At 74.3% G+C, this 101513-nt stretch carries 93 protein-coding genes and 3 pseudogenes; 69 read left to right on the top strand and 27 right to left on the bottom strand.

Features of this window, described 5'->3' with window-relative positions; genetic code table 11:
* Together HOY81_RS09130 and HOY81_RS09125 are read right to left on the bottom strand one after the other, a co-directional pair.
* Positions 1-995: pseudogene (locus HOY81_RS09130) on the bottom strand (hypothetical protein); the annotation flags it as partial.
* On the bottom strand, positions 992-1987 hold the full coding sequence (locus tag HOY81_RS09125) for an aldo/keto reductase (protein ID WP_237319746.1): 996 nt from the start codon (positions 1985-1987) through the stop codon (positions 992-994). The pseudogene HOY81_RS09130 and the gene HOY81_RS09125, both read right to left, overlap by 4 nt.
* Positions 1988-2062: 75 nt before the next feature.
* On the opposite strand from HOY81_RS09125, the gene HOY81_RS09120 reads away from it, so the two are divergent.
* The gene (locus tag HOY81_RS09120; RefSeq protein ID WP_237319745.1) at positions 2063-3112 is read left to right on the top strand and encodes an LLM class F420-dependent oxidoreductase; all 1050 of its coding nucleotides are present in this window, start codon (positions 2063-2065) and stop codon (positions 3110-3112) included.
* A 397-nt stretch (positions 3113-3509) separates the two neighbouring features.
* On the top strand, positions 3510-4292 hold the full coding sequence (locus HOY81_RS09115) for a ferritin-like domain-containing protein (RefSeq protein ID WP_237319744.1): 783 nt from the start codon (positions 3510-3512) through the stop codon (positions 4290-4292).
* Here the strand turns inward: HOY81_RS09115 and HOY81_RS09110 are convergent.
* On the bottom strand, positions 4234-5337 hold the full coding sequence (locus tag HOY81_RS09110; RefSeq protein WP_237319743.1) for a magnesium and cobalt transport protein CorA: 1104 nt from the start codon (positions 5335-5337) through the stop codon (positions 4234-4236). The two genes, HOY81_RS09115 and HOY81_RS09110, sit on opposite strands and share 59 nt — an antisense overlap.
* A 51-nt stretch (positions 5338-5388) precedes the next feature.
* Between HOY81_RS09110 and HOY81_RS09105 the strand changes: the two genes are divergently transcribed.
* The 4 genes from HOY81_RS09105 (at position 5389) to mshC (ending at position 8997) form a co-directional block, all read left to right on the top strand.
* A complete protein-coding gene (locus HOY81_RS09105) occupies positions 5389-6117 on the top strand; it encodes a histidine phosphatase family protein (RefSeq protein ID WP_237319742.1) in 729 nt (242 codons plus the stop codon).
* A 65-nt stretch (positions 6118-6182) separates the two neighbouring features.
* Positions 6183-6773: a DUF3090 domain-containing protein gene (locus HOY81_RS09100; RefSeq protein WP_237319741.1), complete on the top strand. Its 591-nt coding sequence runs from the start codon at positions 6183-6185 to the stop codon at positions 6771-6773.
* Positions 6770-7648, top strand: coding sequence for an SCO1664 family protein (locus HOY81_RS09095; RefSeq protein ID WP_237319740.1), 879 nt, complete (start codon positions 6770-6772; stop codon positions 7646-7648). The genes HOY81_RS09100 and HOY81_RS09095 overlap by 4 nt, the downstream gene beginning before the upstream one ends.
* A gap of 119 nt (positions 7649-7767) precedes the next feature.
* Positions 7768-8997, top strand: a complete 1230-nt coding sequence (gene mshC / locus HOY81_RS09090) for a cysteine--1-D-myo-inosityl 2-amino-2-deoxy-alpha-D-glucopyranoside ligase (RefSeq protein ID WP_237319739.1) — start codon at positions 7768-7770, stop codon at positions 8995-8997.
* A gap of 114 nt (positions 8998-9111) precedes the next feature.
* On the opposite strand, the gene HOY81_RS09085 is transcribed toward mshC, so the two are convergent.
* The 5 genes from HOY81_RS09085 to HOY81_RS09065 all read right to left on the bottom strand — a co-directional run bounded on the left by HOY81_RS09085 (position 9112) and on the right by HOY81_RS09065 (position 15465).
* On the bottom strand, positions 9112-10233 hold the full coding sequence (locus HOY81_RS09085) for a PAC2 family protein (protein WP_237319738.1): 1122 nt from the start codon (positions 10231-10233) through the stop codon (positions 9112-9114).
* A 241-nt stretch (positions 10234-10474) separates the two neighbouring features.
* Positions 10475-12127: a glycerol-3-phosphate dehydrogenase/oxidase gene (locus HOY81_RS09080; protein WP_237319737.1), complete on the bottom strand. Its 1653-nt coding sequence runs from the start codon at positions 12125-12127 to the stop codon at positions 10475-10477.
* 4 nt (positions 12128-12131) lie between these two features.
* Entirely contained in the window at positions 12132-13658 is a 1527-nt protein-coding gene (gene glpK / locus HOY81_RS09075; RefSeq protein WP_237319736.1) for a glycerol kinase GlpK, read from the bottom strand.
* A gap of 34 nt (positions 13659-13692) precedes the next feature.
* The gene (locus HOY81_RS09070) at positions 13693-14526 is read right to left on the bottom strand and encodes an MIP/aquaporin family protein (RefSeq protein WP_237319735.1); all 834 of its coding nucleotides are present in this window, start codon (positions 14524-14526) and stop codon (positions 13693-13695) included.
* A gap of 171 nt (positions 14527-14697) precedes the next feature.
* Positions 14698-15465: an IclR family transcriptional regulator gene (locus HOY81_RS09065; RefSeq protein WP_237319734.1), complete on the bottom strand. Its 768-nt coding sequence runs from the start codon at positions 15463-15465 to the stop codon at positions 14698-14700.
* A 219-nt stretch (positions 15466-15684) separates the two neighbouring features.
* Here HOY81_RS09065 and metH point away from each other — a divergent pair, with 219 nt between their 5' ends.
* From metH to HOY81_RS09050, 3 genes are all read left to right on the top strand, one after another.
* Positions 15685-19200, top strand: a complete 3516-nt coding sequence (metH, locus tag HOY81_RS09060) for a methionine synthase (RefSeq protein WP_237319733.1) — start codon at positions 15685-15687, stop codon at positions 19198-19200.
* A gap of 161 nt (positions 19201-19361) precedes the next feature.
* On the top strand, positions 19362-20081 hold the full coding sequence (locus HOY81_RS09055) for an HAD family phosphatase (RefSeq protein WP_237319732.1): 720 nt from the start codon (positions 19362-19364) through the stop codon (positions 20079-20081).
* 329 nt (positions 20082-20410) lie between these two features.
* Positions 20411-22009, top strand: coding sequence for an ABC transporter substrate-binding protein (locus tag HOY81_RS09050; RefSeq protein WP_237319731.1), 1599 nt, complete (start codon positions 20411-20413; stop codon positions 22007-22009).
* A gap of 28 nt (positions 22010-22037) precedes the next feature.
* Here HOY81_RS09050 and HOY81_RS09045 read toward each other — a convergent pair whose 3' ends face one another.
* Positions 22038-22709, bottom strand: a complete 672-nt coding sequence (locus HOY81_RS09045) for a response regulator transcription factor (RefSeq protein ID WP_237319730.1) — start codon at positions 22707-22709, stop codon at positions 22038-22040.
* A 46-nt stretch (positions 22710-22755) separates the two neighbouring features.
* Entirely contained in the window at positions 22756-23628 is an 873-nt protein-coding gene (locus HOY81_RS09040; RefSeq protein WP_237319729.1) for a RecB family exonuclease, read from the bottom strand.
* A 126-nt stretch (positions 23629-23754) separates the two neighbouring features.
* Here HOY81_RS09040 and HOY81_RS09035 point away from each other — a divergent pair, with 126 nt between their 5' ends.
* The 3 genes from HOY81_RS09035 (at position 23755) to HOY81_RS09025 (ending at position 26738) form a co-directional block, all read left to right on the top strand.
* Positions 23755-25002: a site-2 protease family protein gene (locus HOY81_RS09035; RefSeq protein WP_237319728.1), complete on the top strand. Its 1248-nt coding sequence runs from the start codon at positions 23755-23757 to the stop codon at positions 25000-25002.
* Between the two features lie 30 nt (positions 25003-25032).
* Positions 25033-25926 carry a tRNA (adenine-N1)-methyltransferase gene (locus HOY81_RS09030; protein WP_237319727.1) on the top strand — a complete coding sequence of 298 codons (894 nt, stop codon included), beginning with the start codon at positions 25033-25035 and terminating at the stop codon, positions 25924-25926.
* 218 nt (positions 25927-26144) lie between these two features.
* Positions 26145-26738, top strand: coding sequence for a hypothetical protein (locus HOY81_RS09025; RefSeq protein WP_237319726.1), 594 nt, complete (start codon positions 26145-26147; stop codon positions 26736-26738).
* A gap of 108 nt (positions 26739-26846) precedes the next feature.
* Here the strand turns inward: HOY81_RS09025 and HOY81_RS09020 are convergent, their stop codons facing one another.
* A complete protein-coding gene (locus HOY81_RS09020; protein ID WP_237319725.1) occupies positions 26847-27134 on the bottom strand; it encodes a ferredoxin in 288 nt (95 codons plus the stop codon).
* A 243-nt stretch (positions 27135-27377) separates the two neighbouring features.
* Here HOY81_RS09020 and arc point away from each other — a divergent pair, with 243 nt between their 5' ends.
* The 6 genes from arc (at position 27378) to prcA (ending at position 33232) form a co-directional block, all read left to right on the top strand.
* On the top strand, positions 27378-29144 hold the full coding sequence (gene arc, locus HOY81_RS09015) for a proteasome ATPase (protein WP_237319724.1): 1767 nt from the start codon (positions 27378-27380) through the stop codon (positions 29142-29144).
* A 237-nt stretch (positions 29145-29381) separates the two neighbouring features.
* On the top strand, positions 29382-30893 hold the full coding sequence (gene dop, locus HOY81_RS09010) for a depupylase/deamidase Dop (RefSeq protein WP_368857736.1): 1512 nt from the start codon (positions 29382-29384) through the stop codon (positions 30891-30893).
* Positions 30894-31082: 189 nt separating this feature from the next.
* The gene (locus HOY81_RS09005) at positions 31083-31301 is read left to right on the top strand and encodes a ubiquitin-like protein Pup (protein WP_237319723.1); all 219 of its coding nucleotides are present in this window, start codon (positions 31083-31085) and stop codon (positions 31299-31301) included.
* A 51-nt stretch (positions 31302-31352) separates the two neighbouring features.
* On the top strand, positions 31353-31634 hold the full coding sequence (locus tag HOY81_RS27325) for an endonuclease domain-containing protein (protein ID WP_272892558.1): 282 nt from the start codon (positions 31353-31355) through the stop codon (positions 31632-31634).
* Positions 31586-32431 carry a proteasome subunit beta gene (prcB, locus tag HOY81_RS09000; protein WP_237319722.1) on the top strand — a complete coding sequence of 282 codons (846 nt, stop codon included), beginning with the start codon at positions 31586-31588 and terminating at the stop codon, positions 32429-32431. The genes HOY81_RS27325 and prcB overlap by 49 nt, the downstream gene beginning before the upstream one ends.
* Positions 32432-32464: 33 nt before the next feature.
* A complete protein-coding gene (prcA, locus tag HOY81_RS08995) occupies positions 32465-33232 on the top strand; it encodes a proteasome subunit alpha (RefSeq protein ID WP_237319721.1) in 768 nt (255 codons plus the stop codon).
* Between the two features lie 70 nt (positions 33233-33302).
* Here the strand turns inward: prcA and HOY81_RS08990 are convergent, their stop codons facing one another.
* Entirely contained in the window at positions 33303-34334 is a 1032-nt protein-coding gene (locus HOY81_RS08990) for a LacI family DNA-binding transcriptional regulator (RefSeq protein ID WP_237319720.1), read from the bottom strand.
* Between the two features lie 152 nt (positions 34335-34486).
* Between HOY81_RS08990 and HOY81_RS08985 the strand changes: the two genes are divergently transcribed.
* The 12 genes and pseudogenes from HOY81_RS08985 to HOY81_RS27320 all read left to right on the top strand — a co-directional run.
* Positions 34487-35770 carry an MFS transporter gene (locus tag HOY81_RS08985; RefSeq protein ID WP_237319719.1) on the top strand — a complete coding sequence of 428 codons (1284 nt, stop codon included), beginning with the start codon at positions 34487-34489 and terminating at the stop codon, positions 35768-35770.
* Between the two features lie 9 nt (positions 35771-35779).
* The gene (gene pafA / locus HOY81_RS08980) at positions 35780-37141 is read left to right on the top strand and encodes a Pup--protein ligase (protein ID WP_237319718.1); all 1362 of its coding nucleotides are present in this window, start codon (positions 35780-35782) and stop codon (positions 37139-37141) included.
* Between the two features lie 97 nt (positions 37142-37238).
* Positions 37239-38180 carry an FKBP-type peptidyl-prolyl cis-trans isomerase gene (locus HOY81_RS08975; protein ID WP_237319717.1) on the top strand — a complete coding sequence of 314 codons (942 nt, stop codon included), beginning with the start codon at positions 37239-37241 and terminating at the stop codon, positions 38178-38180.
* Positions 38181-38237: 57 nt separating this feature from the next.
* A complete protein-coding gene (locus HOY81_RS08970; protein ID WP_237319716.1) occupies positions 38238-38612 on the top strand; it encodes an FKBP-type peptidyl-prolyl cis-trans isomerase in 375 nt (124 codons plus the stop codon).
* A 112-nt stretch (positions 38613-38724) separates the two neighbouring features.
* Positions 38725-39696 (top strand): YafY family protein, encoded by a 972-nt coding sequence (locus tag HOY81_RS08965; protein WP_237319715.1) that lies wholly within the window; start codon positions 38725-38727, stop codon positions 39694-39696.
* Between the two features lie 16 nt (positions 39697-39712).
* Positions 39713-40663 carry a YafY family protein gene (locus HOY81_RS08960; RefSeq protein ID WP_237319714.1) on the top strand — a complete coding sequence of 317 codons (951 nt, stop codon included), beginning with the start codon at positions 39713-39715 and terminating at the stop codon, positions 40661-40663.
* Between the two features lie 233 nt (positions 40664-40896).
* Positions 40897-41088 carry a hypothetical protein gene (locus HOY81_RS08955; protein ID WP_237319713.1) on the top strand — a complete coding sequence of 64 codons (192 nt, stop codon included), beginning with the start codon at positions 40897-40899 and terminating at the stop codon, positions 41086-41088.
* Between the two features lie 165 nt (positions 41089-41253).
* Positions 41254-41550 (top strand): Sec-independent protein translocase subunit TatA, encoded by a 297-nt coding sequence (gene tatA / locus HOY81_RS08950; RefSeq protein WP_237319712.1) that lies wholly within the window; start codon positions 41254-41256, stop codon positions 41548-41550.
* A 38-nt stretch (positions 41551-41588) separates the two neighbouring features.
* Entirely contained in the window at positions 41589-42539 is a 951-nt protein-coding gene (gene tatC / locus HOY81_RS08945) for a twin-arginine translocase subunit TatC (RefSeq protein WP_237319711.1), read from the top strand.
* 17 nt (positions 42540-42556) lie between these two features.
* Positions 42557-43447: a diacylglycerol kinase family protein gene (locus HOY81_RS08940; RefSeq protein WP_237319710.1), complete on the top strand. Its 891-nt coding sequence runs from the start codon at positions 42557-42559 to the stop codon at positions 43445-43447.
* A 42-nt stretch (positions 43448-43489) separates the two neighbouring features.
* Positions 43490-46294 carry an RNA helicase gene (locus HOY81_RS08935; protein ID WP_237319709.1) on the top strand — a complete coding sequence of 935 codons (2805 nt, stop codon included), beginning with the start codon at positions 43490-43492 and terminating at the stop codon, positions 46292-46294.
* 259 nt (positions 46295-46553) lie between these two features.
* Positions 46554-46856: pseudogene (locus tag HOY81_RS27320) on the top strand (Ca2+-dependent phosphoinositide-specific phospholipase C); the annotation flags it as partial.
* Positions 46857-46967: 111 nt separating this feature from the next.
* On the opposite strand, the gene HOY81_RS08925 reads toward HOY81_RS27320, so the two are convergent.
* A complete protein-coding gene (locus tag HOY81_RS08925) occupies positions 46968-47873 on the bottom strand; it encodes a 5'-3' exonuclease (RefSeq protein ID WP_237319751.1) in 906 nt (301 codons plus the stop codon).
* A gap of 107 nt (positions 47874-47980) precedes the next feature.
* Between HOY81_RS08925 and HOY81_RS08920 the strand changes: the two genes are divergently transcribed.
* The gene (locus HOY81_RS08920) at positions 47981-48751 is read left to right on the top strand and encodes a helical backbone metal receptor (protein ID WP_237319708.1); all 771 of its coding nucleotides are present in this window, start codon (positions 47981-47983) and stop codon (positions 48749-48751) included.
* A 252-nt stretch (positions 48752-49003) separates the two neighbouring features.
* On the opposite strand, the gene HOY81_RS08915 is transcribed toward HOY81_RS08920, so the two are convergent.
* From HOY81_RS08915 to HOY81_RS08905, 3 genes are all read right to left on the bottom strand, one after another.
* Positions 49004-49714, bottom strand: coding sequence for a gamma-glutamyl-gamma-aminobutyrate hydrolase family protein (locus tag HOY81_RS08915; protein ID WP_237319707.1), 711 nt, complete (start codon positions 49712-49714; stop codon positions 49004-49006).
* Positions 49715-49772: 58 nt separating this feature from the next.
* The gene (gene eat / locus HOY81_RS08910) at positions 49773-51257 is read right to left on the bottom strand and encodes an ethanolamine permease (protein WP_237319706.1); all 1485 of its coding nucleotides are present in this window, start codon (positions 51255-51257) and stop codon (positions 49773-49775) included.
* 152 nt (positions 51258-51409) lie between these two features.
* Positions 51410-52144 carry a FadR/GntR family transcriptional regulator gene (locus HOY81_RS08905; protein ID WP_237319705.1) on the bottom strand — a complete coding sequence of 245 codons (735 nt, stop codon included), beginning with the start codon at positions 52142-52144 and terminating at the stop codon, positions 51410-51412.
* 67 nt (positions 52145-52211) lie between these two features.
* On the opposite strand from HOY81_RS08905, the gene HOY81_RS08900 reads away from it, so the two are divergent.
* The 4 genes from HOY81_RS08900 to HOY81_RS08885 all read left to right on the top strand — a co-directional run bounded on the left by HOY81_RS08900 (position 52212) and on the right by HOY81_RS08885 (position 56811).
* Complete coding sequence (locus HOY81_RS08900; protein ID WP_237319704.1) at positions 52212-53585, top strand: glutamine synthetase family protein; 1374 nt, start codon at positions 52212-52214, stop codon at positions 53583-53585.
* An 11-nt stretch (positions 53586-53596) separates the two neighbouring features.
* Entirely contained in the window at positions 53597-54964 is a 1368-nt protein-coding gene (locus HOY81_RS08895; RefSeq protein ID WP_237319703.1) for an aldehyde dehydrogenase, read from the top strand.
* Positions 54961-55749, top strand: coding sequence for a 3-oxoacyl-ACP reductase (locus tag HOY81_RS08890; RefSeq protein WP_237319702.1), 789 nt, complete (start codon positions 54961-54963; stop codon positions 55747-55749). The genes HOY81_RS08895 and HOY81_RS08890 overlap by 4 nt, the downstream gene beginning before the upstream one ends.
* A gap of 117 nt (positions 55750-55866) precedes the next feature.
* Positions 55867-56811: a DUF2510 domain-containing protein gene (locus HOY81_RS08885; RefSeq protein WP_237319750.1), complete on the top strand. Its 945-nt coding sequence runs from the start codon at positions 55867-55869 to the stop codon at positions 56809-56811.
* A 46-nt stretch (positions 56812-56857) separates the two neighbouring features.
* On the opposite strand, the gene HOY81_RS08880 is transcribed toward HOY81_RS08885, so the two are convergent.
* Complete coding sequence (locus HOY81_RS08880) at positions 56858-58084, bottom strand: amino acid deaminase/aldolase (protein WP_237319701.1); 1227 nt, start codon at positions 58082-58084, stop codon at positions 56858-56860.
* A 723-nt stretch (positions 58085-58807) separates the two neighbouring features.
* Here HOY81_RS08880 and HOY81_RS08875 point away from each other — a divergent pair.
* The 4 genes from HOY81_RS08875 to HOY81_RS08860 all read left to right on the top strand — a co-directional run bounded on the left by HOY81_RS08875 (position 58808) and on the right by HOY81_RS08860 (position 62733).
* A complete protein-coding gene (locus HOY81_RS08875) occupies positions 58808-59701 on the top strand; it encodes a hypothetical protein (protein ID WP_237319749.1) in 894 nt (297 codons plus the stop codon).
* Positions 59702-59877: 176 nt separating this feature from the next.
* On the top strand, positions 59878-61011 hold the full coding sequence (mycP, locus tag HOY81_RS08870; RefSeq protein ID WP_237319748.1) for a type VII secretion-associated serine protease mycosin: 1134 nt from the start codon (positions 59878-59880) through the stop codon (positions 61009-61011).
* Positions 61012-61056: 45 nt separating this feature from the next.
* Positions 61057-61833, top strand: coding sequence for an SseB family protein (locus HOY81_RS08865; protein WP_237319700.1), 777 nt, complete (start codon positions 61057-61059; stop codon positions 61831-61833).
* Positions 61834-61989: 156 nt separating this feature from the next.
* Positions 61990-62733: an MIP family channel protein gene (locus tag HOY81_RS08860; RefSeq protein WP_237319699.1), complete on the top strand. Its 744-nt coding sequence runs from the start codon at positions 61990-61992 to the stop codon at positions 62731-62733.
* A 101-nt stretch (positions 62734-62834) separates the two neighbouring features.
* On the opposite strand, the gene HOY81_RS08855 is transcribed toward HOY81_RS08860, so the two are convergent.
* The gene (locus HOY81_RS08855; protein WP_237319698.1) at positions 62835-63194 is read right to left on the bottom strand and encodes a DUF1844 domain-containing protein; all 360 of its coding nucleotides are present in this window, start codon (positions 63192-63194) and stop codon (positions 62835-62837) included.
* A 288-nt stretch (positions 63195-63482) separates the two neighbouring features.
* Between HOY81_RS08855 and infC the strand changes: the two genes are divergently transcribed.
* From infC to pheT, 7 genes are all read left to right on the top strand, one after another.
* Positions 63483-64121, top strand: a complete 639-nt coding sequence (gene infC / locus HOY81_RS08850) for a translation initiation factor IF-3 (RefSeq protein WP_237319697.1) — start codon at positions 63483-63485, stop codon at positions 64119-64121.
* 112 nt (positions 64122-64233) lie between these two features.
* Positions 64234-64428: a 50S ribosomal protein L35 gene (gene rpmI, locus HOY81_RS08845; protein WP_237319696.1), complete on the top strand. Its 195-nt coding sequence runs from the start codon at positions 64234-64236 to the stop codon at positions 64426-64428.
* A 75-nt stretch (positions 64429-64503) separates the two neighbouring features.
* Positions 64504-64887 (top strand): 50S ribosomal protein L20, encoded by a 384-nt coding sequence (gene rplT, locus HOY81_RS08840; protein ID WP_237319695.1) that lies wholly within the window; start codon positions 64504-64506, stop codon positions 64885-64887.
* Positions 64888-65046: 159 nt separating this feature from the next.
* Positions 65047-65886 carry an RNA methyltransferase gene (locus HOY81_RS08835; RefSeq protein ID WP_237319694.1) on the top strand — a complete coding sequence of 280 codons (840 nt, stop codon included), beginning with the start codon at positions 65047-65049 and terminating at the stop codon, positions 65884-65886.
* Positions 65887-65997: 111 nt separating this feature from the next.
* The gene (locus tag HOY81_RS08830) at positions 65998-67110 is read left to right on the top strand and encodes an ATP-binding protein (protein WP_237319693.1); all 1113 of its coding nucleotides are present in this window, start codon (positions 65998-66000) and stop codon (positions 67108-67110) included.
* Between the two features lie 158 nt (positions 67111-67268).
* A complete protein-coding gene (gene pheS / locus HOY81_RS08825) occupies positions 67269-68390 on the top strand; it encodes a phenylalanine--tRNA ligase subunit alpha (protein WP_237319692.1) in 1122 nt (373 codons plus the stop codon).
* Positions 68390-70894 carry a phenylalanine--tRNA ligase subunit beta gene (gene pheT, locus HOY81_RS08820; RefSeq protein ID WP_237319691.1) on the top strand — a complete coding sequence of 835 codons (2505 nt, stop codon included), beginning with the start codon at positions 68390-68392 and terminating at the stop codon, positions 70892-70894. The genes pheS and pheT overlap by 1 nt, the downstream gene beginning before the upstream one ends.
* Positions 70895-71197: 303 nt before the next feature.
* On the opposite strand, the gene HOY81_RS08815 is transcribed toward pheT, so the two are convergent.
* A complete protein-coding gene (locus HOY81_RS08815; protein ID WP_237319690.1) occupies positions 71198-72058 on the bottom strand; it encodes a 3-hydroxybutyryl-CoA dehydrogenase in 861 nt (286 codons plus the stop codon).
* Positions 72059-72374: 316 nt separating this feature from the next.
* On the opposite strand from HOY81_RS08815, the gene HOY81_RS08810 reads away from it, so the two are divergent.
* Positions 72375-73631, top strand: a complete 1257-nt coding sequence (locus tag HOY81_RS08810) for a glycoside hydrolase family 10 protein (RefSeq protein WP_237319689.1) — start codon at positions 72375-72377, stop codon at positions 73629-73631.
* Positions 73632-73788: 157 nt separating this feature from the next.
* Here HOY81_RS08810 and HOY81_RS08805 read toward each other — a convergent pair whose 3' ends face one another.
* Positions 73789-73986, bottom strand: a complete 198-nt coding sequence (locus tag HOY81_RS08805; RefSeq protein ID WP_237319688.1) for a DUF1918 domain-containing protein — start codon at positions 73984-73986, stop codon at positions 73789-73791.
* Between the two features lie 87 nt (positions 73987-74073).
* Positions 74074-75003, bottom strand: coding sequence for a DMT family transporter (locus HOY81_RS08800; protein ID WP_237319687.1), 930 nt, complete (start codon positions 75001-75003; stop codon positions 74074-74076).
* On the opposite strand from HOY81_RS08800, the gene HOY81_RS08795 reads away from it, so the two are divergent.
* The 4 genes from HOY81_RS08795 to HOY81_RS08780 all read left to right on the top strand — a co-directional run bounded on the left by HOY81_RS08795 (position 75002) and on the right by HOY81_RS08780 (position 78753).
* The gene (locus HOY81_RS08795) at positions 75002-76447 is read left to right on the top strand and encodes a PLP-dependent aminotransferase family protein (protein ID WP_237319686.1); all 1446 of its coding nucleotides are present in this window, start codon (positions 75002-75004) and stop codon (positions 76445-76447) included. The genes HOY81_RS08800 and HOY81_RS08795 overlap by 2 nt on opposite strands.
* Before the next feature lie 81 nt (positions 76448-76528).
* Entirely contained in the window at positions 76529-77095 is a 567-nt protein-coding gene (locus HOY81_RS08790) for a histidine phosphatase family protein (protein ID WP_237319685.1), read from the top strand.
* 148 nt (positions 77096-77243) lie between these two features.
* Positions 77244-78002, top strand: coding sequence for an Fpg/Nei family DNA glycosylase (locus HOY81_RS08785; protein WP_237319684.1), 759 nt, complete (start codon positions 77244-77246; stop codon positions 78000-78002).
* Positions 78003-78009: 7 nt separating this feature from the next.
* Entirely contained in the window at positions 78010-78753 is a 744-nt protein-coding gene (locus HOY81_RS08780) for an HAD family phosphatase (RefSeq protein WP_237319683.1), read from the top strand.
* A gap of 126 nt (positions 78754-78879) precedes the next feature.
* Here HOY81_RS08780 and HOY81_RS08775 read toward each other — a convergent pair whose 3' ends face one another.
* On the bottom strand, positions 78880-79491 hold the full coding sequence (locus HOY81_RS08775; protein WP_237319682.1) for a hypothetical protein: 612 nt from the start codon (positions 79489-79491) through the stop codon (positions 78880-78882).
* A 243-nt stretch (positions 79492-79734) separates the two neighbouring features.
* On the opposite strand from HOY81_RS08775, the gene argC reads away from it, so the two are divergent.
* The 5 genes from argC to HOY81_RS08750 all read left to right on the top strand — a co-directional run bounded on the left by argC (position 79735) and on the right by HOY81_RS08750 (position 84730).
* The gene (gene argC, locus HOY81_RS08770; RefSeq protein ID WP_237319681.1) at positions 79735-80763 is read left to right on the top strand and encodes an N-acetyl-gamma-glutamyl-phosphate reductase; all 1029 of its coding nucleotides are present in this window, start codon (positions 79735-79737) and stop codon (positions 80761-80763) included.
* Between the two features lie 127 nt (positions 80764-80890).
* Positions 80891-82042: a bifunctional glutamate N-acetyltransferase/amino-acid acetyltransferase ArgJ gene (gene argJ / locus HOY81_RS08765; RefSeq protein WP_237319680.1), complete on the top strand. Its 1152-nt coding sequence runs from the start codon at positions 80891-80893 to the stop codon at positions 82040-82042.
* A complete protein-coding gene (argB, locus tag HOY81_RS08760) occupies positions 82039-82995 on the top strand; it encodes an acetylglutamate kinase (protein ID WP_237319679.1) in 957 nt (318 codons plus the stop codon). Before argJ ends, argB begins: the two co-directional genes overlap by 4 nt.
* Positions 82992-84176: an acetylornithine transaminase gene (locus HOY81_RS08755; protein ID WP_237319678.1), complete on the top strand. Its 1185-nt coding sequence runs from the start codon at positions 82992-82994 to the stop codon at positions 84174-84176. The genes argB and HOY81_RS08755 overlap by 4 nt, the downstream gene beginning before the upstream one ends.
* A 26-nt stretch (positions 84177-84202) precedes the next feature.
* Positions 84203-84730 carry an arginine repressor gene (locus HOY81_RS08750; protein WP_237319677.1) on the top strand — a complete coding sequence of 176 codons (528 nt, stop codon included), beginning with the start codon at positions 84203-84205 and terminating at the stop codon, positions 84728-84730.
* Between the two features lie 45 nt (positions 84731-84775).
* Here the strand turns inward: HOY81_RS08750 and HOY81_RS08745 are convergent, their stop codons facing one another.
* Complete coding sequence (locus HOY81_RS08745; RefSeq protein WP_237319676.1) at positions 84776-85942, bottom strand: DUF3103 family protein; 1167 nt, start codon at positions 85940-85942, stop codon at positions 84776-84778.
* 152 nt (positions 85943-86094) lie between these two features.
* A complete protein-coding gene (locus HOY81_RS08740) occupies positions 86095-86979 on the bottom strand; it encodes a hypothetical protein (RefSeq protein ID WP_237319675.1) in 885 nt (294 codons plus the stop codon).
* Positions 86980-87057: 78 nt separating this feature from the next.
* Here HOY81_RS08740 and HOY81_RS08735 point away from each other — a divergent pair, with 78 nt between their 5' ends.
* The 7 genes from HOY81_RS08735 to HOY81_RS08705 all read left to right on the top strand — a co-directional run bounded on the left by HOY81_RS08735 (position 87058) and on the right by HOY81_RS08705 (position 93646).
* Complete coding sequence (locus HOY81_RS08735; protein WP_237319674.1) at positions 87058-87429, top strand: DUF488 domain-containing protein; 372 nt, start codon at positions 87058-87060, stop codon at positions 87427-87429.
* Positions 87430-87558: 129 nt separating this feature from the next.
* Positions 87559-88755: an argininosuccinate synthase gene (locus HOY81_RS08730; RefSeq protein WP_237319673.1), complete on the top strand. Its 1197-nt coding sequence runs from the start codon at positions 87559-87561 to the stop codon at positions 88753-88755.
* A gap of 143 nt (positions 88756-88898) precedes the next feature.
* Positions 88899-90344: an argininosuccinate lyase gene (gene argH, locus HOY81_RS08725; RefSeq protein WP_237319672.1), complete on the top strand. Its 1446-nt coding sequence runs from the start codon at positions 88899-88901 to the stop codon at positions 90342-90344.
* A gap of 77 nt (positions 90345-90421) precedes the next feature.
* The gene (locus tag HOY81_RS08720; RefSeq protein ID WP_237319671.1) at positions 90422-90973 is read left to right on the top strand and encodes a TetR/AcrR family transcriptional regulator; all 552 of its coding nucleotides are present in this window, start codon (positions 90422-90424) and stop codon (positions 90971-90973) included.
* Positions 90974-90975: 2 nt separating this feature from the next.
* Complete coding sequence (locus HOY81_RS08715) at positions 90976-92505, top strand: MFS transporter (protein ID WP_237319747.1); 1530 nt, start codon at positions 90976-90978, stop codon at positions 92503-92505.
* A 251-nt stretch (positions 92506-92756) separates the two neighbouring features.
* Entirely contained in the window at positions 92757-93176 is a 420-nt protein-coding gene (locus tag HOY81_RS08710) for a phage holin family protein (protein ID WP_237319670.1), read from the top strand.
* A complete protein-coding gene (locus HOY81_RS08705) occupies positions 93173-93646 on the top strand; it encodes a DUF3618 domain-containing protein (protein WP_237319669.1) in 474 nt (157 codons plus the stop codon). The genes HOY81_RS08710 and HOY81_RS08705 overlap by 4 nt, the downstream gene beginning before the upstream one ends.
* A gap of 15 nt (positions 93647-93661) precedes the next feature.
* Here the strand turns inward: HOY81_RS08705 and HOY81_RS08700 are convergent, their stop codons facing one another.
* On the bottom strand, positions 93662-94342 hold the full coding sequence (locus tag HOY81_RS08700; RefSeq protein WP_237319668.1) for a 1-acyl-sn-glycerol-3-phosphate acyltransferase: 681 nt from the start codon (positions 94340-94342) through the stop codon (positions 93662-93664).
* A gap of 244 nt (positions 94343-94586) precedes the next feature.
* On the opposite strand from HOY81_RS08700, the gene HOY81_RS08695 reads away from it, so the two are divergent.
* The 3 genes from HOY81_RS08695 to HOY81_RS08685 all read left to right on the top strand — a co-directional run bounded on the left by HOY81_RS08695 (position 94587) and on the right by HOY81_RS08685 (position 97064).
* Positions 94587-95753 (top strand): glycerophosphodiester phosphodiesterase, encoded by a 1167-nt coding sequence (locus HOY81_RS08695; protein WP_237319667.1) that lies wholly within the window; start codon positions 94587-94589, stop codon positions 95751-95753.
* Between the two features lie 125 nt (positions 95754-95878).
* The gene (locus HOY81_RS08690) at positions 95879-96460 is read left to right on the top strand and encodes a sigma-70 family RNA polymerase sigma factor (RefSeq protein WP_237319666.1); all 582 of its coding nucleotides are present in this window, start codon (positions 95879-95881) and stop codon (positions 96458-96460) included.
* Between the two features lie 88 nt (positions 96461-96548).
* Entirely contained in the window at positions 96549-97064 is a 516-nt protein-coding gene (locus HOY81_RS08685; RefSeq protein ID WP_237319665.1) for a GNAT family N-acetyltransferase, read from the top strand.
* 19 nt (positions 97065-97083) lie between these two features.
* Here the strand turns inward: HOY81_RS08685 and HOY81_RS08680 are convergent, their stop codons facing one another.
* On the bottom strand, positions 97084-97533 hold the full coding sequence (locus tag HOY81_RS08680) for a hypothetical protein (RefSeq protein ID WP_237319664.1): 450 nt from the start codon (positions 97531-97533) through the stop codon (positions 97084-97086).
* Positions 97523-97894 (bottom strand): hypothetical protein, encoded by a 372-nt coding sequence (locus HOY81_RS08675; RefSeq protein ID WP_237319663.1) that lies wholly within the window; start codon positions 97892-97894, stop codon positions 97523-97525. The genes HOY81_RS08680 and HOY81_RS08675 overlap by 11 nt, the downstream gene beginning before the upstream one ends.
* A 234-nt stretch (positions 97895-98128) precedes the next feature.
* On the opposite strand from HOY81_RS08675, the gene HOY81_RS08670 reads away from it, so the two are divergent.
* From HOY81_RS08670 to HOY81_RS08660, 3 genes and pseudogenes are all read left to right on the top strand, one after another.
* Complete coding sequence (locus tag HOY81_RS08670; protein WP_237319662.1) at positions 98129-98764, top strand: GNAT family N-acetyltransferase; 636 nt, start codon at positions 98129-98131, stop codon at positions 98762-98764.
* 109 nt (positions 98765-98873) lie between these two features.
* Positions 98874-100163: a precorrin-6y C5,15-methyltransferase (decarboxylating) subunit CbiE gene (gene cbiE, locus HOY81_RS08665; protein WP_237319661.1), complete on the top strand. Its 1290-nt coding sequence runs from the start codon at positions 98874-98876 to the stop codon at positions 100161-100163.
* A 250-nt stretch (positions 100164-100413) separates the two neighbouring features.
* A pseudogene (locus tag HOY81_RS08660) lies at positions 100414-101513 on the top strand (hypothetical protein); the annotation flags it as partial.

Genomic DNA, 101513 nt, shown 5'->3' with positions numbered 1-101513 from the left:
GCGGCGGGCTCGGTGCGCGCCGCCTCGCCGCCGGTGTGCACCACCACGCCGTGACCCGCCGCCGCGCGGACCAGCTCCGCCGCCGGGCCCGCTGAGGCGGGCGGCGCGCCGGCCGCACCCCCGCCGGTCCGCTCCGCGTCCACCGGGGTGCAGGTGCCCAGCAGCCGGGCCAGCCCGTCGGCCAGGCTCTCCTCCGCGAGTGCGTACCGCTCCAGCCCCACCAGCAGCCGCACCGGGCGTTCCGCGCCCTCGCCGGCCTCCGGCTCCTCACCCGGCGCCCCGGCGGGCGTCTCCCGGGGGCCCGGCGCCTGCCGGCCGTGGCCCGCCCCGGACTCCGGACCGTCCAGCTCCTCCTCGAAGACCAGCACCGTTCCGGAGTCGATCGCCTCCCGGACCGCCCCGTCCGGATCCGGCACCCCGTAACGGGCGAGCTCGCCGCTCAGCGCGGCGGGCTCCAGCGCGGTGTGGCCCGCCAGCGCCGCCCGCTCCAGCAGCCAGACCAGCAGCGCCTCCGCCCGCCGGGCGTCACCGGCCCCGCCGCCCTCGCCGCCGGCGCCACTCCCGCCGCCCGTACCGTGCTCCGCGCCGCTCCCGGCCTCGCCTGCCGGGCCCGGCACCGCCCGGGCCAGGGCGTCGGCCTGCTCCGGGCGCACCCCGGCGGCCGGACCCGCGGCCAGCAGCCGCCACGGATCGGCCCGCAGCGTCCCGGCGGCCTCCGGGCCCAGCAGCTCCACCAGCCGCACCGCCGCCGCAGCCGGGGCCCCGGCCGCCGCCACCAGTTCCTGCAGCTCCTCCGGCACCGGCACCGGCCCGGAGGCCTCCGGCTCCGCACCGCGCGCCGCGCCGCCCCCGGCCGGCGGCCCCGCGGCGCGCCCGGGCTTCGGGGCGCGCTCGGTGAAGAACGAGTCGGCCGGGCGTTCGCCGCTCTCCACGGCCCGCACGGCCGCCCGGAGTTCGGCCGCCCGGTCGCCGCCCGCGGCGTTCTGGCTGGTCACAGCTGGCTCCAGTCCTGGTCGGGGTAGCGGTGCACCGGAGCCGACACGTCGTCCAGCGCCTCGCGGATCTCGCCAGGAAGACTAAGACCCTCCACCGACAACGCCTCCGTGAGCTGCTGCGCCGTCCGCGCGCCGACGACCGGCGCCGTCACCCCGGGCCGGTCCCGCACCCAGGCGAGCGCCACCTGGAGCGGCGAGACCGCCAGCCCGTCGGCGGCGGTGACCACGGCATCCACGATCCGGCCCGCGGTGTCGTCGAGATACGGCGCCACGAAGGCCGCCAGCCGCTCCGAGGCGCCCCGGGAGTCCGGGGGCGTGCCCTCCCGGTACTTGCCGGTGAGCACGCCGCGGCCCAGCGGCGAGGACGGCAGCAGCCCGAGGCCGAGGTCCCGCGCGGCCGGCAGCACCTCCCGCTCCACCCCGCGCTGGAGCAGCGAGTACTCCATCTGGGTGCTCGCCAGCCGGGTGCGCGTGCCGGGCGTGGCGAGCTGCCAGGTGGCCGCCTTCGCGAGCTGCCAGCCGCTGAAGTTCGACACCCCGGCGTAGCGGGCGCGACCGCTGCTCACGGCGATGTCCAGAGCCTGCAGCGTCTCCTCCAGCGGCGTGTGCGGGTCGAAGGCGTGCACCTGCCACAGGTCGACGTGATCGGTGCCGAGCCGCGCGAGCGAGGCGTCCAGGGCACGCAGCAGATGACTGCGGGAGCCGTCGAAGCGCCGGTCCGGGTCGGGCACGCTGCCCGCCTTGGTGGCGATGACCAGGTCGTCGCGGGGCACCAGGTCGAGCAGCCGGCCGAGGAGGTACTCGGCGCCGCCGTCGGCGTAGACGTCCGCGGTGTCCACCAGCGTGCCGCCCGCCTCCCAGAAGGCCTTGAGCTGGTCGGCTGCCTGCTGTTCCGCGGAGTACCGCTCCTCGCCGTCCCGGGCCCAGGTCAGCGTGCCGAGGCCGATCCTGGATACGCGCAGGCCGGTGCGGCCCAGGTGCCGTCGCTTCATGGGCGTTGAGCGTACTTGCGGCGGCGCGCTACAGTCCCGTGGACAGGGACGTTACTGATCAGTAAGGGGGCCGGTATGCGGCTCGGGATCAACCTCGGCTACTGGGGAGCCGGGATGGACGCGGACAACCTCGCCGTCGCCCAGGAGGCGGACCGCCTCGGCTACTCCGTGTGCTGGGCCGCCGAGGCCTACGGCTCGGACGCGCCGACCGTGCTCTCCTGGGTCGCGGCCCACACCGAGCGGATCGACGTCGGCTCCGGCATCTTCCAGATCCCGGCGCGGGCACCCGCCATGACGGCCATGACCGCCGCCACCCTGGACTCGCTCTCCGGCGGCCGCTTCCGGCTGGGTCTCGGCGTCTCCGGCCCGCAGGTCTCGGAGGGCTGGTACGGCGTGAAGTTCGACAAGCCGCTGGCGCGCACCCGCGAGTACGTCGAGATCGTCCGCAAGGCCATGAGCCGCGAGCGCCTGACCCACTCCGGCGAGCACTGGACCCTGCCGCTGCCGGACGGCCCCGGCAAGCCCATCAAGCTCACCGTGCACCCGGTCCGCGAGCACATCCCGCTCTACATCGCGGCCATCGGCCCGAAGAACCTGGAGCAGACCGGCGAGATCGCCGAGGGCGCCCTGCTGGTGTTCTTCTCGCCCGAGCACGCCGAGGAGACCACCCTCGCCCCGGTGCGGGCCGGCCGTGCCAAGGCGGGCCGGGAACTGGCGGGGTTCGACATCTGCCCGACCGTCCCGATGGCGCAGGGGGAGGACGTCGACGCCCTCGCCGACCTCTTCCGTCCCTACACGGCTCTCTACGTCGGGGGCATGGGCAGCCGCAAGCAGAACTTCTACAACAAGCTCGCCCGGCGGATGGGCTACGAGAAGGAGGCCGCCGAGATCCAGGACAAGTACCTGGCCGGCGACAAGGAGGGCGCGGCGGCGGCCGTGCCCAAGGAGCTGATCGACTCCACCACGCTGCTCGGGCCCGTCGAGCGCATCGCCGACCGGATGCAGGCGTACGCCGAGGCCGGCGCCACCACCCTGTCCCTGGCCCCGGCCGGCTTCACCCTGGAGGAGCGCCTCGCCTCGCTGCGCGCCGGTGTGGAGGCGCTGGAGCGGGCCGGACTCGCCTGACCCCGCGGCCGCCCGGCGGCCGGCTCCGTGCACGGCGCCGGCCCGGGCAGGTCTGCGGCCGTGGTGGGGGCTCGGGGTCGACCCCGCCACGGCCGTCACCGGGTCCAACGCCCGGCGGCCCCACCGGGTTACGGGTCGGTCGGCACTCCGCGGGACACCGGCCGCCGGCGCCGGCCGTCCGCCCGCGCCGCCCGCCGGTGCCGGCCGTGCGCACCGTCCGCCCGCGCCGGGTGCCGGCCCCCCGCGGCGTCCCCTCGCACCGCCGGCCCCCCTGCCGCACTGCTCCGTTCGGCGTACTCCACGGCCCGGCGCGTTCCGCCCGCCGTGCCCTCCTGACTTCACTCGTGCCGGGGCCGGCGGTGCGGCCCCGGCAGGGCGGAGTGCACGGAGGTGGCGGATGGGTGCGGCCCGGAGCCGGTACCAGGAGCTCGTCGCCCACGACGTCTCCTTCCGGCTGCTCTGCTCCCTCGCGCTGCACGGCGCCGCCCGGCGCCGCCGGGAGGACGCCCGGCTGGCCGTCCTCGCCCCGGCGGACCAGCCCGCCGTCGCCGCCGCGGCCCGGCGGCACGCCGCGGCCGCCGAGCGGCACGGCCGCCTGCTGCACGCCCTGCTGCGCGGCCGCGGCCTCACCGCCGTCCCCGTCCCCGAGGAGCTCGACCGCCCCGCCCGGCTCGAGTGGTACGGCGTCGGCCTCCCCGGCGACCGGCTGCTCGGGGACCGGCCGCTGGACCGCTCCGAACTGCTCGCCTGCCTCGCCCACCGGCGGGTCACGGGGGAGCGGGCCGCCCGCCGCACGGCGGCGCTGGTCGCCGCCCTCGGGGACCACCCGGAAGCCGGCCGGACCGTACGGGCCCTCGCCGAGGACGCGGACGCCCGGCGTGCCTGGAGCCGTGACGCCCTCCTCCGCCTCGCCGCCGCCGGGCACGCCGCCGCCGTACGGCGCACGCTGCGGGAGGCTGCGCTCGCCGAGGCCGCCGTCGAACGGGACGTCGGTCTGGCGCTGACCGCACACCTCGGCCGCGCCCTGCTCTGGCCCGCTCCGCGCACCGTCCGGCTGGCGGCCGGCATCCGGCTGGCGTACGGCGGCGCGCTGCTGGGCGGCTGGCGGCGGCCGGCCCGGCTCAGAGCCAGCCGCGGCGCCGGAAGAAGCGGTACAGCACCAGACACCCGGAGGCCATGAGCAGCAGCGCCGCCGGGTACGCCCACGCCCACTCCAGCTCCGGCATGTGGGTGAAGTTCATGCCGTACACGCCCGAGACCAGCGTGGGGAGCGCCACGATCGCCGCCCAGGCCGAGATCCGGCGTATGTCGTCGTTCTGCCGCACGCCCGTCTGCGCCAGCGAGGCCGACAGGATGTCGGACACCAGCCGGTCCAGTGCCTCCACCTGCTCCCCGGCCCGCGTCAGGTGGTCGCTCACGTCGCGGAAGAACGGCCGTGCGCGCCGGTGCACGAACGGCACCCCGGAGCCGGCCAGCCGGGCCATCGGCTCCGCCAGCGGACCGCACGCCCGCCGGAACTCCAGCACCTGGCGCTTGAAGGCGTAGATCCGCTCGGCGGCATGTCCGCCGCCGTTCCGCGCACGTCGCGCGTCCCGGCCGGCCGCGCCGCGCCCGCGGCTCCGCCCGGGACGCAGGCGCCCGTTCCGGCCGCGGCGGGCGGCGGCCCGGGCCCGCCGCTGGCCGAGTGCGAGGACCTCGTCCTCCAGCTCCTCCAGATCCGCCCGCAGCTCCGAGGCGACCTCCAGATAGTGGTCCACCACCGCATCGCTCACCGCGTACAGCACGGCCGTCGGCCCGTGCTCCAGCATCGCCGGGTCCCGCTCCAGGCGGTCCCGTACGGCGCCGAGCGGGTCGGCGGCCCCGTGCCGCACCGTGACCACGAAGGAGTCACCGGCGAACAGCATCAGCTCGTCCGCAGTCACCCGGCCGCGGGCGTCGTCGTAGGTCACCGGCTTCAGCACCAGGAAGAGCGCGTCCTCGTACGGCTCCAGCTTGGGCCGCTGATGGGCCCGCAGCGCGTCCTCCACGGCCAGTGGATGCAGCCCGAACGCGTCGCTCACCTCCGCGAGTTCGGCGTCCGTCGGTTCGTAGAGGCCGATCCACAGGAAGGCGTCGTCCGCCGCCCGGGCCTGCGCCAGGGCGTCGCGCAGGCCCGCCGTGCCCGCGGGGTCCGCGGTGCGGCGCCCGTTCCGGTACAGCGCACAGTCCACGATCACGTCCCGCATTGTGCCCGGCCACGCCTTCCGCACAACCGGCGACCGCCTACGCTGGCAGCCATGCCCACGCTGATCCTCCTGCGGCACGGCCGCTCCACCGCCAACACGGCGGGGGTGCTCGCCGGCCGCGCACCCGGCGTCACCCTCGACGAGCGCGGCCGGGAGCAGGTCGCGGCGCTCCCGGGGCGGCTCGCGGGCGTGCCGCTGGCCGCCGCCGTCAGCAGCCCCCTGGAGCGCTGCCGGGAGTCCCTGGAACCGCTGCTGCGGGCCCGGCCGGACCTGCCGCTGCACACCGAGGAGCGGATCACGGAGTGCGACTACGGCGACTGGACGGGCCGCAAGCTCGCCGAGCTCGCCGGGGAGCCGCTGATGACCACCGTGCAGCAGCACCCGTCGGCGGCCGAGTTCCCCGGCGGCGAGTCGCTGCGCGCCATGCAGGCCCGCGCCGTGGCGGCCGTGCGCGACTGGAACGCGCGCATCGCGGCGGAGCACGGCCCGCGGGCCTGCTACCTGATGTGCGCCCACGGCGACATCATCAAGGCGGTGGTCGCCGACGCCCTCGGCCTGCACCTGGACCTCTTCCAGCGGATCACCGCGGGCCCGGGCTCCCTCACCGCCCTCCGCTACACGCCGCTGCGACCCTTCCTCCTGCGGCTCGGCGACACCGGGGAGACGGACTCCCTGGCGCCGCCCGAGGAGGACCCCGAGGGGGCCCCGGCGAACGGCACGGCCGGCGGCGCGGCGGGCGGCAGCGCGGGCGGCGACGCGGCGGTCGGGGGCGGCGCGTAGGCGCGAAGATCGGCCGGAGCAGTAGGGTGCCAGTGTCCCCCGCAATCGACTCATCGGAGCAGGACGTGTCCCGTCAGGTGTTCCTCTACGACCCGCCGGACCGGTTCGTGGCCGGTACGGTCGGGCTGCCTGGCCGCCGAACCTTCTTCCTGCAGGCTTCCGCCGGGGGCCGCACCACGAGCGTCGCCCTGGAGAAAGCCCAGGTCGAGGCGTTGGCCGAGCGCATCGACGAACTGCTCGACGAGGTCGTGCGGCGTTCCGGGGGCAACGCGGCGGTGCCCGCCGTGGCCCCGGCCGAGGTGGAGGACACCGGTCCCCTGCAGAGCCCGGTCGAGGAGGAGTTCCGCGTCGGGACCATGGCGCTCGCCTGGGACGGCGAGGGCGAGCGGATGGTCGTCGAGGCCCAGGCCATCGTCGAGCTGGAGGCCGACTCCGAGGAGGACCTCGCCGAGGCCGAGGAGCGGCTGCTCCAGGACGACGAGAACGGCCCGCCCATGCTGCGGGTGCGCCTCAGCGGCACCCAGGCCCGCGCGTTCGCCAAGCGGGCCCTGGAGGTCGTGCACGCCGGCCGGCCCCCGTGCCCGCTGTGCAGCCTCCCGCTCGATCCCGAGGGCCATGTCTGCCCCCGGCAGAACGGCTACCGGCGCGGCGAATGACCGGGCGGACGGCCGGCGGGGTCCGGGAGCTGCTCACGGACGGCACTCTGACCGTGCGGGGGCGGATCAGGGAGGCCTCCAACGCGGTGCTGTACGCCGTCGTCGAGCACCGCGGGCGCAGCCTGCCCTGCGTCTACAAGCCCGTCGCGGGCGAGCGCCCGCTCTGGGACTTCCCGGACGGCACCCTGGCCGGGCGGGAGGTCGCCGCCTTCGAGGTCTCGGCGGCCACCGGCTGGGGGCTGGTGCCGGTCACCGTGCTGCGCGACGGGCCGTACGGCGAGGGCATGTGCCAGGAGTGGATCGGCCCGGCGGACGGAACCGGCACCGCTCCCGGCACCGGCCTGCCGGACACCGCCGAGGGCCCGGACGGCCCGGACGCCCCGGAGCCACCGGAGGAGCTGCTCGCCCTCGTCGACGGCGACGACCCCGGCCCCGGCTGGAAGGCCGTCGGATACGCCGACGTGGGCGCGGACCGTCCCGCGCTGCTGGTGCACGCCGACGACGCGGACCTGCGGCGGCTCGCCGTGCTCGACGCCGTCCTCAACAACGCCGACCGCAAGGGCGGCCACCTGCTCCGGGACGCCGCGGGACGGCTGCGCGCCATCGACCACGGCGTGACCTTCCACGTCGACGACAAGTTGCGCACCCTGCTGTGGGGCTGGGCGGGCGAGCCGCTGCCCCGGTCCGCCGTCGCCGTCCTGCGGCGGCTCTCCGCGGAGCTCGCCGAGGGCGGGCCGCTCGCCACCCGGCTGGGCGAGCTGCTCACCGGCGAGGAGGTCGACGCCGTGCGGAAGCGCACCGAGGCGCTGCTCACGGCCGGGCGGCACCCGCTGCCGAGCGGGGACTGGCCCGCCATCCCCTGGCCGCCCGTCTGACCGCGCCTGCCGTGGCGGGGGCGGCCGCGGGGCCGCGGACCCGGCGTCAAGGCCGCCCATCCGGCCAATCGCCGCCGTCCCGTTCGTACCCGGAACAGCCGTACGGTTAGGCTCGACGCATGCATGCCTGGCCTGCCTCCGAGGTCCCCGTCCTGCCCGGTCAGGGCCGCGACCTCCGGATCCACGACACCGCGACCGGGGAACGGGTGACCCTCACTCCCGGTCCCGTCGCCCGCCTCTACGTGTGCGGCATCACGCCGTACGACGCCACCCACCTCGGGCACGCGGCGACGTACAACGCGTTCGACCTCGTGCAGCGCGTGTGGCTCGACACCAAGCGCCAGGTGCACTACATACAGAACGTCACCGACGTCGACGACCCGCTGCTGGAGCGGGCCGCGGCCACCGGCGAGGAGTGGACCGCGCTCGCCGAGCGGGAGACCGCCCTCTTCCGCGAGGACATGACGGCGTTGCGGATGCTGCCGCCGCGGGAGTTCGTGGGCGCCGTGGAGTCGGTCCCGGACATCGTCCCGCTCGTCGAGCGGCTCCGGGACATGGGCGCGGCGTACGAACTCGAGGGCGACGTCTACTTCTCCGTCGAGTCCGACCGGCACTTCGGCGAGGTCTCCCGGCTGGACGCCGCCACCATGCGCCGCCTCTCGGGCGAGCGCGGCGGCGACCCGGACCGGCCGGGCAAGAAGAACCCCCTGGACCCGCTGCTCTGGTCGGCCGCCCGGGAGGGCGAACCGAGCTGGGACGGCGCCTCCCTCGGGCGCGGGCGACCCGGTTGGCACATCGAGTGCGTCGCCATCGCCCTGCGGTACCTCGGCATGGGCTTCGACGTGCAGGGCGGCGGCTCCGATCTCGCCTTCCCGCACCACGAGATGGGCGCCTCGCACGCCCAGGCCGTCACCGGCGAGCACCCGTTCGCCCGCACCTACGTGCACGCCGGGATGGTCGGCCTCGACGGCGCGAAGATGTCCAAGTCGCAGGGGAACCTCGTGTTCGTCTCCGCCCTGCGCCGTGAGGGCGTCGACCCGGTCGCCATCCGGCTCGTCCTGCTCGCGCACCACTACCGCGCGGACTGGGACTACACCGCCGGGGACCTGGAGCGCGCCACCGAACGGCTCGCCCGGTGGCGCGCCGCCGTCTCGCGTCCCGACGGCCCGCCCGCGGACGCGGTGGTGGAGGAGATCCGCGCGGCCCTCGCCGACGACCTGGACGCCCCCGCCGCGCTGGCGGCCGTGGACCGCTGGGCGGCCGCGCAGCACGAGCACGGCGGTACGGACGAGGGGGCGCCCGGAGTGGTGTCGCGCGCCGTCGACGCACTGCTCGGCGTGGCGCTCTGAGACCGTTCCCCGGGCCCGGCGGAGCCGGGCCCGGGGAACGCCTCACGGGGGTGCCAAAGCCGGCACCCCGGTGCGGCTCGGGCGCGCTTCCGGACGCCCCGGCGTTCCGGGCCCTCAGCCCTCGTCGTCGGATCCGGCGGCGTCCGTCCCGTCGGTGCCCTCGGCCCGGTCCTCGGCGCCGGCGTCACCGGCTCCCTCCGGGCCGCCCGGACCGCCCGAGCCGTCCTTGCGGTCCGTACGCCCCGGGCGGCCGGAGCGCCCCTGGCCGCGGTCGTCCGCCGGCCGGGACGGCGGCCGGCTCCGCTCGGCACCCGGCTCCCGCCCGGTGCCCCGCAGGAACGGGCCGCCCTCCGGCCCCTCCGTCGCATGTCCCGGCCCCGGCCCGCCGTCCCGGCGCCGCAGGTACCGCTCGAACTCCTTGGCGATGGCCTCGCCCGACGCCTCCGGCAGCTCCGCCGTGTCCCGCGCCTCCTCGAGGGACTGGACGTACTCCGCCACCTCGCTGTCCTCGGCGGCGAGCTGGTCGACGCCGAGCTGCCACGCCCGTGCGTCCTCGGTGAGCTCGCCCAGCGGTACCCGCAGTCCCAGCAGGTCCTCCAGCCGGTTCAGCAGCGCCAGGGTCGCCTTCGGGTTCGGCGGCTGGGAGACGTAGTGCGGCACCGAGGCCCAGAGGCTGACGGCCGGCACGCCCGCGTGGGTACACGCCTCCTGGAGGATCCCGACGATGCCCGTCGGGCCCTCGTACCGCGACTCCTCGAGGTTGAGGGTGCGTGCCAGGTCCGGGTCCGAGGTCACCCCGGTGACCGGCACCGGCCGGGTGTGCGGGGTGTCGCCCAGCAGGGCGCCCAGCACCACCACCATCTCCACTCCCAGCTCGTGGGCGAACCCGAGCACCTCGTTGCAGAAGGACCGCCAGCGCATGCTGGGTTCGATGCCGCGCACCAGCACCAGGTCGCGCGGTCTGCCCTTGCCGTCGGAGTCCTCGATCCGCACCACCGAGAGCCGGGTCGTCGGCCAGGTGATCCTGCGTACCCCGCCGTCCAGCCACACGTGCGGACGGTTGACCTGGAAGTCGTAGTAGTCCTCGGCGTCCAGCGCGGCGAAGACCTCCCCCTTCCACTCCCGCTCCAGGTGCCCGACCGCGGTGGAGGCGGCGTCGCCGGCGTCGTTCCAGCCTTCGAACGCGGCCACCATGACCGGGTCGACCAGCTCGGGCACCCCCTCGAGCTCGATCACCCAGTGCCTCCTTCCGACCGGAGCGGAGCGCTCGGCTCCGTACCGGCTGCTGTTCCTGTTCCGTGCGGGCTCCAGCCTACGGCGTGCGCGCGGTCCTGCCGCAGCCCTCGCGCACGCGCGACGCCCGCGGGGCGCGTGCGCGCCCCGCGGGCTGTCGGGCGGCCCCCTCTTCCGTACGGCCTTCCCCGCAGGGCCTTCCCGTACGGCGGCCGGGTGCCGTACGGGCCGGGGAGCCGCCGGTTCAGGCGGTCCGGGCGGCGAGCAGGGCGGCGACCCGCTCGCGGACCTCCTCGGTGTCCAGGCCCCGCACCGTCAGTGTGGTGCGGCGGCGCACCACGTCCTCCACGGTGCCCGCCCACTCGTGGTCGCGGCCGTACACCACCTGGGCCCAGATCTCCGGGCCGTCCGGGTGGATGCGCTCGCCGAGCGCCGGGTCCTCGTTCACCAGACGGGCGATGTCGAAGGCCAGCGAGCCGTAGTGGGTGGCGAGGTGCCGGGCGGTGAGCGGGTCCATCCGCACGCCGGGTTCCCGGTCCACGAGCAGCCGGTGTGCCACCGCGTCGGGGTTGGCGATTCCCGGCAGCGGGGTGCGGCGCACCAGCGAACCGACCGGCACCAGCCCGTCGGAGGCGTCGGTCAGCGCGCCGCCCGGCAGCTCCGCCAGCTTGCGCAGCACCGTGCGGCCGATGTGCCGGTAGGTGGTCCACTTGCCGCCGGCCACGGAGAGCATGCCCCCGCGGCCCTCGGTGACCACGGTCTCCCGCTTCGCGGACTCCACGCCGCCCGGCCCGCCGGGGAGCACCCGCAGCCCCGCGAAGGCGTAGCTGATCAGGTCCCGGGACAGGTGCTCGTCCCGGACGGAGAGCGCCGCCTCGTCCAGGATCTGGGTGATGTCCGCCTCGGTGGCCCGCACCTCGCCCGGGTCGCCCTCGTACGCCTCGTCCGTGGTGCCCAGCAGCAGCTGGTCCTCCCAGGGCAGGGCGAAGGTGATCCGGTACTTGTCGATGGGTGTGGCCATCGCGGCACGCCACGGCGCCTTGCGGCGCAGCACCAGATGGGCGCCCTTGGACAGCCGGATGCTGGGCGCCGCGCCGGAGTGCTCCATACGCCGCAGATGGTCGACCCAGGGACCGGTGGCGTTCAGCACCAGCCGGGCGTTCACCCCGAACTCGGTGCCGTCCAGCCGGTCCCGCAGCTCGGCGCCGGTGACCCGGTCCCCGGTGAAGCGGAGCCCGGTGACCTCGGCGTGGTTGAGCACCACGGCGCCCGCGGCCACCGCCGCCCCGACGGTCATCACGGCCATCCGGGAGTCGTTCATCTGGTGGTCGCCGTAGACCGCGACGGCCTTCAGGCCGTCGGTGCGCAGTCCGGGGTTGTCCGCGGCCGCCTTCGCCGGGGATATGACCCGGCCGACGCCGTCGCCGAAGGCGGACAGCGCCGAGTAGGCGAAGACACCGGCGCCGAGCTTGGCGGCGCCGTGCGGGCCGCCCTTGTAGACCGGCAGGTAGAAGGTGAGCGGATTGACCAGGTGCGGGGCCACGTCCTTGGCCAGCACCCGCCGCTCGTGGTGGTTCTCCGCCACCAGCCGGACCGCGCCGGTCTGCAGATACCGCAGCCCGCCGTGGACCAGCTTGGAGGAGGCGGACGAGGTGGCGCCGGCGAAGTCGCCGGCGTCCACCATCGCGACCCGCAGCCCCGACTGCGCCGCGTGCCAGGCCACCGAGGTGCCCAGGATCCCGCCGCCGACCACCAGCAGGTCGAAGACGGCCCGGTCGAGCACCTCCCGCGTCGCGGTGCGCCCGGGAGCGGCACCGGCGGCGGGAGGCGTCCCGAGGGCGGGGACGGCGGACAGGGGCGGGTTGCCGGGGGTGGCCCCCCGGACGGTCGCAGACATGCGTTCAGTTCTCCTCTTCGATCCAGCCCATGGTCCGCTCGACGGCCTTGAGCCAGTTCTTGTACTCGCGGTCGCGGTCGGCCGCGTCCATGCGGGGGGTCCACTCCGCGGCGCGCTTCCAGTTGGCGCGGAGCGCGTCGGTGTCCGGCCAGAAGCCCACGGCGAGGCCGGCGGCGTAGGCGGCGCCCAGACAGGTGGTCTCGGCGACCAGCGGCCGCACCACCGGGGCGTCCAGGAAGTCGGACATGGTCTGCATCAGCAGGTTGTTGGAGGTCATGCCGCCGTCGACCTTGAGCGAGGTCAGCTCGACGCCGGAGTCCTTCTCCATCGCGTCGACGATCTCCCTCGTCTGCCAGGCGGTGGCCTCCAGCACCGCGCGGGCGAGGTGCGCCTTGGTGACGTAGCGGGTCAGCCCGGCGATGACGCCGCGGGCGTCCGAGCGCCAGTACGGCGCGAAGAGCCCGGAGAAGGCGGGCACGAAGTACGCGCCGCCGTTGTCCTCCACGGAGCTGGCCAGCGTCTCGATCTCGGCGGCGGTGCTGATCAGGCCCATCTGGTCCCGCATCCACTGCACCAGGGCGCCGGTGATGGCGATGGCGCCCTCCAGCGCGTACACCGGCTTCTCGTCGCCGATGCGGTAGCCGACGGTGGTCAGCAGGCCGTTGTAGGAGTTGACGGCCTCGTTGCCGGTGTTCAGCAGCAGGAAGGTACCGGTGCCGTAGGTCGACTTGGCCTCGCCCGGCGCGAAGCAGGTCTGGCCGAACAGCGCGGCCTGCTGGTCGCCGAGGGCGGAGGCGACGGGCACGCCCTCCAGGGCGCCCTTGGCCTCGCCGTACACCTCGGAGGAGGAGCGGATCTCCGGGAGGAGGGACATCGGGACGCCCATCGACTCGCAGATCTTCGCGTCCCACTCCAGGGTGTGGAGGTTCATCAGCATGGTCCGGGAGGCGTTGGTGACGTCGGTGACGTGCACGCCGCCCTCGGTGCCGCCGGTGAGGTTCCAGATCACCCAGGAGTCCATGGTGCCGAAGAGGAGGTCGCCCCGCTCGGCGCGCTCCCGCAGGCCCTCGACGTTGTCCAGCAGCCAGCGGATCTTGGGACCGGCGAAGTAGGAGGCGAGCGGCAGGCCGGTCTCGCGGCGGAAGCGGTCCTGGCCGACGTTGCGGCCCAGCTCCTTGCAGAGGGCGTCGGTGCGGGTGTCCTGCCAGACCAGGGCGTTGTGCACCGGCTCGCCCGTGGTGCGGTCCCACAGCACGGTGGTCTCGCGCTGGTTGGTGATGCCGAGGGCCTTGACGCTCTCTCTGGCGATGCCCGCCTTCTCCAGGGCGCCGGAGACGACCTGCTGGACGTTGGTCCAGATCTCCGCGGCGTCGTGCTCGACCCAGCCGGGCTTCGGGAAGATCTGCTCGTGCTCCTTCTGGTCGACGGAGACGATCCGGCCGTCCCGGTCGAAGACGATGCAGCGGCTGGAGGTGGTGCCCTGGTCGATGGCGGCGATGAAGGGGCCGGTCGAGTGGGTGCTGTCGGTCATGGAAGACGCTCCGATAGGTGGTCGGGTCGGGGACTCAGGCGAAGGCGAGGACGTAGATGCCGCCGGCGAGGGCGCCGCCGACCAGCGGGCCGACGACCGGGACCCAGGCGTAGCTCCAGTCGGAGCCGCCCTTGTTCGGCAGCGGCAGCAGGGCGTGGACGATGCGCGGGCCCAGGTCGCGGGCGGGGTTGATGGCGTAGCCCGTCGGGCCGCCGAGCGAGAGACCGATGCTGACCACGACCAGCGCGACGACCAGCACGCCGATCGGGCCGAGGCCCTTGCCCTCCTGGTTCAGGCCCTGGGTGAGGATGGCCAGGACGAGGACCACGGTGGCCACGATCTCGGTCGCCAGGTTCTGCACGGTGTGCCGGATCTCGGGACCGGTGGAGAAGATGCCCAGCACCGGGCCGGGGCCGCGCTTCGCGGCGGCGGCCTTGCGGTCCGCAACGGCGGTGTCCTGCGCTCCGGGGCCGCCGACGAGCTCCTGCTCCTCCTCGGGGGCGCCGACGATCTCGCGGTCGGTGAGGTGGGCGTGGAACTGGCCGTAGTAGGCGACCCAGACCAGGGCGGCCCCGAGCGCGGCGCCGAGGAGCTGGGACGCCACGTAGAGGGGGACGTCGGCCCACTCGGTGCCGCCCTGGACGGCCAGGCCGACGGTCACCGCGGGGTTGAGGTGGGCGCCCGAGACGCCCGCGGCGATGTACGCCCCGGTGAGCACTGCCATGCCCCAGCCGAAGGCGATCGCGACCCAGCCGGCGCCGAACGCCTTGGACCGCTTGAACGTGACGGCGGCGCAGACGCCGCCGCCGAGGAGGATCAGCACCGCGGTGCCGATGACTTCGCCGAGAAAGATGTCGGTGCTGGACACCCGTGACTCCTTAGTCCTGAGTCCAGAGGGGAGAGCGGCGGTTCATCCCGTCCGGTGTTCGACATTGCCGACCGCCGGACGGCAGTTTTTCCCCTGGGGTTCCTCCCGTCAAGAGGGAGTGACGCACGACTTTCGCCGCCGTTAACTCGTGACCGATTGTTCTGGTTATTTCTAAAATCGTCCGTTTCCAAGATCCCGGGACACCGCACGGGCGCAGTCCCGCACCGCGGCGATCATGTGCGGTCTGAGCTGGCCCTCCTCGTCGCACACCCGCTCCACGGCACCGGTGACGGCCACCGCGCCCACCGGCATCCGCCGCCGGTCGTGGATCGGGGCCGCCACCGAGGCCAGCCCTTCCCACGTCTCCTCCACGTCCGAGGCCCAGCCGCGGCCGCGGGTCAGATCCAGGACCTCCTCGAACTCCTCCAGGCCGGTCACCGTGCGTTCGGTGAAGGTCTTGCGGTCCGCGTCCGCCGCCTCGCTGTGCGCCACCGGGTCGTAGGCGGCCAGCACCTTGCCCAGCGCGGTGCAGTGCAGCGGCTGCATCGCCCCCACCTCCAGCACCTGCCGGCTGTCGTCCGGGCGGAAGACGTGGTGCACGATCAGCACGCCCTGCTGGTGCAGCACACCCAGATAGACGCTCTCCCCGCTGGACCGCGCCAGGTCGTCGGTCCACACCAGAGCCCGTGCCCGGAGTTCGTGCACGTCCAGATAGCTGTTGCCCAGCCGCAGCAGTTCGGCGCCGAGGGTGTACTTCCCGGTCGCGGTCTCCTGCTCGACGAACCCCTCCTGCTGAAGGGTGCGGATCAGCCCGTGCGCCGTGCCCTTGGCGAGCTCCAGCGCCGAGGCGATCTCGGACAGGCCCAGCCGCCGTTCCCCGCCGGCCAGCAGCCGCAGTACGGCCGCCGCACGCTCGAGCGACTGGATGTTCCGGGCCATCGGACACCTCCTGGCCTGCAAAGGCCTCAGTACGTAATTCGACAATGTCGAACGCTATCGCTTCTTGTCGACCGTACGGAAGCCGGGAACCGGCCACCCGCCGTCCCACCCCCCGGGACACCGCAGGCGGTCTTGCCCCGGCCCGATACGCTGGCCGGGTGCGCCCCTCCCCGCGGAGGGCGCAAAGCCGACAGCCGTCGCACCTTTGGGAGCACTTCCATGGCCTCGCCCAGCACGCCGTCCCCCGCCCGCAGCACCCGCGCCGACGCGCTCCGGGAGGCCCTCGCCTCCCGCGTCGTCGTCGCCGACGGGGCGATGGGCACGATGCTCCAGGACCAGGACCCGACGCTCGACGACTTCCAGCAGCTCGAGGGCTGCAACGAGATCCTGAACATCACCCGCCCCGACATCGTCTCCTCCGTGCACCGCGCCTACTTCGAGGCCGGGGTGGACTGCGTGGAGACGAACACCTTCGGGGCCAACTTCGCCGCGCTCGGCGAGTACGACATCACCGACCGCATCTTCGAGCTCTCGGAGGCGGGCGTCCGCATCGCCCGCGAGGTCGCCGACGAGTTCACCGGCGGCGACGGCCGGATGCGCTGGGTGCTCGGCTCCATGGGGCCCGGCACCAAGCTGCCCACCCTCGGCCACGCCGCGTACGGGACGCTCCGCGACGCCTACCAGCAGAACGCCGAGGGCATGATCGCCGGCGGCGCCGACGCGCTGCTCGTGGAGACCACCCAGGACCTCCTGCAGACCAAGGCCGCTGTGCTCGGCGCCCGCCGCGCGCTGGAGGCGACCGGTGCCGGCCTGCCCATCCTCTGCTCGGTCACCGTGGAGACCACCGGTACCATGCTGCTCGGCTCCGAGATCGGCGCCGCGCTCACCGCCCTGGAGCCGCTGGGCATCGACATGATCGGGCTGAACTGCGCCACCGGCCCGGCCGAGATGAGCGAGCACCTGCGCTACCTGGCCCAGCACGCCCGGGTGCCGCTGTCCTGTATGCCCAATGCCGGCCTGCCCGTCCTCGGCAAGGACGGCGCCCACTACCCCCTCACCGCCGGGGAGCTGGCGGACGCCCAGGAGACGTTCGTCGCCGACTACGGCCTCTCCCTGGTCGGCGGCTGCTGCGGCACCACGCCCGAGCACCTGCGGCAGCTCGTGGAGCGGGTGCGGGAGAAGGAGCCCGCCCCTCGCCGGCCGCGCCCGGAGCCCGCTGCGGCCTCCCTCTACCAGGCCGTGCCGTTCCGGCAGGACGCCTCCTACCTCGCCATCGGCGAGCGGACCAACGCCAACGGCTCCAAGAAGTTCCGCACCGCCATGCTCGAGGGGCGCTGGGACGACTGCGTGGAGATGGCCCGCGACCAGATCCGCGAGGGCGCGCACCTGCTCGACCTGTGCGTGGACTACGTCGGCCGGGACGGCGTCGCCGACATGGCGGAGCTCGCCGGGCGGTTCGCCACCGCCTCCACCCTGCCGGTGGTGCTGGACTCCACCGAGCCCGCCGTGATCGAGGCCGGCCTGGAGAAGCTCGGCGGCCGTGCCGTGATCAACTCCGTCAACTACGAGGACGGCGACGGCCCCGACTCCCGCTTCGCCAAGATCACCCGGCTGGCCGCCGAGCACGGCGCCGCGCTCATCGCCCTCACCATCGACGAGGAGGGCCAGGCCCGTACGCCCGAGAAGAAGGTGGAGATCGCCGAGCGGCTGATCGAGGACCTCACCGGGAACTGGGGCATCCAGGAGTCCGACATCCTCGTCGACTGCCTGACCTTCACCATCTGCACCGGCCAGGAGGAGTCCCGCAAGGACGGCATCGCCACCATCGAGGCGATCCGCGAACTCAAGCGCCGCCACCCGGACGTGCAGACCACCCTGGGCCTGTCCAACATCTCCTTCGGCCTCAACCCCGCCGCCCGCATGGTGCTCAACTCCGTCTTCCTCGACGAGTGCGTCAAGGCCGGCCTGGACTCCGCCATCGTGCACGCCTCCAAGATCGTGCCCATCGCGCGGCTGGAGGAGGAGCAGGTGGAGGCCGCCCTCGACCTGATCTACGACCGCCGGCGCGAGGGCTACGACCCGCTCTCCCGGTTGCTGGAGCTCTTCGAGGGCGTCGATGCGAAGTCCATGAAGGCCGGCAAGGCCGAGGAACTGGCCGCCCTGCCGCTGGAGGAGCGGCTGCAGCGCCGCATCATCGACGGCGAGCGGAACGGCCTGGAGGAGGACCTGGACGCCGCGCTCGCCGAACGGCCCGCCCTGGACATCGTCAACGACACGCTGCTGGCGGGCATGAAGGTCGTCGGCGAACTCTTCGGCTCCGGCCAGATGCAGCTCCCGTTCGTGCTCCAGTCCGCCGAGGTGATGAAGACCGCGGTGGCCTATCTGGAGCCGCACATGGAGAAGAGCGACGACGACGAGGGCAAGGGCACCATCGTGCTCGCCACCGTCCGCGGCGACGTGCACGACATCGGCAAGAACCTGGTCGACATCATCCTCTCCAACAACGGCTACAACGTGGTGAACCTGGGCATCAAGCAGCCGGTCTCCGCGATCCTGGACGCCGCCCAGGAGAACAAGGCCGACGTCATCGGCATGTCCGGACTGCTGGTGAAGTCCACCGTCATCATGAAGGAGAACCTGGAGGAGCTGAACCAGCGGCAGCTCGCCGCCGACTTCCCGGTGATCCTCGGCGGCGCCGCCCTCACCCGGGCCTACGTGGAGCAGGACCTGCACGAGATCTACGAGGGCGAGGTCCGATACGCCCGCGACGCCTTCGAGGGGCTGCGCCTGATGGACGCCATCATCGGCGTCAAGCGCGGCGTCCCCGGCGCCGAACTCCCGCCGCTCAAGCAGCGCCGCGTGCCCAAGCGCACCCTCGACATCCCCGAACAGGCGCCCAACGACGGCTCGGTCCGCTCGGACGTCGCCGTCGACAACCCGGTGCCCGAGCCGCCCTTCTGGGGCACCCGCGTCATCAAGGGCATCCCGCTGAAGGACTACGCGTCCTGGATCGACGAGGGCGCTCTCTTCAAGGGCCAGTGGGGACTCAAGGAGTCCCGCAAGGGCGACGGCCCCTCGTACGAGGAGCTGGTGGAGACCGAGGGGCGGCCCCGGCTGCGCGGCTGGCTGGACCGGCTCCAGCGGGACAACCTGCTGGAGGCGGCCGTCGTGTACGGCTACTTCCCCTGCCACTCCAAGGGCGACGACCTCATCCTGCTGAACGAGGACGGCTCGGAGCGCACCCGCTTCACCTTCCCGCGGCAGCGCCGCGGCCGGCGGCTCTGCCTGGCCGACTTCTTCCGCCCCGAGGACAGCGGCGAGACCGACGTGGTCGGCCTGCAGGTCGTCACCGTGGGCTCCCGGATCGGGGAGGCCACCGCGGAGCTCTTCGCCTCCGACTCCTACCGCGACTACCTGGAGCTGCACGGGCTCTCCGTGCAGCTCGCGGAGGCGCTGGCGGAGTACTGGCACGCCCGCGTGCGGTCCGAACTCGGCTTCGCCGGCGAGGACCCGGCCGCGATGACGGACATGTTCGACCTCAAGTACCGGGGTGCGCGCTTCTCGCTGGGCTACGGCGCCTGCCCCGAGCTGGAGGACCGCGCCAAGATCGCGGAGCTGCTCCGCCCGGAGCGGATCGGCGTCGAGCTGTCCGAGGAGTTCCAGCTCCACCCGGAGCAGTCCACGGACGCCATCGTGCTGCACCACCCGGAGGCGAAGTACTTCAACGCCCGCTGAGCCGGCCACTGAGCCGGCCGGGTGAGCCGCGCCGCCCCGTGGCGCGCCCGGGAGGTGGTGGCGCGGACTCCGACGTACACTGGTCGATCCGGTAGAGGCCGGTCGTCCCTTCCTGGTGAGGGGCGGCCGGCCTTCTCGTCCCTGTAAGGAGGCGTACGCGGATGACCAGTTCCCTCCCCGCCCCCCTCACCCGAACGGCGGATGGCCAGGATCTCCAGGCCGTACTGCTGGACATGGACGGCACCCTCGTGGACACCGAGGGGACCTGGTGGGACGCGGAGGTCGAGGTCTTCGCCGAGCTGGGGCACACCCTGGACGAGTCATGGCGTCATGTCGTCGTGGGCGGGCCCATGACGCGCAGCGCCGGCTTCCTGCTGGAGGTCACCTCCGCCGACATCAGCCTGGGCGAGCTGACCGTGCTGCTCAACGAGAAGTTCACCGCCCGTCTCGCTCAGGGCGTCCCGCTGATGCCGGGCGCCCGCCGGCTGCTGGCCGAACTGGCCGCGCACCGGGTGCCGACCGCCCTGGTCTCCGCCTCGCACCGGACGGTCATCGACCGCATGCTGCTCTCGCTCGGCCCGCAGCACTTCGCCCTCACGCTGGCCGGTGACGAGCTGGAGCGCACCAAGCCGCACCCGGACCCGTACCTCACCGCCGCCACCCGGCTGGCGGCCGACCCGGCGCGCTGCGCCGTGGTCGAGGACACCGCCACCGGGGTGGCCTCCGCGGAGGCGGCCGGCTGCCGGGTGGTGGCCGTCCCCTCCGTGGCGCCCATCGAGCCGGCCCGGGGCCGCACCGTGGTGGATTCCCTGGAGGACGTCGACCTTCCCTTCCTGCGCTCCCTGATGAGCGTCGTGCATCCGCCGGCGCCCGCCGACTGAGGCCCGCCCGCCGGAGACGCACCGGAATCACCCGGCCTGCCCGGAAGTTGACCGGGTGAGGTTTCTCACCCCGGGGCCGCTCGGCAGCGGACCCCGGCAGGCCCGTCCGGCCACGGAAGGGCCCGCTCCGTCACGGCCGCCGCCCGGATTGCGGGACAACGGGGCGGTGTGTCGCCGCGTCCGCATAACGGAGTGTCGCTCCTGGTTATCGGAGATGTGCGCTCCGTTCACGGGGGCCTGATCGGGTATCACACCGTGCAGCCACTAATGTCTGCTTCCCGGCCGCGCACTCCGCTCCAACCCCGGCCGGACGAGGGAGACCACCGACCATGAACAGAAAGACCCTGGTGCTGCCTGCCCTGGCGGGACTGCTCGCACCGGCACTCGCCGCCTGCGGAGGCACCTCCGGCGGTGCCTCCGGCGGAGACGCCATCGTCGTGGGCACCACGGACACGTTCGCGGTCACCGAGGACAGCCCGGCACCCTTCGACCCGGCCGCCGGATACGACGTCAGCGCCTGGAACATCATGCGCAACACCTTCCAGACGCTGGTACGCCCGCCGCGCTCCGGAACCGAACCGGAGATGGAGGCCGCGGAGAAGTGCGAGTTCACCGACGAGGTGGGCGAGCAGTACCGCTGCACCCTGCGCGAGGGCCTGACCTTCTCCAACGGGCATGACCTCACCGCGGAGGACGTCGAGTTCTCCGTGCGCCGCATGCTCGACATAGGCTTCGAACTCGGCCCCGCCTCGCTGCTCAGCAACATCGACCGGGTGCAGGCCACCAGCGACACCGAGGTGGTCTTCCACCTCAGGAAGCCCGACGCGACGTTCCCGTACAAGCTCGCCACCCCCGCCGCCGCGATCCTGGACAGCGAGAGCTACCCGCGGAAGAGCTTCCGCGAGGGCTACGAGATCGCCGGCTCCGGCCCCTACCGCATCGACTCCTTCGACGAGGAGGCCGGCCGCGCCGTCCTCGCCCGCAACGAGGACTACGAGGGCACCCTCGATGTCCGCAACGACCGCATCGAGCTCCGCTTCTTCGACTCCTCCCGCACCATGGAGAAGGCGCTCCGCGACGGCGGTATCGACGTGATGAGCCGCTCGATCTCCCCGGAGCAGGTGGTGCGCCTGCGGAACAACGACGACGACGCCATCGAACTGGTCGAGTCGCCCGGCCAGGAGATCCGTTACCTCGTCTTCGACACCAGCCGCTCCACCGCCGGGCAGCGGGCCGTACGCGCCGCCATGGCCCAGGTGGTCGACCGCAAGGCGCTCGTGCGCGACGTCTACCGGCGCACCGCCGAGCCCCTCTACTCCATGGTGCCCAGCGGCCTCGTCGGCCACCGGAACTCCTTCTTCAACGAGTACGGCGAGCCCGACCCCGCCGCCGCCCGCGAACTGCTGGAGGAGGCGGGCGTCGAGACCCCCGTGAAACTCACCCTGCACTACACCACGGACCACTACGGCGCCGTCACCCGCGACGAGTTCGAGGCGCTGCGTACCCAGCTCGACGCCACCGGACTGTTCGACACCGACATCCAGGGCGTCCCCTGGAAGGAGTACCGCCCGGCCGCCGCCGAGGGCGCGTACGAGGTGTACGGCTTCGGCTGGTTCCCCGACTTCCCCGACGCGGACAACTTCATCGCACCCTTCCTCGCGGAGGACAACTTCCTCAAGCTGCCCTACGTCAGCGAGGAGATCCGCGAGGACGTCATCCCCCGCACCCGCCGCGAGACCAACCGCGCCGCCAGCGCCGCCGCCTTCGGCCGGGCGCAGGACATCCTCGCCCGGGACGTGCCGCTGCTGCCGCTCTGGCAGGGCAAGCAGTACCTCGCCGCCCGCGAGGACATCACCGGCGTGGAATGGGCCCTCAACTCCGCCTCGGTGCTCCAGCTCTGGGAGCTGGGACGCGGCGTCCAGGGCTGACGGCCGCGCGGCCCGGCGGCCGGGCGCCTCAGTGCGCGCCCGGCCGCACCAGGCCGCTCTCGTAGGCGTACACCGCCGCCTGCACCCGGTCCCGCAGGCCCAGCTTCGTCAGCACATGCCCCACATGGGTCTTGACCGTCGTCTCGCTCACGAACAGGTCCGCCGCGATCTCGGCGTTCGACAGGCCCCGCGCCACCAGCTTCAGCACCTCCACCTCACGCTCCGTGAGGGTGTTCAGCGTGTCCGGCACCGGCTCCTCACCCGACGGCAGGCGGCCCGCGTACTTGTCCAGCAGCCGCCGCGTGATCGAGGGCGCCAGCATCGCGTCACCCGCCGCGACCACCCGGATGGCCTGCACCAGCTCCCCGGCGGGCGCGTCCTTCAGCAGGAAACCGCTCGCCCCCGCCCGCAGCGCCTCCACCACGTACTCGTCCAGGTCGAAGGTGGTCAGCACCAGGACCTTGGCCGGGCCGTCCTTGGCCGGACCGGTGATCTGCCGCGTCGCCTCCACCCCGTCCATCCGGGGCATCCGGATGTCCATCAGCACCACATCGGGCTGGAGCGCCCGCACCTGATCCAGGGCCTGCAGCCCGTCACCGGCCTCGCCGACCACGGCGATGTCGCTCTCCGCCTCCAGAATCATCCGGAAGCCGGTGCGCAGCAGCGGCTGGTCGTCCACCAGCAAGACGCGGATTGCCACGGAATCTCCTTCACTGGAGGCGGTCAGGCACGCGCCTCATTCTCGCCTACCCCCCGGCACCCGACCCGCCCGGGCTCCGCGGCTCCGGCAGCCGCGGCTGCACCGTCAGCGGATACGGCGGGGGAGTGCCGCCGAACTCCGGACAGTGCGCCTGATGGTCGCACCAGTCGCACAGCCGGCCCGGTCGCGGCCGCCAGTCCCCGCTCTCCGTCGCCCGCCGGATCGCGTCCCACAGCGCCAGCAGCTTCCGCTCCACCGCCCGCAGACCCGCCTCGTCCGGGTCGTACGTCAGCACGTCCCCGCTCCCCAGATAGACGAGCTGGAGCCGGCGCGGCACCGAGCCACGCAGCCGCCACAGCATCAGGGCGTAGAACTTCATCTGGAAGAGTGCCTCCGCGGCGTACTCCGGACGCGGCGCACGGCCCGTCTTGTAGTCGACGATCCGCACCTCGCCCGTCGGCGCCACGTCGATCCGGTCGATCACCCCGCGCAGCCGCAGCCCCGACTCCAGCCGCGCCTCCACGAACAGCTCCCGCTCGGCCGGCTCCAGCCGCGCCGGATCCTCCAGCGTGAACCACCGCTCGACCAGCGCCTCCGCCTCCGCCAGCCACGTCGCCAGCCGGGCGCCGTCCGGGGAGTCCTCCGCGAACAGCTCGGCCAGCTCCGGACGCCGCGCCAGCAGCCGCTCCCACTCCACCGCCACCATCGCCCGCGCCCGCGGCGCGCTCCGCTCCGCCGCCGGCGCGTCGAAGAGCCGCTCCAGCACCGCATGCACCACCGTGCCGCGAGTCGCCGCGGGAGACGGCTTCTCCGGCAGTTTGTCGATCACCCGGAAGCGGTACAGCAGGGGACACTGCAGGAAGTCGCCGGCGCGCGAAGGCGACAGCGAGTCCGGTGGAGTGGCGGCGGTACTTCTCATGGTGCACGACCCTACGACCCGTCACCGACACCGGGGCGCATACCATCGACGTCGGAAGCCCGCACGGCATGATCACGAAGGTCCCGGACCAGCGGGGGGCGCGGGCAGTGCGGCAGAGGGGATCCCGTGGCGGACACGGACAGCGAGGGCGAGCCGCGCGGCGGCTCCCCGGACCCGGACGGCCCAGGGCACGGCGGCGCACCGCGCCGCCCCACCCGGCTCCGGGGGAGAGGCGGCGGCCTGCTGATGGGCCGCCCCTTCGGCGTACCCGTCTACGTGGCGCCGAGCTGGTTCCTCGTCGCCGCACTCATCACCTGGGTCTTCGGCGGCCAGCTCGACCGGGTGCTGCCCGAGCTCGGCGGCGCGCGCTACCTCATCGCGCTCTTCTTCGCCGTCGCCTTCTACGCCTCGGTACTCGTCCACGAGCTGGCCCACACCATCGCCGCGCTCCGCTTCAAGCTGCCGGTGCGCCGCATCCAGCTCCAGTTCTTCGGCGGCGTCTCCGAGATCGAGAAGGAGTCCGAGACGCCCGGCAGGGAGTTCGTGCTCGCCTTCGTCGGGCCCCTGCTCTCCCTGGTGCTGGCCGGGGTCTTCTACGCCGGCATGCAGGCCGTCGAGCCCGGGACGGTACCCGGCGTGCTGCTCGCCGGACTGATGATCTCCAACCTCATCGTGGCGGTCTTCAACCTGCTCCCCGGCCTCCCGCTGGACGGCGGCCGCATGCTCCGCGCCGTGGTCTGGAAGATCAGCGGCCGCCCCATGGCGGGAACGGTCGCCGCCGCCTGGACCGGCCGGGCCCTCGCCGTCGCCGTCCTCGTCGGCCTCCCCCTCGCCACCCACGCAGGCGGCTTCACCGACGAGGGCGCCGGCGGCCTCGACACCCTCACCGACGCGCTGCTCGCCGCCATCCTGGCCGCCATCATCTGGACCGGGGCCGGCAACAGCCTCCGCATGGCCCGGCTCCGCGAACACCTGCCGCAGCTGCGCGCCCGGGTCCTCACCCGCCGCGCCGTACCGGTGGAGTCCGGCACTCCGCTCTCCGAGGCGTTGCGCCGTGCCAACGAGGCCGGCGCCCGGGCCCTCGTCGTGGTGGACGGCCGCGGCGCCCCCGTCTCCCTCGTCCGGGAGGCCGCGATCGCCGGCGTCCCCGAGCACCGCCGCCCCTGGGTGGCCGCCGGGTCCCTCGCGCAGGACATTACCGAGGGCATGCGGGTGCCGGCCGAGCTCGCCGGCGAGGACCTCCTCGACCACCTGCGCGCCACCCCCGCCACCGAGTACCTCGTCGTCGAGGACACCGGCGAGGTCTACGGCGTGCTGTCCACCGGCGACGTGGAGAAGGCCTTCGTCGCGGCCATGGCCAAGCCCGCGTCGTAGGCCCCCGCCGGGCACCGCTACGCTGGAGACATGTCCGAACCGACCGGTGCAGCCCGCCGTCGCGGGCCCTTCAAGGTCGGGGACCAGGTCCAGCTCACCGACCCCAAGGGACGCCACTACACGATCACGCTCGAGGCCGGGAAGAGCTTCCACACCCACAAGGGCGCCTTCCCGCACGACGAGCTGATCGGCGCTCCCGAGGGCAGTGTCGTCCGTACCACCGGAAACGTCGCGTACCTCGCGCTGCGCCCCCTGCTCCCCGACTACGTCCTGTCCATGCCGCGCGGCGCAGCCGTCGTCTACCCCAAGGACGCCGGCCAGGTGCTGGCGATGGCCGACATCTTCCCCGGCGCCCGCGTGGTCGAGGCCGGTGTCGGCTCCGGCTCGCTCAGCACCTTCCTGCTCCGCGCCATCGGCGACCAGGGCATGCTCCACTCCTACGAGCGGCGTGCGGACTTCGCGGAGATCGCCGAGCAGAACGTCCAGCGCTACTTCGGCGGCCCCCACCCCGCCTGGACCCTGACCGTCGGCGACCTCCAGGACAGTCTCTCCGACCCCGACGTCGACCGGGTCATCCTGGACATGCTGGCCCCCTGGGAGTGCCTGGACGCCGTCTCCAAGGCCCTGGTGCCCGGCGGCATCCTCTGCGCCTACGTGGCCACCACCACCCAGTTGGCCCGCACCGTCGAGGCCATCCGCGAGCACGGCACCTTCAACGAGCCGCAGGCCTGGGAGACCATGGTCCGCAACTGGCACATCGAGGGCCTGGCCGTCCGGCCCGACCACCGGATGATCGGCCACACCGGCTTCCTCCTCACCGCTCGCCGGCTCGCCGACGGCGTCCAGCCGCCGCTGCGCCGCCGCAGGCCGGCCAAGGGCGCCTACGGCGAGGACTACACCGGCCCGGGCAGCGGCTCCCGCTAGCGAGTTCCCGACGACGACAGTCCCCGGGCGGGCCCGGGCGGCGCCACCCGGCCCGTCCGGGCCCGCCCGGGCTCGGGCGGCCCGCCCGTGACAGGGCCGCGCTGCCGGGGCGCCGTCCGTCCGTGGGAACGGCGGCACCCGGGCGTTCCGTCGCGATGTGACGTATGGCACGATGCTGGGCACCCCCGCCACCCCAGCAGTCACAGGAGACACTCCGCGTGCAGCCCCCGGTAGCCCCGGCCCTCCCGCACACCCGCACCCGCCCCCTGCACTGGGCCGGGACAGCCGCCGCCCTGGCCGGCGTCCTCGGCCTCGCCGCCGCCGTCCAGCCGCCCGCCTCCGCGGACCCCGCGGGCGGCACCGGGGCCGCCCGCGCCGAGGCCCCGGACCCGGCACAGGCCCGGTACCCGGTCGACTGCGGAGGGCGCACGAAACACGCCGTCGACGTGCTGGACAGCGGCTCCGCCGACTTCGACGGCGAGGGCCGCGCCGAGACCGTGGCCGTGGTCCGCTGCCGTACCGGCATCGGCACCCCGCCCGCCGGGATCTTCGTCCTGACCCACGCCGCCACCGCGGACGCCCCGCCGCGGGTGGCGGAAACCCTGCTCTCACCCCGCGAGGGCATGAACGCCGGCGACTTCACCGTCGGTGCCCGCGGGCCCGGCGTGATCGCCGCGACGCTGCTCGGCTACTCCTCGCCCGACGTGCCGCGCTGCTGCCCCGACCAGCAGCGGAAGGTGACCTGGGAGTGGCGGGACGGGACCTTCGTCCTGGTCCCCGGCCCGGTGGCCGGGAGCGTCCAGCCGGCCTGACCGGCCGGCCCCGGTGGGGCCGCCGCTGCGGAACGCCGTCGCGGTCACCTCGCCGGAGCCACGGTGGGCAGCGCCCTGGTGACTCCCCGTGTCCGGGGCGCGACGCGGTCAGTCCGCTTCCGGGCCGTACACCTCGACTTTGTCCGAAACCCTGCGGACGTGGATGCAGTCTCCCGGGCACTCCTGCGCGGAGGCCCGCACGTCCTGCAGCAGCGGCAGCGGCACCGGCGTGGTGGCCCCCTCGTCCTGCAGCAGTTCGTCCTCGGGGCTCTTGACATACGCGAGACCGTCGATGTCCAGCTCGAACACCTCCGGCGCGTACTGTGCGCAGATGCCGTCCCCGGTGCACAGGTCCTGGTCGATCCAGACCTCGAGAGCTTCGTTCCCGGTGCTCATCCTGCCGCCTGCCGTTCCTGCGCTCGTGACGAAATAGTGCCACCCCTGACGGGTGTTGACCCGTTCGACCATACAACCGCTCGCTTCCCGGCGTTTGGGGGTGGGTATTCCCAGGGCGTGAGGGAGTGCGCAAGGGTGAAGATCGGACACACCGCTACCGTCTTTGTGATCTAGGGGTTTCAACCCGTACTCGTGCAGGTAGGGTCAGGAAGCGTCCAGCTCCCCCTGGAGGAGGTGAGGACCGTGGCAGCCCACGACGACGACACGAACCGCGGCATCCGGCCGGGTCGCGACTCCGACGACCCGTCCGGTCAGGTCGCCTATCTCGAGCAGGAAATCGCCGTCCTGCGCCGCAAGCTCGCCGACTCTCCGCGGCATACTCGGATTCTCGAGGAGCGGATCGTCGAGCTGCAGACCAACCTGGCCGGCGTGTCCGCCCAGAACGAGCGGCTCGCCGGCACGCTCCGCGAGGCCCGGGACCAGATCGTGGCCCTCAAGGAAGAGGTCGACCGGCTCGCACAGCCACCGGCCGGCTTCGGAGTGTTTCTGCAGGCGAACGAGGACGGCACGGCCGACATCTTCACCGGTGGGCGTAAGCTCCGCGTGAACGTCAGCCCCAGCGTCGAGCTCGAGGAGCTGCGGCGAGGCCAGGAGGTCATGCTCAACGAGGCGCTCAACGTGGTCGAGGCCATGCAGTTCGAGCGCTCCGGTGACATCGTCACGCTCAAGGAGGTCCTCGAGGACGGCGAGCGGGCCCTGGTCGTCGGCCACACGGACGAGGAGCGCGTGGTGCGGCTCGCCGAGCCGCTGCTGGACGCCACCCTCCGGGCCGGCGACGCGCTGCTGCTGGAGTCCCGCTCGGGATACGTCTACGAGATCATCCCGAAGAGCGAGGTCGAGGAGCTGGTCCTCGAAGAGGTCCCGGACATCGACTACAACAAGATCGGCGGCCTGGGCGGCCAGATCGAGATGATCCGCGACGCCGTCGAGCTGCCCTACCTCCACCCGGACGTCTTCAAGGAGCACGAACTCCGCCCGCCCAAGGGCGTCCTCCTCTACGGCCCGCCCGGCTGCGGCAAGACCCTGATCGCCAAGGCGGTCGCCAACTCCCTGGCGAAGAAGGTCGCCGAGGTCACCGGCAAGCCCCAGGGCAAGAGCTACTTCCTGAACATCAAGGGCCCCGAGCTGCTCAACAAGTACGTCGGCGAGACCGAGCGCCACATCAGGCTGGTCTTCCAGCGGGCCCGGGAGAAGGCGAGCGAGGGCACGCCCGTCATCGTCTTCTTCGACGAGATGGACTCCCTCTTCCGCACCCGTGGCTCCGGCGTCAGCTCGGACGTGGAGAACACCATCGTCCCCCAGCTCCTCTCCGAGATCGACGGCGTCGAGGGGCTGGAGAACGTGATCGTCATCGGCGCCTCGAACCGCGAGGACATGATCGACCCGGCCATCCTCCGGCCCGGCCGGCTCGACGTGAAGATCAAGATCGAGCGCCCCGACGCCGAGGCCGCCCGGGACATCTTCTCGAAGTACCTGACCGCGTCCCTGCCGCTGCACAGTGACGACCTCGCCGAGCACGGTCAGGACCCCGAGGCCACGGTCGCCGGCATGATCCAGTCGGTCGTCGAGCAGATGTACGCTGAATCGGAGGAGAACCGCTTCCTGGAGGTCACCTACGCCAACGGTGACAAGGAAGTGCTCTACTTCAAGGACTTCAACTCCGGCGCGATGATCCAGAACATCGTGGACCGGGCGAAGAAGATGGCCATCAAGGCGTTCCTGGACCAGAACCAGAAGGGCCTCCGCGTCTCCCACCTCCTCGCGGCCTGCGTGGACGAGTTCAAGGAGAACGAGGACCTCCCCAACACCACCAACCCGGACGACTGGGCCCGTATCTCCGGCAAGAAGGGCGAGCGGATCGTCTTCATCCGCACCCTGGTCACCGGCAAGCAGGGCGCGGACACCGGGCGCTCCATCGACACGGTGGCGAACACCGGCCAGTACCTGTAGCGACGACACGGACCGGCTGCGGGCACCCCGGCGCGGGGACCCGCAGCCGGGTGTTTTCCCAGCCAGTCCGGAAGGAAGCCCCCCAGTGATCTGCCCACCCGGGCCCCCGCGTTCTAGGCTCGTCGGTACCGCTGCCCAGGGCCGTGCACGGGGGCCCGGCACCGCACACCAGCGATTCAGGCAGCGGGACGGGAGCGGCGGCCTCCGGACGGGCCGCCGCCGGGCAAGGAGGGTCGTATGACCGTACGGCGAGTAATGGGCATCGAGACGGAGTACGGGATCTCCGTCCCCGGCCACCCGAACGCCAACGCCATGCTCACCTCGTCCCAGGTCGTCAACGCCTACGCGGCGGCGATGCACCGGGCGCGACGTGCCCGGTGGGACTTCGAGGAGGAGAACCCGCTGCGGGACGCCCGGGGCTTTGACCTGGCCCGGGAGGCCGCGGACGCCAGCCAGCTCACCGACGAGGACATCGGGCTGGCCAACGTGATCCTCACCAACGGTGCCCGGCTCTACGTCGACCACGCCCACCCCGAGTACAGCGCCCCCGAGGTGACCAACCCGCGGGACGCCGTCCTGTGGGACAAGGCGGGCGAGCGGATCATGGCCGAGGCGGCCCAGCGCGCCGCCGAGGTGCCCGGCTCCCAGCCCATCCACCTCTACAAGAACAACACCGACAACAAGGGCGCCTCCTACGGCACGCACGAGAACTACCTGATGAAGCGGGAGACCCCGTTCTCCGACATCGTGCGGCACCTGACCCCGTTCTTCGTCTCCCGCCAGGTGATGTGCGGTGCCGGCCGGGTGGGTCTCGGGCAGGACGGCAGTGAGCACGGCTTCCAGCTCAGTCAGCGGGCGGACTACTTCGAGGTCGAGGTGGGTCTGGAGACCACGCTCAAGCGCCCGATCATCAACACCCGCGACGAGCCGCACGCGGACGCCGAGAAGTACCGCAGGCTGCACGTGATCATCGGGGACGCCAACCTCTCCGAGGTCTCCACCTACCTCAAGCTCGGCACCACCGCGCTGGTGCTGTCCATGATCGAGGACGGCTTCATCGCCGTCGACCTCGCCGTCGACCAGCCCGTACGCACCCTGCACCAGGTCTCGCACGACCCCTCGCTCAAGCGGCTGATCACGCTCCGCAACGGCCGGACACTCACCGGTGTCCAGCTCCAGATGGAGTACTTCGAGCTGGCCCGCAAGTACGTCGAGGACCGCTGGGGCGCCGACGCCGACGAGCAGACCAAGGACGTCCTCGCCCGGTGGGAGGACGTGCTCGGGCGCCTGGAGCACGACCCGATGAGCCTCGCCGGCGAGCTGGACTGGGTCGCCAAGCGGGAGCTGATGGAGGGGTACCGGCGCCGGGACCGGCTGGAGTGGGACGCCCCCCGGCTCCACCTGGTGGACCTCCAGTACGCCGACGTGCGCCCCGACAAGGGCCTCTACAACCGCCTCGCAGAGCGCGGCCGCATCCAGCGGCTGCTGGGTGAGGAGGAGGTCCGCAGGGCGGTGGGCAAGCCTCCGGAGGACACCCGGGCCTACTTCCGCGGCCGCTGTCTGGAGCAGTACGCGGACGACGTCGCGGCCGCCTCCTGGGATTCGGTGATCTTCGACCTGCCGGGTCGTGACTCCCTGCAACGAGTCCCCACCCTGGAGCCGCTGCGCGGCACCCGGAACCATGTCAAGGAGCTGCTGGACCGGTGCCGCTCCGCCGAGGACCTGGTGCGCCTGCTGTCCGGCGGATGAGCCGTCCCGGGGCGGGTGAGCCCCGGGAGAGGGGGGCACTCGCCTCCCTCGCGGCTATTCCGTGCCGGATACGGGAATCACCGAGGTGGCCCCCGGACGTTGAGCCAAAGGAGGAGCCGATGTCAGTCCCTGCTTGTAGGGTCTGATCTTGTACGTCTCGCGTACACCGAACCGAGCGGGGTGAGGGAAATGGCGACCAAGGACAGCGGTGGCGGCCAGCAGAAGGCCACCCGCCAGACCGAGGAGACCGAGGAGCAGGCGCCCGAGGCGCAGGTCTCCGAGGACGTCAAGGAGCGCCAGGAGGCGCTGTCGGAAGATGTGGACTCCGTCCTGGACGAGATCGACGACGTGCTCGAGGAGAACGCCGAGGACTTCGTGAGGTCCTTCGTTCAAAAGGGCGGAGAGTGAGTTCACCTTAGAAGACAAGGTGCAGGGGAGGGGCTTGTGAGGCGAGCCCCCATGCGGTCCCGGGAGTGCGCGGCGGTGGTTCCGTGTGCTCCCGGCGCCGCCGGGCGGACGGGGGACGCTGGGCCGGGGAGCGGGCCGGCAGCGGCCCGGAAGCATGTGGATCACCACCACGCCACGGGTAGGGTCCGTGGCGTACTGTGCTTCAGCTGCAGTGTGGCTCTGGGGCAGTTGCAAGGACCGGCCCGAGGTGATACAGCGGGCCATCGCCTATCGGAAGGAAACGTGTGGAAGCCGAAACTCGTAGCACCGGGCGTCTACCTGCTGCCTTCCTGACGCCTGGCTCGTCGTCCTTCATGGATTTCCTGTCGGCGCACGCACCGGAGCAGCTCCCGGGCAGCCGCCCGCTGCCGCCCGTGGAGGGCGCCGTCGAGGCCCCGCACGGCACCACGATCGTGGCGGCGTCCTTCGACGGCGGCGTGGTGCTGGCGGGGGACCGCCGGGCCACCATGGGGAACGTCATCGCCCAGCGCGACATCGAGAAGGTCTTTCCCGCCGACGAGTACTCGGCGGTGGGCATCGCGGGCACCGCCGGCCTCGCGGTGGAGATGGTGAAGCTGTTCCAGCTCGAGCTGGAACACTTCGAGAAGGTGGAGGGCTCGCAGCTCTCCCTGGAGGGCAAGGCGAACCGCCTCTCCACGATGATCCGCAGCAATCTCGGCATGGCGCTGCAGGGCCTCGCCGTGGTGCCGCTCTTCGCCGGGTTCGACGTGGACCGCGAGAAGGGCCGCATCTTCTCCTACGACGTGACGGGTGGCCGTTCCGAGGAGCCGGGCTTTGCGGCTGTCGGGTCCGGTTCGGTCTTCGCCCGGGGCGCGCTGAAGAAGCTGTACCGGGAGGAGCTGACGGAGCAGCAGGCCGCCACGGTGGTGGTGCAGGCGCTGTACGACGCGGCCGACGACGACTCCGCCACCGGCGGCCCGGACCTGGCGCGGCGCATCTACCCCATCGTCGCGGTGATCACCGAGGACGGCTACCGCAAGCTTGCCGAGGACGAGGTCTCCGCGATCGCCCGGACGGTGCACGAGGGCCGTCTCCAGCAGCCCAACGGGCCGCAGGCCCCGGTCGTCTAGCACTCGCCGCGAACAGAAAGGGACGGATAGCCGGTGTCGACGCCGTTCTATGTCTCACCCCAGCAGGCCATGGCCGACCGCGCCGAGTACGCCCGCAAGGGCATCGCGCGCGGGCGCAGCGTGGTCGTGTTGCAGTACGCCGACGGCATCGTGTTCGTCGCCGAGAACCCCTCCCGGGCGCTGCACAAGGTCAGCGAGATCTACGACCGCATCGCCTTCGCGGCGGTGGGGAAGTACAACGAGTTCGAGAATCTCCGTATCGGCGGGGTGCGCTACGCGGACCTGCGCGGCTACACCTACGACCGGGACGACGTGACGGCCCGCGGGCTGGCCAACGTCTATGCGCAGACCCTCGGCACCATCTTCTCCAGCGCCGCGGAGAAGCCGTACGAGGTGGAGCTGATCGTCGCGGAGGTGGGGTCCGCCCCCGAGGAGGACCAGATCTACCGGCTGCCGCACGACGGCTCGATCGTGGACGAGCACGGCTCGGTCGCCGTCGGCGGGAACTCCGATCAGATCGGCAGCTACCTCGACCAGCGGCACCGGGACGACATGTCCCTGGGCGAGGCCCTGCGGCTGGCGGTGGAGTCGCTCTCCCGGGACAACAACGGCGGCGAGCGCAGTCTGACGGCGGAGCAGCTCGAGGTCGCGGTGCTGGACCGGACCCGGCCGCAGCAGCGGAAGTTCAAGCGGGTCCTCGGCAGGCGGCTCTCCCGGCTGCTGGAGGAGGAGGCCGGCGACTCCGGCGCCGCCGGCAAGGGGTCCGGTGACGAGGAGGAGTCCGGCGGCGACGAGGAGTAGCCCGCCGCCCGGCAGAACGCACTCCGTGCCCCGCCCGGCCGTGTGCCGGGCGGGGCACGGAGCTCTCCGGTCAGGGGCCGCCCGGCGGCGGTCCCGTGGAGCCGCGGGGGACGAACTCGACCGGCAGCACCGCGGTCTGCGGCGGGCGCCCCTCCAGCACGGCCAGCAGGGCCCGCATGCCGGTGGCTCCGATCTGTTCGGCGGGCAGCCGCACGGTGGTGAGTTCCGGTTCCACGGTGGTGGCCAGGGCGAGGTCGTCGAAGCCGGTGACGGAGACGTCGTCCGGGACGCGGAGCCCGAGGCGGCGGGCCGCCTTGCAGGCGCCGGCCGCGAGCAGGTCGTCGTCGCAGACGAGGGCCGTGGGCGCGGTGTCGCCGGCGAGGAGACGGGTGGCGGCCCGCAGGCCGTCGGCGACGCTGAGCGCGGCGGGCTCGGCGGCGACGAGGCGGGCGCCGGTTCCGGTCAGCGCGTCGGCGAGGGCGCGGGCGCGGGCGCGGAAGGTCCAGGAGCCGACGGCGGCGGGCAGGTGGGCGATGCGGCGGTGGCCCAGGGAGACCAGGTGGGCGGCGGTACGCCGCATGCCGTCCGCCAGGTCGAGGTTGACGGTGGCGGCGGCGCGGGAGCCTTCGGGGTCGCTGTCGAGCATGACCAGGGGGAGTCCGCGGTCGTCGAGCGCGGCCAGGGCCTCGGAGGCCATCGAGGAGGCGATCACGCCGTCCAGCGCCGCTCGGGCGGAGCCGAAGGGGTCGGGCGCCGGGTCCACTCCCTCGGGGGAGGGGTACAGCACCATGCCGAAGTCGTGTGCGGACGCGACCCGGGCTGCGCCGGTGTGTACGCGGGCGAAGAAGTCGCTGGTCAGGGCGGGAACGACGAGCAGCGCGGTGCGGGTGCGGCCCGTCCGGAGGCTGCGGGCGGCGAGGTTGGGGCGGTAGCCGAGGGCGCGGGCGGCGGTGCGTACCTCTTCGGCGGTGCGTGCGGAGACCCGGCCCTGCCACTTCCCGCCGAGCACCAGGGAGACGGTCGCCTGGGACACCCCGGCCCGGCGGGCGACGTCGCGGCTGGTGGGGCGGCGCGTCGTGCCGTCACGCGTCGCGCCTGCCATGGGGTCCTCGTCTCGGGTCGGGGCGCCGCCGCGCCGGGGGCGCGGTGCGCGGCCGGCCGGGGTGCGCGGTGGACTGCGGTCCGGGGACATGGTACGTATGACCCAGCACGTTATACGTATGACGTACCCGGTCGGCGGAGAGGAGCCCAGGGGTGGCGACGGGCTATCTCGAACTGCTGCGCGCCAAGCACGCGATGCGGCTGCTGGCCGGGACGCTGCTGGGCCGGCTGCCGAACGCGACCGCGGCCCTGGCGATCGTGCTCTTCGTGCGTGCCGAGGGCGGCGGCTACACGCTCGCCGGGGTGCTCTCGGCGGTCTACGGACTGGCCACCGCGGCCGGTCAGCCGGCCCTGGGGCGGGCCGTCGACCTGTACGGCCAGCCCCGGGTGATGTTCCCCGCCGCGGTGGTCTCCGCGCTCGGCATGGGGCTGCTCGCGGTGACCGGCACCGATCCGCTGCCCGTGGCCTGTCTGGCCGTGCTGGTCGCCGGGCTCTTCACGCCGCCGCTGGAGGGCGGGCTGCGGGCCCTGTGGCCCAGCGTCCTGCGCCGGGAGGACCGGGTGCACGCCGCCTATGCGCTGGACGCGGTGGCGCAGGAGCTGATGTTCGCCGTCGGGCCGCTGATGGTCACCGTCCTGGTGGCGGCCTGGAACGAGGCGGCCGCGCTGCTGGTGATCAACGGCCTCGGCGTGCTCGGCGCGCTCTCCGTCGTGGTCTCGCCGCCCTCGCGCCGCTGGCGTTCGGCGCCCCGCGAGGCGCACTGGCTGGGTGCCCTGCGCTCCGCCGGGCTGCTGGCCCTGCTCGGCGCCTTCTTCTTCGTGGGGCTGGCACTGGGCTCCATCGCGGTGGCGGCGGTCTCCTACGCGGACGCCCACGGTGACGCCCTCATCTCCAGCTACCTGCTCTCCGCGCTCGGCGCCGGGGCGCTGGTGGGCGGGCTGCTCTACGGCGCCCGGCTGTGGCCGGGACCGCCGGAGCGGCGGCTGCGGCTGCTGGTCGCGGCGCTGGCGCTGGGGTACTGGCCGCTGCTGCTGGCACCGGGGGTGGCGGCGATGACCCTGCTCGCCGGGGTGTCCGGGCTGTTTCTCGCGCCCGCGCTGGCCTGCGCCTTCGTGGTCGTCGACCGGCACGCCCCGCGCGGCACGGTGACCGAGGCGTTCTCCTGGCTGGTGACGACCTTCGGCGTGGGGGCGGCGGCGGGCACGGCCGTGGTCGGTCCCGTGCTGGAGACCGGCGGCACGGTGGCCGGCTTCGCCGTGGCCGGAGCGGGCGGCACCGCGGCGCTGCTGGTGCTGCTGGCGACCTCCCGGGTCCTCAGCGCCTCCGCCGCGGGTCCCGGCCGGCCGGCCGCTCCCGTGGCGGGCTCGGAGGAGCACCCGGAAAATGATCGGAACCGTGCCCCGGAACCCGGTTTCAGATCAGGTCATCAGGCGTAATGTTCACTCATGGACCGCCGAATCTTCGGGCTGGAGAACGAGTACGGCGTCACGTGTACGTTCCGGGGGCAGCGCCGGCTGTCGCCGGACGAGGTGGCGCGGTACCTCTTCCGCCGGGTCGTGTCATGGGGCCGCAGCAGCAACGTCTTCCTGCGCAACGGCGCCCGCCTCTACCTCGACGTGGGCTCGCACCCCGAGTACGCGACCCCCGAATGCGACAGCGTGACCGAGCTCGTCACCCACGACAAGGCCGGGGAGCGCATCCTCGAGGGGCTGCTCGTGGACGCCGAACGACGCCTGCACGAGGAGGGCATCGCGGGCGACGTCTACCTCTTCAAGAACAACACCGACTCGGCGGGCAACTCCTACGGCTGCCACGAGAACTACCTGGTGGCCCGGCACGGGGAGTTCTCCCGGCTGGCCGACGTGCTCATCCCCTTCCTGGTCACGCGTCAGCTCGTGTGCGGGGCGGGGAAGGTGCTGCAGACGCCGCGCGGCGCGGTCTACTGCGTGAGCCAGCGGGCCGAGCACATCTGGGAGGGGGTCAGCTCCGCGACCACCCGCTCCCGGCCGATCATCAACACCCGTGACGAGCCGCACGCGGACGCGGAGCGTTACCGCCGGCTGCACGTCATCGTCGGGGATTCGAACATGTCCGAGACGACCATGCTGCTCAAGGTCGGCGCCACCGATCTGGTGCTGCGCATGATCGAGGCGGGCACGGTCATGCGGGACCTCACCCTGGAGAACCCGATCCGGGCGATCCGGGAGGTCAGCCACGACATGACCGGCCAGCGCAAGGTACGGCTGGCCAGCGGTCGTGAGGCCTCCGCTCTGGAGGTGCAGCAGGAGTACTACGAGAAGGCCGAGGACTTCTGCGAGCGCCGGGGCATCCGGACCGGGATGGTCGAGCGGGTGCTGGACCTGTGGGGACGCACCCTGGAGGCGGTGCGCACCCAGAATCTGGACCTGGTCGACACCGAGATCGACTGGGTGATGAAGTACAAGCTGCTCGACCGCTACCGCAGCCGGAACAACATCACGATGTCCCATCCGCGGATCGCCCAGATAGATCTCGCGTACCACGACATCCACCGCCGCCGCGGCCTGTACTACCTGCTGGAACGGAAGGGCCAGGCCGCCCGGATCTGCAACGACCTCAAGATCTTCGAGGGGAAGTCGGTGCCGCCGCAGACCACCCGGGCGCGGCTGCGCGGCGACTTCATCCGGCGTGCCCAGGAGCAGCGTCGCGACTTCACGGTGGACTGGGTGCACCTGAAGCTGAACGACCAGGCGCAGCGCACCGTGCTGTGCAAGGACCCGTTCCGCTCGGTGGACGAACGGGTGGAGAAGCTCATCGCGGGAATGTGATTCCGTGTCGTGCGGGGCGGGGGCGGCCGGTCGTGCCCGTAGGCTGGCAGGACCACCGGACACTCCGGACGCCCCCTACCCCCGCGAGTAGACCACCATGACTCTCTCCACCACCGCCCGGCGCCTCACCGCGGGCCTGGCCGTACCCCTGCTCATCGCCTCCGCCGCAGCCTGCGGCGGTGAGGACGACGGCGCCGCGCCCGGCGCCGTCCCCGCCGTCTCGGGCGAGGACGGCAAGAAGCCCGAGATCGAGGCGGGCAAGGGCGACCCGCCCGGGAAGCTCAAGGTCAAGGTGCTCGAGAAGGGCGACGGGCCGCAGGTCCGGAAGGCGGACTTCCTGACCGCCCACTACGTGGGGCAGACCTGGGAGGGCAAGGCCTTCGACGACAGCTACCAGCGGAAGAAGCCCTCGGGCTTCCCGATCGGTGTCGGCGGCGTCGTCGAGGGCTGGGACAAGGGCCTGGTCGGCAAGCACGTCGGCAGCAAGGTGCAGCTCGTCATCCCGCCGGAGATGGCCTACGGGGACAACCCGCCGCAGGGCAGCGCCATCGGCAAGGGCGACACCCTGGTCTTCGTCATCGACATCAAGGAGTCGGTGCCGATGAATCCCAAGGGGGAGAAGGTCGCCCAGAAGGACGAAAACCTTCCGGTGGTGGGCACCAACACCGACGCCAAGGCGCCGGAGATCACCGTGCCGAAGGGCGTGGACGCCCCCGGGGAGCTGGTGAGCAAGCCGGTCATCCGCGGCACCGGCGAGAAGGTCGGCGCCGGGGACACGGTGCTGGCCAACTACAAGGTGGTCGAGTGGAAGAACCCGAAGGCCATGCTCGACACCTGGAACGGCAACCCGCAGGCCCAGATGCCCTCCGGACCGCAGGAGATCCCGGTGGACCGGATGCCGGGCTGGAAGAAGGGCCTGGCCGGGCAGCGCGAGGGGAGCCGGGTGATGCTCGTGGTGCCGAAGGGCGAGTTCCCGAAGGAGGAGCGGAAGCAGGCGTCGGACGTCGTGATGGTCGTGGACATCATGCAGATCCGGTGATCGCCGTCTGCGACACTTGGACGGTTGTCCGGACCCTTCGTTCGTAGGAGCTGTTTCGTGAGCATCGACAAGCCCGAGGTCGACTTCCCCGAGGGCGAGCCGCCGGCCGACCTGGAGATCCAGGACCTCTGGGAGGGCGACGGGCCGGAGGCGAGCGCCGGGGACACGGTCTCCGTGCACTACGTGGGGGTCTCCTTCTCCACCGGCGAGGAGTTCGACGCGAGCTGGAACCGCGGCAAGCCGCTCCAGTTCCAGCTCGGCGCCGGGCAGGTCATCGCCGGCTGGGACCGCGGTGTCCAGGGCATGAAGGTGGGCGGCCGGCGCCGTCTGACCATCCCGCCGCACCTGGCCTACGGCGACGCCGGGGCCGGCGGCGGCCGGATCAAGCCCGGCGAGACGCTGATCTTCGTCTGCGACCTGGTCGCGGTCTGAGAACCCGCGCGAGGACCCCCGCCGTCACGGCGGGGGTCCTCGGCTTTGGCGGCGGCGCCGCGGAGCGGTACGGTCAACTGCCGAGAGCAGAATGAGAGAGGGCAAGGGTTCCATGGCGATTGCCAAGGCCGAGCGGCTGATGAACCTGGCGCTGTGCCTGCTGGGAGCCCGGCGCCCGCTCACCAAGCGCGAGCTGCGCGGCTCCATCGAGGCCTATCTGGAGGCGGGGAGCGACGAGTCCTTCAACCGCATGTTCGAGCGGGACAAGGACGATCTGCGCGAGCTCGGTCTCGTCATCGACACCGTGGAGAACCTGGAGGGCGAGCCGGGCTATCTCGCCCGCCGGGACAGCAACCGCCTGCCGCCCGTGACCCTGGACGCCGCGGAGGCCGCGGCGCTCGGCCTGGCCGCCCGGGTGTGGCAGCAGGCGCGGCTGGCCGGCGCCGCCAGCGGGGCGCTGCACAAGCTGCGTGCGGCCGGTGGCATGCCGCAGGCCGAGGACGCCGCGTCGCCGGGGCGGCTCCAGCCGTACGGCGCCCTGGAGCCGCGGATCCCGGCGCGGGAGGCCGCCTTCGAGCCGCTGATGCTGGCGTGCCGGGACCGCCGCCCGGTCCAGTTCGACTACCGCAAGTCCAACGCGGCCCGCCCCGAGCGCCGCAGCGTGGAACCGTGGACCCTGGAGTGCTGGCGCGGCCACTGGTATCTGGCCGGCTACGACCGGGAACGGCGGGACGAGCGGGTCTTCCGCCTCTCCCGCATCACCGGGCCGGTGCGTTCCCGCGCGGGTGCCTTCACCGCTCCGGTACCGGACCAGGTGCGGGTCCGGGAGACCGTCGAGCGGTGGGCGGGGGAGAGCGCCACCGCCACCGCCCGCATCCGGCTGCGCCGGGACGCCGGCTATCCGCTGCGGGCCCGGGCGAGCGAGGTGCGTGAGCTGCCGGACGGCTGGGACGAGCTGGAGATCCCGTACGGCCACGGGCTGGACGCCTGGCTGGTGGAGTTCGGGCCGGACGTGGTGGTGCTGGAGCCCGCGGAGCTGCGGGCCGGGGTCGTGGACCGGCTGCGGGCCGTGGCCAAGGGCTGAGGGGGAGAAGAGGACCATGGCGCCGAACGCCATCGACCAGACCCGCCGGATGCTGTCGCTGGTGACCTATCTGCGGGACCGCCCCGGCGCCCGGGTGGAGGACGTCGCCCGCGCCTTCGGCATCACCGTGGACGAACTGGTCTCCGATCTGGACGTGCTGCCCCTGTGCGGGACCAGCTTCCGCGGCGGGGACCTGCTGGAGATCGACACCGACGGCGAGCGGATCTGGTGGCGCAACGCCGACGACGTCGCCGAGCCGCTGCGCATCGCCGCCGACGAGGCCATCGCGCTGCTGGTCGCCGCCCGGGCGGTGGCGACGCTGCCCGGGCTGCGGGAGAGCGACCGGGACGCGCTGCTGCGGGCCACCGCCAAGCTGGAGGCGGCCGCGGGGGAGACGGCGGGCGCCAGCTCCCGGCTGTCGGTCACCTTCGAGTCCGAGGGCGGCGTCTTCGCGGACGTGGACCGGGCCATCGCCGAGCGCCGCCGGCTGTGGCTGCGCTACTACTCGCCGGCGCGGGACGAGCTCACCGAGCGGGAGATCGACCCCATCCGGCTGTTCGCCGTCGGGCACACCTACGTCGAGGCGTGGTGCCGCCGCACCGAGGCCCGGCGTACGTTCCGGCTGGACCGGGTCGCCGAGATCCGGCTGCTGGAGGAGCCGGCCGACCCGCCGCCGATCGAGCCGCGGGACCTGTCCGCGGGGCTGGTGCAGCCCGCGCCCGGGGACCCCGAGGTGGTGGTCGAGGTGGGCCCGGGCGGCCGCTGGGTCGCCGAGTACTACCCGCACGACAGCGCCGAGGAACTGTCCGACGGCGGCCTGCGGATCACCCTGCGCACCCCGGACCCGGCGTCGCTGCGGCGGCTGGCCCTCCGGCTCGGTCCGGACGGGCACATCACCTCCCCGCGGGAGCTCGCGGAGAGCGCCCGCGAGGCCGCCCGGCAGGCACTGGCGGCCTACGGGGAGTAGGCACGGCCGTGGCGGGGGACCAGGCGCGGTCCCCGTGGCGGGCGCAGGTGCGGCGCAGGCCCCGTGGTCCGCGCCGTCCTCGCGGCTCCCGCCCCGCGGGCGACCGCGCGGCGGGCACCGGCGGGATCCGCGCCGCCGTCGTGGGGACCGGCCGCCGCGGCGGCACCCGGCCGAACCCGCCGGGCAGCCTGTCCGCCTCCGCCGCCCGGCCCGGGAGGGCTTAGGCTCGGCCCATGCTCTGGCCCATGTTCTTCCTCACCCTCGCCTTCTGCGGAATCGCCGTGCTCGGAGTCCTCGCCGTCCGGGTGGGCTTGGAGGTCCGTCGGTTCGCGGCCGCAGTGGGCGACAGTTCGGAGCGGATCGCACGGGCCGCCGAGGAGCTGGAGGAGGCCGCGGCCTCCTGCGCACGGTCCGCCGGGCGGTAGTCTGGACGGGCTGCGTTCTGCGCACAGGGTCGGGTACCGGGAGTATGCACGGGCATTGCCCCGCGTTCACTCCCCAGGGTTACGATCGCTGTCAGCATGACGCAGCCCGTCCGATTCACACGGCAGGCAAGGACTCACGCCGCCTCGGCGAGAAGGTAGTGGCACATGATCGGCAATCTGAGGCCCATGGAGATCGTCCTGATCCTCCTTGTCATCCTGCTGCTGTTCGGCGCCAAGAAGCTCCCGGACATGGCTCGTTCCCTCGGCAAGTCGGCCCGCATCCTCAAGAGCGAGGCCAAGGCCATGAAGAAGGACGGCGGCGAGGGCGGCGACGGCGACAAGGACTCCGGCCAGGCGAACGCCCAGCAGTCGGCTCCGAAGACCATCCAGGCGGCGCCGGGCGACGTCGGCAGCTCCCGCCCCGTGAGCGAGCCGAGCAACCAGTCGACCCAGCAGAACTGACCTGCCCGACCCGACCCGACTGACACCGAGGACATGGGTTGCTCAAGTCCGCCCGCACGAAGGGTAAGAAGCCGCCGAGGGACCCCGAGGGCCGGATGCCGCTCGCGGAGCACCTGCGGGAGCTGCGCAACCGCCTGACCAAGGCGGTGCTGGCGATCCTCGCCGTCACGATCGGCTGCGCCTTCTTCTACAAGGACATCGTCTCCTTTCTCGTGGAGCCGTTGCTGAGTTCCGTGGGCTGTGAGAACGGCACCGGACGGACCGACACCGGTGAGGCCTGCGCCGTGCTGACGGTCGACGGCCTTCTGGGGCCCTTCACCATCGCGCTCAAGGTGTCCCTGATGTCCGGGCTGGTCATCGCCACGCCGGTCTGGCTCTACCAGCTCTGGGCCTTCCTCGCGCCGGGACTGCACCAGCACGAGCGCAAGTACGCGCTGTGGTTCGTCGGCGCGGGTGCTCCGCTCTTCGTCGGCGGTGCCGTCCTGGCGTACAAGATCATGCCGCAGACCGCTCAGGTGCTGCTGCAGTTCACCCCTGAGGACGCCCAGAACCTGCTCCGGGTGGACGACTATCTCGACATCGTGACGCGGATGGTCGTCGTCTTCGGTCTCGCCTTCGAGCTGCCCCTGATACTGGTGATGCTCAACCTCAGCGGGGTGCTCTCCGGGAAGCGCATGCTGCACTGGTGGCGGGCCATGGTGCTCGGCATCGCTGTCTTCGCGGCGGTCGCCACGCCCGGCGGCGAGCCGCTGACCATGATCACTCTCACCGCGCCGATCGTACTGCTCTACTTCGCCGCTGTGGGCTTCTCGCTGCTCAACGACCGGCGGCGCAACCGCCGCGACCCCTATGCCGGGCTGGACGACGACGAGGCGTCGGTCCTCGACCACACCCCGGAGGCCGTCGGCGCGGCCGAGGCGCTGCCCTCGGCGGGCGAGGCGGACGGTGACGGGGCGCGACGCCGGGACGGCTTCGACGACGCCACGTGACCGGCTAGTGTCACCGCGTGACAGAGATCACGCTCTTCGTCAACCCCGCGGCGGACCGCGGCCGGGCCGCGCACGCTCCGGAGCCGGCCGCGCGGGTGCTGCGCGCGGCCGGGTTCGCCGTCCGCACGGTGGCCGGCCGGGACGCCGCCGAGGGCCTGGACCGGGCTCGCGCGGCCGTCGCGTCCGGCACCTCGGCACTGGTGGGCGTCGGCGGTGACGGGCTGGCCTCCCTCGCCTTCCGGGCGGTGGCCGGCACCGGCGTGCCGCTCGGGCTGGTGGCTGCCGGGACCTGCAACGACTTCGCGCGCACCCTCGGCCTGCCGCTGCGCGACCCGCGGGCCGCTGCCCGGGTGATCGCCGGGGCGCTGCGGGACGGCCGGATCCGGAGCACCGACCTGGCCCGGGTGGGGGAGCGGCTGTACGGCACGGTGCTGGGCGCCGGCTTCGACTCCCGGGCCAACGCGCGCGGCAACCGGATGCGCGGACCGCTCGGCCCGCTCCGCTACGACCTCGCCGCGCTGGCCGAGCTGGCGGCACTGCGGTCCGTACGCTTCCGGATCACGCTGGACGGCGGAAAGCCCCGGGAGCTGGACACCACCCTGGTCGCCGTCGGCAACGGTCCCTCGTACGGCGGAGGCATGCGCATCTGTCCCGGCGCCCGGCCGGACGACGGGCTGCTGGACGTCACCGTGGTGCGGGCCTGCTCCCGCCGCACGCTGCTGCGGCTGCTCGCCGGTGTGCGCCGCGGCACACACCTGGGGAACCCGGCCGTGGACGTGCACCGGGCGCACACCGTCGCCCTGGAGGCGCCAGGCGTGACGGCCTACGCCGACGGGGAGCCCGTCGGGCCGCTCCCGCTCACCGTGCGCAGCGTGCCGGGCGCGGTACGCGTCCTGGCCCGGCAATGAGATCGAGTTCCGGCGGGGGTGACCGGTAGGCTCGTAGGCACGATGACCGAGGACCTGTCCCCCGCAGAGCGGTACGCCGAGGCCCGGAGGCGGGCCCGGGACCGTGCCACCGCTCTCGCCCCCTTCCGCGACCTGTACGATTTCGAGCTGGACGACTTCCAGATCGAGGCCTGCCAAGCCCTCGAGGCCGGCAACGGCGTGCTGGTCGCCGCGCCGACCGGCTCCGGCAAGACCATCGTCGGGGAGTTCGCCGTCCATCTGGCGCTGGCCCGGGGCCGCAAGTGTTTCTACACCACGCCGATCAAGGCGTTGTCGAACCAGAAGTACAACGACCTGGTCCGCCGCTACGGCGCGGACCGGGTGGGCCTGCTCACCGGCGACAACAGCGTGAACGGCGACGCACCCGTGATCGTGATGACCACCGAGGTGCTGCGGAACATGCTCTACGCGGGCTCGCAGGCGCTGCTCGGGCTCGGCTACGTGGTGATGGACGAGGTGCACTACCTCTCCGACCGGTTCCGCGGCGCCGTATGGGAGGAGGTGATCATCCATCTGCCGGAGTCGGTGACGCTGGTGTCGCTCTCGGCCACGGTCTCCAACGCCGAGGAGTTCGGCGACTGGCTGGACACCGTCCGCGGCGACACCGAGGTGATCGTCTCCGAGCACCGCCCGGTGCCGCTGTGGCAGCACATGCTCGCCGGCCGGCGGATGTACGACCTCTTCGAGGAGAAGGGCGACAAGAAGGAGGTCAATCCGGACCTCGTCCGCATGGCCCGGATGGAGAACAGCCGTTCGCCCGCACCCCGGGACCGGCGCCGGGCCCGGCCGCGCCGGGAGGCCGACCGGGAGCGGGAGCGGCGGCAGCGCGCCCGGGTGTGGACGCCCAGCCGCGCCGAGGTCATCGACCGGCTCGACGCCGAGGGGCTGCTCCCCGCCATCACCTTCATCTTCAGCCGCGCCGGCTGCGAGGCGGCGGTCCAGCAGTGCCTCTACTCCGGGCTGCGGCTGAACGACGCCTCCGAGCGCACCCTCGTCCGGCAGATCGTCGAGGAGCGCACCGCGGACATCGCCGACGAGGACCTGCACGTCCTCGGCTACTTCGAGTGGCTGGAGGGGCTGGAGCGGGGGCTCGCCGCACACCACGCGGGCATGCTGCCGACCTTCAAGGAGGTCGTGGAGGAACTCTTCGTGCGCGGCCTGGTGAAGGCCGTCTTCGCCACCGAGACGCTGGCACTCGGCATCAACATGCCGGCCCGCTCGGTGGTGCTGGAGAAGCTCGTCAAGTGGAACGGCGAGCAGCACGTCGACATCACCCCGGGCGAGTTCACCCAGCTCACCGGGCGGGCCGGGCGCCGCGGCATCGACATCGAGGGGCACGCCGTGGTGCTGTGGCAGCGCGGCATGGACCCCGCCGCGGTGGCCGGGCTGGCCGGCGCCCGCACCTATCCGCTGCGTTCCTCCTTCAAGCCGTCGTACAACATGGCGGTCAACCTGGTGGGGCAGTTCGGGCGGCACCGTTCGCGGGAGCTGCTGGAGACCTCCTTCGCCCAGTTCCAGGCGGACCGTTCGGTGGTCGGCATCTCCCGGCAGGTGCAGCGCAACGAGGAGGGCATGGAGGGCTACCGCGCCTCCATGACCTGCCACCTGGGCGACTTCGACGAGTACGCGCGGCTGCGCCGGGCCCTGAAGGACCGGGAGACCGAACTCGCCAAGCAGGGCGCCGCGCAGCGCCGGGCCCAGGCCGCGGCGGCCCTGGAGAAGCTGCGGCCGGGCGACATCATCCACGTGCCCACCGGCAAGTTCGCCGGGCTGGCCGTGGTCCTCGACCCGGGCACCGCGGCCGGGCGCAGCCCCGGGCACCGCGGGTTCGACCACCACGACGGGCCGCGGCCGCTGGTGCTGACCGCCCAGCGGCAGGTGAAGCGGCTGGCGTCGATCGACTTCCCGGTGCCGGTCGAGCCGCTGGAGCGGATGCGGATCCCGAAGTCCTTCAACGCGCGCAGCCCGCAGTCCCGCCGCGACCTGGCCTCCGCGCTGCGCACCAAGGCCGGCCACCACGAGCCGCAGCGGCACCGCAGAAAGCGTTCCGAGGCCGCGGACGACGCCGAGATCGCCCGGCTGCGCGCCGAGATCCGGCGGCACCCGTGCCACGGCTGCGACCAGCGCGAGGACCACGCCCGCTGGGCGGAGCGGTACCACCGGCTGCGCCGGGACACCCGCCAGCTCGAGCGGCGCATCGAGGGCCGTACGAACACCATCGCCCGGACCTTCGACCGGGTCTGCGCACTGCTGACCGAGCTGGAGTACCTGGACGGCGACCGGGTGACCGAGGACGGGCAGCGGCTGGCCCGGCTCTACGGCGAGCTGGACCTGCTCGCGTCGGAGTGCCTGCGGGAAGGCGTCTGGGAGGGGCTGCCCCCCGGCGAACTCGCCGCCTGCGTCTCCGCGCTGGTGTACGAGTCCCGGGCGGCGGACGACGCGCTGCCGCCCCGGCTGCCCGGAGGCCGGGCCCGCGCCGCGCTGGGCGAGATGGTGCGCATCTGGGGGCGGCTGGACGCCCTGGAGGAGGAGCACGGCGTCACCGCCACGGAGGGCGTCGGGCAGCGCGAGCCGGACCTGGGCTTCGCCTGGGCGGCGTACCGCTGGACGGAGGGGCACGGCCTGGACGCCGTGCTGCGTGACGCGGAGATGCCCGCCGGGGACTTCGTCCGCTGGTGCAAGCAGGTCATCGACGTGCTGGGGCAGCTCTCCGCCGCCGCACCGGAGGCCGGCACGGTGCCGAAGAACGCCCGCCGGGCGATCGACGGCATGCTGCGCGGCGTCGTCGCCTACAGCTCCGTCGGCTGACCGTCCCCGGGCAGTCGCGCTCTCCGGCGTGGCCCGGAGGCCGCCGCGGTGGCGGGAGCGCGTCGTTCCGTGCTGTTCCGTGCCGTCGCGTGCCGATGCCGGGCGTACGGCGCCGGGACCGTGCACCGGGTGTTCAGTTCCCGGCCGCCGGGGCGGTGTTGCTTCTCCGCGCGGCCGGCGGCATGTTGTGGCGTCCGTACACCCCGGCCCGGAGGTCGTCCGTGCGCAGGCATCCCCGCAGCAGAAACCGGCTCCGCCGATGGCCTCCGCCGCGACCGCGCTCGCCGCCGTCGCGGCGCTTCCGTCCGCCGCGCAGGCCGGCCCGGAGCGCTCCGCCCACGCCCTGCGGCTCAACCAGATCCAGGCCATGGCGACCCACAACAGCTACCACCGGGAGGTCTCCTTCGCCGAGCAGAAGGTGAGGGAGCAGCACGACCCCGGGTTCGGCAACCTGCTGTACAGCCACGGCTCGCTCCCGGTGCAGTTGAAGCGCCAGCGGGTGCGGGGCATCGAACTGGACGTCTTCCCGGACCCGGAGGGCGGGCTGTACGCCGGCCCGCAGGGCCGCCGGCCTGCCCGCGCCGGCCGACCCGGCCTGGCGGCGGCCGCTGGAACGCTGAGCGCCGTCTCCTGCTCCGCCTCCACCGCGCGCCTGCCGCTCCCGCACTCGGGCTCAGCCGCCGAGCACCGTGCGCAGCCGCTCCAGCGAGCCGCCCAGCCCCCAGCGGACGGCCAGGGACTCCAGTGCGCGCGGGTCCCGGGGCGCCGCCGGCAGCGCGGACTCGAAGCCGGGCAGCGGCACGTCGTCGGCCACCCGGACCACCCGCGGCGCCACCGCCAGATACGGGCGCGCCTCCTCCAGCCGCCGCCGCTGCGCGGGGGTGAGCTTCGAGCCGGGGTCGGCGGCCGCCGCCAGGACGCCCGCCAGATCCCCGTGCGCGGTCAGCAGCTTCGCCGCCGTCTTCTCGCCGATGCCGGGCACTCCCGGGAGCCCGTCGCTGGGGTCGCCGCGGAGCAGGGCCAGTTCGGCGTACCGCGGCCCGTCCACGCCGTACTTCTCGTGCAGTGCGGCCTCGTCCATGACGGTGAGGTTCCCCATCCCCTTCACGGGATAGAGCACCCGGACCGCACGGGCGTCGTCGACGAGCTGGAACAGATCGCGGTCCCCGGTGACGATGTCGACCGGCCCGTCCGCCCGGCGGGTCAGGGTCCCGATGACGTCGTCCGCCTCGTACCCCTCCGCGCCCACCCGGGCGATGCCCAGCGCGTCCAGCACCTCGTCGATCACCGGCACCTGCGGCGAGAGGGTGTCCGGCACCTCCTCCGTGTCGGGCCCCTCCGCGGCCTCCTCCGCCACCCGGTGCGCCTTGTAGGAGGGGATCAGCTCGACCCGCCACTGCGGGCGCCAGTCGAAGTCCATGCAGGCCACCAGGGCGTCCGGGCGGTGGTCCTGCACCAGCCGGGCGATGAAGTCCAGCAACCCGCGCACCGCGTTGACCGGGGTGCCGTCGGGGGCCCGCACCGACTCCGGCACCCCGAAGTAGGCACGGAAGTAGAGGGACGCGGTGTCCAGCAGCATCAGGCGAGCAGTCCGTGAAGTCGTCACGCCCCGATCATGCCGTACGGCGGTGACAGCCGGGGCCGGGCGGGGCGCGGGGCCGGTGCGCGACGGCGTACGGTGCCCCCATGGCCGCCCTCGATACCGCACACCCGTCCGGACGGCGCGGCGGCGGTGTGCGCCGCGTCGTCTCCCTGGTCCCCTCGCTTACCGAGGCGGTGGCCGCGACGCGGCCGGAGCTGCTGGTGGGGGCGACCGACTGGTGCACCCACCCGGCCGGGCTGGACGTGGCCCGGGTGCGCGGCACCAAGAACCCGGACCTGGAGCGGATCACGGCGCTCGCGCCGGACCTCGTTCTCGCCAACGAGGAGGAGAACCGCGCCCCCGACCTGGAGGCGCTGCGCGCGGCCGGGCTCCGGGTGCTCGTCACGGAGATCCGCACGCTCCCGCAGGCGTTCGCGGAGCTGCGGCGGGTGCTCGTCGACGGGTGCGGACAGCCCGCCCCGGCCTGGCTGGAGGAGGCGGCCGCAGCGTGGCACGGGCTCCGCGCGGAGTTCGCGGTGTCCGCGGTGGTGCCGGTGTGGCGGCGGCCGTGGATGGTGCTCGGCCGGGACACCTTCGCCGGGGATCTGCTGGCCCGTCTGGGCGTACGGAACGTCTACGCCGGGCACGCCGAGCGCTACCCGCGGGTCCCCCTGGCCGAGCTGGCCGCGCCGGGGCGCGCCGGGCTCGTGGTGCTGCCCGACGAGCCGTACCGCTTCACGGCGGACGACGGGCCGGAGGCGTTCCCCGGAATGCCGGCGGCGCTGGTCGACGGCCGGTACCTGACCTGGTACGGCCCCTCGCTGCGGGAGGCGCCCCGCGTCCTCGCCGCGGCCGTGCGCGCGGCGTTGCGCTGAGCGGGCGGCCGCAGGGGCGGCTCGACCACAGCGCGGTGGTGCGGCCGCCCGGGCGCCGTACGCCGGCGTGGCCACCGTGGCCGCGCTGCCCGCGGCCGGCTGCCGTGGCGGGGGACCGGCCCGCCGTTGCGGACCGGGGGACCGGGCGCGGCCGAACGCGTGACAGGCGTTCCCGGCCGCCGCGGGGCTGCCCCCGGACGGTGCGGCAGGCGGGTCCCGGCGGTCTCCGGGGCCCGTGCCTGGACGGCGCGATCAGCCCCGGCGGGCTGCGGCGCGGCCGGTGAGCGCGCGGAGAACGCGCAGGTCCGTGCCCGCCTCCGGGTGCCACTGGACCGCCAGCGTCCAGCCTCCGGCGCCGGGCGCCTCCAGCGCCTCCACCGTTCCGTCCTCCGCCCGCGCCCCCGCCACCAGGCCGGAGCCGAGGCGGTCGACGGCCTGGTGGTGGTAGGCCGGTACGGCGACCGGCTCCGGCAGCAGGCGCGCCAGCTCGGTGCCGGGCACCGGCACCACCGTGTGCTCGGCGAAGACCCCGGCGGGCCCGCCGGGCGGCCCGCCGTGACCCTCCAGGTGCTGCACCAGGGTGCCGCCGCAGGCGACGTTGAGGAGCTGCATGCCCCGGCAGACGCCGAGCAGCGGCAGCCCGCTCTCCAGGGCCGCCCCGATCAGGGCCAGCTCCCAGGCGTCCCGTTCCGGCGCCGGGGGGCCGGTCCGCGGGTCCCGGGAGGCGCCGTAGCGGGCAGGGTCGACGTCCGGGCCGCCCGCGATCACCAGCCCGTCCAGCCGGGCGACGGCGGCGGCGGCCGCGCCCGGCGCGGGGTCCGGCGGCAGGAGCACGGCGAGGCCGCCCGCGGCCTGCACCAGCCGGTGGTAGCCGGCGGGCAGCAGCGCGGCGGGCTGCCGCCACACGCCCCAGCGGGCCTCTTCCTCCAGATAGGTGCTGAGGCCGATGAGCGGTCCGGGCATGCGGGATCCCTTCTGCGGTGACGGGGCCTCGGGGCGCGCCGTCGTCCGGGGTTGCGGTTCAGCGTTCCAGCTCCGCCTCGGCCTCGGCCAGCGCGGCGAACTCCTCCTCGGGCGCCGTGGCCACCAGCCGGTGCCGGCTGTAGAAGGTGAAGTAGCCGACGGCCACGACGTAGAGGACCAGCGCGATGCCCGCCGCCTCCGGGTCCACCAGGAAGGTGGCGACGACGGCCGCGCAGGCCAGCACGAAGGCCACCGAGGAGGTGACCGTCCCGCCCGGGGTGCGGTAGGGGCGGTGCAGAGCGGGTTCCCGGCGGCGGAGCACGATGTGCGAGAGGGACATCAGGACGTAGGAGACCGAGGCGCCGAAGACCGCGATGTTCAGCATCCGGGCGCCGTCGCCGGTGGCCGCGGCCAGCCCGAAGCCGACGGCCCCCGGCACCACCAGGCCCAGCCAGGGCGCCTTGCGCCGGCTGGTCAGGGACAGGAAGCGCGGCAGGTAGCCGGCCCGGGAGAGCGCGAAGAGCTGCCGGGAACCGGCGTAGATCAGGGAGAAGAAGGAGGCCACCAGCCCCGCCAGTCCCGCGTAGTTCACGATGCGGCTGAGCACCGTGGAGTTTCCGCCGGAGGCCGTCTCCAGCGCGGCCACCAGCGGGTTGTCCGCGTCCTTCAGCGCGTCGGAGCCGGCCGCGCCCGCCGCGGGCAGCAGGGTCAGCAGTGCCAGCACCACCAGGACGCCGATGGCCAGGGCCATCGCCCGCGGCAGCGACCGTACGGGGTCCCTGGCCTCCTCCGCGGCGAGCGGCACTCCCTCGATGCCGAGGAAGAACCACATGCCGAACGGGAAGGCCGCCCAGATGCCCAGCAGGCCGAAGGGAAGCCAGGAGCTCGACCCCGCGGCGGCGTGGTCGACGGGGATGTCGTCGAGCGCGCCGGCGTCGAAGTGGGCCAGGGCACCGGCGCAGAAGACCAGCAGTGCGGCCACCGCGATCCCGGTCACCACGAAGCTGAAGCGCAGCGCCTCCCCGACGCCCCACAGGTGGACGCCGATGAAGAGCGCGAAGCAGGCGAGGTAGACGGGCCAGCCGGACTCCAGCCCGAACAGCCCGAGGGACTCGACATAGCCGCCGATGAAGACGGAGATCGCGGCCGGCGCCAGGACGTACTCGATGAGGATGGCGGTGCCGGTCAGGAAGCCGCCCCAGGTCCCCAGGGCACGGCGGGCGAAGCCGTAGCCGCCGCCGGCGGTCGGCAGTACGGAGGCGAGCTCGGCCAGCGAGAAGACCATGCACGTGTACATCGCGCCCATCAGCACGGTGGCGACGGCCAGCCCGCCGAAGCCGCCCTCGGCGAGGCCGAAGTTCCACCCGGCGTAGTCGCCGGAGACGACGTAGGCCACGCCGAGCCCGGTCAGCAGCAGCCAGCCGGCGCTGCCGCGCCGCAGCGACCGCCGCTGGAGGTAGGCGTCCCCGGGCGGCGAGCCGGGGGCGCCGCCGCCGGCGGGGACGGCGGGTCCGGGGGCACGGGTTCCGGTTTCCTCGGCCATGAGCGGCTCCTGCCCTGAGCTCTTTTGGTGTGGTCCCATACCATTGCGCTCGGTGCAGAGGTCCGCAAGACCCCCGGACGGAACTCGTGGCGCAGCGGCCCCCGGCGGCGGGCCCGGCAGCCGCCGGCCGGCAGACGGGCCGGTCAGGCCGGTCAAGCAAGGAACCCGCGGAGCAGCGCCGCGGTGCCGGCGCAGTGCTCCCGCGCCACCTCCCGGGCGCCCTCCGCGTCACCCGCGAGCACCGCCTCCACCAGGGCGGTGTGCTGCTGCTGCGCGTGTTCCAGGTTCCGCACCAGCAGCGGGATGCGGTTCAGCAGGTCGTTCAGGGGGGCGCGGACCGCGGCGTACTGCGCGGTCAGGGTGGGGGAGCCGGCGAGCTCCACCAGCGTGAGGTGGAAGAGGGTGTCCCGGCGCCGGTAGTCGTCCGGGGCCGCGTCCCGGGTGGCGTCCAGCGCCGCGCGCAGCCGCTCCGCGCCGTCCGGGGGCAGGCCGTCCGTGGCGCAGAGGCCGGCGGCGCCGGCCTCCAGCACCTCGCGGAACCGCAGCGTGTCCTCCAGTTCTGCCGGCGTCACGGAGAGCGCGCCCGGCTCCCCGGCGGCCGCCGGTTGCGGGTCGCGGACGAAGGTGCCCCCGTACCGGCCGCGCCTGCTGACCACCATGCCCTCGTCCTGGAGGACCCGGAGCACCTCGCGCAGCGTCACCCGGCTGACCCCGAGGCGCTCGGCCAGTTCGCGTTCGGCCGGCAGCCGGTCGCCCGGGGCGACCAGACCCAGCCGGACGACCTGGAGTATCTGCTCCAGCGCCTCCTCGAAGCCGTTGCCCGCCCGCACCGGGCGCAGTACCGGTGCCAGCGGGTCGGCCGCCGCACCGCCGTGGACGCTCTTCATGCCGCCTACTTCCCCATCAAAGGTATCTGTGACTACCTTAAAACTCCGCCGACCTCAGGAGGCCCCCGTGGCAGACCCCGACCGCCATCCTCCCCTCTCCGTCGACGAGCTGCGCAGGCTCGTGGCCGCGGGCGAGACCGACACCGTGGTGCTGGCCTTCACCGACATGCAGGGGAGGCTCCAGGGCAAGCGGTTCGCCGCCCGGTTCTTCCTCGACGAGGTGCTCGCCCACGGCACCGAGGGCTGCAACTACCTCCTCGCCGTCGACGCCGAGATGAACACCGTGGACGGCTACGAGATGTCCTCCTGGGAGCGCGGCTACGGCGACTTCGCCCTGCACGGCGATCCGGCCACCCTGCGCCGCGTCCCCTGGACCCCCGGCACCGCCCTGATGACCGCCGACCTGGCCTGGCACGACGGCTCCCCGGTCGCGGCCTCCCCGCGGCAGATACTGCGCCGCCAGCTCGACCGCCTCGCCGCCCGCGGCTGGACCGCGTACGCCGGCACCGAGCTGGAGTTCATGCTCTTCGAGGACTCCTACGAGCAGGCCTGGGACGGCGGCTACCGCGGGCTCACCCCCGCCAACCGGTACAACGTCGACTACTCGGTACTCGGCACCGGTCGCGTGGAGCCGCTGCTCCGCCGCATCCGCAACGAGATGGGCGGCGCGGGCATGACCGTGGAGTCCGCCAAGGGCGAGTGCAACCTCGGCCAGCACGAGATCGCCTTCCGCTACGCCGACGCCCTCACCACCTGCGACCAGCACGCGCTCTACAAGACCGGCGCCAAGGAGATCGCCGCCCAGGAGGGGCGGGCGCTCACCTTCATGGCCAAGTACGACGAGCGGGAGGGTAACTCCTGCCACATCCACCTGTCGCTGCGCGACGCCGACGGCCGTCCGGTGCTGGCCGACGACACCGCGCCGTACGGGATGTCCGCGGTGATGCGCCACTTCCTCGCCGGCCAGCTCGCCGCCCTGCCGGACCTCACCCTCCTCTACGCGCCCAACATCAACTCCTACAAGCGCTTCCAGCCCGGCTCCTTCGCACCCACCGCCGTCGCCTGGGGACCGGACAACCGCACCTGCGCCCTGCGGGTCGTCGGGCACGGCCCCTCCCACCGGCTGGAGAACCGGGTCCCCGGCGGCGACGTCAACCCGTATCTGGCCGTGGCCGGGATGATCGCCGCCGGGCTGCACGGCGTCGACGAGAAGCTGGAACTGCCGGAGCCCTGCACCGGCAACGCCTACACCGCCGGCGCCGCCCGCGTCCCCGCCACCCTCCGGGACGCCGCGGACCGCTGGCGGGCGAGCCCGCTGGCCCGCGACGCCTTCGGCGAGGAGGTCGTCCGGCACTACGCCCACATGGCCCGGGTCGAGCAGCAGGCCTACGACGCCGCGGTCACCGACTGGGAACGCTACCGCTCCTTCGAACGGATGTGAGGAACCACAGCGTGCACGAGCACCGCATCGTCAACCCCGCCACCGAAGAGGTCGTCGCGACGGTCGCCGCCACCACGCCCGCCGAGGTGGACGCGGCGGTGGCCCGGGCCGCCGCCGCACAGCGGCGCTGGGCCGCGCTGCCGCCCGCCGACCGGGCCCGGCTGCTGCGCCGCTTCGCCGCCGCCGTCGACGACCACCGCGAGGAACTCGCGCAGCTCGAGGTGCGCGAGGCCGGCCACCCGGTCACCAACGCCCGCTGGGAGGCCGGCAACGTCCGCGACCTGCTCGACTACGCAGCGGGCGGCGTGGAGCGCCTCACCGGCCGTCAGATCCCGGTCGACGGCGGGATCGACCTCACCTTCGCCGAGCCGCTGGGCGTCGTCGCCGTGATCGCCCCCTGGAACTTCCCCATGCCGGTGGCCGCCTGGGGCACCGCGCCCGCGCTGGCCGCCGGGAACGCCGTGCTGCTCAAACCCGCCGAGGCCACCCCGCTCACCGCCCTGCGCCTGGCCGAACTCGGCCTGGCGGCCGGGCTGCCGGAGGGGCTGTTCCAGGCGCTCCCCGGCGACGGCCCGGTCACCGGCACCGCCCTCGTCGGCCACCCCGGCGTCGCCAAGGTGGTCTTCACCGGCTCCACGGAGACCGGTGCGGAGATCATGGCCGCCTGCGCCCGCCAGGTGAAGCCGGTCACCCTCGAACTGGGCGGCAAGAGCCCGAACGTGGTCTTCGCCGACGCCGACGTGGAGGCCGCGGCGGCCGCCGCCCCCGCCTCCTTCCTCGACAACACCGGCCAGGACTGCTGCGCCCGCAGCCGCATCCTGGTGGAGCACGGCGTGTACGACCGCTTCCTCGAGCTGCTGGAAGCCGCGGTGAAGACCTTCCGGGCCGGGGACCCGGCCGCGGAGGAGACACGGATGGGTCCGTTGATCTCCGCCGCGCACCGGGAGCGCGTACGGTCCTACGTCCCCGAGGACGCGCCCGCCGCGATCCGCGGCGAGATCCCGGCCGGGCCCGGCTACTGGTACCCGGCGACGGTGCTGGAGGCCGCCCCGGAGGACCGGGCAGCCGTCGAGGAGATCTTCGGGCCGGTGGCCGTGATCATGCCCTTCGAGGACGAGGACGACGCCGTCCGGCTCGCCAACGCCACCGACTACGGCCTCTCCGGGTCCGTGTGGACCCGGGACGCCGGGCGCGCCCTGCGCGTCTCCCGCTCCATCGCCGCGGGCAATCTCTCCGTCAACTCGCACAGCAGCGTGCGCTACAGCACCCCCTTCGGGGGGTATCGCCGATCCGGGCTGGGCCGCGAGCTCGGTCCCGACGCCCTCACCGCCTTCACCCAGACCAAGAACGTCTTCCTGAGCACCGAGGAGCAGCAGTGACGAGCACCCAGGACGCAGTGTGCCGGCGGCTCGTGGGCCGTACCGCCGTGGTCACCGGGGCGGGCAGCGGCATCGGGCTCGCCTCCGCGCGGCGGCTGGCCTCCGAGGGCGCCCACGTGGTGTGCGCCGACATCGACACCGAGCGCGGCAAGGCCGCCGCCGAGGAGACCGGCGGCCTCTTCGTGGCGGCCGACGTCACCGACGCCGGGCAGGTCGCCGCCCTCTACCGCACCGCGCACGAGACCTACGGCTCCGTCGACGTCGCCTTCCACAACGCCGGCATCTCGCCGCCCGACGACGACTCGATCCTCAGCACGGAGCCGGACGCCTGGCACCGGGTGCAGCAGACCAACCTCACCTCCGTCTACCTCTGCTGCCGCGAGGTGCTGCCCTACATGCGCCGGCAGGGGCGCGGCTCGGTCGTCAACACCGCCTCCTTCGTCGCCGTGATGGGCGCCGCCACCTCGCAGATCAGCTACACCGCCTCCAAGGGCGGGGTGCTGGCCATGTCGCGCGAACTGGGCGTCCAGTTCGCCCGGGAGGGCATCCGGGTGAACGCGCTCTGCCCGGGACCCGTCAACACCCCGCTGCTGCAGGAGCTGTTCGCCAAGGACCCGGAGCGCGCCCGGCGGCGCCTGGTGCACGTGCCGGCGGGCCGGTTCGCCGAGGCGGAGGAGATCGCGGCCGCCGTGGCCTTCCTCGCCAGCGACGACGCCTCCTTCGTCAACGCCACCGGCTTCCTGGTGGACGGCGGGATCGCGGGCGCGTACGTGACCCCGCTCTGAGGCGTGGCGGGGCCGCGGGCGGCGCGCGTTCAACGGGCGTGCGCCCCGGGCGGCGTGCCGCTCCGCCCACCCCGCTGCGGCTCGTACACCTGTTGCCCTAGGGTTCTCCGCGTGACCATGAGGACCCCTCCCGGCTGGTTCGCCGACCCCGGGTACACAGGTACCGGACCCGCCCTCGAGCGCTGGTGGGACGGTGAGCGGTGGACCGAGCACACCCGGCCCGCGGAGGCCCCGCCGCCCCCGCCGCCGGGGTCGGTGCCGCCGCAGCCGCCCGGCTCCTTCCCCGTGGCGCCCCCCGGTTACCCGCCGTCCCCGCAGAAGCGCTCCCGCGGCCCGGCCGTCGCCGCCCTCGCCGGCGCCGCAGCCGTCGCCCTCGCGCTCGTCGTCGGCGGAGTGGTGATCGCCGGCTCGGGCGGCGGGGACGACGACGGCACCGAGGCCCGGCAGAGCAGCCCGCCGACCGGCGCTCCGGAGAGCACCGGTCCGCCCGACGACGGGTCCCGGGAGGGCCCCGAGAGCGGCCCCAGCACCACCCCGGACGGCGACCGCATGACACCGGCCTCCGGGGTCGTCCTGCCGCTGCTGGACGGCTGGACCCGCTCACCGGGTTTCCACGGCGCCTCCGTCAACGGGAAGTCGTACACCTGTCCGGGCGACAAGCCCGAGCGCTGTGTGCGCGCCGGGGCCATCGTGCTCAACGCCGCGTCCTCCGGCACTCCCGAGGACGTCGCCCGGGGCGACATCCGGGTCAACGCCGAGTCCTCCTACGCCGCCGACTACTACGGCGGCATCACCGCGCACGAGGAGATCGAGGCGGGGGAGGTGCGGGTCGCCGGGCAGGACGGCTACCGGGTCCGCTGGAGGATCGACAACAGGGTGGACCCGGACGCCTACGTCGAGTCCGTGGCGTTCGAGCACCCCGACGGCTCCGGCCGGATGCTGCTGCTGCGCAGCGGCTTCGACATCCACGCGGACGCCCCGCCGCTGGGCCACATGGACCGGCTCGTCAAGGGGATCAGGGAGGGCCGGATCGCCGAGGACGACAACAGCGAACAGGTCTGACGGACGGGCCGGCCGGCGGGACGCCGGCGGCCGGCCGCCGCACCGCTCAGAGGAAGGTGCGGCCCTCGCCCCGGTACGTGGGCACGGTCGCCGTCACCCGGTCGCCCTCCACCAGGTGCAGCGCGGCGAAACGCTCGCACAGCTCCCCGGACTTCGCGTGCCGGAACCACACCCTGTCCCCGATCCGCAGGTCGTCGGCCGGGGTGCCCAGCAGCGGGGTCTGCACCTCGCCGGCCCCCTCCACCGGGTCGTACCGCAGGCCCGGCGGCAGATACGGCTGCGGCAGCCGGTCGGCGCCCGCCGCGCCCGAGGCCGGATACCCGCCGCCCAGCACCGTCACCACGCCGATTCCCGGGCGGCGCACCACCGGCAGCGCGAACAGGGCGGCGGGCCGGCCGGAGAACGACCGGTAGTGGTCGAAGAGCCGGGGCACGAACAGGCCGGAGCCCGCGGCCACCTCGGTGACCGCGTCCTCCGCCACGGTGTGCTGCACGCTGCCCGTGCCACCGCCGTTGACGAACTCCAGGTCCGGCGCCACGGCCCGGACCGCACGCACCGCGGCCGCCCGGCGTGCGGCCAGCTCCCGGCGGGCCGCCGTCTGCATCAGCCGCACCGCGCGGGAGCGCAGCGGCCGGCCGGGCACCGCGTCGCCGACACCGGCCACATGCCCCTCGTACGCCATCAGCCCGACCAGCCGAAAGCCCGGCCGGCGCACCACCGACCGGGCAGCCTCGGCGAGCGCCGCGGGGGCGTGCAGCGGTGACCTGCGGGCCCCCACCCGCACTCTTCCGCCCAGCAGCCGCAGCGAGGTGTCGAGTTCCAGGCAGACCCGGATCTCCGCCCGCCCGCCCGCGCGCGCGGCGTCGATGAGCGAGAGCTGAGCCGGGTCGTCGGCCATCACGGTGACCGCCTCCGCGAGCTCCGGGTCGGAGGCCAGCTCCGCGAAGGCCTCCCGGTCGGCCGAGGGGTAGGCCACCAGGACGTCCGGCACCCCGGAACGCGCCAGCCACAACGCCTCGGCCAGGGTGAAGGCCATCACCCCCCGGAAGCCGTCCCGGGCCAGCACGCGCTCCAGCAGGGCACGGCAGCGTACGGACTTGGTGGCGACCCGGACCGGCTTGCCGCCGGCCCGGCGTACCAGGTCCTCCGCGTTGGCGTCGAAGGCCGCCACATCGACGAGGGCCAGCGGTGCGTCGAGACGGGCGGTCGCACGGTCATACCGCGCCCGGTCGGCGACCGGGTCGGCGAGGGTGTCGGCAGAGGTGACGGACACCCGGGCAGCTTGCCAGAACGGCGCCGTCCCGCGCAGCCCCGGGGAGCGGGTTGCCGGAGGCACTGGTGGGCACCGTAGAGTGACCGCGCGCCATGCCGCGGGCGGCGAGGGCGTGTTGTCGGAACGGAACCGGCCTGCGCACGGCGCGCGCGCCGGGCGGTGGAGCGCGGAGGGGTGCGGATGAGCACGGACGCCGAGCGCACCGGGACCCCGGAGGCCCCGCCGCGTCCTGCCGTGCCGCCACGCCCCAGCGCGCCCCCACGTCCCGCCGCCCCGCCCGTCCCCGGCACTCCGCCGCGACCCGCGGGCCCGCCGGCGTCCGCGGGCCGCGGCGAGCCCGCCCGCCCGGCCGGTGAGCGCCCCCGCCGGGGCACGACCCCCGGGGAGCGCCCACCCGTCTCCCGCCCGGCGGCCGCCGGGGACACCTCCCGCGCAGGCGGCGCCCGGTCCGCCGCCCGCGGCGACGTCACCGGCCGGCCCGGGCCCCGCCCGGCCGGATCTCCGGGGCAGACCGGTTCCGCCGGTGCGCCGGGACCCGCCGCCCCGGCCGGAGAGCGGGGCGCCGCCCGCGCGGGCGATTCCGCCGGCGGCGGCCCGTCCGCCGTACCGGGGCGTACCGGCCACGACGGCTCGCCGGGGCCGGGACGCCGGGACGGCCCCACCGGCACGGCCCGCGACTCCTGGGCCGCGCCGCCGTCCGGCCGCCCGCCGGTGCCCGGCGGGGTGCCGCAGCCGCCGCCCCCCACGGGAGCGCCGCTCACCGCCGGGCGCCGCCCCGCACACCCGTACGACGACGACCCGGGCGGGCCGCCGACCTTCCGGCTGCGCCCGATCCGCGAGGAGCCCCCCGCCCGCCCGCCGCTGCGCGGCGTGGCCGCGGTGACCTGCCTGGTGCTGGGCGTGGGCCTGCTCGGCGGCACCGCGGCCGGCACCTGGCTCACCGGTGACGCCGAGGCCGGCACCGGAAGCGCCGAGGCCGTCTTCGACGACGCCCGCGGGCTGTGGCACACGGTCCCCGTCGACACGCTCTTCCCGCGTGCCGTGCGCGGCGACGACGCCGGCCCGGGCGGTGCCGACCGCCGCTGGACGCGGATCGCCGTGGCCCCGCCGGACGAGCGCTGCCGGGACGCCTTCGACCCGCTGCTCGCCAAGGCGCTCTCCCCGGTCGGCTGCAGCCGGCTGATACGCGCCACCTACGCGGACGAGACCAGCTCCAGCGTCACCACCGTCGGCATCCTCTTCACCGAGGCCGACGCCGCGGGCATGCGGGCGCTCCGCACCCGCTTCGCCGAGGAGGACCTGACCTCCCGCACCGACCTCATGCCCCGCCCGTACGCCGCCCGCGGCACCGTGGCCGCCGGCTTCGGCGACGCCCAGCGGGCGAGCTGGACCCTGGAGGTCTTCCGCACGGCCCCGGTCGTGGTGTACGCCGTCAGCGGCTTCGCCGACGGCCGGGCGGTCCCGGCGCCCCAGCCCGCGGCCGAGGCGACCGAGGAGGGCAAGACCACCGCCCCGGCCCAGGCCGGCCTCGGGCACGCCGCGCAGGGCCTGGCCGGCCGGATCGGGCAGCGGCTGCGCGACCGGCTGCCCGGCGCGGAGCCGGAGGAGACACCGTGACCCGCCCCTTCCACGCGGCAGGTGGCCGTGCGCCCGGCCCGGGACGAAGCCCGGCACGCCGGCGCCCCGGTCGCCCCGGCCCGCGCCGTGCCCGGCTCCCGCTCGCCGGACGGCTCCTCCGGCCCCGCCGCCCCGCGGCACCTCCGTTCCGCGCCGCCGCCCTGCTGCTGGCCGCGGTGCTCTCCGCGCTGCCCGTCACGGCGGGCCCCGCGCACGCGGCGGGGGAGGGAATCCGGGAGCGCCAGTGGGGCCTGGAGGCGGTCAACGCCCCGGAGGCGTGGAAGACCACCCGCGGCCGTGGTGTCACCGTCGCCGTGCTGGACACCGGCGTGGACGGGACCCATCCCGACATCCGGCGCTCGGTGACGGAGGGCAAGGACCTGATCGGTTTCGGCGCCGGGCCCGGCGACCCCCACTGGGCCCAGCACGGCACCGCCATGGCCGGCATCATCGCCGGCCACGGGCACGGCCCGGACGGCAGACTGGGCGTGGTCGGGGTCGCCCCGGAGGCCCGGGTGCTGCCCGTACGGGTGCTGCTGGAGGACCGCGACGGGCAGCGGGACAAGGCCCGCCGTACCCGGGGCGGCGCACTGGCCGAGGGCATCCGGTGGGCGGCCGACCAGGGCGCCGACGTCATCAACCTCTCGCTGGGCGACGACAGCTCCTCGGCGCACCCGCGGCCCGCCCAGGACGCCGCCGTGCGCTACGCGCTCCGCAAGGGCTCGGTGGTGGTCGCCTCCGCCGGCAACGGCGGAGAGGAGGGCGACCACGCCTCCTATCCGGCCGCCTATCCGGGCGTGATCGCGGTGACCGCCGTGGACCGGGACGGCGCCCGTGCCTCCTTCTCCACCCGCCGCTGGTACGCCACGGTGAGCGCACCCGGCGACGACGTGATCATCACCGAGCCGGACCGGGCCTACTACGAGGGCTGGGGCACCAGCGCCGCCGCCGCCTTCGTCTCCGGCGTGGTCGCGCTGGTGCGGTCCGCCCATCCGGAGCTCACCCCGGCCCAGATCAAGCGCCTGCTCGCGGACACCGCACGGAACACCCCGCCCGGCGGACGCAGCGACGCGCTGGGCACCGGGATCGTGGACGCCGCCGCGGCCCTGGAACTGGCCCGCACCCTGGAGCCGGGCGCCCTGGAGCCCAGCCCCGAGCCGTACCGGAAGCGCTACTTCGGCAGCGGTCCCGAGCCGGAGGCGGACGGCGGCGGGACGGGATGGCTGGCGCCCGCCGCCGCGGTCTGCGGGGTGCTGCTCATCGCCGCAGCGATCGCCCTCCAGCGCGGCGTCCGGCCCTTCCGCCGGTAGGGGCCGCCGTCCCGGCAGGCCCGGCGGCGCGTATACGCTCGTCCCGTGGCGCTCAAGAACATCCCCGATCCCGGCTTCTCCGCCGACGACGGCTCCGCCGACCCGGAGCTCGCCCGCGCACTGGCCGCCTGGCAGGCCGACCCGGCCGCCGAACCGCGCGTGCTGGACGCGCTCCGCGGAGCCCGGCTGCTGGTGCCGGTGGTGGCCGTGCTGGGGGAGGCGGAGACCGGCCCGGACGGGCTGCGCCGGGAGAAGAGCAGCGACATGGCGGTGCCCACGCTGACCGCCCCCGGCGGCCGGCGGGCGCTGCCCGCCTTCACCTCCACCGAAGCGCTCGCCCGCTGGCAGGCCGACGCCCGGCCCGTCGCCGTGCCGCTGGCCCAGGCGCTGCGGGCCGCCGCGCAGGAGGGCGCCGACACGCTGCTGATCGACCTGGCCGGCCCGGTGACCTACGAGCTCGCCGGCCCGGCGCTGCGCGCGCTGGCCGCCCGCGCCGCCGCCCCGGACCGGGCCGCAGCGGGACCGGGGCCCGGTCCCTCCGGCCCCGCCGGCGTGACCGGGGAGGTCGCGGAGGCCCTGCGCACGGTGCTGGCCGCCGACCCGGAGGTGGCCGGCGCCCACCTGGTGCCCGGCGGCGCGGACTCCGACGGCACGCTGGCGCTCGCCCTGACGCCGGAGGCGGAGCCGTCGGCCGCAGCCCGCCGGGTGGCCGCGGCGCTGGCCGCCGACGAGGTGCTGCGCGCCCGGCTGGTGCACGGTCTGGACCTGGCCGTGCTGCCGCCCGGCAGCGCCCTGCCGGAGACCGCGCTGCTGCGCCGCTGAGGCGGGCGGCCGCGTCTCAGCGGCGCAGCCGCACGCCCGCCACCCGCTTGGCGCACTGCGCATGCGGGGCATCCGGCACGCCCCGAGACTCGTCGGAGACCTCCCGGGCGCACCGGTGGCCGGGGAGCCGCGATCGACCCGACGAGAGGCGGCGCCATGCGGGCGGAGACGTTGACGGTGACGGAGCCACGGCCGCTGGTGGCCGAGTGCCTCGGCACGCTGCTGCTGGTCTTCTTCGGCGTCGGGGCCGCGGTGGTCGCCGGGGAGTACGTCGGCAGCCTCGGCATCGCGCTCGCCTTCGGGCTCACGCTGCTGGCGCTCTCCTACACGCTCGGCGCCCTCTCCGGCTGCCATGTGAACCCGGCGGTCACCCTCGGCATGTTCCTGGCCCGCCGGATCGACCTGCCCACCGCGGTGCGCTACTGGGTGGCGCAGGTGGTGGGCGGCATCCTGGGGGCCCTGCTGCTCTTCCTCGTGGTGATCCAGATCCCCGGCCTGGAGACCGACGAGAAGTTCGGCACCAACGGCTTCGGCGACCGCTCGGCCGTCGGGATCAACACCTTCGGGGCGCTGCTGGCCGAGATCGTGCTCACCTTCCTGCTGGTCTACGTGCTGCTCTCGGTGACCCACCGGGTGGCGGTGCTGGGCTTCGACGGGCTGCCGTACGGCATGGCCTACGCGGCGGTGCACCTGGTGGGCATCCCGCTGACGGGAACCTCGGTCAACCCGGCGCGGAGTCTCGGCCCCGCGCTCTTCGCGGGCGGGGCCGCGCTCACCCAGCTCTGGCTCTTCCTGGTCGCGCCGCTGATCGGCGGCGCGCTCGCCGCCGTGGTGCACCGCTTCACCCACCCGGCGGACGAGGTCGGGCACCGGCCCGGGCGGCTGCCCGGCGACGAGTGAGCGGGCCGCTTCCGGCGGGCTGCTCCTGCGGGTTGCCACTGCGGGCCGCCTCCGCCGGGCTGCCACTGCGGGCCGCCTCCGGCGACCCGCGGCTTCCCGCGTCAGCCGGTGACCGGCCCGGTGAACTTCTCGCCCGGGCCCTGACCCGGCTCGTCCGGCACCGTGGAGGCCTCCCGGAAGGCGAGCTGCAGCGACTTCAGCCCGTCGCGGAGGGGGGCGGCGTGGTAGGAGCCGATCTCGGGCGCGCCGGCGGTGACCAGCCCGGCCAGCGCGTGGATCAGCTTCCGTGCCTCGTCCAGGTCCTTGTGCGCCTCGCCGTCCTCGGACAGCCCGCACTTGACCGCGGCCGAGCTCATCAGGTGCACGGCGACCGTGGTGATCACCTCCACGGCGGGCACGTCGGCGATGTCGCGGGTCATGGTGTCGAAGTTCGCAGGCCGGTTCTCGGCGGAGTCGCTCATGGCTGCCAGGGTAGGCGTGCGGCCTCCGCTGCCGAATCCTGGTATGCTCGAACATCGACCGGCCGGACACGTGTGAGGTCCGGCCCACAAGTGGAGGCTCCGATCTCCCACCCTGTGGTCCAGCGGACCGCCGGGTCAACGGTCAGGCTGCGCCCCGCGGAGATCCGCGGCGGTGCTCCCGGTCTGTGAGGAGCCCCGCCTGTGTCCCGTCCGGGGCGTTTCGTGCTTCCGGGCGCGGGTGGTCGGCACACTCAATCCAGATCTTGCGCGGCAGTCCGCCAGACTGCCGTGTGGTGCACCCGAGGAGGCCCCATCAGCGCCGAGCCCCGCATCAACGACCGGATTCGCGTCCCCGAGGTGCGACTCGTCGGTCCCAGTGGCGAGCAGGTCGGCATCGTGCCGCTTGCCAAGGCCCTGGAGCTCGCTCAGGAGTACGACCTCGACCTGGTCGAGGTGGCGGCGAACGCCCGCCCGCCCGTGTGCAAGCTCATGGACTACGGGAAGTTCAAGTACGAGTCGGCCATGAAGGCCCGTGAGGCGCGCAGGAACCAGGCGCACACGGTCATCAAGGAGATGAAGCTCCGGCCGAAGATCGACCCGCACGACTACGACACCAAGAAGGGTCACGTCGTCCGGTTCCTCAAGCAGGGGGACAAGGTCAAGATCACGATCATGTTCCGCGGCCGGGAGCAGTCCCGTCCGGAGCTGGGCTACCGCCTGTTGCAGCGGCTCGCCGAGGACGTGCAGGACCTGGGCTTCGTGGAGTCGAACCCGAAGCAGGACGGCCGGAACATGATCATGGTCCTCGGTCCGCACAAGAAGAAGACCGAGGCGATGGCCGAGGCCCGCGAGGCCCAGGCCGCGCGCAAGGGCAAGAGCGGCCGCCAGCAGGAGAGCGACCCTGCCGGGGAGCCCGCCGAGGCCTGAGCACCTCCCGGGCCACCGCCCAGGAAACCCACCGAGACAGCACTGACGCTTCCCCCTGCCCGGAATCCGCCGTGGACCCGGGGGAGCGCCACCGACGAGGAGAGACGGCGACATGCCGAAGAACAAGACGCACAGTGGTGCCCGCAAGCGCTTCAAGGTCACCGGCTCCGGCAAGGTGATGCGCCAGCGTGCCGGCCGCCGCCACTACCTCGAGCACAAGCCGTCGACCCTGACGCGCCGCCTTGCCGGCACGACCGGGGCGGCTCCGGCCGACGCCAAGAAGATCAAGAAGCTTCTCGGCAAGTAATCCCCCGCTCGACCGGGACCCGAACCGATCCGGGCCGCGTGCGTCACCCGCGGCCCCGCTGACAAGGAGTTACACGTGGCACGCGTCAAGCGGGCGGTCAACGCCCACAAGAAGCGCCGGGCGATTCTCGACCAGGCCAGCGGCTACCGCGGCCAGCGGTCCCGCCTGTACCGCAAGGCGAAGGAGCAGGTCACCCACTCCCTCGTCTACAACTACAACGACCGCAAGAAGCGCAAGGGCGACTTCCGGCAGCTCTGGATCCAGCGGATCAACGCCGCCGCCCGTGCCAACGGGATGACGTACAACCGCTTCGTCCAGGGGCTGAAGGCCGCCGGCGTCGAGGTCGACCGCAAGATGCTCGCCGACCTGGCCGTCAACGACGCCCCGGCGTTCGCCGCCCTGGTCGAGGTCGCCCAGAAGGCGCTGCCGAGCGACGTGAACGCCCCGAAGGCCGCCTGAGCGCGACCGCGCCGCGCGCCTCTCCGCGTACGGACCCGCAGGCCCCGGGCCTGCGGGTCCGCCGCTGTTCGCTCCACCGTGCCCGTCCCGCCGCCGCACCCCGGCACCCTCCCCGGCCGCCGCGGCACCACCCGTCACCGCCCAGAGAGGTCCGACCCCGTGCACCCGCCGTCCGCCGCGCGCGTCGCCGCCGCGCGGAAGCTCGCCCGCCGCAACTCCCGGGGCAAGGAGGGGCGCTTCCTCGCCGAGGGCCCGCAGGCCGTACGGGAGGCCGCCGCCCACCGCGCCGGCCGGGAACCGGTGCTCGCCGAGCTCTTCGCCACCGCCGAGGCCGCCGAGCGCCACCCGGACGTCCTCGACCTGGCCCGTGCCGCCGGGGCCCGGCTCCACCTCACGCCCGAGGAAACCCTCGTCGGGCTGGCCCAGACGGTGACCCCGCAGGGCCTGATCGGCGTCTGCCGCTTTCTCGACCGGCCCTTCGCCGAGGTGCTCGCCGCCCGTCCCCGGCTGGTCGCGGTGCTGGCGCACGTCCGCGATCCGGGGAACGCCGGCACCGTGCTGCGCTGCGCCGACGCGGCCGGCGCCGACGCGGTGGTGTTCACCGACGCCTCGGTCGACGTCTACAACCCCAAGGCGGTGCGGGCCTCCGCCGGCTCCCTCTTCCACCTGCCGGTCGCCGTCGGCGTGCCCGCCCCCCGCGCCGCGTCCGGGCTGCGGGAGGCCGGCGTCCGGGTGGTGGCGGCCGACGGCTCCGGCGAGGCCGACCTGGACGGCGAGCTCGACGCCGGCGCCCTGGCCGGACCCACCGCCTGGGTCTTCGGCAACGAGGCGTGGGGACTGCCGGAGGAGACCCGCGCACTCGCGGACGCGGTGGTGCGCGTCCCGATCCACGGGCGAGCGGAAAGCCTCAACCTCGCCACCGCCGCGGCGGTGTGCCTCTATGCGTCGGCCCGTGCGCAGCGCGCTGCCGGAGGGTGCCGCTCCGTCACCTCCACCTAGTAGGGTGGCGCTCCCGGAGGCGGGCGGGGCCGGGGGAGCCCGCGCGCGGCGATGCCCGCGGTGACCTGCCGGGACCCGGAGGGCGAGAGAGCCGTGAAGAGGGGTGTGGGGATGGATGTCAGCACGCGCGACGGCTCCCCGCGCCGGGCCGTGCCGCCGTCCGCCGCCGGCTCCGGTCTGCACCCGGACGATCTGCCGGACGGCCTGGTCGTCGCCGACCGTGCCGGCCGCGTCGTCTGCTTCAACGCCGCGGCCGCCCGGATCTGCGGCATCTCCCCGGCGGAGGCCCTCGGCCGCCCCCTGGAGAGCGCGCTGCCGCTGGAGGATCTGGAGGGCAGACGCTGGTGGCGGCTGACGGACCCGTACGGCGGCCTCGCCACCCGCAGCGGTCAGCCGGAGCGCAACCTGCTGCTGCGCGGCCGGGAGGTGCTGGTGACCGCACGCTACGTCCGCACCCGGCCGCGGGGGCCGGTGCACCGGGTGGTGATCGGGCTGCGCGGCACCGAGGCCCGGCGACGCACCGAGCGCAGCCACGCCGAGCTGATCGCGACCGTCGCGCACGAGCTGCGCTCACCGCTCACCTCCGTGAAGGGCTTCACGGCCACCCTGCTGGCCAAGTGGGAGCGGTTCACCGACGACCAGAAGCGCCTCATGCTGGAGACGGTCGATGCGGACGCCAACCGGGTCACCCGGCTGATCACCGAGCTGCTGGACATCTCCCGGATCGACTCGGGACGGCTGGAGGTGCGCCGGCAGCCCGTCGACATGCCGGCCGCCGTCCGCCGGCACATCGAGGCGCACACCGCCGCCGGTCAGCCCGCCGACCGCTTCGTCACCCGGATCCGCGGGCCGCTGCCCGCGCTCTGGGCGGACCCCGACAAGATCGACCAGATTCTGGGGAACCTCCTGGAAAACGCCGTGCGCCACGGCGAGGGGACTGTCACCATCGAGGTGTCGCCCACCGCGTCCCCCCGCGAGCGGGACGCGGCCGGCACGGCGGTCACGGTGAGCGACGAGGGTCCAGGCATCCCGGAGGAATCGATGAGCCGCGTCTTCACCCGCTTCTGGCGAGGCAGCAAGCGCGGTGGCACCGGGCTGGGCCTCTACATCGTCAAGGGCATCGTCGAGGCCCACAGCGGCCGGATCACGGTCTCCCGGGCGGCCGGCGGCGGCGCCCAGTTCCGATTTACGTTGCCCGTGGGCGCCCCGGCCGTCCTGGCCTAGGAGTTCCGCGGGCCACCGGCCCCGCGGACGGCACCACGGGCTCCACCGGCCCCGCGGAGGGCAGCAGACTGCTCCGCGTACCTCCCTGCGCGGCGTGACCTTTAGACTCGTCCATCGGCACGCACGCGCAGCCACGCCAATCGGAAGCACGGGAAGAGATGTCGGCACCCAACAAGTCGTACGACCCTGTCGAGGTCGAGGCACTGAAACCGGAAGAGATCGACCGGGCACGCGACGAGGCGCTCGCGGCGATCGCCGCCGCCGCGGATCTGGACGCGCTGCGTGAGGTCAAGGCCGCCCACGCCGGCGACCGCTCCCCGCTCGCCCTGGCCAACCGCGAGATCGGGGCCCTGCCCCCGCACGCCAAGGCGGAGGCCGGCAAGCGCGTCGGTCAGGCCCGCGGGGCGGTGAACAAGGCGCTCCAGGCCCGCCGCGAGGAGCTGGAGGCGGAGCGCGACGAGCGGGTGCTGGCGGAGGAGACGGTCGACGTCACCCTGCCCCACGACCGCCTCCCCGCCGGCGCGCGACACCCGCTGACCACGCTCTCCGAGCGCATCGAGGACGTCTTCGTCGCGATGGGCTACGAGGTGGCCGAGGGCCCCGAGGTGGAGACCGAGTGGTTCAACTTCGACGCGCTCAACATCGCGCCCGACCACCCGGCCCGCACCATGCAGGACACCTTCTTCGTGCGCGGCCGCGACGGCGGTGAGGACAGCGGTGTGGTGCTGCGCACCCACACCTCCCCGGTGCAGATCCGCTCGCTGCTCGACCGCGAGCTCCCGGTGTACGTGGTCTGCCCCGGCCGGGTCTTCCGCACCGACGAGCTGGACGCCACCCACACCCCCGTCTTCACCCAGGTCGAGCTGCTCGCCGTGGACGAGGGCCTGACCATGGCGGACCTGAAGGGCACCCTGGACCACATGGCCCGGGCGCTCTTCGGCGAGGACATGAAGACCCGGCTGCGACCCAGCTACTTCCCCTTCACCGAGCCGTCCGCCGAGATGGACATGGTCTGCTTCGTGTGCCACGGCGAGTCCGTCGGCAACGCAGACCGCCCCTGCCGCACCTGCTCCTCGGAGGGGTGGATCGAGCTCGGCGGCTGCGGCATGGTCAATCCGCGCGTGCTCACGGCCTGCGGTGTCGATCCGGAGCGCTACAGCGGCTTCGCCTTCGGCTTCGGCATCGAGCGGATGCTGATGTTCCGCCACAACGTCGAGGACATGCGAGACATGGTCGAGGGTGACGTGCGCTTCACCCGGCCGTTCGGGATGGAGATCTGATGCGGGCCCCGCTTTCCTGGCTGCGGGAGTACGTCGACCTGCCGGCCGGCGAGACCGGCCGCGACGTCGCGGCGAAGCTGATCGAGGCCGGGCTGGAGGTCGAGACCGTCGACCAGCTCGGCGCCGGGCTCAAGGGCCCGCTGGTCGTCGGGCAGGTGCTGGCGATCGAGGAGCTGACCGGGTTCAAGAAGCCGATCCGCTGGTGCCAGGTGGACGTGGGCGCGGCGAACGGCACCGGGGAGCCGCAGAACCTCATCTGCGGCGCGACCAACTTCGCCGTCGGCGACAAGGTCGTGGTCGTGCTGCCCGGTGCCGTGCTCCCCGGCGGCTTCGAGATCGGCGCCCGGAAGACCTACGGCAAGCTCTCCGAAGGCATGATCTGCTCGGCCCGGGAACTGGGCATGGGCGACGACCACGACGGCATCATCGTGCTCCCGCCGGAGCACGAGCCGGGCACCGACGCGGTCGAGCTGCTCGAGCTGGTCGACGAGGTGCTCGACATCGCCGTCACCCCGGACCGCGGCTACTGCCTCTCGCTGCGCGGCATCGCCCGGGAGACCGCGACCGCCTACGGGCTGCCGCTGCGCGACCCCGCGCTGATCGACGTGCCCGCGCCGAACGACCACGGCCCGCCGGTCGAGGTCGCGGACGTCCGGGGCTGCGACCGCTTCACCGCCCGCGCGGTGACCGGGATCCGCCCGGACGCCCGGTCCCCGCTCTGGCTCCGGCGGCGGCTGCAGAAGGCCGGCATGCGCCCGATCTCGCTCGCCGTGGACGTCACCAACTACGTGATGCTGGAACTCGGCCAGCCGCTGCACGCCTACGACCGCTCCCGCGTCGAGGGCACCATCGGCGTCCGCCGCGCCCGGGAGGGCGAGAAGCTCACCACGCTGGACGGCGCCGAGCGGTTGCTCGACCCCGGGGACCTGGTCATCACCGACGAGGGCGGGCCCATCGGGCTGGCCGGGGTGATGGGCGGCGCGAACACCGAGATCGCCGACGCCGCCGAGGGCGGCAGCACCGAGGTCGTCGTCGAGGCCGCACACTTCGACCCGGTGTCCGTCGCCCGCACCGCCCGCCGGCACCGGCTCTCCTCCGAGGCGTCGCGGCGCTTCGAGCGGGGTGTGGACCCGGAAGCCGCCTCCGTCGCCGCCCAGCGCACCGTGGACCTGCTGGTCCTGCTGGCGGGTGGCTCCGCCGAGGCCGGGGTGACCGAGTTCGTCGCGCCCAGCGGGCCGCGCACCATCCGGATCGCGGTGGACCACCCGGACCGGGTGGCCGGCCTCACCTACGGTCGCGAGGCCGTGGTGCGCCGGCTTCAGCAGGTCGGCTGCGACGTGTACGGGCAGGACGAGCTGACCGTGACGGTGCCCTCCTGGCGGCCGGACCTGACCGACCCCAACGACCTGGCCGAGGAGGTCATCCGGCTGGAGGGCTACACCAGCCTGCCCTCCACGCTGCCGCGCCCGCCCGCCGGCCGGGGGCTCACCGAGCGCCAGCGGCTGCACCGGCGGGTCGGCCGCGCGCTGGCCGGGGCCGGCTACACGGAGGCGCTGAACTACCCCTTCCTCGGCGACGCCGTCCTCCAGCAGCTCCAGCTCGCCCCCGACGACCCGTGCCGCCGCACGGTCACGCTGGTCAACCCGCTCTCCGACGAGGAGCCGGCGCTGCGCACCGCGCTGCTGCCGGGCCTGCTCGCCGCGCTGCGCCGGAACGACGGCCGGGGCAGCCAGGACGCCCAGGGCGGACTCGCCCTCTTCGAGACCGGGCTGGTCTTCCTGCCCTCCGGGGAGGAGCCCGACGCTCCCCGGCCCGGGGTCGGCGGCCGCCCCTCCGCGGCGGAGATCGCCGCGCTCGACGCCGCGCTGCCGCGGCAGCCCCGGCACGCCGCCGTGGTGCTCGCCGGTGCGCGGGAGCAGGCCGGCTGGTGGGGCGAGGGCCGCCCGGCGAGCTGGGCGGACGCCGTGGAGGCGGCCCGGCTGGTCGCCCGGGAAGCCCGTGCCCCGCTCACCGTGCGGAACGGCCACTACGGGCCCTGGCACCCGGGGCGCTGTGCTGAGCTGCTCACCGGCGGGGAGACCGTCGGGTACGCGGGCGAGCTGCACCCCCGGGTGACCAAGGCGCTCGGCCTGCCGGCCCGTACCTGTGCCATGGAGCTCGACCTGGACGCGCTGGAGCGGGCCGGCTCCGGCACCGTCGAGGGACCGCACGTGTCGACCTACCCGGTGGCCACCCAGGACGTCGCCCTGGTGGTGGACTCCGCCGTGCCGGCCGCCGACGTCGAGTCGGCGCTCCGGGAGGGGGCCGGGGAACTGCTGGAGTCGCTGCGGCTGTTCGACGTCTTCACCGGCGAGCAGATCGGCGAGGGGCGCAAGTCGCTGGCGTACGCCCTGCGCTTCCGTGCGCCCGACCGGACGCTCAAGGCCGACGAGGCCTCGGCCGCCCGGGACGCCGCGGTGGCCTCGGCGGTGGAACGGACCGGCGCGGTGCTCCGGGGCGCCTGACCCCGCACGCCGAAGGGCCGCACGCCCCACCCGCGCTGCGGCACGGGACGGGCCGGCCCGCCGCCCCCGACCGGGGAGCGGCGGGCCGTTCGCCGGCCGGGGGCGGCGGCCCGGCACCCCGTCCCGGCCGTACCGCGCTCCGGCCGGTGGCCCGGGGCTGCCGCGCGGGCTGCGGGCGCCGTCCTGGCGGCGCCGGGTGGCCTACGCCCTGCCGGGCCCCGTACCGCCTCGACCAGCGGGTCCGGGCCTCAGCGCGCGGATTCCGTCGCGGGACGCACCGGGCGGGGCACCGGGGTGAGCCGCTCAGGCGTAGGGGTAGAAGCCGGCGCCGGTCTTACGGCCCAGCCGTCCCGCGTCCACCATCCGCTGGAGCAGCGGCGGCGCGGCGTACAGCGGCTCCTTGAACTCCGCGTACATCGAGTCGGCCACCGAGGCGACGGTGTCCAGGCCGATCAGATCCGACAGCTTGAGCGGGCCCATGGGGTGCGCGCACCCCATCTCCATCCCGTTGTCGATGTCCTCCCGGCTGGCGATGCCCGACTCGTACATCCGGATCGCCGACAGCAGGTACGGGATGAGCAGCGCGTTGACCACGAAGCCCGAGCGGTCCTGGGCGCGGATGGCGTGCTTGCCCAGTACCTTGCCGACCGTCTCCTCGGCGCGCTTGACCGTCTCCTCGCTGGTCGTCAGCGCGGGGATCAGCTCCACAAGCTGCTGCACCGGGGCCGGGTTGAAGAAGTGGATGCCCAGCACGTGGTCCGGGCGGGAGGTCGCCACGGCCAGCTTGACCAGCGGGATGGAGGAGGTGTTCGAGGCCAGGATGGCGTCGCTCCGGGTGACGACCTGGTCGAGCACCTGGAAGATCTCCGTCTTGACCTGCTCGTTCTCCACCACGGCCTCGATGACGAGGTCGCGGTCGGCGAACTCGCCCAGGTCGGTGGTGAAGGCCAGCCGGTCCAGCGTGGCGTCGCGCTCCTCCTCGGCCAGCTTCCCCCGGGCGACGGCCTTGTCCAGCGAGCTCACCAGGCGGGTCCGGCCCAGCTCCAGCGCCTCCCCGGTGGTCTCGGCGACCAGGACGTCCAGCCCGGCGCGCGCACACACCTCGGCGATCCCGGCGCCCATCTGGCCGCAGCCCACCACTCCGACGCGTTCGATGTCGGTCACCTCGTGCCTTTCGCAGATCTCGGGTCCCCTGGCGGCGCGGCCGTGGGGTCCCCGGGCCGCAACGCCTCGCCGCCCGACGTTACCCCGGCCCTCCGCCCGACGGAGCCCCCGGGGCGGCTCCCCGGGCGGCCACCGCACACCGCGGCCGGCCGGTCACCCGTTGTCAAGAGGACGGAGCGGCGCGCGGCCGTACCTGGGCGCGCCGCTCCGGGTGCTTGCCCGGCCCCGCGGCCGGCCCGACGCTCGTGCGCGAGCCACCGGTTCCGGCACCGCGGCCCGTCCGCGGCCGTCCAGCGCGCACCAGGAGGACACGAGAATGGACCGTAACCCGATCACCCGGAGAACCCTGGGCGCCGCCGCGGCCGGGCTGCTCGCCGTGCCCGCGCTGGCCGTGCCGTCCGCGGTGGCCCGTACGGACGGTTCCGCGACGCACGGCCGGTGGCGGCGCCCGCAGATGCGGGGGATGTGGGTGGCGACGGTCGCCAACATCGACTGGCCGTCCCGGACGGGCCTGCCGGCGGCGGAGCAGCAGGCCGAGTTGCTCGCCCACCTGGACACGGCGGTGGAGCGGCGGCTGAACACGGTGGTGCTCCAGGTGCGGCCGACGGCCGACGCCTTCTGGCCCTCGCCCCACGAGCCGTGGTCGGCGTGGCTCACCGGTGTCCAGGGGCGGGACCCGGGCTGGGACCCGCTGGGTTTCGCGGTGCGCGAGGCCCACCGCCGCGGTCTGGAACTGCACGCCTGGTTCAACCCCTACCGGATCGCCAACCACGGTGACCCGGAGCGGCTGGTGCCGGAGCACCCCGCGCGGCGGCACCCGGAGTGGGTGGTGCCGTACGGCGGCAAGCTCTACTACAACCCGGGGCTGCCCGAGGTGCGCCGCTTCGTGCAGGACGCCATGCTCGACGCCGTCGAGCGGTACGACATCGACGCGGTGCACTGGGACGACTACTTCTACCCCTACCCGGTCGCGGGCGAGGTCTTCGACGACGACGCCGCCTACGCCGAGCACGGCGGGGACTTCCCGGACCGGGCCGCCTGGCGCCGGAACAACATCGACCTGCTGGTGCGGGAGACCGCCGCACGGATCCGCCGCACCCGGCCACGGGTGCGGTTCGGCGTCAGCCCGTTCGCGATCTGGCGGAACAGCGCCACCGACCCGGAGGGCTCGGACACCCGGGGCGGTGTGCAGACGTACGACGACCTCTACGCGGACACCCGGAAGTGGGTGCGCGAGGGGTGGCTCGACTACATCGTGCCGCAGGTGTACTGGAACATCGGCTTCGCCGTCGCGGACTACGCCGTGCTGGTGCCCTGGTGGTCGGAGGTGGTGCGGGACACCGGCGTGGACCTCTTCGTCGGCGAGGCCCTCTACAAGGTCGGTGCCGCGAACCAGGGCCCGGCCTGGCACGACCCGGCCGAGCTCTCCCGCCATCTGGACTTCTGCCGCGACCACCCGCGGGTGCGCGGCAACGTCTACTTCTCGGCGCGCCAGGTGGCCGCCGACCCGCTGGGCGCGATGACGCGGGTGGTGGAGGACCACTACCGGTGCCGGGTGCGGCCGCCACGCTGACCCCGCCTCCCCGTCCGTGCGGCGCCTGCGGCCCCGGCCGTCACCGGTGCCGTACGGCCGTGCGCCGGCGACGGACCGTCAACGCGCCGCGGGTGCGTGCCCTCCCGTGCGGGGAGGGGCACGCACCAGCGTGCCGCGAACCGGGTGCCGGGGGCGCTCAGCGCTGCGGCTTCTCCTCGTGCCGCACCACGGAATCGGGCCCCGGCGACATCACCGCCTCGTGGCCGTCCTCGAAGCGCACCCGGTAGGGGGGTTCGCCGTCGGACCCCAGGACCTCCACGATCTCCGCGACCTTGTCGTGCTGGCCCACGGTCCTGCCGTGCACCAGCAGCTTGTCGCCCGACTGTGCTTGCATCCGCGGTGCCCTCCTGTCCGCAGGTGGTGATACGTCGGCTTGTGCCGTGGGTCACAGTCTACGGCGGGCGGGGCGGCCCCGCGCTCGTCACGCGCGGGCGCGCTGGGTGACGGCGATGCAGACGAGCACCGCGACCGCGGCCGCCGGGGCGGCCGGAGTCAGCCGCTCGCCGAGCAGCAGCACCGACCACACCAGGGTCAGCAGCGGCTGCGCGAGCTGGAGCTGGCTGGCCCGGGCGACGCCGGTGAGACCCATGCCCCGGTACCACACCAGCAGGCCGAGAAACTGGGATCCCGCCGCCAGCCACACCACCCCGCCGAGCGCGGTGGCGGTCAGCCGTACCGGCTCCGCCTGCACGGCCACCACGGCGCCGAGTGCGGCGAGCGGCAGGCAGCCGGCGAGCGCCCAGCCGATGACCTGCCAGCCGGGCAGCTCCCGCGCCAGCCGGCCGCCCTCGGCGTAGCCCGCGGCGCAGACCAGCAGCGCGGCGCCGAGGTAGAGGTCGCCCGTGGTGGGCGCTCCGCCGCTCTCGTGCACCGCGAAGGCCAGGACCACGACCGCGCCGGTGGCCGCGGCGGCCCAGAAGGTGCCGGAGGGCCGGTGGCCGGTGCGCAGCGCGGAGTAGGCCGCCGTGGTCAGCGGGAGCAGCCCGACGACGACGGCGGCGTGCGCGGTGGAGGAGGTCTGCAGCGCCAGTGTGGTCAGGAGCGGGAAGCCGATCACGGTGCCGGCCGCGACGACGGCCAGTCCGGGCCAGAGCCGGCGGGCCGGTACCGGCACCCGCAGCGCGGCGAGGCAGCCGCTCGCGAGCAGCCCGGCGAGCACCATGCGGACGGTCGTGACCGACCACGGGCCCAGTCCCTCCAGGGCCCAGGTGGTGGCCGGGAAGGTCAGCGAGAAGGCGGTCACGCCCGCGGCCGCCAGCAGCAGTCCGGTCCGCGCGGAGGCGCCGCGGCGGGGGCGCCCCGCCGGGACCGCTATCGCCGACGGTGTGGTAGCGCTATCCTCTACTCTCATGCAACAGCGTAGCAGTGTGGGAGAACTCGTCGCTTCCCTGCGCGCGGACCTGAATCGCTACTCTCCCGGCGAGAAGCTGCCGTCCAGCCGGGCGCTCATCGAGCGCTACCGCGTCAGCCCGGTCACCGTCTCCCGCGCTCTCGCCGCCCTCGCCGCCGAGGGCCTGCTGGTGACCCGTCCGGGCGCCGGGGCGTTCCGGGCCGCGCCGCGGGCGGCCGCGCCCGCCGCCGGCGACACCTCCTGGCAGGAGGTCGCGCTGAGCGCCGAGTCCGCGCCCGGCCCGGTGCAGCGCAGCGTCGACGCGAGCGGGGTCACCGCCACCCTGACCACGCCGCCGCCCGGGGTGATCGAGCTGAGCGGTGGCTATCTGCCGGAGGTTCTCCAGCCCGAGCGGGCGCTCTCCGCGGCCCTCGCCCGCGCCGGCCGCCGGCCAGGGGCCTGGGGGCGCCCGCCCCTGGAGGGCGTGTCCGAGCTGCGGGCCTGGTTCGGCCGCGAGATCGGCGGCCCCTCCGGGGCGGTGAACGCCTCCGACGTGCTGGTCACCGCGGGCGGGCAGAGCGCCCTCACCACCGCGCTGCGCGCGCTGGCGCCGCCCGGAGCCGCCGTGCTGGTCGAGTCGCCCACCTACCCCGGGATGCTCGGCGCGGCCCGCGCCTCCGGGCTCCGCCCCCTCCCGGTGCCCGCGGACGCCGACGGTGTCCGTCCCGGCCTCCTCGCCGACGCCTTCCGGGCCAGCGGTGCCCGGCTCTTCGTCTGCCAGCCGCTCTTCCAGAACCCCACCGGCGCGGTCCTCGCCGAGGACCGGCGGGCCGCCGTGCTGGAGGCGGCCCGCGCTGCGGGCGCCTTCGTGGTGGAGGACGACTTCGCCCGCCGGCTGGCCCACGAGGACGCCGGGCCGCTGCCCGGCACCCTCCGTGCGGACGACCCGGACGGCGTCGTGGTGCACGTCTGCTCGCTGACCAAGGCGGCCTCGCCCAGCCTCCGGGTCGGCGCGCTGGCCGCCCGCGGCCCGGCCCTGGAACGGTTGCGGGCCGTCCAGGTGGTGGACGCCTTCTTCGTGCCGCGCCCGCTGCAGGAGGCCGCCCTGGAACTCGTCGGCGCTCCCGCCTGGGACCGGCACCTGCGCGGGATCGGCGGCGAGCTGCGACGGCGCCGGGAGGCGATGCTCACCGCGCTGGCCCGGGAACTCCCGGAGCTGCCCACGCCGCACGCGGCACGGGGCGGCTACCACCTGTGGCTCCGGCTCCCGGACGGTACGGACGAGGCCGCGCTGGTCGCCTCCGCGCTGCGGCACGGCGTCTCGGTGACGGCGGGCCGCCCCTACTTCCCGGCCGAGTCGCCCGCCCCGCACCTGCGGCTCAGCTACGCCCCCGCCGCGGGCACCGAGGAGATCGCCGAGGGGGTCCGCCGGCTCCGCGCGGCCTGGGAGGAGCCGGGGCGCTGAGCGCCCGGCGCCCGGAAGATCCCTTCGACTCCCTGTTGACGGGGTATCGAACAAACGGGCTCTTCACCCTATGATCACCGGATGCACATACGTGTCACGCTGCTCGCGCCCGCCCGCAGCTCCTCGGTGCTCGATGTGCGCTTCGACGACGACCGGTCGCTGGACGAGGCGGGCTGGCGGGAGCTCCAGCAGGCCGTGCCCTGGCTCTCCCGGCTCTCCGCCGCCGAGCTCCGCTACTGCTCCCCGTCCGCCCGCTGCCGTGCCACCGGCGACGTCCTCGGCCTCGCCCCGCTCGCCCAGCCCGCGCTGCGCGACTGCGACATGGGGCGCTGGCGGGGCCGTACGCTCCAGGAGGTCGCGGCCCGGGAGCCGGACGCGGTCGACGCCTGGCTGACCGACCCGCGCGCCGCCCCGCACGGCGGGGAGTCGCTGCTGGACTTCATCGGCCGCGTCGGCGGCTGGCTGGACACCCGCCCCGTGGACGGTGACGACTGGGTGGTGGCCGTCACCGAGCCCGCGGTGCTGCGGGCAGCCGTGTGCTACGTCCTCCGGGCGCCCCCGCACACGTACTGGCGTATCGAGGCCCACCCGCTGTCCGCCGTGGGCTTCACCGGGCGGGCGGGGGAGTGGTCGCTGAGCCTGGAGTGACGGCTCCCCGGTCCCCGACCGGCCCCCCCCGGGGGGCGCCGGCGGAGACGCCCCGGGATGCCGCCGTTCCCGCCCGCGGGACAATGGGCGTACGGGCCGCCACCCGGCCCGCGAGCCGCACGAGCCCGTACGGAGCGAGGTCGGTGCCATGCCCGAGCTGCCGGACGTCGAGGGGTTCCGGCGGATCGACCGGGTCGAGGTCGCCGACACCGGCGTCCTGCACGGGGTGACCGCGCGCCGGCTGCGCAGCACCCTGCAGGGCCGGGTCCTCGGCACCCCCGAACGGCACGGCAAGTGGCTCCTCGCCCCCACCGAGGACGGCCCCGCGCTGCTGCTGCACTTCGGCATGACCGGGCGCCTGGACTGCCGCCCGGCCGGTGAGCGGGCCCACCGCCACGACCGGGTGCTGCTCACCCTCGGCGACGACCGCCTGTGCTACCGCGACCAGCGCAAGCTCAAGGGCCTCTGGTACGCGCCGCAGGGCGCGGACGACGACGTGGTCCGGCGCACCCTGGCCGGGCAGGGCCCGGACGCCGCCGGGCTGAGCCGCACGGAGCTCGACGGACTGCTGGGCGGGCGGCGCGGCGGAGTCAAGTCCGTCCTGCTCGACCAGTCGGCCGTCGCCGGGCTGGGCAACCTGCTCGCCGACGAGATCCTCTGGCGCGCCCGGCTGCGCCCCGGCCGCCGGGCCGCGGAACTCACCCCCGCGGAACGCCGCACCCTCCACACCGAGCTGCGCCGGACGCTGCGCCCGGCGATGCGCGCCGGCCGCGTCCCCGACCGGCCCTCCTGGCTCACCGGACACCGGGACGACCCCGACGGGCGGTGCCCGCGCTGCTCCGGCACCCTGCGCCGGGACCGGATCGCCGGGCGCGCCACCGTCTGGTGCCCGCACTGCCAGAGGTGAGGGACGCATGCTGGGCCTCCCGGAACGCGTACGCGCCTGCCTCTTCGACCTCGACGGCGTCCTCACCCGGACGGCCACCGTGCACGCGGCCGCCTGGAAGGACGCCTTCGACGGCTTCCTGCGGGACCGGGCGGAGCGCACGGGCACCCCCTTCGTGCCCTTCGACCCGGTCCGCGACTACGCCGCCTACGTGGACGGCCGGCCCCGCGCCGACGGGATCCGCACATTCCTCGCCTCCCGCTCCCTCCGGCTGCCCGAGGGCGGCCCCGGAGACCCGCCCGGCGCGGAGACCGTGCACGCCCTCGGCGCCCGCAAGAACGCCCTGCTGCTCCGCCTGCTCCGCGAGCAGGGCGTGGCGGTGTACGAGGGCTCGGTGGCCTACCTGCGGGCGGCCGGGGATGCCGGGCTGCTGCGCGCCGTCGTCTCGTCCAGCGCCAACTGCCGCGAGGTGCTGGCCGCCGCCGGCATCGCCGGCCAGTTCGACGCGCGGATCGACGGGGTGGTGGCCCGGGAGCGGGGCCTGCGCGGCAAGCCGGCGCCGGACACCTACCTCGCGGCGGCCCGGGCCCTGCACACCGAGCCCTCCCGGGCGGCCGTGTTCGAGGACGCGCTGGCCGGCGTCGAGGCCGGCCGGGCCGGCCGCTTCGCCCTGGTGGTGGGCGTGGACCGGGCCGGGCAGGCCCGCGCCCTCCGCGCGCACGGCGCGGACGTGGTGGTACCGGACCTCGCCGCACTCCTGGAGCGGCCCTGAGCGGTCGCCGGGCTCCCTCTTGCCGCCGCCGCGCCGTCAGGGCGGGGGCGGCGGCTCCCGCAGGGCGTCGTCCGCCGGGCCGCAGGCCGAGGTCTGCCCCGCGTGCATCGCGGCCCGGCGTCCCGGTCACGCCCCGGCCTCGCCCGGGGGCTCCTCGCCGTGCACGGGACGGGCCCAGAGCGTCAGGTCGCTGCTGGTGGCGACGGCGAGAGTGCGCCCGGACGGCGAGAAGCCGGCGGCCCGCAGTTCGGAGTAGTGGGAGTCGAAGACATGCCACCAGCCCTCGCCGTGCCGCCCGGTCCAGGGTGCTCCCCCACGGGCGGAGAGCAGCACCCGGTCATCCGGCCACTCGGGGCTGACGGTGTCCAGGCTCCAGCCGTCGAGGGTGGTGGCGTGCAGGCCCCCTCCGAAGAGGCCCGCGATGCGTACGCGGGTCGCGGCGACAGGGCCGAGCCCCGGGCAGGAGAGGTCCGGCACCGCGTCCGGGGTGCTCGCGCCGGGGTCGGGGTCACGGTCGCGGGCGATCTTCTCGCCGGTGACGGCGTCGAAGAGCCCATGGCCGTCGGTGGAGACCACCATGACGAGGTCGTGGCCGGTACCCGGGGCGACGGCGAAGCCGATGCCGAGCAGCCCGCCCACGGGGGTGCGCCGCAGGACCGGGCGCCACGGGGACGGCGGCTGCGTCTCCGGGACGGACAGCAGGCGTTCTCGCAGGTGTTGCTGATAGTCCGAGATCACGGTGCCCCCCCCGCTGCTTCTCGCCGTCCCCGTTGCGGGGCGGTGCCGGGCCTGCGTCCGGCTGCCCGAACGTATCCTGCGGGGGCGCGGCGACGCCTGCGGTTTCCCGCCCGCCGAGGCGGCCCCTTCCCGTCGACGTCCCGTCGATTTCCCCGTCCGACCAGGCCACCGGCGAGCCACGGGAGACGTTGCATAAAACTGCCGTGCTATGTATAGTCATGCTCTCGAGGAGGAGGAGGTTCGATGGCATTCCGAGTAGCGGTGGCGGGGGCGAGCGGGTATGCGGGAGGCGAGATCCTGCGCCTGCTCGCCGGTCACCCGGAGACGGAGATCGGCGCCCTGACGGGCAACTCCAACGCCGGGCAACGCCTCGGCGCACTGCAGCCGCACCTCGCGCCGCTCGCCGACCGCGTGCTGGAGCCGACCACCACCGAGGTGCTGCGCGGGCACGACGTGGTCTTCCTCGCCCTGCCGCACGGGCAGTCGGCCGCGGTCGCCGCGGAGCTCGGTGCGGACGTCCTGGTGATCGACTGTGGCGCCGACTTCCGGCTCACCGACCCCGGGGACTGGGAGCGGTTCTACGGTACGCCGCACGCCGGGAGCTGGCCGTACGGGCTCCCCGAGCTGCCCGGCGCCCGTGACGCCCTGCGGGGCTCCCGGCGGGTCGCCGTCCCGGGGTGCTACCCGACCGCGGTGTCGCTCGCCCTCTTCCCCGCGTACGCCGCCGGCCTCGCCGGGCCCGAAGCGGTGATCGTCGCGGCCTCCGGTTCCTCCGGGGCCGGCAAGTCCCCCAAGCCGCACCTGCTGGGCAGCGAGGTCATGGGCTCCATGAGCCCGTACGGCGTGGGCGGCGTGCACCGGCACACCCCGGAGATGATCCAGAACCTCTCGGCGGCCGCCGGCGAGCCGGTGACCGTCTCCTTCACCCCCACGCTCGCCCCGATGCCCCGCGGCATCCTCGCGACCTGCACCGCCCCGGCGCGCCCCGGAGTCACCGCCGACACGGTGCGCGCGGCGTACGAGAAGGCCTTCCAGGACGAGCCGTTCGTGCGGCTGCTGCCCGAGGGGCAGTGGCCCGCCACCGCCGCCGTGTACGGCTCCAACACGGCCCTGCTGCAGACGGCGCTGGACGAGGCGGCGGGCCGGATCGTGGTGGTGGCCGCCATCGACAACCTGACCAAGGGCACGGGGGGCGGTGCGGTGCAGAGCATGAACCTCGCCCTCGGGCTGCCCGAGGAGCTGGGCCTTCCCATGACCGGAGTCGCACCGTGACCGGCTGCGCGGCCGGAGAAGCGAACGGGGCTGCTGTGAGCGTCGGCGGAGCAGCGACGTACCGGTGGCCGGTGGTGCGGGGCGCGCTGCTGCGCTGCGCAGCCGGAGAAGCGAACGGAGAATCGCAGTGAGCGTGACCGCACCCGCAGGGTTCACCGCGGCGGGGATCGCCGCCGGGATCAAGGAGAGCGGCGGCCCCGACCTCGCCCTGGTGGTCAATCAGGGCCCCCGCGACGCCGCCGCCGGCGTCTTCACCGCGAACCGCGTCAAGGCGGCGCCGGTCCTCTGGTCCGAGCAGGTGGTCAAGGGGGGCCGCGTGACCTCCGTGGTACTGAACTCCGGGGGCGCCAACGCCTGCACCGGCCCGGCCGGCTTCCAGGACACGCACGCCACCGCCGAGAGGGCCGCCGAGGTGCTGGGGCACCAGGCGGGCGAGGTGGCCGTCGCCTCCACCGGGCTGATCGGGCTCCGGCTGCCGATGGACCGGCTGCTCCCCGGGATCGGCACGGCCGCCGCCGAGCTCTCCCCGCACGGCGGGGAGAAGGCGGCCCTGGCCATCAAGACCACCGACACGGTGCACAAGACCGCCGTGGCCGACCGCGACGGCTGGTGCGTCGGCGGCATGGCCAAGGGCGCGGGCATGCTCGCGCCGGGCCTGGCGACCATGCTGGTCGTCCTCACCACGGACGCCGACCTGGCCGCGCCCGAGCTGGACAAGGCGCTCCGCGCCGCGACCCGTACCACCTTCGACCGGCTGGACTCCGACGGCTGCATGTCGACCAACGACACGGTGCTGCTGCTCGCCTCCGGCGCCTCCGGCGTCACCCCCGGGTACGAGGAGTTCGCCGAGGCCGTCCGCGAGGTGTGCGCCGACCTGTCCCGTCAGCTCATCGGGGACGCGGAGGGCGCCACCAAGGACATCCGGGTCGAGGTGGTGAACGCGGCGAGCGAGGAGGACGCGGTCGAGGTCGGCCGCGCGATCGCGCGCAGCAATCTGCTCAAGTGCGCGGTGCACGGCGAGGATCCCAACTGGGGCCGGGTGCTCTCCGCCATCGGCACCACCGCCGCCGCCTTCGAGCCGGACCGGCTGAGCGTCGCCGTCAACGGCGTCTGGGTGTGCCGGGACGGCTCCACCGGTGAGGACCGGGGGCTCGTCGACATGCGCTACCGCGAGGTGTCGATCACCGCCGACCTGGCCGCCGGCCAGGACTCCGCCGTGATCTGGACCAACGATCTGACCGCCGACTACGTCCACGAGAACAGCGCGTACTCCTCATGACCACACGCCGGCACACCGCCCAGCCCAAGGCACAGACGCTCATCGAGGCGCTGCCCTGGCTGACCCGCCATCACGGCAAGACCGTCGTCATCAAGTTCGGCGGCAACGCCATGGTCGACGACGAGCTGAAGGCCGCCTTCGCGCAGGACGTGGTCTTCCTCCGACACGCCGGGCTGCGTCCCGTGGTCGTGCACGGCGGGGGCCCGCAGATCAGCGCCCAGCTCGACCGGCTCGGCCTGGAGACGGAGTTCCGGGCGGGACTGCGGGTGACCTCGCTGGAGACCATGGACGTGGTCCGCATGGTGCTGGCCGGGCAGGTGCAGCGCGAACTGGTCGGGCTGCTCAACCGGCACGGGCCGCTCGCCGTGGGCATGACGGGCGAGGACGCCCACACCATGACGGCCACCAAGCGGTACGCCGACATCGACGGCGAGCCGGTGGACCTGGGCCGGGTCGGTGACATCGTCGGCGTCGAGGCGGGCGCCGTCCGGGCGCTGCTGGACGACGGCCGGATCCCGGTCGTCTCCTCCATCGCCCGCAGCACCGACGACGAGCACGTCTACAACATCAACGCCGACACGGCCGCCGCGGCGCTGGCGGCCGCGCTCGGCGCGGAGACCCTGGTGGTCCTCACCGACGTCGAGGGCCTCTACGCCGACTGGCCGGCGAGCGACGACGTGATCAGCGAGCTGACCGCGAGCGAGCTGGAGAAGCTGCTGCCCGATCTGGCCAGCGGCATGGTCCCCAAGATGGAGGGCTGCCTGCACGCCGTGCGGAACGGGGTGCGCACCGCCCGCGTCCTGGACGGCCGGGTGCAGCACGCCCTGCTGCTGGAGATCTTCACCGACGAGGGGATCGGCACCATGGTCGTGCCCGACCCCGGCCCCGGCCCCGACTCCGCTCCCGGCGGTTCCGCGGCGCCCGGGGCGACCCACGAGGAGGAGACGGCATGACGTCCCGGGACCCCCTGACGCGGCGCTGGCAGGGCGCCCTGATGGACACCTACGGCACGCCGCGCCTGTCGCTGACCCACGGCGAGGGCGTCCGGCTCTGGGACGCCGACGGCCGTACCTACCTGGACTTCACCGGCGGCATCGCCGTCAACGCCCTGGGCACCGCGCACCCCGCGGTGGTGCGGGCCGTCTCCGACCAGGTGGCCACCCTCGGCCATGTCTCGAACCTCTTCCTCAGCGAGCCGGTCGTCGCCCTCGCCGAGCGGCTGCTCGAGGTGGCCGGACGCAGCGGCCGGGTCTACTTCGGCAACTCCGGCGCCGAGGCGGTCGAGGCCGCCGTCAAGATCGGGCGGCGTACCGGCCGTACGCACCAGGTCGCCACGGCCGGCGGCTTCCACGGCCGCACCATGGGCGCGCTGGCGCTGACCGGGCAGCCGGCCAAGCAGCAGCCGTTCCTGCCGCTGCCGGGCGAGGTGACCCATGTGCCGTACGGGGACGTGGCGGCGCTGCGCGCCGCCGTCACCCCGGACACCGCGCTGTTCGTGGTCGAGCCGGTGCAGGGCGAGAACGGCGTGGTGGTGCCGCCCGAGGGTTATCTGGCCGCGGCCCGCGAGATCACCCGGGCCACCGGGACGCTGCTGGTGGTCGACGAGATCCAGACGGGCGTCGGGCGGACCGGCCACTGGCTGGCCTGCCAGGCGCAGGGAGTCGAGCCCGACGTGGTCACCCTGGCCAAGGGGCTGGGCGGCGGCATGCCCATCGGTGCCACACTGGCCTTCGGGCGGGCAGCCGAGCTGCTGACGCCCGGTCAGCACGGCTCCACCTTCGGCGGCAACCCCGTCTCCTGCGCCGCGGGCCTTGCGGTGCTGGAGACCATCGAGGGCGAGGGGCTGCTGGAGAACGTCAAGCGGGTCGGCGCCCGGCTCCGGGACGGAGTGGCCGCGCTCGGCCACCCGTTGCTCGACCATGTCCGCGGGGCGGGGCTGCTGCTCGGTATGGTGCTCACCGAACCCGCCGCACCGCAGGTGCAGCAGGCAGCTCAGGACGCGGGATTCCTGGTGAACGCGGTCGCCCCGGACGTCGTCCGGCTCGCACCTCCGCTGATCCTCGGTGCGGCCGACGCGGACGCGCTGGTCCAGGCGCTCCCGGCCGTCCTGGACACCGCCCAGGGACGCCGCTAGGCCACGGAACGCGAGGAACGGGGACGATGACGGAGGCGCAGTACAGCGGGCAGGCCGTACCGCAGACACGTACGGCCCGGCACCGGAGGATCGTCGACATCCTGAACCGGCAGCCGGTCCGCTCGCAGAGCCAGCTCGCCAAACTCCTGGCCGACGACGGCCTGTCCGTCACCCAGGCCACACTCTCCCGGGACCTGGACGAGCTCGGCGCGGTGAAGATCCGCAACACCGGCGGCGAGCTGATCTACGCCGTGCCGGGCGAGGGCGGCGACCGCACGCCGCGGGCGCCGCTGGGGGAGTCCGCCAGCGAGGCGCGCATGGCGCGCCTCGCCGGCGAGCTCCTCATCTCCGCGGAGGCGTCCGCGAACCTGGTGGTGCTGCGGACGCCGCCGGGAGCCGCGCAGTTCCTCGCCTCCGCGATCGACCAGGCCGAGGTCCACGAGATCATCGGCACCATCGCCGGCGACGACACCCTGCTGCTGATCAGCCGGGAGCCGGACGGCGGGCGGGCCCTCGCGGACCATCTGCTGCAACTGGCCCAGAAGGCGCGTTAGCGACGCCTGGTGGCCGGGGCCCGGCAGGCCCCGGCCGGAGGCCGTTCAGAACTGGTCGACGAAGTACGGCTCCACGGTCATCCGGCCGTTCCCGGCCGCGCCGGTGAGCGACCCGCTGTCCTGCCGGGCGAGGGTGTACCAGGAGTCCACGTAGTCCGGGTCGTCGGTCCACCAGTCGTCGGGCATGGCGTCCAGCAGGGCGTTCACCAGCGGGATGTACATGCCCTGGTCGGTGATGGTGAGCAGGGCGGTGGTCAGGGCCTTGGCGAGCTCCCGGTAGTTGGTGCCGCCGTCCTCCTCCATCATCACGGCGTCGGCCAGGTTGTACTTGTAGTACGACCAGTTCACCAGGATCTGGTCCGGGTAGTAGGTCCGGCCGTCCTCGTCCAGGTACGGCATGTCGACAGGGTCGACGCGGACCTTCCCGTCGTGGCCGAAGCCGGTCACCAGGGAGTAGATCTCGCTGTCGCCCTTGACCCAGGGCTCCTTGTCGTCGGAGAGCCGTACCGAGGTGATGCGGGTCGACCAGAAGCCGGCCTGGGCCGCCTGTGCCTCGCGGCCCTGCGCGGACCCGGTGCGGACCGCCCCCGACAGCCCGTGGGCGGCGAGCTCCTCCCGCAGCACGTCCAGGCCGGCGGCCAGGGCCCGGGAGGCGTCGGTGTCCAGCACGTAGACCGGGCGCTCGGGCGGGGTGCGCAGGTCCAGTTCGACGGCCCGGCCACGGCTGTCGTAGGCGGTCACCGAGGACGCGTCGTCGTCGGACGGCGGGGTGGTGACGAGCGGTGCGGTCCCGGCGGCCAGGGCGTCGCGCATGGCGTCGTCGGCCAGCCGCAGCCGGAGCAGCGGACCGTGTCCGCCGTCCAGGCCCTTGGCCTCGGTCAGTGCGGCCTCCGCGCGGTCGAGCGCGGGCTCCAGCCTCCGGGCGGCCCGGTGGTCGCCGGACCGGTCGGCCAGGGCGGACAGGTTCACCGCGTCGGTGGTGAGGGCGGCCTCGCGCACGGTGGCGCGCCAGCCGCGGTCGGCCAGCGAGGCGGCCACGGTGCGGGCCGCTCGGTCCTCGATCCGGAAGACGGCGCCGGCGGTGGGGGCGGTGCCGCGCTCCTGCGGCGCGGGTTCCGCGGCGGTCGCCCCGGCGGCCAGGGGGGCGACGAGCACGGCGGCGGCCAAGCCGAGAGCGGCGATGCCCCGGCGTCTGGCGGACGGTGATCTCACGGGTCCTCCTGTGGGGTCTATGCGGGTAGACACTCTCCTAGCCTGACGGAGTCATGACAACTCCACAAGGGGGCCGCGCGGGCCCCGCCGGCACCCCCGCTCGGCGGGCCCGCGCGGCGGCCGGGGTGTCCGGCCACCGTCCGCCCCGCGGCTCAGCGCGGGGCGGGCGGACGGACGGTGAGGATGCCCAGCGTCGAGGAGCGCGGCAGCAGGCCCGCCGCGAGGACGGCTCCCAGCAGCGGCTCGGCACCCTGCGCCAGCCGGGTGCAGCCGTCCGTACCCAGCTCCCGGTACGGGGCGGCGGCGAGTTCGTCGGTCAGTCGCTCGATCTCCTCCCGCCCGTGGCGGCCCCGTTCCGTCGCCCGGCCGTCCGCGTCCACCCAGCCCCGCTCCGCCAGCCGGTCGCGGGCGGCGGTCCACTCCTGTTCCGTCCAGCCCCGGGAGGCGAAGGCGCTGAGGGGTGCGGCGTCGATCGCCGCGAAGGAGACCAGCGCCTCACAGCCGTCCAGGCCGGCGGCGAGCAGGGCGGCCAGATGGCCGTCCCCGCGGTGCTCGCGCAGCACCGTCGCGGCGTGCCAGAGCGCGAGGTGCGGTGCGTCCGGCCAGGGCAGTGCGGCGTTCGCGGCGGCCAGTGGGCGCCCCGCGGGATGCGCGGCCTCGGCCGCGGTGCGGGCCAGGTGCGCGGCCTCGGCCAGGGCCGGGTCGTGCACCCCGTCGCCCAGCAGTGCCCGCAGCGCCCGGTCCACGGCGCGGAGCCGGGCCGCGAGCACGGCCTCGGGGGACGCCGTGTCCCAGGTCGCGGGAACGTGGCGGGCCACGGTCGCCGGGCTGAAGCTGAAGTGGGTCGCCGTCACCAGGCCGGCGCCGGCCCGGCCGAGCGGCGCCGCGCGCCAGGCGAAGTAGGCGGGCCAGCGGTCGGTGGTGTCGTAGCCGAGGGCGGCCGCCTCGGCGGTGGCCTCCGGTGCGAAGTAGAGCGTCGCGTGCACTGGTTCGAGCCGGTGCCAGGTGGAGCGCGCGAGCCCGGGGAAGTCCGTCATGCGCCGACCGTAGCGCGCGATGTTTACACCGTCAACATTGATCTGGCGGCCGCAGGGCCCCGGCGGCACGCTGGGGGCATGGGGACGACGCGACGAGAGGTCCGGGTCCGCCGGGTCTACGAGGAGCCGGACGGGGCCGACGGGGTCCGGGTGCTGGTCGACCGGGTCTGGCCGCGCGGGATGCGCAAGGAGCAGGCGGGGCTGGACGCCTGGGAGAAGGAGGCCGCGCCCTCGGCGGAGCTGCGCCGCTGGTACGGGCACCGGCGGGAGCGCTACCCGGACTTCGCCGAGCGGTACCGCGCCGAGCTCGCCCGGCCGGAGCGTCGCGCCGCCGTGGACCGGCTGCGCGAGCGCGCCGGGGACGGGGTCCTCACCCTGCTCACCGCCACCCGGGACGTCGAGTACAGCCATGCCGTGCTGCTCGCGGAGGCGGTGCGCGGCGAAGAGTGAGGCCCGGCCCCGGGTGCTCGCCGGGGTGGTGTGCGGGGCCGCGGCGTGGCGTACGCGGCGCGGATTGACGAGGCATGCAGTGGAGTGCATACTTATACCCATCAGCGCATGCTTCCTAAGGAGACCCCCGTGACCGAGCGCGTCGTACTCGCCTACTCCGGCGGCCTGGACACCTCCGTCTGCATCGGCTGGATCGCCGAGGAGACCGGGGCCGAGGTCGTCGCCGTCGCCGTGGATGTCGGCCAGGGCGGCGAGGACCTGGACGTCATCCGCAAGCGTGCGCTCGCCTGCGGTGCGGTGGAGGCGGAGGTCGCCGACGCCAAGGACGAGTTCGCCGAGGAGTACTGCCTCCCTGCGATCAAGGCCAACGCCCTCTACATGGACCGCTATCCGCTGGTCTCCGCGCTGTCCCGGCCCACCATCGTCAAGCACCTGGTGGCCGCGGCCCGGAAGCACGGCGCGAGCACCGTGGCCCACGGCTGCACCGGCAAGGGCAACGACCAGGTCCGGTTCGAGGCCGGCATCTCCTCCCTGGCCCCCGACCTGACCTGCATCGCCCCGGTGCGGGACTACGCCATGACACGGGACAAGGCCATCGCCTTCTGCGAGGAGAAGGGCCTGCCCATCGCGACCACCAAGAAGTCCCCCTACTCCATCGACCAGAACGTCTTCGGCCGGGCCGTCGAGACCGGCTTCCTGGAGGACATCTGGAACGCGCCGGTGGAGGACGTCTACGACTACACGGAGAACCCGGCCACCCCCCGGGAGGCCGACGAGGTCCTGATCACCTTCGACAAGGGCGTCCCGGTCGCGATCGACGGCGCGCCGGTCACCGTGCTCCAGGCGATCCAGCAGCTCAACGAGCGGGCGGGTGCCCAGGGCGTGGGCCGGATCGACATGGTCGAGGACCGGCTGGTCGGCATCAAGTCCCGGGAGGTCTACGAGTCGCCCGGGGGCATCGCGCTGATCACCGCACACCAGGAGCTGGAGAACGTCACCGTCGAGCGTGAGCTCGCCCGCTACAAGCGGCAGGTCGAGCAGCGCTGGTCCGAGCTGGTCTACGACGGTCTGTGGTTCTCCCCGCTGAAGCGGGCCCTGGACGGCTTCATCGACGAGGCGAACGAGCACGTCAGCGGCGAGGTGCGGATGACCCTGCACGGCGGCCGGGCCGTCGTCACCGGCCGCCGGTCCGAGCAGTCGCTCTACGACTTCAACCTGGCCACCTACGACTCGGGTGACACCTTCGACCAGTCCCTGTCCAAGGGCTTCATCGAGCTCTTCGGCATGTCCAGCAAGATCGCCGCGAAGCGGGATCTCGCGCAGTAGTCTGCGCCCGCGACGGTCCTGCCCTCGCCTCCCCGCCGGGCGCCCGGCGGGGAGGCGAGACGCATCCGCACCCTTCTCCGTGTCCGTCCCGCACCCCCGTCCCGCACCCCCGCCCCGAACCCCTCCCGAGGAGCAGAGCAGCGATGAGCAACGAACCGCAGACGCCGGCCGGAGACCAGGACGTGCGGCTCTGGGGCGGCCGGTTCGCCGACGGGCCGTCCGAGGCGCTGGAGAAGCTCTCGGCATCCGTGCACTTCGACTGGCGGCTCGCCCCGTACGACATCGCCGGCTCCCGGGCACACGCCCGCGTGCTGCACACCGCCGGGCTGCTCACCGCCGGCGAGCTCGAGCGGATGCTGGCCGGACTGGACCGGCTGGAGGCGGACGTCGCCGACGGGTCCTTCACCGGCACGATCGCCGACGAGGACGTGCACACCGCCCTGGAACGCGGGCTGCTGGAGCGGCTCGGTCCCGAACTCGGCGGCAAGCTGCGTGCCGGGCGGTCCCGGAACGACCAGGTGGCCACGTTGTTCCGGATGTACCTGCGGGACCACGCCCGCATCCTCGGCGGACTCCTCGCCGACCTCCAGGAGGCGCTGCTCGGGCTCGCCGAGCGGCACCCGGACGTCGTGATGCCCGGGCGCACCCACCTCCAGCACGCTCAGCCGGTGCTCTTCGCCCATCACGTGCTGGCACACGCCCAGTCGCTCTCCCGGGACGCCGAGCGGCTGCGGCAGTGGGACGCCCGTACGGCCGTCTCGCCGTACGGTTCGGGGGCGCTCGCCGGCTCCTCGCTCGGCCTCGACCCGGAGGCCGTCGCCGCCGAGCTGGGCTTCGAGAACGGGTCCGCGCCCAACTCGATCGACGGCACCGCCTCCCGGGACTTCGTCGCCGAGTTCGCCTTCGTCACCGCGATGATCGGCGTCGACCTGTCGAAGATCGCCGAAGAGGTCATCCTCTGGAACACGAAGGAGTTCTCCTTCGTCACCCTGCACGACGCCTTCTCCACCGGCTCCTCGATCATGCCGCAGAAGAAGAACCCGGACATCGCCGAGCTCGCGCGCGGCAAGTCCGGACGGCTGATCGGCAATCTCACCGGGCTGCTCGCCACCCTCAAGGCGCTGCCGCTGGCGTACAACCGGGACCTCCAGGAGGACAAGGAGCCGGTCTTCGACTCCTGCGACCAGCTCGAGATGCTGCTGCCCGCGTTCACCGGGATGATGGCCACCCTCACGGTGAACCGCGCCCGCATGGCCGAGCTGGCCCCCGCCGGGTTCTCGCTGGCCACGGACGTGGCCGAGTGGCTGGTGAAACAGGGCGTGCCGTTCCGGGTGGCGCACGAGCTCGCGGGGGAGTGCGTGAAGGTCTGCGAGGAGGCCGGGATCGAGCTGCACGAGCTCACCGACGAGCAGTTCGCGAAGATCTCGCCCCATCTCACGCCCGAGGTCCGCACGGTGCTGGACGTGCACGGCGCGCTCGCCGCGCGCGACGGCCGGGGCGGCACGGCGCCCTCGGCGGTGGCGGTGCAGCTCGACGAGGTCACCCGGGACCTGGCGCGGCAGCGGGAGTGGGCCACCGCGACGCGCTGACCGGAGCCCCGCCGTCCACCGGGGAGCCGTGGGTCGGCGCTGAGACATTCGTGTCTCAAGAGCGATATGGTTGTCTCATGCCAGTGGACCGGGAACGGATTCTTCGCGCCGCGGCCGCACACCTCGGTCGCAGGCCGGCCGCCTCCATGGACGACATCGCCCGTGCGGCCGGCATCAGCCGCGCCACGCTGCACCGCCACTTCGCCGGGCGCGACGCCCTGGTGCGGGGGCTCGAGCAGCTGGGCGTCCAGCAGGTGCGCGCCGCAGTCGACGCCGCCCGTATCGACGAGGGCGACCCGGCGGAGGCGCTGCGTCGCCTCGTCGACCGGACGGCTCCGCTCACCGGCTTTCTCGGCTTTCTCATGACCGAGAACCAGCTCTTCGAGCCGAGCGCCCTCGACCCCGGCTGGAGCGAGATCGACGACGGGATCGCCGCACTCTTCCGTCGTGGCCAGGAGGACGGTGTCTTCCGCGTCGAGCTCACCGCCCCCTTCCTCACCGAAGCGCTCTACGCCCTGGTCACGGCCTCGGCCTGGGCGGTGCAGGCGGGGCGGGTCGCCGAGCGCGACGCAGGCCGGATGACCGCCGAACTGCTGCTCGGCGGCCTGCTGAGGCGAGAGGGCCGGTGACCGTGGAGACCGCGCGTACGGCGGTGGAGGCGGCGCGGGAACCGACCCGCAGGCAGCGCTGGCTCGCCCTGGCCGTGCTCGCGCTGGCGGTGCTGGTGGTCGCGGTGGACGCCACCGTGCTCGCGCTGGCGACACCGTTTCTCAGCGAGGAGCTGAAACCTTCCAGCACCCAGCTGCTGTGGATCGGCGACGTCTACTCGTTCGTCATCGCCGGCCTGCTGGTCTCCATGGGGTCGCTGGGCGACCGCGTCGGGCGCAAGCGCATGCTGCTGACGGGTTCCGTCGTGTTCGGCGCGCTGTCCGCCCTCACGGCCTACGCGCACAGTGCCGAGGCGATGATCGCCTGGCGGGCTCTGATGGGTGTCGCCGGGGCGACGCTGATGCCGTCCACGCTGGCGCTGATCCGCAACATCTTCCACGACCCGAGGGAGCGCAGCGTCGCCGTCGGTGTCTGGGGAGCCATGGCCTCGGCCGGCGCCGCTGTCGGGCCCGTGCTCGGCGGTCTGCTGCTGGACCACTTCTGGTGGGGCTCCGTCTTCCTGATCAACCTCCCCGTCATGGGTGTCCTGGTGCTCGTCGGGGTCCGGTTGCTGCCCGAGTCCCGTGACCCGTCCCCCGGGCCGTGGGATCTGCCCAGCGTGGCTCTGTCCATGATCGGCGTCCTCGGCGTCGTGTACGCGGTGAAGGAGGCCGCGGCCTACGGTCTCCGGTGGGACGTGGGCGCGGCGGTGGCTCTCGGCGCCCTCGCCCTTGCGGCGTTCACCCGGCGGCAGTTGCGGCTCGACGCGCCGCTGCTGGACATGCGCCTCTTTCGCCACCGCGGCTTCTCCGGGGCGGTCCTCGCCGACCTGCTGACCATCTTCGGGCTCGCCGGGCTGGTGTTCTTCCTGTCCCAGTTCCTGCAGCTCGTGCAGGGACGCTCACCGTTCGAAGCCGGGCTCGCCGAACTGCCGGCGGGGGCCGGTGCGATCGCCGCCGGTCTGGTCGCGGGCTCCGCCGCCCGCCGTGCGTCGGTACGGGCGGCGGTCTGCGGCGGGCTGACCGCCTGCGGCCTGGCCCTCTGCGCGTGCGCCTTCCTCTCCCCGGCCGGCGACTACCGGCTGCTCGGGCTGCTGCTGCTCGTGCTGGGGCTGGGGGCGGGGCTCTCCTTCACCGTGACGGCGGACGTCATCCTCTCCGTCGTGCCCAGAGGCCAGGCCGGCGCCGCCTCCGCCGTCTCCGAGACCGCCTACGAACTGGGCTCGGCTCTCGGCATCGCCCTCCTCGGCTCGGTGGTCACGGGCTTCTACCGGGCACAGGCCGTTCCGGCGGGAACCCCGGGCGAGGTCGCCGGTCAGGCGCGGGCCTCCCTGGGCGGAGCCGCCGAGGCCGCGCGCAGCCTGCCCGGTCCGGCGGGGGAGCGGCTGCTCGCGACGGCGCAGGGAGCCTTCACCGACGGGCTGCGCGCGGGAGCGGTGCTCGCCGGGGCCGTCCTCCTGGCCGCGGCGGCGGTCTGCTGGCGGGTGCTGCGTGACCAGCGCCTGGAAGGGTAGGGGCGGGCCCCGGGTGCCGGCGCCCGCCACCGCGCCCGGCCCGGCGGGGGGGGGGCGGCCCGGGCGCATCCGCATCGCGCCCCCGGACGGCGGCCCCTCCCCTCCCGCACTGTCACCGTGCACGGTCGCGGGAGGCGGCCGCCCCGGCGCCCGCGGCGCCCGCGGACATCTCCGGAAGACCGGCGTACTTCCCCGGAAGCGGGGAACTCGCCGCCCGTCCCGCAGGTAGGGCGTGAGACGAGGAGAGACCCATGGCCACCATCGCGCGTTCCCGGACGGACCGGAACCACCAGGTCTCGACGGGAGAGCTGGTCAAGCGGGCTTCCGAACAACTGTCGGAGGTCGTACGCAGCGAGATGCGGCTTGCCCGGGCGGAGATGAAGGAGAAGGGCAAACGGGCCGGCCTCGGCGGCGGCATGTTCGGCGGGGCCGCACTGTTCGGCCTGCTCGCCCTTCAGGTGCTGGTGGCAGCCGCGGTCGCGGCGGTGGCGCTGGCCCTGTCCGTGTGGCTGGCCGCCCTGGTCGTCGCCGGTGGGCTGCTGCTCGTCGCCGGCCTGCTGGCACTGGTCGGCAGGAGCCAGATGTCCCGCGCGAAGCCCGCGAAACCCGAGCAGGCCCTCGGCGGCGTGCGTGCCGATGTCCAGGCGATCCGGGAAGGAGCCCACCGATGACGCGTGCCGACCACAACGGCCACGGGGCCGCCTCCACGCAGGAGCTGCACGCGGAGGTCGAACACGCCCGCGACCAACTCGCCGACACCGTCTCCCAGCTCGCAGCGAAGGCGGACCTCTCCGCGCGTGCCCGGACGCGGGCCCGGGAGACCCGGGAACGGATGCAGCACGGGGGTCGCCGCGCCGCGGAGAAGGGAGGCGGCACGAAGGGTGCGGTCATCGCGTCCGGCGCCGGTGTGCTCTGCCTTGCGGTGCTCGCCGCACGGCTGTACCGGCGCCGCCCCGGCCTGGGGGCGCGTGCGGGCGGAACCGGCCGTGACCGGCCGTTCACCGTCGTGGTGACGCGGAGCGTGGGCCCGCCGCCGGGCGTGGGGAGCCGGTTCCGCAGGAGCCGGTCCGGGCGTTCGGGCGGTTACGGAGCGCGGTGGTGCCGGGGCGCGCAGGAGGCCGGCGGCCGCCGGCGGAGGTGAGCCGACGCCCGGGACTCAGGCCGCCTTCGCCTTCGTGGCGTACATGTCCACGTACTCCTGCCCCGACAGCCGCATGACCTCGCTCATCACCTCGTCCGTCACCGCGCGGAGTACATACCGGTCGCGGTCCATCCCGTCGTAGCGGGAGAAGTCCAGCGGCTCGCCGAACCGCACGGCGATGCGCCGCCCCCGGCCGAGGCGCGGCAGCCCGCTGCCTCCCGGCTGCACCTCGTCGGTGCCGATCATGGCGAAGGGCACCACCGGCGCGCCCGTCATCAGGGCGAGCCGTGCGATGCCCGTGCGGCCGCGGTAGAGGCGCCCGTCGGGGGAGCGGGTGCCCTCGGGGTAAATGCCGAAGGCGTGGCCCTCCTCCAGCACGCGGCGCCCGGTCATCAGCGCGGCCACACCGCCGCGGCCGCCGTCGCGGTCGACCGGGATCATGCCGACGCCGGTGAAGAACCACGCCATCAGCCGGCCCTTGAGCCCGGTGCCGGTGACGTACTCGTCCTTGCCGATGAAGAACACCTGACGACCCGTCACCAGCGGCAGGATCATCGAGTCGAGGAAGGTGAGATGGTTGCCCGCCAGGATGACGGGCCCCTCGGCCGGGATGCGTCCGGCCCCTTCCACCCGCGGCCGGAACAGGATGCGCAGGAGCGAGCCGAGCAGCGCCTTGATCAGCAGGAAACGGGACAACGGGCCCTCCGGTCGGTGACGGTCGTGCGCACACGTACGCAGATGAGGACGATACTCGCCGTGCCGCTCCCGTGCCGCCCGGGGGCGGCACGGGAGCCGCCACCCGGGTCCGGGCCGCCGCCTGTTTCCGCCGTGTTCCGCGCCGTGTCTCCCGGTGCACGTTCCCGCGCTCTACGATGCGGCCGCATCTGTCAGGTGCGGGTCAGCCGCGCAGGACGGCCGGACGAAACCGGAAAGGGGAACCATGGGAGAGCAGCAGCGGCCGGGACGGAGGACGGTGCTGGGCGCCGCCGCGGCGCTGGGCGCGGGTGCGGCGGCGCTGGGCGCCGCGGGCACGGCGCGGGCGGACGAGCGCGCCCCCGGGGCGGGCCGGGACGACGCCCGGGGCGGCCGGCACCGGCTGCCGGTACCGGCCGTCGTGGCGCACCGCGGAGCCAGCGGCTACCGCCCGGAGCACACCCTGGGCTCCTACCAGCTCGCCCTCGACATGGGCGCCGACGTCATCGAGCAGGACCTGGTCCCCACCCGGGACGGGCACCTGGTGTGCCGCCACGAGAACAACATCGCGGACACCACCGACGTCGCAGACCACCCGGAGTTCGCCGGGCGCCGGACCACCAAGACGGTGGACGGCCAGGAGGTGACGGGCTGGTTCACCGAGGACTTCACCCTCGCCGAGCTCAAGACCCTGCGGGCGGTCGAGCGGCTGCCGGAGCGGCGGCAGCGGAACACCCTCTACGACGGACGCTGGGAGGTGCCCTCCTTCGAGGAGGTGCTGGACTGGGCCGGCCGTGAGGGGCGCCGGCGGCACCGCCCGGTGTGGCTGCACATCGAGACCAAGCACCCCACCTACTTCCGGAAGCTCGGGCTGGACCTGGAGCCGCGCCTGGCCCGGCAGCTCCGCCGCCACGGCCGGCACCGCGCCCACGCGCCCAACTTCCTGCAGTCCTTCGAGCCCACCAGCATCGAGCGGCTGGCACGGCTGGTCGACTGCCCGGGCGTGGTGCTGCTGTGGACCCCCGACGACCGCCCGTGGGACTTCGTCGAGGCCGGCGACCCGCGCACCGTCGCCGACCTGATCACCCCCGAGGGCCTGGAGTGGATCGCGGGCTTCGCCCGCGGCATCGGCCCGCTCGCGGACCTCGTCATCCCGAAGAACGCGGACGGCACGCTGGGGGAGCCCACCACCCTGGTGCGGGACGCGCACGCCCGCGGCCTGGTGCTGCACCCGTACACGATGCGCAACGAGAACGCCTATCTGCCCGCGGAGTTCCGCCGCGGTACGGATCCGGACGCCTACGGCGACGCCTTCGGCGCCTTCCGCGCCTACTTCGCCACCGGGATCGACGGCATCTTCACCGACAACCCCGACACCGGAGTGCTCGCCGCGGAGGACTTCCGGGACCGCTGACGGCGGCTCCCGCGCTTCCGTGCCACCCGCGGGGGTGGTTTGCCGCCCCCGCGGGTGGCTCCCGGCCGGGGTGGGCGTGCCGTACGCCCACCCCGGGCGTTCGGCGTCATGTGAGCGCCCCCGCCGTGACCCCTGCTGCCCCGCCACCCGCCCCCGGACTGCCGCGCGGTCTCGGTGCGCTGCTGACCGCCGAGTGCGCCGCCGAGGCCCACGGCACCCGGCTGGACGCCGAGGACCTCCGGCAGGGGGTCTGGCTGCGCTGGCTGGAGCGCCATCGCGTGGCCGGTCCGCCGGACGCCCCGGCCGACTGGCTGCGCGCGGCGGTACGGGCCGAGGCGCGCCCGGAGCGGCGCCGCACCCGGTGGGAGGTGCCGCTCGGCGGCGCCTCCGGCGCGCCCGCGGTCCTGCCCCGGCCGGTCACCGCGGCCGACGGGCACGGCGACCCGGCCAGCCCGGCCGAGGAGCCGCTGCTGGCCGCCGAGCGGCGCCGGACCCTGCGGGCCGCGGTGGCCCGGCTCCCCGGGAGATGCCCCGCGGTGCTGGGCGCGATGCTCCACGAGAGTGACCGTACATACCGGGAAATCGCCGACGAGTTGGGAATCTCACAGGGCAGCCTGGGCCCGCTGCGTTCCCGTTGCCTGGCATGCCTGCGCAGAATGCTGTGGACGGAGGTTGCGGCACCTGAACTCCGGGGAAGGGTGCGGTAAGCAACCGGCGTCTTCAGGGCAGACAGTCCGTGCGCGGCACCCTCACTCTCGCGCGCCCGGACCCGAGAACATGGGGAGGCATGCGCGCATGGGCATGAGCGTGACCATCTCTGCGGCGACCGACGACGACGCCGAACAGATTCTCAAACTCCAGTACCTCTGCTACCAGTCGGAAGCCGAGATCTACGGCGACTACGGCATCGAGCCGCTCACCCAGACCCTCGCCGCGCTGCGTGCCGAACTCGGCGAGGGATGCGTGCTCGTCGCCCGCCTGGGCGAGGAGGTCGTGGGCTCCGTACGCGGCACGGTCGACGCCGACGGCACCGCCCGGATCAGCAGGCTCTGCGTGCACCCCCGCATGCGGCGGCACGGCCTCGGCGGCCGGCTGCTGGCCCGCATCGAGGAACGGCTGCGTGCCGAGCGCGCCGCCAAGCGTTACCGTCTCCTCACCGGCCACCGCAGCGAGGCCAACCTCCGGCTCTACCGCCGCTCCGGATACGCCGCCGTCGGCACCTCCGTCGACCGCGCTCCCGGGGGCAGGGGCGTCACGCTCGTCACCATGGAGAAGGACGCCGGCGCGCATGCCTTCGCCGCCAGCGCCTGACCACGCGCGGCACGACGCGTCAGGGTGCGCCCGCGCCGCCGGGCGCACCCCGCGGCTCCGCGGGGGCGCGGCGCAGCCAGAGCAGGCCGGTGACGGGCAGCACCAGCGGGATGAAGAGATAGCCCATGCCGTAGTCCGACCACACCGTCGCGTCCGGGAAGGCGGCCGGGTCGGCGAGCGTCCAGGTGCCCACCACCAGGACGCCCAGCAGCTCCGCGCAGCAGCAGACCAGCGCGGCCTTCCGGGCCCGCTCCCCGCCCCGCACCAGCGACACCGTGATGAACGCGTAGACGACGGCGGCCACCGCCGACAGGACATAGGCCAGCGGGGCCTCGTGGAAGCGGGTGGACAACTGGACCGCGGAGCGGGACGCCGCCCCGACGGTGAAGATCCCGTACAGCGTCACCAGCAGCTTCCCGGGGCCGGTGCCGATGCCGCCCCGCGGCCGGCCGGCCGGCTCAGGCGCCACCGCCGCCTCCCCAGACGTCGTGCAGCCGCGCCTGGAGCGCCGCCGTCACCACCGCTCCGGCGACCACCGTCAGCGACCCCCAGCGGGTCCGTTCCGTCAGCGAGATCAGTCCGACCACGGGCACACAGCAGGCCACCCCGACGAGATACGCGACGAAGACCCCGGTCCCGCCGGCGGGCCGCTCGCCTCGGACGAGCTGGACCACCCCCACCACGAGCTGGGCGAGTGCCAGCACCGTGACCACGGCCATGCCCAGGAAGTGCCAGTCCTTCGTGGGCTGGTCCCGGTAGGCCGCGTGGCCGCACCAGGCGGCCAGGGCGAGCGCGGCCACGGCGACCGCCACCGTCAGCGGGGTGAGCATGCCCCGAGTCTAGGAGGACGTGCGGGGCCCCGGCCCGCGGCCCCCGGCGGAGCGCTCCGGGGGCGTCCCGGGGGCCGCGCGGTACCGGTGTCGACAAGTCGATTCCCGGCGCCGCATCCCGCCCGGACACCGGGCCCGGCGCTGCACGGGCCCGTACCGATGCTGCATGCTGTGCACTGCTGCAACCCCGGGCTCGCACCCCCGGAACCCCACGGCATCGGCATGGAGCGGCGCATGACATCCACCTTCCCGGACATCTCGATCAGTACGGACCGGCTCGTGCTGCGCCCGTTCGAGGAAGCGGACATCCCCGCCCTTGCGGACATGATGAACGACGAACTCGTCGCCGTCTGGACCTCCGTGCCCGCCCCCTACGGCCTCGCCGAGGCCCGCGACTGGATCACCCGCCGCGCCCCCGCCGAACGTGCCGGCGGCCACGGCGTCGTCTTCGCCGTCACCGAGCTCCTCACCCAGCGGCTCGTCGGCACCGTCCGGCTCAAGGACGCCGACTGGCGGCTGCTCACCGCCCGTGTCTCGTACGCCGTCGCGCCGTGGGCCCGCGGCGAGGGGTATGCCGCGGAGTCGGTGCTCGCCGTCGCCCAGTGGCTCTTCCAGGACCAGAAGTTCGAGCGCCTCGAACTCCGCACCGCCGCCGACAACACCGCCGCCCAGCAGGTCGCGCAGAAGCTCGGCTGCATCAGCGAGGGCGTCCTGCGCAACGCCTGGATCGCCCGCACCCGCACCGAGAGCGGCGACTGGGCCGAGATCCGCACCGATCTCATCGTCTGGAGCCTGCTGCCCGAGGACCTCGACGGGCTGCCGGAACGCATGGCGGAGGCGGGCGGCTCCGCCTATCCGGACTGGCGCTGAGGCCGCCGCGCAGGTCACCACGGCACGCGGGGGCAGGGGAGCCGCCGGCCGCCCGCGAAGGTAGTCTCGCCCTGCTGCCCCACCTGCGACGAGACGGAGAGACCCGCCGATGGCCGACCGCGTCACCGTGATCGGGTGGGACGGCTCGCCCCTGACCGAGGCCGCGCGCGCCGCGCTCGGTGCGGCCACTCTCGTCGCCGGTGCCGCCCACCACCTGGCGCTTCCCGAAGTCCCCGCGCAGGCCGAGCGCATCCGGCTCGGCAGCGTCGCGCTCGCCGCCCGGCGCATCGTGCGCCACCGCGGCACCGCGGTCGTGCTGGCCGACGGGGACCCCGGCTTCTTCGGCGTCGTCCGCACGCTGCGCGCCCCCGAGCACGGTCTGGAGGTGGAGGTCGCCCCCGCGGTGTCCTCCGTCGCCGCGGCCTTCGCCCGGGCCGGCATGCCCTGGGACGACGCGCAGGTCGTCGTCGCCCAACGCCGTACCCTGCGGCGCGCGGTCAACGTCTGCCGTGCCCACACCAAGGTCGCGGTCCTCACCTCGCCGGGCGCCGGGCCTGCCGAACTCGCCCTGCTGCTGGGCGAGGTGCACCGCACCTTCGTCATCTGCGAGGCGCTCGGCACCGACCGGGAGGAGGTCAGCGTCCTCACCTCCGACAAGGTCGCCGACCACACCTGGCGCGACCCCAACATCGTGCTGGTGGTCGGCGGCGGCATGCCCGGCGCCGGGGGCAACGGGCCGGCCGGGCAGGAACCCGATACCGGCTGGATCGCCGGGCACGAGCCGGGCCACCCGGTGCCGCCCCGCGGCTGGGCCCTGCCCGCGGGGGCGTACGGCACCGAACCGGACGCGCCCGGCGCGGCGGAGGGCGCGCGGGGCGCAGCCGGCCACGAGGCGCGGGCGCATGCCGGCGCATCCATGCGGTTGCGCGCCGCACAGCTCGCCCGGCTGGGTCCCCGGACCGGCGACCTCCTCTGGGACATCGGAGCGGGCGGCGGCGCGGTGGCCGTCGACGCGGCGCGGCTGGGGGCCGCGGTCATCGCCGTGGACCGCGACGCACGCGCGTGCTCCCGGATCGCGGCGGCCGCCCGCCGGTTCGGCGTCCAGGTGCAGACGGTGCCGGGCGCGGCGCCACAGGTGCTGGAGGACCTGCCGGAACCGGACGTGGTACGCGTGGGCGGCGGCGGGGTCCGCACCGTCGCGGCCGTGGTCGACCGCAGACCCGAGCGGATCGTCACCCACGCGGTCACCCGGGACGAGGCGGAGGCGCTCGGCCGGGTGCTCGGCGACGGCGGCTACAACGTGGAGTGCGCCCTGCTGCAGTCCGTCGAACTGGACACCGAGGCCTGGGCCGAACGGGAGCGCACGGTCGTCTTCCTGCTCTCCGGCGTCCGCAGCTGACCTCGCCGGTCCCGGCCCGGCGCACCGCTCCGAAGTGCCACGTCTCACCCACCCGTGGCCGGTCGGACACGCGATGCCGGGTAGGCTGATGGATCGTTGTGCCGCCCCAGGAGGTTGACGGTTCGTCCGGCAATGTCCGTATGGGGCGGGAGGGGCACGTGCCGCAACGAGCGCGCGCTCGTTCTTCATCCTGGGGGCGGCGGCCATCCGCCGGGCTGGAAGGAGCACCACCGATGGGCGAGGGGTACGCATGACTGACACCGGCCAGGTCCCGGGCGAGGGACAGCCGGACCGCGCAGCCGCACAGCCGGATCCGCAGCAGCCGGGCGCACCGGCCGCCCACGACGCGTACGGCTACCCGGCCCCGGCCGACGGCCCGCCCGCCGCGTCCGGTGACTCCGTCGACGAGGAGGACCTGCTGATGCCGGGAGCGCAGGGCGCCTGGAGCGAGGCCGGGACCGCCGGGAGCGGCGCGGCACCGCACCCGCCCGCCGCGGGAGGGACCCACGAGAGCGACGGCCGCGACTCCGGCGTGCACGACGTCGCCGCCGCACGTGCGCACACCGGCGGCCCCGCGCCCGAGCAGTCCGCGGGCCAGCCGCCGCGCCGCCCGCTCCACCTCGGCCCGCCCGTCCCCGAGCAGTCGGGCGCCGTCCGCTCCCTGGCCGACCGCGGCCCCAGCGCGCCGCCGCCCGGACCCGCCGCTCCCGCGCCCGGCACGCAACCGGGTCCGCAGGGCCCGGCGGCGCCGACGCCCCAGCAGCCCGCCGGCCCGGAGTACCTGGACGTGCCGTCCCAGGGGCCCGAGACCTTCGCCGGCCCGCAGCCGGGGCAGGCGCAGGCAGGCCCCCACGGTGAGCCGCAGCAGCACCCCGGCGGCAGCCCCGCGCAGGCCGACGCCTGGACCGCCACACCGGTCACACCGGGCCCGTACGAGGGCGGGGCCCCCGCGCCCGGCCAGGTCGGCGCCCCGGACCCGGCCGCCCACGCGCCGCTGCCCGGTCCGGACCTGGCGGCGGTCCCGCCGCCGGCGACGCCCGGGCCGCATCCGGCCGAGCCCGTTCAGACGGCGCAACAGCCGGCCGCCCCCGCAGCCGGGGACGGGGCCGCCGTCGCGCCGGAGTCCGGTGCCCAGGGCGAGCAGGCCCCGGGCGGCACCGCCCCGGCCGCTCAGCAGCCCGTCGCTCCGGCTCCCGACGGCGGGGCGGCCGCCGTGCCCGGCCCGGGCGAGCAGAGCGAGGAAGTCCCGGGCGAGACCGGGGCCGCGCCCGCCGCGCCCGGGACCGTGCAGACCGCTGAGGCCGCAACGCCGGGCGAGGAGGGCGCCGCGCCGGCGGCCCGGGCCGCGGC

The organism is Streptomyces sp. JJ36, assembly GCF_021696945.1.
In the GTDB taxonomy this organism is placed as follows: Bacteria; Actinomycetota; Actinomycetes; order Streptomycetales; family Streptomycetaceae; genus Streptomyces.
This window is presented reverse-complemented; position numbering and strand designations above follow the sequence as displayed.

Excerpts from the sequence above, each read along its gene's own strand:
- HOY81_RS09125 (WP_237319746.1), bottom strand. The coding sequence starts at position 1,987 with ATGAAGCGACGGCACCTGGGCCGCACCGGCCTGCGCGTATCCAGGATC.
- HOY81_RS09120 (WP_237319745.1), top strand. The coding sequence starts at position 2,063 with ATGCGGCTCGGGATCAACCTCGGCTACTGGGGAGCCGGGATGGACGCG.
- HOY81_RS09115 (WP_237319744.1), top strand. The coding sequence starts at position 3,510 with ATGGGTGCGGCCCGGAGCCGGTACCAGGAGCTCGTCGCCCACGACGTC.
- HOY81_RS09110 (WP_237319743.1), bottom strand. The coding sequence starts at position 5,337 with ATGCGGGACGTGATCGTGGACTGTGCGCTGTACCGGAACGGGCGCCGC.
- HOY81_RS09105 (WP_237319742.1), top strand. The coding sequence starts at position 5,389 with ATGCCCACGCTGATCCTCCTGCGGCACGGCCGCTCCACCGCCAACACG.
- HOY81_RS09095 (WP_237319740.1), top strand. The coding sequence starts at position 6,770 with ATGACCGGGCGGACGGCCGGCGGGGTCCGGGAGCTGCTCACGGACGGC.
- mshC (WP_237319739.1), top strand. The coding sequence starts at position 7,768 with ATGCATGCCTGGCCTGCCTCCGAGGTCCCCGTCCTGCCCGGTCAGGGC.
- HOY81_RS09080 (WP_237319737.1), bottom strand. The coding sequence starts at position 12,127 with ATGTCTGCGACCGTCCGGGGGGCCACCCCCGGCAACCCGCCCCTGTCC.
- glpK (WP_237319736.1), bottom strand. The coding sequence starts at position 13,658 with ATGACCGACAGCACCCACTCGACCGGCCCCTTCATCGCCGCCATCGAC.
- HOY81_RS09065 (WP_237319734.1), bottom strand. The coding sequence starts at position 15,465 with ATGGCCCGGAACATCCAGTCGCTCGAGCGTGCGGCGGCCGTACTGCGG.
- metH (WP_237319733.1), top strand. The coding sequence starts at position 15,685 with ATGGCCTCGCCCAGCACGCCGTCCCCCGCCCGCAGCACCCGCGCCGAC.
- HOY81_RS09055 (WP_237319732.1), top strand. The coding sequence starts at position 19,362 with ATGACCAGTTCCCTCCCCGCCCCCCTCACCCGAACGGCGGATGGCCAG.
- HOY81_RS09050 (WP_237319731.1), top strand. The coding sequence starts at position 20,411 with ATGAACAGAAAGACCCTGGTGCTGCCTGCCCTGGCGGGACTGCTCGCA.
- HOY81_RS09040 (WP_237319729.1), bottom strand. The coding sequence starts at position 23,628 with ATGAGAAGTACCGCCGCCACTCCACCGGACTCGCTGTCGCCTTCGCGC.
- HOY81_RS09030 (WP_237319727.1), top strand. The coding sequence starts at position 25,033 with ATGTCCGAACCGACCGGTGCAGCCCGCCGTCGCGGGCCCTTCAAGGTC.
- HOY81_RS09020 (WP_237319725.1), bottom strand. The coding sequence starts at position 27,134 with ATGAGCACCGGGAACGAAGCTCTCGAGGTCTGGATCGACCAGGACCTG.
- dop (WP_368857736.1), top strand. The coding sequence starts at position 29,382 with ATGACCGTACGGCGAGTAATGGGCATCGAGACGGAGTACGGGATCTCC.
- HOY81_RS09005 (WP_237319723.1), top strand. The coding sequence starts at position 31,083 with ATGGCGACCAAGGACAGCGGTGGCGGCCAGCAGAAGGCCACCCGCCAG.
- HOY81_RS27325 (WP_272892558.1), top strand. The coding sequence starts at position 31,353 with ATGCGGTCCCGGGAGTGCGCGGCGGTGGTTCCGTGTGCTCCCGGCGCC.
- HOY81_RS08990 (WP_237319720.1), bottom strand. The coding sequence starts at position 34,334 with ATGGCAGGCGCGACGCGTGACGGCACGACGCGCCGCCCCACCAGCCGC.
- pafA (WP_237319718.1), top strand. The coding sequence starts at position 35,780 with ATGGACCGCCGAATCTTCGGGCTGGAGAACGAGTACGGCGTCACGTGT.
- HOY81_RS08975 (WP_237319717.1), top strand. The coding sequence starts at position 37,239 with ATGACTCTCTCCACCACCGCCCGGCGCCTCACCGCGGGCCTGGCCGTA.
- HOY81_RS08965 (WP_237319715.1), top strand. The coding sequence starts at position 38,725 with ATGGCGATTGCCAAGGCCGAGCGGCTGATGAACCTGGCGCTGTGCCTG.
- HOY81_RS08960 (WP_237319714.1), top strand. The coding sequence starts at position 39,713 with ATGGCGCCGAACGCCATCGACCAGACCCGCCGGATGCTGTCGCTGGTG.
- HOY81_RS08955 (WP_237319713.1), top strand. The coding sequence starts at position 40,897 with ATGCTCTGGCCCATGTTCTTCCTCACCCTCGCCTTCTGCGGAATCGCC.
- tatA (WP_237319712.1), top strand. The coding sequence starts at position 41,254 with ATGATCGGCAATCTGAGGCCCATGGAGATCGTCCTGATCCTCCTTGTC.
- HOY81_RS08935 (WP_237319709.1), top strand. The coding sequence starts at position 43,490 with ATGACCGAGGACCTGTCCCCCGCAGAGCGGTACGCCGAGGCCCGGAGG.
- HOY81_RS08925 (WP_237319751.1), bottom strand. The coding sequence starts at position 47,873 with ATGCTGCTGGACACCGCGTCCCTCTACTTCCGTGCCTACTTCGGGGTG.
- HOY81_RS08920 (WP_237319708.1), top strand. The coding sequence starts at position 47,981 with ATGGCCGCCCTCGATACCGCACACCCGTCCGGACGGCGCGGCGGCGGT.
- HOY81_RS08915 (WP_237319707.1), bottom strand. The coding sequence starts at position 49,714 with ATGCCCGGACCGCTCATCGGCCTCAGCACCTATCTGGAGGAAGAGGCC.
- eat (WP_237319706.1), bottom strand. The coding sequence starts at position 51,257 with ATGGCCGAGGAAACCGGAACCCGTGCCCCCGGACCCGCCGTCCCCGCC.
- HOY81_RS08905 (WP_237319705.1), bottom strand. The coding sequence starts at position 52,144 with ATGAAGAGCGTCCACGGCGGTGCGGCGGCCGACCCGCTGGCACCGGTA.
- HOY81_RS08885 (WP_237319750.1), top strand. The coding sequence starts at position 55,867 with ATGAGGACCCCTCCCGGCTGGTTCGCCGACCCCGGGTACACAGGTACC.
- HOY81_RS08860 (WP_237319699.1), top strand. The coding sequence starts at position 61,990 with ATGCGGGCGGAGACGTTGACGGTGACGGAGCCACGGCCGCTGGTGGCC.
- HOY81_RS08855 (WP_237319698.1), bottom strand. The coding sequence starts at position 63,194 with ATGAGCGACTCCGCCGAGAACCGGCCTGCGAACTTCGACACCATGACC.
- rpmI (WP_237319696.1), top strand. The coding sequence starts at position 64,234 with ATGCCGAAGAACAAGACGCACAGTGGTGCCCGCAAGCGCTTCAAGGTC.
- HOY81_RS08830 (WP_237319693.1), top strand. The coding sequence starts at position 65,998 with ATGGATGTCAGCACGCGCGACGGCTCCCCGCGCCGGGCCGTGCCGCCG.
- pheS (WP_237319692.1), top strand. The coding sequence starts at position 67,269 with ATGTCGGCACCCAACAAGTCGTACGACCCTGTCGAGGTCGAGGCACTG.
- pheT (WP_237319691.1), top strand. The coding sequence starts at position 68,390 with ATGCGGGCCCCGCTTTCCTGGCTGCGGGAGTACGTCGACCTGCCGGCC.
- HOY81_RS08810 (WP_237319689.1), top strand. The coding sequence starts at position 72,375 with ATGGACCGTAACCCGATCACCCGGAGAACCCTGGGCGCCGCCGCGGCC.
- HOY81_RS08805 (WP_237319688.1), bottom strand. The coding sequence starts at position 73,986 with ATGCAAGCACAGTCGGGCGACAAGCTGCTGGTGCACGGCAGGACCGTG.
- HOY81_RS08795 (WP_237319686.1), top strand. The coding sequence starts at position 75,002 with ATGCAACAGCGTAGCAGTGTGGGAGAACTCGTCGCTTCCCTGCGCGCG.
- HOY81_RS08800 (WP_237319687.1), bottom strand. The coding sequence starts at position 75,003 with ATGAGAGTAGAGGATAGCGCTACCACACCGTCGGCGATAGCGGTCCCG.
- HOY81_RS08790 (WP_237319685.1), top strand. The coding sequence starts at position 76,529 with ATGCACATACGTGTCACGCTGCTCGCGCCCGCCCGCAGCTCCTCGGTG.
- HOY81_RS08785 (WP_237319684.1), top strand. The coding sequence starts at position 77,244 with ATGCCCGAGCTGCCGGACGTCGAGGGGTTCCGGCGGATCGACCGGGTC.
- HOY81_RS08780 (WP_237319683.1), top strand. The coding sequence starts at position 78,010 with ATGCTGGGCCTCCCGGAACGCGTACGCGCCTGCCTCTTCGACCTCGAC.
- argC (WP_237319681.1), top strand. The coding sequence starts at position 79,735 with ATGGCATTCCGAGTAGCGGTGGCGGGGGCGAGCGGGTATGCGGGAGGC.
- argB (WP_237319679.1), top strand. The coding sequence starts at position 82,039 with ATGACCACACGCCGGCACACCGCCCAGCCCAAGGCACAGACGCTCATC.
- HOY81_RS08755 (WP_237319678.1), top strand. The coding sequence starts at position 82,992 with ATGACGTCCCGGGACCCCCTGACGCGGCGCTGGCAGGGCGCCCTGATG.
- HOY81_RS08750 (WP_237319677.1), top strand. The coding sequence starts at position 84,203 with ATGACGGAGGCGCAGTACAGCGGGCAGGCCGTACCGCAGACACGTACG.
- HOY81_RS08740 (WP_237319675.1), bottom strand. The coding sequence starts at position 86,979 with ATGACGGACTTCCCCGGGCTCGCGCGCTCCACCTGGCACCGGCTCGAA.
- HOY81_RS08735 (WP_237319674.1), top strand. The coding sequence starts at position 87,058 with ATGGGGACGACGCGACGAGAGGTCCGGGTCCGCCGGGTCTACGAGGAG.
- argH (WP_237319672.1), top strand. The coding sequence starts at position 88,899 with ATGAGCAACGAACCGCAGACGCCGGCCGGAGACCAGGACGTGCGGCTC.
- HOY81_RS08720 (WP_237319671.1), top strand. The coding sequence starts at position 90,422 with ATGCCAGTGGACCGGGAACGGATTCTTCGCGCCGCGGCCGCACACCTC.
- HOY81_RS08710 (WP_237319670.1), top strand. The coding sequence starts at position 92,757 with ATGGCCACCATCGCGCGTTCCCGGACGGACCGGAACCACCAGGTCTCG.
- HOY81_RS08705 (WP_237319669.1), top strand. The coding sequence starts at position 93,173 with ATGACGCGTGCCGACCACAACGGCCACGGGGCCGCCTCCACGCAGGAG.
- HOY81_RS08695 (WP_237319667.1), top strand. The coding sequence starts at position 94,587 with ATGGGAGAGCAGCAGCGGCCGGGACGGAGGACGGTGCTGGGCGCCGCC.
- HOY81_RS08685 (WP_237319665.1), top strand. The coding sequence starts at position 96,549 with ATGGGCATGAGCGTGACCATCTCTGCGGCGACCGACGACGACGCCGAA.
- HOY81_RS08675 (WP_237319663.1), bottom strand. The coding sequence starts at position 97,894 with ATGCTCACCCCGCTGACGGTGGCGGTCGCCGTGGCCGCGCTCGCCCTG.
- HOY81_RS08670 (WP_237319662.1), top strand. The coding sequence starts at position 98,129 with ATGACATCCACCTTCCCGGACATCTCGATCAGTACGGACCGGCTCGTG.
- cbiE (WP_237319661.1), top strand. The coding sequence starts at position 98,874 with ATGGCCGACCGCGTCACCGTGATCGGGTGGGACGGCTCGCCCCTGACC.